This is a genomic window from Lysobacter stagni, assembly GCF_030053425.1.
GTDB classification, from domain to species: Bacteria; Pseudomonadota; Gammaproteobacteria; order Xanthomonadales; family Xanthomonadaceae; genus Lysobacter_J; species Lysobacter_J stagni.
The window spans coordinates 511160-625252 of sequence record NZ_JASGBI010000001.1; the positions used below are offsets into that span (position 1 = coordinate 511160).

Annotated in this window: 95 protein-coding genes (1 of these 95 running past the window's edge); 45 read left to right on the forward strand and 50 right to left on the reverse strand. The window is 68.0% G+C overall.

What is annotated here, in order from left to right; genetic code table 11:
- Together QLQ15_RS02305 and QLQ15_RS02310 are read right to left on the reverse strand one after the other, a co-directional pair.
- Positions 1-405, reverse strand: the 5' portion of a protein-coding gene (locus QLQ15_RS02305; RefSeq protein WP_283211246.1) for an ABC transporter ATP-binding protein. Its footprint begins 561 nt before the window's first position; 405 of the gene's 966 nt are visible here — the first part of the coding sequence; it begins with the start codon at positions 403-405; its stop codon lies off the left edge, out of view.
- A 79-nt stretch (positions 406-484) separates the two neighbouring features.
- Complete coding sequence (locus QLQ15_RS02310) at positions 485-742, reverse strand: DUF2798 domain-containing protein (protein WP_283211247.1); 258 nt, start codon at positions 740-742, stop codon at positions 485-487.
- Between the two features lie 204 nt (positions 743-946).
- Between QLQ15_RS02310 and QLQ15_RS02315 the strand changes: the two genes are divergently transcribed.
- The 4 genes from QLQ15_RS02315 (at position 947) to QLQ15_RS02330 (ending at position 2991) form a co-directional block, all read left to right on the forward strand.
- Positions 947-1321 carry a YciI family protein gene (locus QLQ15_RS02315; protein ID WP_283211248.1) on the forward strand — a complete coding sequence of 125 codons (375 nt, stop codon included), beginning with the start codon at positions 947-949 and terminating at the stop codon, positions 1319-1321.
- A 314-nt stretch (positions 1322-1635) separates the two neighbouring features.
- On the forward strand, positions 1636-1962 hold the full coding sequence (locus QLQ15_RS02320; protein WP_283211249.1) for an RcnB family protein: 327 nt from the start codon (positions 1636-1638) through the stop codon (positions 1960-1962).
- A 164-nt stretch (positions 1963-2126) separates the two neighbouring features.
- Positions 2127-2294 (forward strand): hypothetical protein, encoded by a 168-nt coding sequence (locus QLQ15_RS02325; protein ID WP_283211250.1) that lies wholly within the window; start codon positions 2127-2129, stop codon positions 2292-2294.
- Positions 2295-2406: 112 nt separating this feature from the next.
- Positions 2407-2991 (forward strand): hypothetical protein, encoded by a 585-nt coding sequence (locus tag QLQ15_RS02330; RefSeq protein ID WP_283211251.1) that lies wholly within the window; start codon positions 2407-2409, stop codon positions 2989-2991.
- 48 nt (positions 2992-3039) lie between these two features.
- Here the strand turns inward: QLQ15_RS02330 and QLQ15_RS02335 are convergent, their stop codons facing one another.
- Both QLQ15_RS02335 and QLQ15_RS02340 read right to left on the reverse strand, forming a co-directional pair.
- Entirely contained in the window at positions 3040-4026 is a 987-nt protein-coding gene (locus tag QLQ15_RS02335; RefSeq protein ID WP_283211252.1) for an NAD-dependent epimerase/dehydratase family protein, read from the reverse strand.
- Positions 4027-4087: 61 nt separating this feature from the next.
- Positions 4088-4798, reverse strand: coding sequence for an SDR family oxidoreductase (locus tag QLQ15_RS02340; protein WP_283211253.1), 711 nt, complete (start codon positions 4796-4798; stop codon positions 4088-4090).
- Between the two features lie 174 nt (positions 4799-4972).
- On the opposite strand from QLQ15_RS02340, the gene QLQ15_RS02345 reads away from it, so the two are divergent.
- A complete protein-coding gene (locus QLQ15_RS02345; protein WP_283211254.1) occupies positions 4973-5620 on the forward strand; it encodes a DUF2306 domain-containing protein in 648 nt (215 codons plus the stop codon).
- On the opposite strand, the gene QLQ15_RS02350 is transcribed toward QLQ15_RS02345, so the two are convergent.
- Both QLQ15_RS02350 and QLQ15_RS02355 read right to left on the reverse strand, forming a co-directional pair.
- Entirely contained in the window at positions 5597-6727 is a 1131-nt protein-coding gene (locus QLQ15_RS02350; protein WP_283211255.1) for a helix-turn-helix domain-containing protein, read from the reverse strand. The two genes, QLQ15_RS02345 and QLQ15_RS02350, sit on opposite strands and share 24 nt — an antisense overlap.
- 16 nt (positions 6728-6743) lie before the next feature.
- The gene (locus QLQ15_RS02355) at positions 6744-7142 is read right to left on the reverse strand and encodes a YybH family protein (RefSeq protein ID WP_283211256.1); all 399 of its coding nucleotides are present in this window, start codon (positions 7140-7142) and stop codon (positions 6744-6746) included.
- A gap of 143 nt (positions 7143-7285) precedes the next feature.
- Between QLQ15_RS02355 and QLQ15_RS02360 the strand changes: the two genes are divergently transcribed.
- Entirely contained in the window at positions 7286-7747 is a 462-nt protein-coding gene (locus tag QLQ15_RS02360) for a hypothetical protein (RefSeq protein ID WP_283211257.1), read from the forward strand.
- 4 nt (positions 7748-7751) lie between these two features.
- Here QLQ15_RS02360 and QLQ15_RS02365 read toward each other — a convergent pair whose 3' ends face one another.
- Positions 7752-8156 (reverse strand): SRPBCC family protein, encoded by a 405-nt coding sequence (locus tag QLQ15_RS02365; protein ID WP_283211258.1) that lies wholly within the window; start codon positions 8154-8156, stop codon positions 7752-7754.
- A gap of 464 nt (positions 8157-8620) precedes the next feature.
- On the opposite strand from QLQ15_RS02365, the gene QLQ15_RS02370 reads away from it, so the two are divergent.
- Positions 8621-9391 carry a response regulator transcription factor gene (locus QLQ15_RS02370; RefSeq protein ID WP_283211259.1) on the forward strand — a complete coding sequence of 257 codons (771 nt, stop codon included), beginning with the start codon at positions 8621-8623 and terminating at the stop codon, positions 9389-9391.
- A gap of 197 nt (positions 9392-9588) precedes the next feature.
- On the forward strand, positions 9589-10122 hold the full coding sequence (locus QLQ15_RS02375; RefSeq protein ID WP_283211260.1) for a DUF6630 family protein: 534 nt from the start codon (positions 9589-9591) through the stop codon (positions 10120-10122).
- Between the two features lie 6 nt (positions 10123-10128).
- On the opposite strand, the gene QLQ15_RS02380 is transcribed toward QLQ15_RS02375, so the two are convergent.
- The gene (locus tag QLQ15_RS02380) at positions 10129-11274 is read right to left on the reverse strand and encodes a PAS domain-containing sensor histidine kinase (RefSeq protein ID WP_283211261.1); all 1146 of its coding nucleotides are present in this window, start codon (positions 11272-11274) and stop codon (positions 10129-10131) included.
- A gap of 157 nt (positions 11275-11431) precedes the next feature.
- On the opposite strand from QLQ15_RS02380, the gene QLQ15_RS02385 reads away from it, so the two are divergent.
- On the forward strand, positions 11432-12655 hold the full coding sequence (locus tag QLQ15_RS02385) for a serine hydrolase domain-containing protein (RefSeq protein ID WP_283211262.1): 1224 nt from the start codon (positions 11432-11434) through the stop codon (positions 12653-12655).
- A gap of 3 nt (positions 12656-12658) precedes the next feature.
- Here the strand turns inward: QLQ15_RS02385 and QLQ15_RS02390 are convergent, their stop codons facing one another.
- Positions 12659-13876 (reverse strand): MFS transporter, encoded by a 1218-nt coding sequence (locus QLQ15_RS02390; protein WP_283211263.1) that lies wholly within the window; start codon positions 13874-13876, stop codon positions 12659-12661.
- Positions 13877-13966: 90 nt separating this feature from the next.
- Here QLQ15_RS02390 and QLQ15_RS02395 point away from each other — a divergent pair, with 90 nt between their 5' ends.
- On the forward strand, positions 13967-14371 hold the full coding sequence (locus QLQ15_RS02395) for a DUF2784 domain-containing protein (RefSeq protein ID WP_283211264.1): 405 nt from the start codon (positions 13967-13969) through the stop codon (positions 14369-14371).
- 25 nt (positions 14372-14396) lie between these two features.
- On the opposite strand, the gene QLQ15_RS02400 is transcribed toward QLQ15_RS02395, so the two are convergent.
- Complete coding sequence (locus tag QLQ15_RS02400; protein WP_283211265.1) at positions 14397-15917, reverse strand: DUF1254 domain-containing protein; 1521 nt, start codon at positions 15915-15917, stop codon at positions 14397-14399.
- 728 nt (positions 15918-16645) lie between these two features.
- Here QLQ15_RS02400 and QLQ15_RS02405 point away from each other — a divergent pair.
- The 3 genes from QLQ15_RS02405 (at position 16646) to QLQ15_RS02415 (ending at position 20034) form a co-directional block, all read left to right on the forward strand.
- Positions 16646-17566, forward strand: coding sequence for a CPBP family intramembrane glutamic endopeptidase (locus tag QLQ15_RS02405; protein ID WP_283211266.1), 921 nt, complete (start codon positions 16646-16648; stop codon positions 17564-17566).
- A 649-nt stretch (positions 17567-18215) separates the two neighbouring features.
- Positions 18216-19484: an amidohydrolase family protein gene (locus QLQ15_RS02410; RefSeq protein ID WP_283211267.1), complete on the forward strand. Its 1269-nt coding sequence runs from the start codon at positions 18216-18218 to the stop codon at positions 19482-19484.
- Between the two features lie 37 nt (positions 19485-19521).
- Complete coding sequence (locus QLQ15_RS02415; protein WP_283211268.1) at positions 19522-20034, forward strand: HIT family protein; 513 nt, start codon at positions 19522-19524, stop codon at positions 20032-20034.
- 81 nt (positions 20035-20115) lie between these two features.
- Here QLQ15_RS02415 and QLQ15_RS02420 read toward each other — a convergent pair whose 3' ends face one another.
- On the reverse strand, positions 20116-21762 hold the full coding sequence (locus QLQ15_RS02420) for a bifunctional AfsR/SARP family transcriptional regulator/alpha/beta hydrolase (RefSeq protein ID WP_283211269.1): 1647 nt from the start codon (positions 21760-21762) through the stop codon (positions 20116-20118).
- Positions 21759-22667 carry an alpha/beta fold hydrolase gene (locus QLQ15_RS02425; protein WP_283211270.1) on the reverse strand — a complete coding sequence of 303 codons (909 nt, stop codon included), beginning with the start codon at positions 22665-22667 and terminating at the stop codon, positions 21759-21761. Before QLQ15_RS02425 ends, QLQ15_RS02420 begins: the two co-directional genes overlap by 4 nt.
- Before the next feature lie 295 nt (positions 22668-22962).
- On the opposite strand from QLQ15_RS02425, the gene QLQ15_RS02430 reads away from it, so the two are divergent.
- Entirely contained in the window at positions 22963-23421 is a 459-nt protein-coding gene (locus QLQ15_RS02430) for a hypothetical protein (protein ID WP_283211271.1), read from the forward strand.
- A 65-nt stretch (positions 23422-23486) separates the two neighbouring features.
- Here QLQ15_RS02430 and QLQ15_RS02435 read toward each other — a convergent pair whose 3' ends face one another.
- Positions 23487-24398 carry a transporter gene (locus QLQ15_RS02435; RefSeq protein WP_283211272.1) on the reverse strand — a complete coding sequence of 304 codons (912 nt, stop codon included), beginning with the start codon at positions 24396-24398 and terminating at the stop codon, positions 23487-23489.
- Positions 24399-24566: 168 nt separating this feature from the next.
- Positions 24567-25934: a M28 family metallopeptidase gene (locus QLQ15_RS02440; protein WP_283211273.1), complete on the reverse strand. Its 1368-nt coding sequence runs from the start codon at positions 25932-25934 to the stop codon at positions 24567-24569.
- Between the two features lie 212 nt (positions 25935-26146).
- Here QLQ15_RS02440 and QLQ15_RS02445 point away from each other — a divergent pair, with 212 nt between their 5' ends.
- Positions 26147-26530 (forward strand): hypothetical protein, encoded by a 384-nt coding sequence (locus tag QLQ15_RS02445; RefSeq protein ID WP_283211274.1) that lies wholly within the window; start codon positions 26147-26149, stop codon positions 26528-26530.
- A 26-nt stretch (positions 26531-26556) separates the two neighbouring features.
- Here the strand turns inward: QLQ15_RS02445 and QLQ15_RS02450 are convergent, their stop codons facing one another.
- From QLQ15_RS02450 to QLQ15_RS02490, 9 genes are all read right to left on the reverse strand, one after another.
- A complete protein-coding gene (locus QLQ15_RS02450) occupies positions 26557-27054 on the reverse strand; it encodes a DnrO protein (protein ID WP_283211275.1) in 498 nt (165 codons plus the stop codon).
- A 166-nt stretch (positions 27055-27220) separates the two neighbouring features.
- Positions 27221-27874: a glutathione S-transferase family protein gene (locus QLQ15_RS02455; protein ID WP_283211276.1), complete on the reverse strand. Its 654-nt coding sequence runs from the start codon at positions 27872-27874 to the stop codon at positions 27221-27223.
- Between the two features lie 287 nt (positions 27875-28161).
- Entirely contained in the window at positions 28162-28875 is a 714-nt protein-coding gene (locus QLQ15_RS02460) for a hypothetical protein (RefSeq protein WP_283211277.1), read from the reverse strand.
- Positions 28876-28887: 12 nt separating this feature from the next.
- Positions 28888-30294, reverse strand: coding sequence for a metal-dependent hydrolase family protein (locus QLQ15_RS02465; protein WP_283211278.1), 1407 nt, complete (start codon positions 30292-30294; stop codon positions 28888-28890).
- A gap of 65 nt (positions 30295-30359) precedes the next feature.
- The gene (locus tag QLQ15_RS02470) at positions 30360-30809 is read right to left on the reverse strand and encodes an outer membrane lipoprotein (RefSeq protein WP_283211279.1); all 450 of its coding nucleotides are present in this window, start codon (positions 30807-30809) and stop codon (positions 30360-30362) included.
- Positions 30810-31058: 249 nt separating this feature from the next.
- Complete coding sequence (locus tag QLQ15_RS02475) at positions 31059-31613, reverse strand: DUF2058 domain-containing protein (RefSeq protein WP_283211280.1); 555 nt, start codon at positions 31611-31613, stop codon at positions 31059-31061.
- A 93-nt stretch (positions 31614-31706) separates the two neighbouring features.
- Positions 31707-33098, reverse strand: coding sequence for a vanadium-dependent haloperoxidase (locus QLQ15_RS02480; protein WP_283211281.1), 1392 nt, complete (start codon positions 33096-33098; stop codon positions 31707-31709).
- A gap of 1036 nt (positions 33099-34134) precedes the next feature.
- Positions 34135-34773: a hypothetical protein gene (locus QLQ15_RS02485; RefSeq protein WP_283211282.1), complete on the reverse strand. Its 639-nt coding sequence runs from the start codon at positions 34771-34773 to the stop codon at positions 34135-34137.
- A gap of 129 nt (positions 34774-34902) precedes the next feature.
- A complete protein-coding gene (locus QLQ15_RS02490; RefSeq protein ID WP_283211283.1) occupies positions 34903-35898 on the reverse strand; it encodes an alpha/beta fold hydrolase in 996 nt (331 codons plus the stop codon).
- A 280-nt stretch (positions 35899-36178) separates the two neighbouring features.
- Here QLQ15_RS02490 and QLQ15_RS02495 point away from each other — a divergent pair, with 280 nt between their 5' ends.
- Positions 36179-37057, forward strand: a complete 879-nt coding sequence (locus tag QLQ15_RS02495; RefSeq protein WP_283211284.1) for a hypothetical protein — start codon at positions 36179-36181, stop codon at positions 37055-37057.
- A 221-nt stretch (positions 37058-37278) separates the two neighbouring features.
- Positions 37279-37599, forward strand: coding sequence for an excalibur calcium-binding domain-containing protein (locus QLQ15_RS02500; RefSeq protein WP_283211285.1), 321 nt, complete (start codon positions 37279-37281; stop codon positions 37597-37599).
- 52 nt (positions 37600-37651) lie between these two features.
- Here the strand turns inward: QLQ15_RS02500 and QLQ15_RS02505 are convergent, their stop codons facing one another.
- On the reverse strand, positions 37652-37894 hold the full coding sequence (locus QLQ15_RS02505; protein ID WP_283211286.1) for an XAC0095 family protein: 243 nt from the start codon (positions 37892-37894) through the stop codon (positions 37652-37654).
- A gap of 337 nt (positions 37895-38231) precedes the next feature.
- Here QLQ15_RS02505 and QLQ15_RS02510 point away from each other — a divergent pair, with 337 nt between their 5' ends.
- Positions 38232-39116, forward strand: coding sequence for an HNH endonuclease (locus QLQ15_RS02510; RefSeq protein WP_283211287.1), 885 nt, complete (start codon positions 38232-38234; stop codon positions 39114-39116).
- A gap of 316 nt (positions 39117-39432) precedes the next feature.
- On the opposite strand, the gene QLQ15_RS02515 is transcribed toward QLQ15_RS02510, so the two are convergent.
- The 3 genes from QLQ15_RS02515 to QLQ15_RS02525 all read right to left on the reverse strand — a co-directional run bounded on the left by QLQ15_RS02515 (position 39433) and on the right by QLQ15_RS02525 (position 45015).
- Complete coding sequence (locus QLQ15_RS02515; RefSeq protein WP_283211288.1) at positions 39433-41379, reverse strand: P-loop NTPase fold protein; 1947 nt, start codon at positions 41377-41379, stop codon at positions 39433-39435.
- A gap of 73 nt (positions 41380-41452) precedes the next feature.
- Positions 41453-44152 (reverse strand): pyruvate dehydrogenase (acetyl-transferring), homodimeric type, encoded by a 2700-nt coding sequence (gene aceE / locus QLQ15_RS02520; protein ID WP_283211289.1) that lies wholly within the window; start codon positions 44150-44152, stop codon positions 41453-41455.
- Positions 44153-44685: 533 nt separating this feature from the next.
- Positions 44686-45015: an EF-hand domain-containing protein gene (locus QLQ15_RS02525; RefSeq protein WP_283211290.1), complete on the reverse strand. Its 330-nt coding sequence runs from the start codon at positions 45013-45015 to the stop codon at positions 44686-44688.
- A gap of 70 nt (positions 45016-45085) precedes the next feature.
- Here QLQ15_RS02525 and QLQ15_RS02530 point away from each other — a divergent pair, with 70 nt between their 5' ends.
- Positions 45086-47167, forward strand: coding sequence for a TonB-dependent receptor family protein (locus tag QLQ15_RS02530; RefSeq protein WP_283211291.1), 2082 nt, complete (start codon positions 45086-45088; stop codon positions 47165-47167).
- Positions 47168-47242: 75 nt separating this feature from the next.
- Here QLQ15_RS02530 and QLQ15_RS02535 read toward each other — a convergent pair whose 3' ends face one another.
- From QLQ15_RS02535 to rsgA, 3 genes are all read right to left on the reverse strand, one after another.
- The gene (locus tag QLQ15_RS02535) at positions 47243-49540 is read right to left on the reverse strand and encodes an NADP-dependent malic enzyme (protein ID WP_283211292.1); all 2298 of its coding nucleotides are present in this window, start codon (positions 49538-49540) and stop codon (positions 47243-47245) included.
- Positions 49541-49851: 311 nt separating this feature from the next.
- Positions 49852-51117 carry a flavohemoglobin expression-modulating QEGLA motif protein gene (locus QLQ15_RS02540; RefSeq protein WP_283211293.1) on the reverse strand — a complete coding sequence of 422 codons (1266 nt, stop codon included), beginning with the start codon at positions 51115-51117 and terminating at the stop codon, positions 49852-49854.
- A 165-nt stretch (positions 51118-51282) separates the two neighbouring features.
- Positions 51283-52425, reverse strand: a complete 1143-nt coding sequence (gene rsgA / locus QLQ15_RS02545; RefSeq protein ID WP_283211294.1) for a ribosome small subunit-dependent GTPase A — start codon at positions 52423-52425, stop codon at positions 51283-51285.
- 191 nt (positions 52426-52616) lie between these two features.
- Here rsgA and QLQ15_RS02550 point away from each other — a divergent pair, with 191 nt between their 5' ends.
- From QLQ15_RS02550 to QLQ15_RS02560, 3 genes are read left to right on the forward strand one after another with little or no spacing between them, the layout of a single operon-like run.
- Positions 52617-53867, forward strand: a complete 1251-nt coding sequence (locus QLQ15_RS02550; protein ID WP_283211295.1) for an aminotransferase class I/II-fold pyridoxal phosphate-dependent enzyme — start codon at positions 52617-52619, stop codon at positions 53865-53867.
- 3 nt (positions 53868-53870) lie between these two features.
- Positions 53871-54500 carry an SGNH/GDSL hydrolase family protein gene (locus tag QLQ15_RS02555; RefSeq protein ID WP_283211296.1) on the forward strand — a complete coding sequence of 210 codons (630 nt, stop codon included), beginning with the start codon at positions 53871-53873 and terminating at the stop codon, positions 54498-54500.
- 31 nt (positions 54501-54531) lie between these two features.
- A complete protein-coding gene (locus tag QLQ15_RS02560) occupies positions 54532-55203 on the forward strand; it encodes a methyltransferase domain-containing protein (RefSeq protein ID WP_283213908.1) in 672 nt (223 codons plus the stop codon).
- Here QLQ15_RS02560 and QLQ15_RS02565 read toward each other — a convergent pair.
- The gene (locus tag QLQ15_RS02565) at positions 55200-56018 is read right to left on the reverse strand and encodes a polysaccharide deacetylase family protein (RefSeq protein ID WP_283211297.1); all 819 of its coding nucleotides are present in this window, start codon (positions 56016-56018) and stop codon (positions 55200-55202) included. The two genes, QLQ15_RS02560 and QLQ15_RS02565, sit on opposite strands and share 4 nt — an antisense overlap.
- Before the next feature lie 93 nt (positions 56019-56111).
- Between QLQ15_RS02565 and grxD the strand changes: the two genes are divergently transcribed.
- Positions 56112-57038, forward strand: coding sequence for a Grx4 family monothiol glutaredoxin (gene grxD / locus QLQ15_RS02570; protein ID WP_283211298.1), 927 nt, complete (start codon positions 56112-56114; stop codon positions 57036-57038).
- 274 nt (positions 57039-57312) lie between these two features.
- On the opposite strand, the gene QLQ15_RS02575 is transcribed toward grxD, so the two are convergent.
- Positions 57313-57861, reverse strand: coding sequence for a DUF924 family protein (locus QLQ15_RS02575; protein ID WP_283211299.1), 549 nt, complete (start codon positions 57859-57861; stop codon positions 57313-57315).
- A gap of 36 nt (positions 57862-57897) precedes the next feature.
- On the reverse strand, positions 57898-58464 hold the full coding sequence (locus QLQ15_RS02580; protein WP_283211300.1) for a lysozyme inhibitor LprI family protein: 567 nt from the start codon (positions 58462-58464) through the stop codon (positions 57898-57900).
- A 238-nt stretch (positions 58465-58702) separates the two neighbouring features.
- Between QLQ15_RS02580 and QLQ15_RS02585 the strand changes: the two genes are divergently transcribed.
- Entirely contained in the window at positions 58703-59008 is a 306-nt protein-coding gene (locus QLQ15_RS02585; RefSeq protein ID WP_283211301.1) for a hypothetical protein, read from the forward strand.
- A 64-nt stretch (positions 59009-59072) separates the two neighbouring features.
- On the opposite strand, the gene QLQ15_RS02590 is transcribed toward QLQ15_RS02585, so the two are convergent.
- Positions 59073-59849 carry an AMP nucleosidase gene (locus tag QLQ15_RS02590; RefSeq protein WP_283211302.1) on the reverse strand — a complete coding sequence of 259 codons (777 nt, stop codon included), beginning with the start codon at positions 59847-59849 and terminating at the stop codon, positions 59073-59075.
- A 178-nt stretch (positions 59850-60027) separates the two neighbouring features.
- Between QLQ15_RS02590 and QLQ15_RS02595 the strand changes: the two genes are divergently transcribed.
- The 6 genes from QLQ15_RS02595 (at position 60028) to QLQ15_RS02620 (ending at position 65536) form a co-directional block, all read left to right on the forward strand.
- Positions 60028-61467 (forward strand): amidohydrolase, encoded by a 1440-nt coding sequence (locus tag QLQ15_RS02595; protein WP_432277767.1) that lies wholly within the window; start codon positions 60028-60030, stop codon positions 61465-61467.
- A gap of 116 nt (positions 61468-61583) precedes the next feature.
- Positions 61584-62864 (forward strand): amidohydrolase family protein, encoded by a 1281-nt coding sequence (locus QLQ15_RS02600; RefSeq protein ID WP_283213909.1) that lies wholly within the window; start codon positions 61584-61586, stop codon positions 62862-62864.
- Positions 62865-62982: 118 nt separating this feature from the next.
- Positions 62983-63390: a DUF1761 domain-containing protein gene (locus QLQ15_RS02605; RefSeq protein ID WP_283211304.1), complete on the forward strand. Its 408-nt coding sequence runs from the start codon at positions 62983-62985 to the stop codon at positions 63388-63390.
- 9 nt (positions 63391-63399) lie between these two features.
- A complete protein-coding gene (locus QLQ15_RS02610; RefSeq protein ID WP_283211305.1) occupies positions 63400-64047 on the forward strand; it encodes a 2-hydroxychromene-2-carboxylate isomerase in 648 nt (215 codons plus the stop codon).
- Between the two features lie 91 nt (positions 64048-64138).
- Positions 64139-65086, forward strand: a complete 948-nt coding sequence (locus QLQ15_RS02615) for a DegV family protein (protein ID WP_283211306.1) — start codon at positions 64139-64141, stop codon at positions 65084-65086.
- 105 nt (positions 65087-65191) lie between these two features.
- Positions 65192-65536 (forward strand): hypothetical protein, encoded by a 345-nt coding sequence (locus QLQ15_RS02620; RefSeq protein ID WP_283211307.1) that lies wholly within the window; start codon positions 65192-65194, stop codon positions 65534-65536.
- Between the two features lie 150 nt (positions 65537-65686).
- Here QLQ15_RS02620 and fghA read toward each other — a convergent pair whose 3' ends face one another.
- From fghA to ppc, 3 genes are all read right to left on the reverse strand, one after another.
- Positions 65687-66517, reverse strand: a complete 831-nt coding sequence (gene fghA / locus QLQ15_RS02625; protein ID WP_283211308.1) for an S-formylglutathione hydrolase — start codon at positions 66515-66517, stop codon at positions 65687-65689.
- An 8-nt stretch (positions 66518-66525) separates the two neighbouring features.
- Positions 66526-67635, reverse strand: coding sequence for an S-(hydroxymethyl)glutathione dehydrogenase/class III alcohol dehydrogenase (locus QLQ15_RS02630; RefSeq protein WP_283211309.1), 1110 nt, complete (start codon positions 67633-67635; stop codon positions 66526-66528).
- Between the two features lie 649 nt (positions 67636-68284).
- The gene (ppc, locus tag QLQ15_RS02635; RefSeq protein WP_283211310.1) at positions 68285-71038 is read right to left on the reverse strand and encodes a phosphoenolpyruvate carboxylase; all 2754 of its coding nucleotides are present in this window, start codon (positions 71036-71038) and stop codon (positions 68285-68287) included.
- Positions 71039-71168: 130 nt separating this feature from the next.
- Here ppc and QLQ15_RS02640 point away from each other — a divergent pair, with 130 nt between their 5' ends.
- Complete coding sequence (locus QLQ15_RS02640) at positions 71169-72824, forward strand: tetratricopeptide repeat protein (protein ID WP_283211311.1); 1656 nt, start codon at positions 71169-71171, stop codon at positions 72822-72824.
- A gap of 57 nt (positions 72825-72881) precedes the next feature.
- Here QLQ15_RS02640 and QLQ15_RS02645 read toward each other — a convergent pair whose 3' ends face one another.
- From QLQ15_RS02645 to QLQ15_RS02665, 5 genes are all read right to left on the reverse strand, one after another.
- Positions 72882-73562, reverse strand: coding sequence for a hypothetical protein (locus QLQ15_RS02645; protein ID WP_283211312.1), 681 nt, complete (start codon positions 73560-73562; stop codon positions 72882-72884).
- A 74-nt stretch (positions 73563-73636) separates the two neighbouring features.
- Complete coding sequence (locus QLQ15_RS02650) at positions 73637-74971, reverse strand: amidohydrolase family protein (RefSeq protein ID WP_283211313.1); 1335 nt, start codon at positions 74969-74971, stop codon at positions 73637-73639.
- Positions 74972-75032: 61 nt separating this feature from the next.
- Positions 75033-75380 carry a hypothetical protein gene (locus tag QLQ15_RS02655; RefSeq protein ID WP_283211314.1) on the reverse strand — a complete coding sequence of 116 codons (348 nt, stop codon included), beginning with the start codon at positions 75378-75380 and terminating at the stop codon, positions 75033-75035.
- A gap of 294 nt (positions 75381-75674) precedes the next feature.
- Positions 75675-76661, reverse strand: coding sequence for a sulfotransferase family protein (locus QLQ15_RS02660; RefSeq protein WP_283211315.1), 987 nt, complete (start codon positions 76659-76661; stop codon positions 75675-75677).
- Positions 76661-77692, reverse strand: coding sequence for a glycosyltransferase (locus QLQ15_RS02665; protein ID WP_283211316.1), 1032 nt, complete (start codon positions 77690-77692; stop codon positions 76661-76663). Before QLQ15_RS02665 ends, QLQ15_RS02660 begins: the two co-directional genes overlap by 1 nt.
- A 246-nt stretch (positions 77693-77938) precedes the next feature.
- On the opposite strand from QLQ15_RS02665, the gene QLQ15_RS02670 reads away from it, so the two are divergent.
- The 4 genes from QLQ15_RS02670 to QLQ15_RS02685 all read left to right on the forward strand — a co-directional run bounded on the left by QLQ15_RS02670 (position 77939) and on the right by QLQ15_RS02685 (position 84223).
- The gene (locus QLQ15_RS02670; protein WP_283211317.1) at positions 77939-80548 is read left to right on the forward strand and encodes a TonB-dependent receptor; all 2610 of its coding nucleotides are present in this window, start codon (positions 77939-77941) and stop codon (positions 80546-80548) included.
- 263 nt (positions 80549-80811) lie between these two features.
- A complete protein-coding gene (locus QLQ15_RS02675; protein ID WP_283211318.1) occupies positions 80812-81519 on the forward strand; it encodes a response regulator in 708 nt (235 codons plus the stop codon).
- Positions 81516-83411, forward strand: coding sequence for a sensor histidine kinase (locus QLQ15_RS02680; protein ID WP_283211319.1), 1896 nt, complete (start codon positions 81516-81518; stop codon positions 83409-83411). Before QLQ15_RS02675 ends, QLQ15_RS02680 begins: the two co-directional genes overlap by 4 nt.
- Positions 83412-83482: 71 nt before the next feature.
- On the forward strand, positions 83483-84223 hold the full coding sequence (locus tag QLQ15_RS02685) for a tetratricopeptide repeat protein (RefSeq protein ID WP_283211320.1): 741 nt from the start codon (positions 83483-83485) through the stop codon (positions 84221-84223).
- A gap of 167 nt (positions 84224-84390) precedes the next feature.
- Here the strand turns inward: QLQ15_RS02685 and QLQ15_RS02690 are convergent, their stop codons facing one another.
- Positions 84391-85755: a glutamate--cysteine ligase gene (locus tag QLQ15_RS02690; protein WP_283211321.1), complete on the reverse strand. Its 1365-nt coding sequence runs from the start codon at positions 85753-85755 to the stop codon at positions 84391-84393.
- A 261-nt stretch (positions 85756-86016) separates the two neighbouring features.
- Here QLQ15_RS02690 and QLQ15_RS02695 point away from each other — a divergent pair, with 261 nt between their 5' ends.
- The 3 genes from QLQ15_RS02695 (at position 86017) to QLQ15_RS02705 (ending at position 90017) form a co-directional block, all read left to right on the forward strand.
- On the forward strand, positions 86017-86757 hold the full coding sequence (locus QLQ15_RS02695) for a VIT1/CCC1 transporter family protein (protein WP_432277768.1): 741 nt from the start codon (positions 86017-86019) through the stop codon (positions 86755-86757).
- Between the two features lie 169 nt (positions 86758-86926).
- Positions 86927-87979 carry a LacI family DNA-binding transcriptional regulator gene (locus tag QLQ15_RS02700; protein ID WP_283211322.1) on the forward strand — a complete coding sequence of 351 codons (1053 nt, stop codon included), beginning with the start codon at positions 86927-86929 and terminating at the stop codon, positions 87977-87979.
- A gap of 91 nt (positions 87980-88070) precedes the next feature.
- Positions 88071-90017: an alpha/beta hydrolase family protein gene (locus QLQ15_RS02705; protein WP_283211323.1), complete on the forward strand. Its 1947-nt coding sequence runs from the start codon at positions 88071-88073 to the stop codon at positions 90015-90017.
- Positions 90018-90052: 35 nt separating this feature from the next.
- On the opposite strand, the gene QLQ15_RS02710 is transcribed toward QLQ15_RS02705, so the two are convergent.
- The 4 genes from QLQ15_RS02710 to QLQ15_RS02725 all read right to left on the reverse strand — a co-directional run bounded on the left by QLQ15_RS02710 (position 90053) and on the right by QLQ15_RS02725 (position 97343).
- Entirely contained in the window at positions 90053-91585 is a 1533-nt protein-coding gene (locus QLQ15_RS02710; protein ID WP_283211324.1) for a M20/M25/M40 family metallo-hydrolase, read from the reverse strand.
- Between the two features lie 292 nt (positions 91586-91877).
- A complete protein-coding gene (locus tag QLQ15_RS02715; RefSeq protein WP_432277769.1) occupies positions 91878-93539 on the reverse strand; it encodes an alpha-amylase family glycosyl hydrolase in 1662 nt (553 codons plus the stop codon).
- 22 nt (positions 93540-93561) lie between these two features.
- Positions 93562-95052, reverse strand: coding sequence for an MFS transporter (locus QLQ15_RS02720; RefSeq protein WP_283211325.1), 1491 nt, complete (start codon positions 95050-95052; stop codon positions 93562-93564).
- On the reverse strand, positions 95049-97343 hold the full coding sequence (locus QLQ15_RS02725; RefSeq protein ID WP_283211326.1) for a glucosidase family protein: 2295 nt from the start codon (positions 97341-97343) through the stop codon (positions 95049-95051). Before QLQ15_RS02725 ends, QLQ15_RS02720 begins: the two co-directional genes overlap by 4 nt.
- Before the next feature lie 212 nt (positions 97344-97555).
- On the opposite strand from QLQ15_RS02725, the gene QLQ15_RS02730 reads away from it, so the two are divergent.
- Both QLQ15_RS02730 and QLQ15_RS02735 read left to right on the forward strand, forming a co-directional pair.
- Complete coding sequence (locus tag QLQ15_RS02730) at positions 97556-99181, forward strand: alpha-glucosidase family protein (protein ID WP_283211327.1); 1626 nt, start codon at positions 97556-97558, stop codon at positions 99179-99181.
- A 231-nt stretch (positions 99182-99412) separates the two neighbouring features.
- Complete coding sequence (locus QLQ15_RS02735; RefSeq protein ID WP_283211328.1) at positions 99413-101032, forward strand: alpha/beta hydrolase-fold protein; 1620 nt, start codon at positions 99413-99415, stop codon at positions 101030-101032.
- Between the two features lie 13 nt (positions 101033-101045).
- Here the strand turns inward: QLQ15_RS02735 and QLQ15_RS02740 are convergent, their stop codons facing one another.
- Positions 101046-103667, reverse strand: a complete 2622-nt coding sequence (locus QLQ15_RS02740; RefSeq protein WP_283211329.1) for an alpha-amylase family glycosyl hydrolase — start codon at positions 103665-103667, stop codon at positions 101046-101048.
- A 270-nt stretch (positions 103668-103937) separates the two neighbouring features.
- Between QLQ15_RS02740 and QLQ15_RS02745 the strand changes: the two genes are divergently transcribed.
- Positions 103938-106682, forward strand: a complete 2745-nt coding sequence (locus QLQ15_RS02745; RefSeq protein WP_283211330.1) for a TonB-dependent receptor — start codon at positions 103938-103940, stop codon at positions 106680-106682.
- Positions 106683-106763: 81 nt separating this feature from the next.
- Here the strand turns inward: QLQ15_RS02745 and yihA are convergent, their stop codons facing one another.
- The gene (gene yihA, locus QLQ15_RS02750; protein ID WP_283211331.1) at positions 106764-107399 is read right to left on the reverse strand and encodes a ribosome biogenesis GTP-binding protein YihA/YsxC; all 636 of its coding nucleotides are present in this window, start codon (positions 107397-107399) and stop codon (positions 106764-106766) included.
- A gap of 195 nt (positions 107400-107594) precedes the next feature.
- On the opposite strand from yihA, the gene QLQ15_RS02755 reads away from it, so the two are divergent.
- From QLQ15_RS02755 to QLQ15_RS02770, 4 genes are all read left to right on the forward strand, one after another.
- Positions 107595-108473, forward strand: a complete 879-nt coding sequence (locus QLQ15_RS02755) for a c-type cytochrome (RefSeq protein WP_283211332.1) — start codon at positions 107595-107597, stop codon at positions 108471-108473.
- A 136-nt stretch (positions 108474-108609) separates the two neighbouring features.
- Positions 108610-109272 carry a thiol:disulfide interchange protein DsbA/DsbL gene (locus tag QLQ15_RS02760; protein WP_283211333.1) on the forward strand — a complete coding sequence of 221 codons (663 nt, stop codon included), beginning with the start codon at positions 108610-108612 and terminating at the stop codon, positions 109270-109272.
- Positions 109273-109375: 103 nt separating this feature from the next.
- Positions 109376-110194, forward strand: a complete 819-nt coding sequence (locus QLQ15_RS02765; RefSeq protein WP_283211334.1) for a thiol:disulfide interchange protein DsbA/DsbL — start codon at positions 109376-109378, stop codon at positions 110192-110194.
- 25 nt (positions 110195-110219) lie between these two features.
- Positions 110220-110978: an endonuclease/exonuclease/phosphatase family protein gene (locus QLQ15_RS02770; RefSeq protein ID WP_283211335.1), complete on the forward strand. Its 759-nt coding sequence runs from the start codon at positions 110220-110222 to the stop codon at positions 110976-110978.
- 73 nt (positions 110979-111051) lie between these two features.
- Here QLQ15_RS02770 and QLQ15_RS02775 read toward each other — a convergent pair whose 3' ends face one another.
- Entirely contained in the window at positions 111052-113925 is a 2874-nt protein-coding gene (locus QLQ15_RS02775; RefSeq protein WP_283211336.1) for a TonB-dependent receptor, read from the reverse strand.
- Positions 113926-114093: the final 168 nt, after the last annotated feature.

Below are 114093 nucleotides of genomic sequence, written 5' to 3' on the forward strand. Positions count from 1 at the left end.
GTCCCACAGCGACAGGTCGCGCAGCACCTTCTCCAGGTACGCGTCGTCGCGCGGCTTGCCGAACAGGCCACGCGAGAAACGCATGGTCGCCCACACGCTCTCGAACGCGTCCGTCGACAGCTCCTGCGGCACCAGTCCGATCTTCATCCGCGCGGCACGGTAGTCGCGCACGATGTCGTGCCCGTCGGCGCTGACGCTGCCGGCGCTGGCGTTGACGATGCCGCAGATGATGCTGATCAGCGTGGTCTTGCCCGCGCCGTTGGGGCCGAGCAGCGCGAAGATCTCGCCGCGCCGGATCTGCAGGTCGATGGTCTTGAGCGCCTGGAACCCCGACGCGTAGGTCTTGGTCAGTCCACGCACGTCGATGATGGGGTCGTGCACGGAAGTGTCCGCCTTCGGCGTCATGCCGGAATTCCTGTTCGTGTGTCGAATCCGCGGCATCGTACCGGAAGGGCCGCGTGCAGCCCGTTTGCCATGGGCGCGATCAACCCAGCCTACCCAGGCTGCGCGATGCCGGCACCGTGCAGGTCGCGCGGGCGAGCAGCGCGCGCACGCCGGGCAGCACCAGCCACGCGGTGGGCAACGCCACGGCGAAGGCGACCGGCCAGCCGTGCAGCCACGCCTCCATCAAGCCGGGCCCGAAGCCGCGGTGCAGCGCGGTCATGGCGAAACTCATCACGCCCGACATCAGCGTGACCACCAGTGGGACGAAAGCGAACTGGGCCTGGCGCGGCGAAAGCATGGGGGCGCTCCTTGCGGGGACTCTGGAAGGGAACATCGGGGGAGGTGTCAGGGTAGGCATCGACGACGCCCGCGATAAGCCGGTGCGATGGGGAAGGATCATCCCGTGAACGGGCGAATCGTCGAATGCCGCTGCGCGCGCAAGGCAGACGCGCGCACATGCGCCACAATGCCGGTTCCCCATCCGTCCCCTGCCGAGAACGCGATGAAATTCCTGTTGATGATCTACACCGATCCTGAATTGATGAGCGCACTGCCCGAGGGCGAGTTCGACCGCCTGATGCGCGGTTGCCTGCAGAAGGCCGACGAATTGCGCGCCGCCGGCGTGCTGCTGGATTCGCAACAACTCGAGGAACCGGTGGCGGCACGCTCCGTGCGCACGCGCAACGGCTCGACGGCGGTGATCGACGGCCCCTTCGCCGAGGCCAAGGAAGTCTTCGCCGGCTTCAACCTGATCGAGGCGGCGAACATGGACGAAGCACTGCGCATCGCGCATTCGTTCCCGTGGTCGCGGACCGGCTCGATCGAAGTGCGCCCCGTGCGCGACATGGCGCTGGTGCGCGAGCGCGTCGGCGCCTGAGTGCGACGGCGCGTCTCGCCTGGTGCGACGCGCGCCCGCAACACTGGCCACCTCCTCGTCAGGGAGATCCCGGGCGGCGCGCGGACTGGGCCCCGCGCGTCGCCCTGGTTTTATCAGGTCCGATGCGGCGACCGCCGCGGCCTTCGGCATCGGCGCAAGGCGTGGAAGCGCTTACCTGAGGCCGACATGAAGCCAACCGCGCCGGAACGGCGACGTGCGTCAAGGTTTGGTGAAGTCCCGGCTTGCCATATCGTGGCATCACGGCAGGATCGATCCCACGCGGCACCCGTTCAGCCGCACCAACAGGGGATCCCATGAAGCACCTGCTGTCCGCACTCGTGATCGGCTTCCTGGCGCTGTCGCCGGTGGTGGCCTCGGCCCACGACAAGCACCACGACCACGACCGTCATCATCACGACGACGATCACGATCACGACCACGGTCGCAAGCGTGGCCATGACAAGCACGACTACCGCCGCGGCGTGGTGTACGTCGAGCGTCGCGTCTATGTGGACGACTACCCGCGCTACGAGCTGCACGCCCCGCCGCCGGGCCATCGCTGGGTGCGCAGCGACGACGGTCGCTACGTGCTGATCGCGGTCGCGACCGGCATCATCGCGGACGTCCTGCTGCACCACTGATCCTGGCCGCATCGGACCACCAGAACCCCCGCCCTGAGCGGGGGTTTTTCGTTTCCACGGGCCGCGCTGCGGGTGCGCGGTAACGCATGCCTCACGCGCCGGTGCGGCACCTCTAACGTCCGCGCCCCTAAGGTGACGCGTACTCCACACACGAAGAGCCATCGATGCGAGCGGACAAACAGAAAGCCGGCGCGCGTCGCAAGCCGGCGACGAAGACCGAGCGTGCACCGGCCAAGCCGGCGCACGCGGCCGAAGTGAAACCCAAACCCGCGTCGGACGAACGGACCACGGAACGGGTGATGCGCCATCGCGACGGCCATACGCTGCACTGAAGCCCCGCACGCCGGCCACACTTCTTCTTCACGGTTTCTTGCCCAGAGTGAACGGCACTCAACGCCGCGGCCCCAGCCGCGGCGGTCGTCCACCCAAGGAGAGACCCCTGTGATGACGCATCGGCTGCCCCTGGTTCCGCTTGTCCTCGCCCTCGCACTGGGCGTCGGCTGCTCCACGACGACACCGGCCGACGCCGGCCCGCAGGAAGTCGCCGCCGTGCAGCTGACGGTGGAAGGCGAGGTCACGAAGATCGACACGCCCTCACGCCTGATCACCGTGCGCGGGCCTGAGGGCAACGAGGTCGAAGTGCACGCGGACGACACGGTGCGCAACTTCAGCCAGGTGCGCGTGGGCGACCGCGTCACGCTGGACTACCTGCGTTCGGTGACGGTGGACATCCAGCCGGCCGGCAGCGCCGAACCCGGCGCCTACATCAAGCAGAAGCAGGACATCGCCAAGACCGGCGAGCGTCCGCGCGTGGGCGCGGCGGAAATCGTCACTGTGCTGGCGCCGATCCGCGCGATCGACCTGGCGAACAACACGGTCACCGTCGAAGGGCCGCGCGGCAACGTGGTGACGCTGGACGTGGTGAAGCCCGAACACCGCGCGCGCCTGCCCCAGCTGAAGGTCGGCGACATGCTGCGCATCGCCTTCACCGAAGCGGCCGCCGTACGGGTCACGCCGAAGGGAGGCTGACGCGTCACGGACGTGGGCAGGACGGCATCGCGCCGCCCTGCCCCGCCGTCACGAAGCCACGGGGTACGGGCCTTCCTCGAACACCTGGCCGTGATATCCCTTGCTGCCCACGGCTTCGGCCAGCGGGCTGCGGAAATCCGCATCGCGCCGCAACGCATCCAATGCCGACGCGAAGTCGTAGCGCGGCTGCCAGCCCAGCGCGTGGCGGGCGCGGGCGTTGTCGTACACGCGATCGACGTGGGGAAACTGACGCCAGCCACGCGCCGCGTACAGCGCGGCGGCCTCGGGGAAGCGCCGTGCCACCACCGCGGGCGCATCGCGGCGCAGTTCCGGAAGGTCTTCGCGCGTGAAGGGCGTGGTCGAGGAAATGATGTAGCGGCCGAAACCGATGGCGCGCGCACGCTCCACCGCCAGCAGGTGCGCGCTGACCGCATCCTCGATGTCCACGCGGCGGTACAGCAGTTCATTCACCTGCGCGTTCGCGGTGGAATAGCCGTTGCGCACGTCGATGCTGTCGTCGGGCTCGGGGAAGAAGCGCGAAGTGCGCAGGACCACCACCGGCAGGCGACGCTTGCGATGGAACAGCTCGCACAGCAGCTCCGCCGAGAGCTTGGTCACGCCGTAGATGTTCTTCGGGATCGGCACGACGTCTTCATCGATCCATGCCGCCGGCGCGCCCGGCGCGGGCGTGAGCGCGGCGCCGAAGGTGCTGGTGGTGCTGGTGAAGACGAACGATTCCACGCCAGCCGCGACCGACTCCTCCAGCAGCGTGAGCGTTCCGCTCACGTTGGTGTCGATGAATTCCTGGTGCGGATGCGTGGCCACGTGCGGCTTGTGCAGCGTGGCGACGTGGATCACCGAACGCACGCCGCGCAGGTGGCGTCGCACGAAGTCGCGATCGACGATGGAGCCGACGTGGTCGGTGAAGGCGGATGGCTTGATGTCGATGCCGACCGCGGCGCGCCCGGCGGCGCGCAACTGCCGCATCAGCGCTTCGCCCAGATGGCCGGCGCTGCCGGTCACGAGAAGGGTCATGGCGGAAATCCCGATGACGTGGGGAGTTTCATTATGCCCATCGTGGCCTCGCGTGCCTGGCTCACTCCCGCGATGCGGCCATCAGGTACGCCGGCCGTTCCCCGGACAGGCTGGCCTTCACCTGTCGCGACGTCTCGTCCGCCAGCACTTCGGGCAGATCGTTCCGCACCGCATGGACGATCTGCGCGGCCACGTCGTGGGGCGACACCTTGGGAACGTCCACGCCGGCGGTCATGTCGGTATCCATCAGGCCGATGTGCACGCCGACCACCTTCGTGCCCTGCGCGGCCAGTTCGTTGCGCAGGCCGTTGGTCAGCGACCACGCGGCCGCCTTGGAGATGCAGTACGTCGACGTGCCCGGCAGGCTGATCCAGCTCAGCACGGACAGGACATTCACGACCGTGCCGCCGCCATTGGCGGCCAGTCGCGGGGCGAACGCGGCGGTCATGCGCCATGGACCGAACAGGTTGGTCGCCAGCTCATCGCGCGCCCTCTGCTCGCCCTCGTCCGACAACAGCACACCGGAGCGGCTGATGCCGGCGTTGTTGACCAGCACGTTGACGTCGGCGCAGTCGCGCGCGGCCGCGGCGATGCTGTCGGGCGAGGTGACGTCCAGCGCGATGGGCACCACCCCTTCGGCGGCGATCGAGGCCGGATCGCGCGCGGCCGCGTAGATCTTCTTCGCACCGGCCTGCCGGAAGGCATCGACCAGCGCGCGCCCCAGGCCCCGGTTGGCACCGGTCACCAGCACCACGGCATTGCGGATGTCCATCTGTGCCACCTCGCTCGGTTGGATGCGCCCTGCACCATCGATACCACGCGCCTGCCCTGTTCACGTCGAACCGGTCGGGGTGCGGCCTCGCCCGGACGTCCGGTTCCGCCGATCCGGACGACGTCCGCCTTCGTCGCACCGCACCGTGACGCCTTTCCAGCCTGTGGAGCGGTCATGGCGATCGGTGTGCGCGAGACGATGGTGCGGTCGGCAGGGGCGCTGTTCGCCCTGGCCTGCACGGCAGTGGCGGCCTACGCCTTCACCTTCCTGTTCCGCGGGTTCACGGCGGCCGGGCCACTGGCCCGACAGTTCGCCATCTCCGGACTGGACGTGCCGGCGCACTTCTTCGGCGGCGGACTGGCCCTGCTGCTGGCGCCCTGGCAGATGAGCCAGCGCCTGCGCCGACGCTGGCCGACCCTGCATCGCATCGGCGGCGGGCTGTATACGGGCGGCGTGCTGATCGGCGGGCTGGCCGGCCTGTCCCTGGCGCGCCACGCGCAGGGTGGGTGGGCGAGCGGCTCGGGATTCGCGCTGCTGGCGCTGGCCTGGTTGGGCGTGACCGCCACCGGCATCGCCCATGCCGTGCGCGGCCACCACGAAGCGCATCGCCGCTGGATGTGGCGCAGCGTGGCGCTGACGGCATCGGCGGTCACGCTGCGCATCACCCTGGGGCTGGGGCTGGGCATGCTGCACCTGCCCTTCCTCACCGTCTATGTGTTCGCCGCATGGAGTTGCTGGACGATCAACCTGGCGATCTGCGAAACGCTGCTGCGCACGCGCTTCGATCCGGCGCTGGCTTCAGCGGTCCGCGTCGCGCAGTGACGGCATGGCGGCGTGGCGTTGGCGGTAGGCGCTGGGCGTATCGCCCACCTCGCGCTTGAAGGCCGCGTTGAACGTGGACTTGGAAGTGAAACCGCAGTCGTACGCGATATCGAGGACGGTGCGCGTGTCGTGCGGGTCGGCCAGGCAGGCGCGGGCGGCCTCGATGCGATGGCGGTTGATCCACGACCAGAAATTGCCCTCGAAGCGGCGGTTGATCACCGCCGAGACCAGGTATTCGGGATAGCCGCTGCGACGCGCGAGTTGGCCGATGGTCAGTGCCGGCTCGCGGTACAGACGATCGGCTTCCATCAGTTGCGCCAGGCGCGCCTCGACGGTCGGGAAGCGCACGTCGTCGACCATCTCCTGCGCTCCCGCCGTCGGCGCGGCCACATCGACGGCCGGCGTTTCCACCACGACCATCGGCTGCGCCAGGCTGAGATACCCGACCGCGAACACCCACGCCGCGACCGCGCCGTAGATCAGCGGGTAGTCGACTCCGGGGATGCGCAGCTGCCATTGGATGAGCGCGATGCACCAGATCACGATCTGCCAGCCGGCCATCACGTCGATCCAGCGCAACGACATGCGGTCTGCGTCCGAACGCCGCGCCAGAAGGCCGATGCGATAGCGACGCACATGCACCAGCGCGGCCACCACGTAGCCCACACCCGCCGCGAACAGCGCGATGTCCAGCCGCGGCGACTGCGGCCACGGCGCGCCGGCCGCGAGGCGGTCCAGCAGCGCCTGGATCTGCGCGCGGTCCATCAGGAAGATGTCCAGGTTCGCCAGTACCGCCAGCGCGAACGGGATCAGGTGCACCGTATCGCGCCGCTCGAAACCGCGTCCCTGCGTGAGCGTCTGCACGTACACGTAGAACAGGCTGCCGTAGAAGAACGGAAACAGCTGCATCAGGCGATACAGCTTGAACAGCCCGGCATCGGCCCCTTGGAAGTGCAGCGCCTTGACCGCCAGGTCCACGCCGATGAGGCCGATCCACGCCGACAGCACGCGATTGCTGCCCGCGTTTACCGGTCGCCGCCACAGCGCGAGCGTCAGCAGGATCGCCTGCGCGGCGCCGATCGCGAAGACGATGCTCCAGGCAGTCATGCGCACACGCGACACGTCACGGGCTTTCCTCCGGCTGCGCCACCAGCAGGTTGGCATCGCGCGCGATGCGCCAGCGGCCGTCGTCTCGCGTCAGCACGGTGAGCGTGTGTCCGGAACGCACGATGTCGCTTTCCCCCGGCCGCAAGGCCCGCACCGTCAGATGCGAGCGCATGAAGGCCCAATCGCCGGCGATGAGGATTTCCTCGATCTCGCTGTGGCCCTCGAAGGCCATCGACGACTGCGCCTGCTGCTTCATGGCCTGCGCGAATTCGGCCTTGCCGAACGGCGGCCGGCCCGCCACCAGGAACACCACGTCGTCGGTCATCAGCTCCAGCACGGTGGCGCCGTCGCCCTCACGCGTGGCGCGCATCCAGGTCGCGACCAGGTCGCGGATCTGCTGTTCGTCGCGGTCCATGTCCGTCTCCTTCGGGCGTGCCGCCGCAGGGTAGCGCACGACGTCGCGGCCGCAATGGCTCCGTCGATGGGGTCTGTATTGGATCTCGAATGGAGCCGCCTGCCGACCTACGGTCGTCACACCCCCAATCCGAGGACAGGACGATGCCCCGCTCCCTCTTGCTCACTGGCGCACTGCTGATCCTGGCCGCTCCCACCGCCTTCGCCGGCGACCGGGGCGACGATCATCACGCCCGCGGCTGCGCGCGCCAGTTCGAGCTGGCCCAGCGCATGGACATGGAGTCCTTCCGCGACTACGACGCCGAAACCTTCCGCGCCGTGCACGACGAACGCGCGGTCACGGTGTTCGGCAGCGGCGCCAAGTTCATCGGCATCGACGCGATCATGACCGCGCTGGGCAGCCACTTCGCCAACCGCGAAGCGCAATGGAGCTGGACCGAGGTCTACCGCGTGGTCGACGGCTGCAACTCGGCCTTCATCCTGTACGAGACCGTGTACGAGATCCCGCGCATCGGCTTCCGCCAGCACGCCTACACCGGTGTGACCTACAGCCACGACGGCCGCCGCTGGCTGGCCATCGCCGACCAGGGCACGGCGCTGCCCTGAGCGTTCAGGCGCGCGCGTCGCGCTCGAGCGTGCGCTTCATCGTTTCCAGTCCCTGCACGATCATCGCGTCGACCTGCGCCCGCGCGTCATCGGGTAGCAGGTCGGCGATCCACACCAGGCGCGTGCGCGCCGGTGCGGACTCCAGCGCCTGTACCGAGGCGTTGTAATGCGTGAACGGTTCACCGATCGCCGCCCAGGCGACACGGTGCCGCTGCGGGTCCACGTCCAGGATCGGCTCACGCACGGTGTGGCCGTTGCCGAACGTCACCACGCGCACGTTGCCCTCCATCCGGCAATCGGCGACGAAGCCGGGGACCAGCCGTTCGTGGATGCGGCCGACGTCGCTCAGTGCGTCCCAGACGCGTGCGATCGGCGCGTCCACCTCGATGTCACGCTGGATCGATGCCATGCGACCTCCGCGGCGTGTATGCGTTCGCCAGCGTGGTCGCGCGAGGCCCCGCACGACAGTGCACACGGCGACCGGCCGACGGACGGACCACGCCACCGATGCCACCGCTTTCGGACGCGTCCGATGGGATGGCATCGACGGCGCACCGAATCTGGCGACGGCCGAATGCGAGTCCGGCCAGGCGTCGAAAGGGGGCGCCTCTTGTCATCATTTCCGGGCTGCCGCGCATGTCCTCGCGGCAGCCCTTTTTTTGCGATCGAACATCGCCTCGGGAGGCGCGCCACGCGCCGGTCGAGGCGAACGACTTTGCCGATTATGTCCAATGAGGACCGATCTCCACGCCTCCGTCGCATCCATGAACGGCCCGCTGAACGCATGGCGCGACACAGTGCGCAGTTCAGCCAATGTGCTCACCTCGCTTTCACAAGGCTGTTCGCAGCCTTCACGCACTTATGGAGGCGAGCATGAAGAACAACGGCGGTCTGATTCTCATCGTTGAAGATCACCTGGCCATCGCGGAGATGGTCGGCGAGTACCTGGAGTCCCAAGGATACGAAGTGGACTTCGCCCGCGACGGAACGGACGCCCTGCGACTCACGCACGAAACCACCTACGACGCCATCGTCCTTGACCGCTCGCTGCCGCGCCTGGACGGACTGGACGTGTGTCGTCGCCTGCGCAAGGACCAGCGCAGTGCCACGCCGATCCTCATGCTCACCGCGCGCGACACGCTGGACGACAAGGTCACCGGGCTGGAGGCTGGCGCCGACGATTACCTCACCAAGCCCTTCGCCATCCAGGAACTGGAAGCCCGAGTGCGCGCGCTGATCCGCCGCGACCGCAAGGCCATGGGCAGCGGCGTGCTGCGCGTGGCCGACCTGGTGCTGGATCCGGAAGCGATGACGGTGTTCCGCGCCGGCCAGGAGTTGCGCCTTTCGCCCACCGGCTTCCAGCTGCTGCACATCCTGATGCGCGAATCGCCGCGCGTGGTGTCGCGGCAGGAGATCGAGCGCGAGATCTGGCGCGGCGAGGCGCCGGATTCGGACACGCTGCGCAGCCACCTGTACAACCTGCGCAAGACCATCGACCGCCCGTTCGGAATCCCGCTGCTGCACACCATGCAGACCGCGGGCTACAAGGTGGCCGACCTGGGCCCGGCGCAGACGTCGTCCGCACGCGAATCCGAACGTCCCGCCACGCGCACGCCTCTCCCGCACGCGTCCGCACACGCCTGATCACGCCGCGTCGTCGCCCCGGGGCGGCGGCGCGTTCCGGCAGAACAGCCAGCTTTCGCCTTCCCGAACGCCAGTGGATACGCGGCGGTCGCGCAGCTTAACCGCCGGAAACCACCCGACGGCGCAGCCGATGGTCGTCATCCGCGGGCAACGCCATCGCGCCGTATCCTGTCGCACCGCACAGCGCGCGCACGACCATGCACACCGAGTACGACCCCGACGACAACTTCGCCCGCGCGTTCCATCCGGATGCGGACCTGGACGAAGATGCGGCTCTGGAAGCCGTGGCCTGGCAGTTCCTGCTGCTGGTGAATCCGGGAGACGAGGACGCGGCGCTGCTGCAGTTCGGCGCCGCCCGTGACGCGCTCGCCGAAGGAGGCGATCCGGTCGCCGTGCTGCGCGATGCGATCGACTGGAAGGCCGGCTTCCACATCCAGGACGACGATGCCACCGGCCTGATCGAGGTGATGGACGAACTGGCCGCGCGCTTCAACCTGCGCATCGACTGGGGCGTGGAGGATGCCTTCGACGACGAGTTCCTCGCCGAGGCCGAGGTCCCCGCGCTCATCAACATCGCCTTCGACCGCCTGCGCGAACACCACTACACCCTGTGGACGTGGGAGACGGGAGAAGACACGCACGCCGGATGGATTGCGTTGCAGCGCGACGACGAAGCCGTGCCGGCAGTGGCCGGCGCGCTCGGCTTCCACGTGCGTCCGGGCGCGGGCTGAGGACGCTCAGCAGGCGCCGTTGCCGCGCGCGGGGAAACGGACGACGAACTGGCTGCCCTTGTCCAGGCCCTCGCTGCGCGCCTGCACGCTGCCGCCGTGCAGTTCGACGATCTGCTTCACCAGCGCCAGCCCCAGGCCGAGGCCGAGCTTCGACCCCTTCAACCGCGGCAAGGTGAACATCTCGAACAGCGTTTCCAGGTGGTCCGGGCTGATACCGACACCTTCGTCGGACACACGCACGATCGCATCGGAACCCTCCAGCGTTCCGCTCACCCAGATGCGGCCGGGCTCGGGTGTATAGCGCAGCGCGTTGGTGACGAGGTTCACGATGACCTGCTGCATGCGCATGCGGTCCACCTGCACTTCGATGTCGGACGCCGGAACGAGGATGCGCACCGGTCGTTCGTCCTGGTCCATCTGGTGACGCGCGATGTCCACCGATATCTCCAGCAGCTCGCCCAGTCCCATCTTGGTGTATTCCAGGCTGACGTTTCCGAAGCTGATGCGGCTGTGCTGGACCAGGTCCTCGATCAGGCGCACGGCCAGCGAGACGTTGCGCGTGATGATGCGCACCGGCTCTTCGAACTTCGGATCGTCCTCGCTTCGCTGCATCATCAGTGCCGCCGCCAGGCTGATGCCCGACAACGGATTGCGCAGTTCGTGCGCCATCAGCGCGATCGCCGCGCTCTTTGCCTCGCTGGATTCCGTCGCCGCGATCGCGCGCTCGCGATTGGCTTCCAGCTGCATCTTCACTTCGGTGAGGTCGCGGAACAACTTGAGGTAGCTGCAGCACGGCATCTCCTCGCCCAGATACACCATCACCCCCGAAGCCCAGAAGCGCGAACGGTCCAGGCGACGCAGCCAGCGGTCGTAGGACGCCGTGCCGCGATGCCGCGCCTCCAGCCGTTCGTGGTCGGGAATGCCAGCCATCGCGTCGCGACGGGTGAAGAAGCGCGCGATCGGGGAACCGATCAACCCCCCGGGCACCGCGCCCAGGATGATCTCGGCGCCTGCATTGGTCCAGGTCACTTCGCCGTCGCTGTCCAGCAACATGACTGCGTGTTCCGGCGAACGGACGGCGAACGCCCAGAGCATGTCCTTGATGACCTGCCCGTCGATCGCCGGTGACTGCACTTCGCTGGGTATCGCCATGACCTCATGACTCCCGCGCAAGCTACGGCGCAGTGTGCGCCCGCCCCTACGCCGTGGCGTGAAGGACATCGCCGGGAAATCCAGCACTGCCGCGCGGCATGTTTCAATGCTGCAACGCGCCGCGAGCCCCGCCGGCGTCGTCGCCGGGGACCCGCCGATGCTTCGATACGCCTTCGCCGTCTTCGCCGCACTGGGATGCCTGGCGTCGCCGCCGCTGCATGCGGCCGGACCGACGGCGTGGGTGCGCGTCGCCTTCGATCGGGACGGCGTCGTGTCGGCACGCGCCGACGGGTTCGCCGACGTCGCGGCGCAGCGCCGCATCACCGTGGACGACCCGGTGCGCATCGCCTCCCTTTCGAAGTTCGTGGTGGCCCTCGGTGCGATGCGGCTGGTCGAACAGGGGAAGCTCGATCTCGACGCAGACCTGTCTCCACTGCTGGGCTGGCGCCTTCGTCATCCCGCATTCCCGGATGTGCCGATCACCCTGCGCCTGCTGCTTTCCCACCGGGCCGGTCTCACCGACGACGCGGGTTACTACGCGGTGCCGCTGGACGGCGCCCTGAAGGACGTCACCGACGACCCGCGCGCCTGGGACACCGCACACGCTCCCGGCACGTTCTTCCGCTACGCCAACCTCGATTTTCCGCTGGTCGCGTCGGCCATGGAGAAGGCGACAGGCGAGCGCTTCGACCGTCTCATCGACCGCCTGGTGCTGCGCCCGCTGAAGCTGGATGCCTGCTTCAACTGGACGACATGCAACGCGGCCACCGTCGCGCGTGCGGTCGTGCTGTACGACGTCAATCGCATGCCGATCCGCGACGACCTGCACGGACAGTCACCGGAGTGCCCGGTGAATCGCGCGACGCACGGTGGATGCGATCTGTCGCAGTGGCAGGCCGGGCGCAATGGCGCGCTGTTCTCGCCGCAGGGTGGGCTGCGCATCTCCGCCTCGGGCCTGGCGACGCTGGGCCGACTGCTGCTCGGCGACGGCGAGGTGGACGGCGTTCGCCTGCTCTCGCGTGCGTCGATGCGAACGCTGATCGGACCGGAATGGACGTACAGCGACGGCAACGGCGTCACCGCGGAGGAGGACGACAGCAGTCAGGCGCAGCGCGGCTTCTTCTGTCGCTACGGACTGGCCGTGCAGACGTTGGCGACGTCGCGCGAAGGCTGCCGCGACGATCCCTTCGGCGATGGCGTGGCGCGCGTCGGCCACGCCGGATCGGCCTATGGCCTGCTCTCGGGCCTGTGGGTGGACCGCACGCGCGGAACGGGCGTTGCCTACTTCGTGACCGGATTGCCGGACGCGGCGCGCGGTACGCAGTCCGCATTCACCGCCGCGGAGGAAGCGCTCGCGCGTGGCGAAGCGCCGACGCGCTGAAGGCTAGTCGCATTCGCCCAGTACGAGCGCCGGGCGCTGCTGCTCGCGGCGTGCCAGCGCATACACCAGCAATCCGCCGACCGCAGTCATGGCACCGACCACACCGGTGGAGGTCCAGCCGTAGCCGGCGGTGATCGCCATGCCGCCCAGCCATGGGCCGAGCGCGTTGGCGGCGTTGAACGCGGAATGGTTGGAGGCGGCCGCCAGCGTCTGTGCTTCGCGCGCCACGTCCATCAGGTGCGCCTGCAGGATGGTCGCCAGCGCGCCCATCGTGCCCACCGCCAGCACGGCGGGCAGCACCGTCCACACCGAACGCGCGGCCAGCGGCCACAGCAACAGGATCGCGATCGACCACAGCAGCACCGCCGGTACCGCGCGGAACTGCAGGCGATCGAACAACCAGCCGCCACCCAGCGTGCCGAGGATGCCGCCGATGCCGAAGGCCATCAGTCCGAACGGTACGAACGACTCGCGCACGCCAGTCACGTGCACCAGCGTCGGCGACAGATAGCTGAAGACGCAGAACATGCCGGCAAAACCGATCGCGCCGATGCCCAGCGCCAGCCATACCGGCCTGCGGTTGAAGTCGCGCAACTCGCGCAGCGCATCCGGGCGCGGCGCATGCATGCCCGGCGGCAGCACTCGCATGGTCATGGCCACCGTGGCCAGCGCGATCACCGACACCACCGCGAACGCCCAACGCCAACCGACCGACTGCCCCAGCCACGTCGCAAGCGGGTTGCCCACCAGCAACGAGATCGACAGGCCCAGCATCACCCGACCCACCGCGGCACCGCGCTGCTCCGGTGGGCTGATGCGTGCGGCCACCAGCGCGGCGATGCCGAAGTACGCGCCGTGCGGCAGGCCGGCGACGAAGCGCGCCAGCATCAGTGAGTGGTACCCCGGCGCAAGTGCGCTGGCGAGATTGCCCAGGGCATAGAAGCCCATCAGCGCCAGCAGCAGACTGCGGCGGGACAGCTTCGCCCCAAGGATCGCCAGCACCGGCGCCCCGACCACCACACCCAGCGCATAGGCGCTGATGACATGGCCCACCTGCGGCTCGGTGACGCCCAGGCCGCGGGCGATCTCGGTGATCAGGCCCATCACCACGAACTCGCTGGTGCCGATGGCGAAACCACCCATCGCCAGGGCGAAGAGGATCAGGGTGACTTGGCGCGGCGACAGGACCGGCGGCGCGGAGGCGTGGGAGGACGAGGACATGGCGCCATTATTGTGCATTGCAGCATGTGAAGCGACCGCAACCGCGCCGGCACAGCGTTGCGCCCATGGAACCGCGGCTAGAGTGCCCGCATGACCGGCCTGCCGCCCGCCGCTGCCGCGATCGCCGCCGACGCCCTCCTCGTGCTGCACGTGGGCATCGTCGCCTTCGTCGTGCTGGGTGCGGTCGCCATCCCCATCGGCGCGTGGCGCGGCTGGCGCTGGATACGCCGGTTCCGGTGGCGCCTGGCCCACGTCCTGCTGATGGGCTTCATCGCCGCACAGGCGTGGCTGGGTGCGCTGTGCCCGCTGACGATCTGGGAGCAGGCCCTGCGGCGGCGCGCCGGGCAGCCGGTGTACGCCGAATCGTTCATCGAGCACTGGCTGTCCCGGCTGATCTTCTTCCAGGCCCCGTGGTGGGCATTCGTCGCCGCCTACACGGTGTTCGCCGGGCTGGTCGTGCTGGCCTGGGTGAAGGTGCCGCCGAAGCGCCGGTGAGACCTGACCTCCGCGGCGCAGCCCTTCATTGCATCGGTTCGACCTTCGGCGGTGACCACGTGCCATCGAGGATGGCGGCGTCGGGCCAGTAGGTGCGCACGTACAGCGAGAACGGCTTGCCCTTCGGGGATGGCAGCCAGTTGGCGCGCTGCGACGGATCGGTCGGCGCGTCCGCCTGCACGTAGATGGTGGTGGTGCCATCCGCATTCGCCACCAGGTCCTTGTTCTTGGTGCCGACCGAGTAGCGGTCGATCTCGTTCGGCGCGAAGAAGTGCTGCGCGTCGTACAGCGTCAGCGACCAGAAGCCCTTCACGGGCGGCCCGCCCTTGGCGAAGGTCACCGTGTAGCGTTTTCCGCCGTCCAGGCGCGCGCCATTCGAATCCAGGTCCTGATAGAAGTAGGTGGCTTCGTTGGGCTTGTTGACGAAGATGTTGGACTTGGCCACCGCCGTGCGCGTGAAGTAGTCGGTGCCGAACTTCGCGCCGTTGCGCACGGTGCTCCAGTTCCCGGCCAGCGGAATGCCGAAGTTGCGGAACTCCAGCAATGGCGCGATGAGTTCCTTCTCGGTGCGAACGGCTTCGTCGGTGATGGCGGCCCGGATCGCAGGGTCGCGTTTCGCGGCCTCGACCAGCGAAAGCGCCTTGGCGTATTGCGCCTGCTCGCCCGGCAACGGCGTCGTGTCCGCGAGCACCGCGGGCAATTCATCCCAGAATGTCTTCGGGTCGACCTTGGGTGCCTCGCTTCCGTCGGGTTGCGGCGGCGGGGCCGGGAAGTCCGGTGTCCCGGTCCAATCGCGCGTTTTCATCTTCCCGTCGAACTTCGACAGCGGATACATGTCGATCTGGTTGATCAACGGCTGTACCGCCTTGCGATCCTCCGCCGTGGCATCGAGGAAGACACGCGGGATCACGTAGCCGCTGTTGGTGCCGCTACGGAATACACGCGCGATGCCCTTGGGGGTTTCGCCTTTCCATCCGGGGCCGACCAGCAGGTAGAAGCCCGGCTTCGTGTCGTACATCTTGCCCAGGTCGACAAAACTGTCGGTGCGCGTATCGACGATCTGATAGACCCAGAAGCGGTCGCCGAAATCAGGCACCTGGATGACGACCGGTTCGACGTCCAGCGCCAGCGGCCCACCGCCATACACGACATCCTGATTGGGGCATGCCACTTCGCGCTGGCTTGGCGCGACGTAGTCGGTCAGCATGCTCAGGCTGTTCGGCGGGGCCGCGGGCAACACGCCGCCGAGTCTTCCGGGCCCAGGCAAACTCTGGAAATTGACGCGGCGGTTGTAGGTATTGGCCAGCGTCCAGGCCCAGAAATACACGTCCCGCGCGGCCGCGCGCGCATAGGCTTCCGTGAGCCGGGTGCCGGCGGCAGGACCCGCCGGCTGCGGCGCTGCCTCTGCCGGCGCTGACGCGGACGGAGTGACGGCCGACGCCGGTGCATCCGGCTGCGACGGCGTCTGCGATGGTGTCGTACGTGTGCATGCACCCACCAGAAGCAGGGCGATCATGCCCGCCAGAAGGTTGCGAACGGACGGCATCGGCACGGGATTCCTCCGCGAACTGTCACGGGAGTGGCGAGCATGCGCTGCGATGGAGTGAAAATCCGGTAAACGATTGGCCCGGACTTTCCGGACCCGCGTTCTAGACGGAGCGTTCGGTGCGTAGATCGAACTCGAATCGCGAGTGTCCACTACTCGCCAAGAAGCGGATGGCGGGCATTGAAGGCGCGGCATCGAGGCGATGCTAATGTTCGCTTTCGACCCAACGCGGACGTCGTAACGGCGCGGGGGCTTCGGACAGATACTGCATCAAATTATCAAGGGGCCCAGATGAAGAGCAGACCATTTCGCATCCTGTTCGGTGCTGCAGGATTCGGCATGATTGGTCTGATTTGCTGCGTTCTTCTGCTGTTGGCCCTGGCGGGACCCGACACCGCCATCCGCTGGTGGTATGCCGGCTATTGGCTCTCTTTTGCGATCGGCTTGCCCATCTGCATGAGGTACATGAAATAGGCGTCGAACGTCCGATTCTGGCCGGGAGCGGACGTTCAACTGGCCAGGGACGGGATCAGCGCCAGCGACTCGTACTGGGCATTCGGAGTCAGCAAGGAGCCTGGCGCGAGGATGTCGTCAGGGGCCTTCCTCGGACAGGAAGATCAGTGGGCTGGCAAAGGTGGCTTACCGGCCCGCCAGGCACTTCCTCCAGCGCCGCCCCGCTACGAAGATGGACGGCTACGGCGAAGGGGAGCCCAGGGACAATGGAACAGGTGAGCGGACAACACTCCGGACACGGCAGGTGGCAGCGCCTGCGCGCCGCCGCCCGGATGCTGGGGTCGCTGCTGCTCGGCGCGACGGCGATCTTCGGTGCCGTGCTCATCTTCCGGCAGGGCCTGTTGCCACTCATCGACGCCGCGTTCCATCCGACGGCGCAGGTGCTCAGTGCGATCAGGCGCGTCGGCATCCTGCTGGCGGCGGTGTTGGCGTACTGGGCATACGTGCGCTGGCATGAGAAGCGCGAGGCGACCGAGCTGCAGCTGCAGCCATTGCGGCTGGTGCTCGCTGGCATGGGCGGTGCTGCCATGGTGGGACTGCCGATCGCCGCGCTGTTCGCGCTGGGCGCATACGAAGCAGTCGCGCTGCGCGGTTTCTCGTCCGCGTTGCTGGGCGTGGCGGGCGTGATTTTCGTCGCGGCAACGCTCGAAGAACTCGTGTATCGCTGCCTTCTGTTCCGCGTGATGGAACGCAGCTTCGGAACGGCGTGGGCGCTGGCGATACAGGCCGGCGTGTTCGCCCTGGAGCACCTGGGCAACGTCGAGCAGGGCGGCGCGGGCGATGTGACGACGATGCTGGTGTCGGTGACCTTGCTGGGATTGCTCTGGGGCGGCTTGTTCGTGCTGACACGCAACCTGTGGGTGGTGGCCGCGCATCACGCCGCATGGAACTTCACCATCCTGCTGAGCGGCGTGCCGCTCTCCGGCATCGAGGACTGGCGAACGCTGGCACCTGTTGAAAGCCGCCTCGTCGGCCCCCAGTGGCTGACCGGCGGCATGTTCGGCCCGGAAAGCTCGCTGCTTGTGATCGCGCTGATCACCGTCGCAGTCGTGCTGTTGTTGCGCTTGGGGCGGCGACGCGGGGCGTTCGTCCGCGCGCGGTTCGGCACCATTGACGTCGGTGGAGCGCGTCCGTAACGCCGGCTAGATGGTGCTAATGTCCGCTTTCGACCCGAAGCGGACATCCTCTGTCGATGAAGATGCACCCGTGGCTGCTATGCATTTGCATGGTTCTCACAGCCAGTCCGACATTCGCAAAGCCCTCTGTATGCGGTCTACCGGAGGTCACTGGCTCACGTGAGCTGCACCAGCTCCTGAGCCTTCGCGCCATTGAAGTCGTCAAGCGCGCAGGAAATCCGGATGACGGGCTTACGGCGCTGGTCACCCCATCCGCAACTTTCAACCTCGGCGCAGGCGATGTGGGCCGACCCTTGGGGACGGGAGTCGACGGCGCTCGCGAGCTTGCGCGAACGATGAGGGCAGACACGTTCCGCTTTCTGGGTTGGGACCATATGGACATGCCGGCAGATGTCTGCTCAAGGCAACAGGTCGAGGTCGAGTTCATCGACAGCCAAGGCAAGAACGTATCCCGTGTGGCGTTCCTATTCGAAGCGGGCCGCGTCGTGAGCGCCGTCGGCTGGCAAAGATCGTACGAAACTGGCCGGTTATAGCCCTTGGCTTGCGTCGGTCACGATGTCCGCTTTCGACCCACAACGGCCCCTGACTTTCGACGCTTCTCCACGCGAATTCACTTCCGCACGATGACGCCATCAAACAGGGGAACTCCATGCAGGCCATCCGTCCGACGTTGCGCGCCCTTGCCGGCATCGCGCTGATCTGCCTTACCGCGCCGGCGGCCGCGCAGGATCTCGCCATCGTCGGCGCTCGCGTGTATCCCTCGCCGGAGGAGGCGCCCATCGACGATGCGACGGTGCTGATCCACGACGGGCGCATCGCGGCGGTCGGTCCGCGCAGGACGGTCAAGGTGCCGCGCGGGGTGCGCATCGTCGATGGCAAGGGCGCCAGCGTGACGACGGGGTTCTGGAACAGCCATGTCCATCTGATCGAGCCGCCGTTCCATCAACCCGACACGGTGCCCGCCGCCGCGCTGACCGATGCGCTGCGCGAGCGCTTCACGCGCTGGGGGTTCACCACGCTGTTCGACATCGCATCCCTGCCCGGCGACGTGCGCGCGTTGCGTGCGCGCGTCGCGCATGGCGAGGTCACCGGTCCGCAACTTCTGACGGTGGACATGCCGTTCTATCCCGAGCACGGAACACCGATCTACGTACGCGAACTGTGGGCGCAGACGAAAGCGCCCAGTGCCGAGGTCGCCACCGTCGAGGCAGCGCGTTCGCGCGCGACAACGCAGATCGAAGCCGGCGCCGATGGCGTGAAGTTGTTCACCGGCGCCATCGTCGGCAAACCGCAGGGCGTGCTGCCGATGCGGGAGGATATCGCGCGTGCGGTCGTGGACGCTGCGCACGCGCACGGCAAGCCCGCCTTCGCGCATCCGACCGATCAGGCGGGGCTTGAGGTGGCGATCGACAGCGGCGTCGACGTGCTGGCGCATACAGCGCCGGAAGCGGGCGAATGGTCGCCGGCGTTCGTCGCGCGACTGAAGGCGGAGGACATCGCACTGGTCCCGACGCTGACGCTCTTCGACGTCGAACTGCGCCGCGAGAACGTTCCCGAAACAGTCGTGCAGCGCTTCGTCGGCAGCGCGCAGCAGCAGGTGAAGGCGATGGCGGCCGGCGGCGGGCAGATCCTGTTCGGCACCGACGCCGGCTACATCCACGTGTACGACACGCACCAGGAATACCGGCTGATGGCCGCGGCCGGGATGGACTGGAGCCAGATCCTGGCGAGCCTGACCACGGCGCCGGCGCAGCGTTTCAAGCAGGCCACGCAACGCGGGCGACTTGCGAAAGGGTTGGCGGGCGACCTCGTCGTGCTCGACACCGACCCGCAACACGCGCCGGACGCCTTCGCCGACGTGCGCATGACCGTGCGCGACGGCGTGGTGCTCTACGACGCAGGCACGCCGGCCGATTGAATCACCGCGCCGGTCGCAGGGCTATCGGAGAGGGCAAATGATCGAACTTCCTGTAAGAGATCCGTGCGACCTTTGCGAAACGGCGAGTCGCGAAGACAGATGGGCGATCATCGACGAAAGCGAACATACGTTGACCGTGATCAACCCATGGCAGTTCGAAGTGGGTCAATGCTGTGTCATCACACGCCGGCACGTCGCGACGCTCCTCGATCTTTCCGACCAGGAATGCGAAGCGGTAATGCTCTCGGCCAGGAGAGTCGCGGAGGCGCTCGTCAGGACCTACCGCCCGCTCGGAATACTCACGTTCCAGAACAACGGGGTCTACAGCGGACAGGAAACACCGCACTTCCATTTCCACGTCGTGCCTCGGCAGAAGGGCAGCGACTGGGGGATAGGTCCGCCCCAACTCGCGACATTCGATGGCGCCGGACGCCAGAGAGGAACCTCACACGATCCAAGCGGGGATGCGCAACGTCGTGAGCGGGTCCAGGCGTCTGCCAGACAACTGGCTGAAACCGCGAACCTGATTCGTTCGAATCTGCCGAGGTAGTCAGGTTGGTGTCCCGGCTTGGCGCCGGGCGGTGGCAGGCTCGATGAGCCAGCGGCGGTCCAACGGTTCGTTCAAGGCTCGCTAGCCATCGTCGTCGTTCGCCAAGCGCTGCGCGAAGCCCTTGATGGCTTCGAGGATCGGTGCTGTCTCTCCCAGCCACCACCAATGCGCAGTCCCGGGCAATTCGAGCCACTGGGCGCCGGGGATGGTCGTCGCGACATGGCGACCGGCACCGACGCGCACGGCGCGGTCGCCTGTTCGATGCATGACAAGTGTCGGCACGCGCACTTGCGGCAGCAAAGCACGTACATCGCTCAGCGCGAGCGTGCGCAGGACGGCGTGCATGCAGCGCGGGCTGGATCCCAGGCGCAGCATGCGCGCCCACCAGCGCTGCATCAGCGGGTCACTCGCCTGCTCGGGCGCGAAGGTGTCGATCGCGGCCGGCCGCCCCCATTGCGCGACGAGCGCATCGAGCCAACGCTCATAGCGCTCGGCAGTCAGCGCCCACGGGTAGTCCTGCGTGGCGGTACCCCGCGCAAGTGTTGCCCAAAGCGCCAGCCCCGCAACGCGCTCTGGATGCTCGACGGCGAGGCGGATCGCGATGGGCCCGCCCTCGGACACCGCGAACACGAGCGCGCGTCGGCTGCCCGCCGCGTCGAGCACTGCAAGCGCGTCGGCGCTGCTCACCGACGTATCGGCCGGATCGACGGTCCGATCGGAGAGCCCGACACCGCGCCGGTCGTAAAGGATGAGCCGGAAGTCGAGCGCGAGTTCCCGGAGGAAGGCCGCGGGCCCGCCGGGCTCCCACGCCTGCTCCAGATGCGAGATGAAGCCGCTGATGAGGAGCACATCGAGCGGGCCGGTGCCCAGCACCTGATAAGCGAGATGAACGTCGCCGCTGCGCGTGAACCGCACCGCCACTGGCGCGGACGTCGCGTCCGCAGGTGTCGTCGCGATGGCGGCGCGCGCGCGTACTTCATCGACGATCTTGAGCGTTGCGGCTTCCGGCTCGACACCGAGCTCGTCGTGCAGGGCCTGCCGGCATCGCTCGAACTGCTGCAACGCCATGCGAGGTTGTCCGACAGCGGCATACAGCCGGATGAGCCAGCGCTGCGCAGCTTCGTTCAGAGGATCGACGGCGACCAGCTCCTGCGCATGCTGGAGCGCGCGCTCGGGCTGCTGTGCGCCTTCCAGCCGCGCGACGAGCTGCGCCAGCGCCTGCGCCCGCGCCTGGTGCAGTGACTCACGCTGCCGTTCGAGCCACGCCGACAGTTCATCGCATTCGTCAAGCACCAGGCCTTCAGCGAACTCGGCAGCGGCTAGACGCACCGCGTGCTCCAGTGCGGCAAGGCTCTCCTCGTTCGCGTCCACGGTCGAGCGATACAGCCCCTGCGCGAGGAGGCGGCGCAGCGAAGCGAGGTCGGTGGCGGCGCACGCATCGTCAGCGAGTGCGACGGTCTGACGATCGGCGACGAGCGTGTCGTGCCCAACGTGGTTCGACATCTCGTGCAACAGGCGACGCATGCGCCCGCGCGCGTCAACGTCGTCGGCATCGGGCCAGAGCATTGCAGCCAGGCGGGCGCGACTCATCGGACGCGCCTCGGTGGCGAGCAAAGCAAGGAGCGCCTGCTCGCGTCGCGCGCCCGGTTCGAACGTTACCGATCCCTGCTCGATCCGCACTGGTCCGAGCACGCGAAGCGCAGGATGTGCCGACGGCTCGATGCTCATGCTACGGCCCGCTCGCGACGTTCGACGTTGGCCTGGCACAATTGCGGACGCACCCAGGCGATGATCTCAGCGACTGCCTCGTCCGGACTCCGCGCCCAGGAGAAGTGACGCCGCCATGGCGCGTCGGTCGTGACGCCGTCGATCTGCCGGCGCTCGATCGTGCAGGATGCGAGCTTCGCAAGCAGCTCGCTCGCCGCGCCCGTCGGTGCAACGGGATCGGCTCGGATCTCGACCGACAGGACGGGCAGCACCACGTCATTGAGCGCCTCCTCGTAATCGATTCTACTGCCCGCACAGCGATATCGGCCGGTGCTGGCGTTGTAGCTCCAATCGGTCATGAACCGTCGCGGCTGGTTGCCGCCGAAGCCAAGCAGACGACCTGGGTATCGGGGCAGCAAGGCCGTCACCATGCGGACGGCCTGCACCGCGATGCATGCACGCCGCCGCAGCGCTTGTGGCCATACGTGATAGTGCGCGGTCCCGCTCGCCACCAGGATCAAACCCGCCAGTCCGGGCGCCGCGTGCACTGCCGCCAGGCTGCCGAGCTGGCCGCCCAGACTGTGCCCGACGAGATACATGGGCCGACCAGGAAACTGCGCGGCGATCGCGGCGATCAACGACGGGATGTCCTGCTCGACGATTTCCTGATAACCAAATCGCTCGCCGCGTCGCGCCAGCGCCTCGCTTTCGCCCTGTCCGCGTAGATCGGACAACACCGCCGCGCCTCCGGCGGCTCGCGCAAGCGCTTCCGCGAACGGCGTATAGAAGCTGGCGGCGACGCCCATTGCCGGCAGGCAGACGAACACCGGCGCGCGCGCGTACGGGCGGGAATGATTGAAGATCACGATAGGCGTGGCCGGCTCGTCTTCGGCGAACAAAGTCCGGCTGGGATCGAAGATCGTCATGAGCGGCTCCTGGTTCGATGAGGGGCCGTGAGCGTAACGAGCGAGCGTCCGCTGAACGTCCGCCGGCGTTTCGACGCGGACTTCGCGAGCCACTGCCTTGCCTGCAACGCGGGTATCGGCGAGTTGGCAGCGTCATCTGCGGCTCACACACGCAAACGCGAAGCTGGCCCCGCCAATGCCTGGCAACCCATTCAATCCGCAGTCGGCTCACGCCATCCGGTCACTCCAGCGCATCAATGTCCGCCCCTGGTCGATCGCGGTGACGGACGCAGGCGAGACGCTTCGAGCGATGTTAATGTCCGCTTTCGACCCGAAGCGGTCATGGATCATGGGGTTGCGAATGAAGCAGTTGGCGATCGCCGTCGTTCTTCTCGTCGCGCTCTGCTCCTGTGTGCTTACTGCGGGGGCGAGTTTTGTGCCTGTCGAGCAGGCTGCCATCCGAGGCGACAACAAGATCCTGCGCGACTCGATCGATCGCCTGGAGCCTCTGATGGCCGCGCACGGCTACCGGATGAAAGGGACGCCGTTCGAAAGTTCCGACGGCGCCTTCACGGGATTCTGGTATGACGGCCCGACGGATTCGGTGGCAACTTTTACGGTGCAGGATGGCTGTATCAGCTTCGTTGCTTCCGTTAAAGAAGGAACTCAAGATTTCAGAGCTCCCAAATCGGTCTTCGAGGGTGTGATCGAGCAGTTGAGGCGAGACGGAGCTTGGAAGATCCAACGCGACGAGATCTGCGTGAAAAAGGCATGAGGTAAGCAACGTCCGCTGCTGGCCGATAGCAGACATTGCCGTTTGTGCGGCGATGCAGGCGCGCCCTAAAGTCCACCACCCCAGCGGTGTTGCCAGCTCAGCGCCACCGCGTCGAACTCGTTGCCGGTGCGCGCGTACACACCGCTGCTGACGGCAATCTTGACCGAGTTCGCGCGGTCCACGGGTAGCGACAGCGAGGCGCCCACGCGCCAGTTCTGCTGAAGGTCGCGGTTGTAGCGACCATCCACCTGCGAGCGACCGCCGGCGAAGTACGTGGCATCGAACGACCACCACGCGCCAGAGGTCATGCCGCGGATGAGGTTCACCTGCAGCGCGTAGACCGGTTCCTGCGAGCGCGTGGTGTTGCCGTAGAACTCGTCGTTGTCGGTGAAGAAGGTCGCGCCCAGCTTCAGTTCGGTGATCCACGGTCCGGCGGCCTTGGACATGCCGATCTCCGGCTTGAACGTCCAGCGGTTACTGGCGATGTTGACGATGCGGTTCTCGTCGTACTGCCCCAGCGGTGGCGCCACCTGCACGCTCGCACCGACGATGAGGTCCTGCTTCCAGTCGCGGAACTGCGCCATTCCCATCGCGGGTGCGCCGAAGAAGTTCATCGACAGGCGGATTGCCGGCCGGGCGAAGCCATCGACCTTGCGCTCGATCGGCGCGCCCATCAGATCGGCGGTGCCGTGCAGCCACGTGTACGGCACGATCGCGTCGACCTTGGCCGACCGGCCCCACAGCGACAACGACCGTGCGTACGCCATCACCAGGCTCGTGGTGCGCAGGTCCTCGTTGGTGACCGGCACGGAGGCATCGAAGCTGAGCCCGCCACGCGTATGGGCGACGCCGACGATCGCGAAGTTCACGCCGACCGGCGCGTTGGAGTACGCACGCGGTTCGATCTCCTGCGCGGCGACATGACCGGCGGCGGCGATCATCGGCAGCACCGCGATGCGCCTCAGGTAGGCGGTCATCCCTGCGCGTGATGAGCGACCCATGGCCTCCGCTCTGTCTGTGAACCCGCGACGCGCCACTATCCCACCGCGCCCGGCAGCGGCCAATGCGTCCAAGGGCGTATCGCGCGTGCCGGCTGCGCTGGCGACCCTGTCCGCTCCGGGAAGCGGACAGGGATCGCGATGGCCTTAGTACCCGCCGAAGCTGCCCGGCGCGCCCGGGAATACCACCGGGCTCTCGGTGCCGTCCTTCGCCACCGCGGCCACGCCGAAGAAGTAGTTGTCGATCACCGTGTTCTTCAGCGTGAACTCGGTGACGTCGCCCACCCAGCGGCTGCGCGTCCATTGCGAGTCGGTGGTGAGGCGCCAGTACACCCGGTAGCCGGCGAGGTTCGGCGCCTGTGCGGCCGTCGGACGCGCCCACTTGAGCGTGGTGTCGGCGGTCACCGCGCCCTCGATGCCCACCTTTGCCGGCGGCGGCGGCGCGGACGCCATTCCGGCCAGGCTCACGGCGTTGAGTGCGGTGAGCTTGGCGACGTAGGCGAAGTCCACGCCTTCGATGGTGTCGCCATACACGCGCCCGTTCTCGGTGCGCAGGTCCTGGTGCTGGCGGTCGTAGTTCTCGTTGGTTTCCATCACCCGCACGGCCGGGAAGCCGGCATCGTTGAACGGGCGGTGGTGGCCGCCGCGACCGAAGCGGTCGAGGCGGTAGACCATCATCACATCGAGGTTGGGCACGTAGTCGGCCATGCGGTCGATGTAACGCGCGAGGTTGCGCGAGGGCGAGTCGACCTCGCCGCCGGTGAAGCGGCGCTGGCGCGCTTCCTCCGCCGTCTCGTTCGCGCGAATGCCGTCGGCGAACACGCGCGCGGTGGTGTTGTCGGTCACCCCGTTGATGCCGGCAACGTTGCCGATCATGTCGTTGTTGAGCACGGCCTGGATGCGCCAGCCGTCCTTCTTCGCCTGCTCGGCCAGGAACTTGCCGCCGAACAGTCCCTGCTCCTCGCCTGAAAGCGCGGCGTAGACGATCGAGCCGGGGAACCGGTACTTGCTGAGCACGCGCGCGGCTTCAAGCGTGCCGGCGATGCCCGAGGCGTTGTCGTTCGCGCCCGGCGCGTCGGCGGTGGCGTTCATCACGTCGCTCACTCGCGAATCGATGTCGCCGCTCATGATGGCGTAGCGGTTCGGATCGGCCGTGCCGCGCTGGATCGCGATGACGCTGACCACCTCCACCGGACCGGGGATGCGCGGTTCGCCCTGCACGGTGCCTTTCACGTAGCGCACGTCCAGGCAACCGCCGCAGTCGCGCGAGATGCGTTCGAATTCGGCATGGATCCAGCGCGTCGCCGCACCGATGCCGCGGACCGGGTCGGTCTGGCTCGACAGGGTATGGCGCGTGCCGAACGAGACGAGCTTGCGGATGTCGGCTTCGATGCGCACGGCCGAAGGTGCCGTGCCGATCTCATGAAGCTCCGGCTTCTCCGCGGGAGGCGGGCCGTCGTGGGCGAATGCCGGCGCGACGGCCAGGCAGGCGAAAACAGGAAGGGTATGGCGCACGGGAGTCTCCGGTCTGTACGTCCGAAGGGTATCGCGCAGGCGCGGCCGCATTGACGGCTTGCCTCCCATGCGAGCGCGTCCGGGCAGGAACGGCACAGGGCATCGGGGCCGCAATCGCCTCGGACCGATGGCGGACAGGCAGGCAAGCGCGATGCTAGTGTCCGCTTCGACCACCGCCGCCGTCCCACCACCTGCCTGCCTGGAGCCTGACCATGTCGCGGAACAACACGTGGGTCTTTGCGGCGGGAATGCTGGTTCCGCTCCTTGGCATCGGCCTGCACCTGCATATCGCCTCGAAAGCGGAAGGGGGATGGAGCGCCTTCACCTTCGGGCTGCTGGCATGGTCCACGCTTCCCTATGTGCTGTGCCTGGTGCTCGCATCCGTCGGTCGCCGACCGCTGCATGCCGTCGTGGCGGCCCTGTGCTGCCTGGGGCTGGACATCGTCACGTATCGATCCGTTTTCGTCTCGCCGTCCAGCTCGACCGCCGCACTGGGCCTTCTTTTCTCACCGCTGGCGAACCTGCTCGTCATGGCCCCGCTGGGCTTTCTCGCGACCGCCCTGATCGTCCGCCTTCGTCGCGCAAAGACGCAATAGCCCAGCGGCGCGAGCCGCTTGCCGGATCAGTGAGCGGAGGCTGCGTTCCACGTCGGGTCGTCGAACAACACGGGGTACTGCGCAAGCGCGGCCTGCATGGGCTTGAGCGTGTCCGGAGTAACCGGCCCGGTGCGCACCGCCTCGGCTCCGGCGATGAACTTCACCAGCAGACCGTGCAACGCGGCATCGGCGTCCGGCGCCAGCTTGCAGCTGGCAATCATGTCGTTGACCGCGGACTGGATCTGGCCGGCAAGCGTGGGTGCCAGTGCGGGCGGAGCGTGGCCATGCTGCAGGTGATCGAGGGCGCCCACCGCCTGGCGGATGCGAGCCATGCCGTCACGCAGCGGCGCGTCGGTGGCCCAGCGCTGCCCGGTCGTGGGTCCCGTGGTCGGCCGCGCGGCGGGCGAATGCGCCGAATGTCCGGCGTGCGAACCGGATTGCGCCATGGCGGGCACTGCCATCAACAAGGCAACGATGGTCGCGCCGAGCAACGTCAGGCGGGCGTTGGTGCGGGGACGGTACATGTGCATGCCTCCGGGCATTCCGAATGGGCGCGCTGCCTGCGACTGCAGACACCTTGCCCCGTCCCGGCGCGGCCCTCCCTGACGCAGGTCATGGCGACGGCGCATGGCGCGGCAGCCGCGCACCCATGGGTTCTGGAATGGCGCTCTGCCCCCCTGGCGCCGGACATCAGCCGGCTTCGGGCTTTGCCGCGTTGATGGCCCATTGGGCGGCGAACGCACGCTGGTATGCCGGTCGCGCTTCGCCCCGGGCGACGTACGCGAACAGGCCCGGAAATTCGTCCAGGATGCCCGACGGCCTCAGCCTCAGAAGCACCGACACCATCATCAGATCGCCGGCGCTGAAGGCTCCATCGAGCCAGGCGGCATCACCCAGACGCGCCGACAGCTGGACCAGCCGGTGACGAATGCGATCTTCGACCAGAGGCAGGCGCTCATTGGCCCAGGGCTTGTCGCCTTCCTGGAACTTCGCGATGGTCAGGTCGAGGATTGGCGGCTCCACGGTATTGAGCGCCGCGAACATCCAGCTGATGGCGCGTGCCCGCGCGTTGGCGTCGCTTGGCAACAGGCCTGCGTGTCGCTGGGCGAGATGAAGCACGATCGCCCCCGTTTCGAACAGCGTGAGATCGCCTTCCTCATAGGTGGGAATCTGCCCGAAAGGATGCAGGCGCAAGTGCGCGGGTTGTTTCATCGCAGAAAACGAAACCAGGCGGACCTCGTAGGTTTGGCCTGCTTCTTCCAGCGCCCAGCGCACGCGCGTATCGCGTGCCAGACCCTTGCCGCCATCGGGCGATCGTTCGAATGCGGTAATGACGACGGTCATGGCGACGCGCTCCTGGTGAATGCCGGGTTGGACAGATCCGCACAGGCGCCGATTGGCCGCCTTGATCCGTACGACGAACGACCAGACCGGAGTTCGACACCTGTCGTGACGCAGGCGCATGCGGACACACGCGCGGCCCTCGAGGACCGCGTGTCCGGCAGCTGTCGCCAAGGTGGGAGCACGTAGGCACGGAGCGGACCGCATCCGTTGCCACAACGGTGCATGCGAGCCGGAAGGCGTCGATACGTCGGCTCCGCGGAGACGCGGCGGCCCGCCTGTGTGATGCCCTACTTCACCCGTTCCGAAACGTTGATCGAATTCCACTCCCAGGTCTTCCCGTCGTCGGTGGAGAAGGCCTGGCTCCAGATCGGTTGCTGCGGATTCCGGATATCCCATCGGAACACCACGATGATGTTCCTGCCCTTGTAGGTATCCCTGGCGAAGAAGTGGCCGACCTTGTTCTCGAACGAACCGACCACCGGTGGATCCAGGTGCCCGGAGTTGCCATCGGCCCAGTAGATGCTCCACAGCCGTGTCGCGGGGTCGAACAGCCGCAACGCAACGCCTTCGTACGGCTTGGCCGACTGCTCGGTGTACTTGTCGATGTTTCCCAGGCCGTCGAGGATCTGGTGCATCTCCACACGGGATTCGAAGTCGAGCCATTCCGTCGACCCGGTCAGCCGGGATTTGAGCTTGCGGTTCGTCAGCTTCCAGTTCCCGACGAGGTAGTCGAAGTCGTGCCGCGAAGACGTCGCCGAGGGCGAGATCAGGAGCGCGCCGTTGCTGTCGAAATGCAGTGGCGGGATCGCCAGGGCGGTGTCAGGTACAAGACGGGGATCAACGGACGCGGCGGCGTTGCAGACGTTGGGAAGCATCGCCAGTGCCAACACAAGCCCGGCGCAGGCCCGCACGACCGACCAGCGGTGAGCATCCACGCGGTGTGGACCGAGGTTCGCGCACCGTTCCTGCGCGGCGTTCATTGCCAGCATGGGGTTCCTCATGGCGCGCGAATCCTAGCGGGTGGTGTTCTTGAAGATTCGCCCGTTCTTCACGATCACCACGAAGTTCTTGGCGGGGTCGGTGATGAGCTGGATGTCCGACAGTGGGTCGCCGTCCACCAGGAGCAGATCGGCCATCGCGCCTTCTTCCACCACGCCGAGCTTGCCGGGGTAAGGATTGCGCTTTCCCGACAGCGCCAGCAGCTGCGCGTTGGTGCTGGTGGCCATGATGAGCGCTTCGGCTGGGGTGTACCACTTGGTCAGGCTGGCCAGCAGCTGACCCTGCCGGCGCGCCAGCGCCGCGGAGAACAGCACGTCGGTTCCGAACGCCGTCTTGAGCTTGTACTTCTTCGCCAGCTGATAGGCATGGTCGGTGCCCGTCAGCACCTCCCTGCCCTTTGCATATTCTTCGGAGTCCGGTGGGAATGCGCGGAGCAGTTCTTCCGGAAGCGGCTGGATGCTCAGCCAGGTGCCCTTGGTCGCAAGCAGTTGCGCGGTGGCATCGTCCATCAGGTTGCCGTGCTCGATGCAGAGCACGCCGGCATTCACCGCCTGCCTCATCGCGTCGGGGGTGTAGGCGTGCGCGGTCACGTAGGTGCCCCAGTTGCCCGCGGCCACCACGGCCGCCCGCAGCTCTTCCGGACTGAACGTCACCACGTCCAGCGGACTGTGCGGCGAAGAAACGCCGCCGCCGGCGGTGAGCTTGATCTGCGACGCGCCGTGCATGAGCTGCTCGCGCACGCGGATGCGCACTTCGTCGGGCGTGTCGGCGATGGCCGTGTCGCCCAGGACTTCCGTGCGGGATTCGGACACGCCCAGCGTTCGCGGCAACTCGATCGGGCTGCGGAAGTCGCCGTGCCCGCCCGTCACGCTGATGATGGCGCCGGACGGATAGATGCGCGGACCGGCCTGCCAACCCTCGTCGATGGCGCGTTTCAACCCGAACGAATTGCCGCCCACGTCGCGAATCGTGGTGAAGCCACGCTGCAGGGTATCGGACGCTTCCGCGCCCGCCATCAGGTTCAGGTAGCCCGCCGTGGCGGTCATGGCGACGGCGATGGTCGGCCGCACCGCCATGGAGTGCCAGTGCATGTCGATCAGCCCTGGCATCAGCGTGCGCCCGCCGCCGTCGATGACGGTCATTCCGGCTTCCGTCGGCACATCGCCGGTGCCGATGCTGACGATGCGATTGCCGCGCACCAGCACGTTGGTGGCGCTTTGCAGCACCGGATCGACGCCATTGAAGACGCGGACGTTCTTGAACAGCACGCTGGTCTGCGCAGGCGGAGGTGCCGGCGCGGACGCGGTGTCGTTGCTGGCGGCCGGTGCGGTCTCGACCTGCGCGCGCGTGTCGGGCTGCGGATTGCCGCCGCAACCCGATGCAAGCAGTGCGCTCGCCAGAAGCAGTGCCTTGTAGCGCATGTGCGGTTCCCTCCCCGGACAGACGGCGCCCCGACGAGCGAGGCGAGCCGTGTGAGGTCAGATCGTCAACGGCTTACCCGCGTGTTGGCTCCATCCGACGAAACCTGCACGCGATCGCCCACGCGGAACTCGTTCACCGAGCCTTCCTGTGTGACCGCGATGGTCCGCCCGGACTCCAGCTCGACGGTAACTTCGATGCCCTGTCGCCCGCCGCGCGCCATCCGGTTCCCCACCGCGCCGCCCGCGACGGCACCGGCCACGGCACCGGCCGTGTTCGCGCGTCGCCCGCCGCCGATGGTGCTGCCCGCGATGCCGCCCAGCGCCGCACCGGTTGCCGTTCCGACGCCGCGGTTATCGTTCTGGATGTTCACTGCCAGTACGCGCCGCACCTTGCCCCACTCCACGGAACGGGCGGTGCCGACCTCCGAGCGGCCGACGGTCTGGGCCATGACGCCGGGTGCTGCGGGAAGAACCAGTACGAGACAAAGTGCAAATGCATGCAGCCTGACGTTCATACCGCCTCCGCTCGCCGTTGTGGGATCGGCGAGGCGAGAGTGTCGCGCCGGGCAGTGAAGCGGCAGTGAATTCGCGGCGGCGGCTGGCCCGTGCGCCGCGCAGTCGGATCATGGCGCGATGGGATCAGGTCGCGCGCTCCCACCCGGCGGTGTTCTCAGCAATGCGAGAGAGCAGACGAACATCCCGCCCGCTCGCCGACGATGCTCTTCGACAATCAGGCGCGCTGCCCGACACAGCGCGCCTAAAGATCACCAGATCAGGTCGTCCGGCACCTTGAACTGCGCGTAGTACGCATCGTCTTCGGCATTGCCGGCCGCGGGCTCGGCGTCCGCCGCCTGGCCGTGATCCACCACGATCATGCTGGCGTCGCGCTCGCGCACCTTATCGGCGGCGGCGCGCGGCAACAGCTCGAAGCGCTCGTCCAGTCGGGCGATCACGAGGACGCCGGAGGACACCTTCTTGCGAAGGTCCGCGTCGAGCAGCAGCGTCTGGATGACGCCGTCCACGGTGAAGCGGTATTCGGTCTCGCCGGTGCGCGGCACCTTCCGGTCCTGGATGATCTGCCGCGCCTGCGCGCGAAGTTCGGTGATGCGCTTGTGCACCTTGCGCTCGGCTTCGAGTGCGCGGTCCCGCTCGGCCTTGAGGGCCCGTTCGCGCTCAGCTTCGAGACGGGCTTCGTTGGTCTGGGCCGGTCCCTTGGCGTGCCGGGCCTTGTTCTGCTCGCGCGCGACCTCGGCAACCTTGGACTTCTTGACGAGCCCCGCCTTGAGCAACTGTTCCTGTAGCGGATTCGCTTTTGCCATGACTGCAGGCTCTTTCCCGTGACTTCGCCTCATCATACCGCGGCCCTGAAGGGCCCCAGGGCCGCGGTAGCGAGTGCATCCGAAGTCACGCATTCACGGGCGCAGGTACCGCGCGTACACCCAGTCCGCCACTTCGTTGCCCAGGTGCAGGCCGGCGAAGCAGCCTTCCGGGTAGTGGATACCGGCGTAGACGCGGCCCATCGCCTGTTCGGTCTCGGCCTGCGACAGCGTCTTGTACGTGCGCGTGATCGCCTTGATGGGCAGCTCCGCCATCGGCGGCGGCAGCGGTGCGGCCGGCGCGTTGATGGTGCGGGTGAAGCCGATGGCGTTGGTCTGGAAATAGCGGCGCAGCATCTGCGCGGCCGCGCCCGTGGCGGACGTGGAGGCGCACGGGTAGTCCGGGTACGGCGGCGTCTGCAGGAACGGCCGCCAGAACGGATCGCTGCGCGTGTTCGGGTTGCCGTCGTCCGGCCAGCGGATGGCGGTGACGGGACGCCAGAAGTTGTAGAGGTACTTGCTCTCCATGTTGGTGATGAACGCGTCCGCGATGGCCATGTCGACCAGCGCGAACAGGCGTGCGTTCTGCCAACGGTCCAGGCCGCGGTTGGCCGTGGCCAGGCGCACGTTGGCGTTCCACTCCAGTGCGCCGCCCGCCCAGAAGCGCGGGATGTCGCTCATCTCCGAATCCGGCGCGGCGCCGCGCACGCGTGCGTCGCCCACGCTCTTCACCAGGTTGTACTCGCTGGCGTATTGCGCGCTGCGCAGGTTGAGGATGGTTCCCTTCGGCGCACGGAACTGCGTGGCGCTGGTCACCGCGAACGGCGTGACGTACGGCCAGCCGGTGAACTGCGGCGTGGTGCTCGCGGGGAACTCCGGCGCCGGCGTCGGCTGGTGCACGCCCGGTCCGGGCGGCAGCGCATACGGCGGCGAGTTGGGTGTGCCGGATCCATCGGTCGGCATCAGGCCGCCCATGCCGTTGTCGGCATAACGCAGCGCGAGCATCGCCGTCGCGGCGGCTTCGCCGGCGGCGATGCCCGCCGCTTCGCTCGCGCTGGGCGCACCGGGCCCGATGGCGGTGGCGTAGGCGGCGTTGATCGCGTTGATGGCGTTGGTGCGCGCCGTGGCCTCGGCTGGCGACGGCGGTGGCGGCAATGCATTGAGCATCGCCAGCAACGTGGTGTGCGCGGCCGCGGCCACCGCGGCATCCGGCGACGCGCCCGGGGCTGCGTGCGGAATGGTGTTGTACGACTCGTAGCGCGCATCGATGCTGTTAAGCGCGTCGTGCACGGCGATCTGCACGATCGCCATCACGCGGCTCTGCTGCTGCGGCCCACCGAAACGCGGCCCCACGGTGGGCCCACTGGCCAGTGCATTCCAGTCGGTCACCGAATCGGCCTGCACTGGCAGGGCGATGGCGAGTGTGAGCGCGGCAGCAAGCCGCCAACGGCGCACGGGACGCCGGACAGCGTGGATCGACGGATTCATGACAATGTCCTTTGGGGGGAAGGAGGCGCGCCGCGTCGGGGCGCATATGCCGATAACGCGGAACGGCGCACTACATGACCCCGTCATGCGTCGCGACCGACAGAAGGGCGCGACGTGGCATGGATGTTGGTGGCAAGCGACGTGCGTACGCATGCCGTCGCGTGTTTCATTCCTGATAGCCTTTCAAGGCGAAGCGTCAGGCGTTGGCGCCTGCACCCCGCCCCATCCACCGCCGGACGATGGTCACCAGCGTGAACGCGCCTCCGAAGACCCGCGTCACGGCAACCCGAGCATCGCGAGCCCGATGCCGGCCTTCAGCCCATTCATCACGCGGGTCTACAGCTTTGCTGTACGCGCGAAGGCGCGTATTGGCTTACGGCCTTTCAACTGAGAACCGTCTGATATCTACGTCGGAGCAGAATCTCGAAACTCGATCAATTCACTGAAACTGGATGTAGCAATGGTCGCGAGACTCTTGACGGCGCTATTGCTCGGAGTGATCGCTCCGGGCGCAATGGCTGCGGACTGCGATGCGGTTCACAACGGAGCGGTCGTCTCTGGGCAGGCACTGCTAGGCAGCGAGGCAGGCAAGGTGACCGTAGGAGAGGGACGTGTGCCCTTCTACAGTGCGCCGAACGATGAATGCCCAACGAAGGGAGTCTTTGTTTTGTCCGGCGAGCTGCTGATTGCAACCTGGGCTTCCGGTGACTTCACGTATGTTCACTACCAGAACACAAGGACCGGAAGGGAAACCGAGGGTTGGGTGCATAGCTCGCGATTGAAGTGGACGGGGTATGGCGTCACCGATGACGTCATGGAGCGCTATGCACCCGTGGGAAGGTTTGAGTAACCCCTCACACCGCGCTGCCCACATGACTTCGCCAACCGGGCAGGCGAAATACATCAGCACCTCCAAGACTCCCGGGGTACTACTGGCGTAATCAATGCCTTCGCCGGGTAGCCACGTAGCCCGGGTGAGCGCAGCGCACCCGTGGCCACGGTCGGCCAACCGCAAGCCCGCGTGCGAAGGCGAATGTCAGTGCTTGGGCGGCGTCTCGACGCTGCGCGGTGCAGGCGCCGGTGTGCCCTGCTTGGCCGCCGCGGCACGCATCATCTGGCCCATGCCTTCCAGGTTGCCGGTGAGCAACATGCCCCAGCCGTCGCCGTTGGGACGCACGCTCACGACCTCCATGCTGGTCAGGGTGACCTCGTTGACGGTGGCCGAGGAGCGCGTGACCACGTGCACCGTGTCGCCCTCCTTCACCGAGCCCAGCACCTGCGTTTCGCCCACTTTGAGGGTCATGCCGGGCTTCATCATGGTGCCTTCCAGCAGCGCGCGCATGAAGTCGGCGGGCGCGAGCTTGGCGATGGAGTCGGCCGTGGCTTGCGGCCCGAACATCGCGCGTGCCATGAGGTCCGCCTGGGGCCCCTCGGGCATGGCCAGGATCGGCGCCATCATCGACTTGAAGCGGGCCAGTTCGTCAGGATGCATGAAGTCCGCGACGACGCCCGGCCCCTTCTCCTGCACCGCCTTGCCGGACCGCGCGACGAACGCTTCCGCCGTCTCGGCATCCTTGGCTGTCGCCGGCAGCATGCCGGCCAACAGAAGCAGCGCGATCGCGGCGATGGTACGCAGCGGCTTGAAATTCGATGTCTTCGTGCGCGCGTGTTGCATGGCATTCCCCCAGTCCGTTGTGCCGGCTGCATTGTGCCGGTTGGCCCGGTCCCGCGCGAGCGGGCTGGATGGATGGAAGCAACACGCGCGCCGATGGCCGCCCTCGACGCCACCCGGGCGGCCGTGCCACTACCGTGGTGAAAGCACCTCGATCACCGCCTTTGCCACCGCCTCCGGTGCGTCGATCTGGATCTCGTGCGAGGCCTCCGGCACGGCAACGCGTCGCCCCTTCTTCGAGGTGGCCGCCAATCGCGCCTGCGTCTGCTCGCGTGCCGTTTGCAGTGCCTTGCGCACATCGTCCGGCACGCCGGGCACGTCGTTGGATGCGGTGAGGACGATGACAGGCTTCGCACCATGCGACTCGTCCGCGGCAACGGGCGCGGCGAAGATCGCGGTGTTGGCATCGAGCTCGGAGCGCAGTGTTCGCCAGTAGGCAGGCTTGAGCTTGTAGGCACGCGACGCGGCCGCCACGGGCGCGCTCTGCCACGGCGGCGGCGCACGCAGGCACGACGACAGCGGGCCTTCGGCCTTGTCCAGCGTGCCGGCTTCGGCAGCCTTCAGGCAGGCATCGAGGAAGGCGTTGCGCTGGACGAGGCCGGCCTCGCCTTGTTGTTTCCACGCAGCGGGAAGCAGCGCGTCGGCGCCCTGCTCCGGCGGATCGACCAGCACCAGCGCGCTCACGTTCTTCGGATGCAGCTGTGCATAGCGACGCACGATGTTGCTGCCGAGCGAGTGACCCACCAGCACGATTGGCGTCTTGAACCTGGCTGCCTGGATGAGCGCGGCGAGATCGGCGACGTCGGCGTTGAGGTCGCGCGGCATTGGCCCTTCATCGCTGAACCCGTAACCGGCGCGGTCGTACGCGCACACGCGCGCCTGCGGCGACAGCAGCGCCTGCACGCGGAACCAGGTGGTGGAATCGGCATTTCCACCGGCTTCCAGAAGCACCGTGCGCGGCCCGTCGCCGATACAACGCAGGTTCAATGCACGACCGGGCGCGATGGTGATGCGCTGGCCGGCGAGGGCGTAGGTGTCCGGGGTTTGCTGTAGTGCACCCGGCGCAGCGTGCGCGGGCGCGAACATCGAGACGGAAGCGAGAAACGCAAAGCGTGCGATCGACTTCATCCTGCTCTCCATGCATGGGGGAATCGCATGCGCCGATTCGCTTCGGCGGCATGGCGGGGGCAAGGGTAGCCGACGACGAAACGCGAAACACCGGCGGGCGGCTACGTTTCGTCCTGCGTCTGGCGATTCGTTCAAGCGCCGGTTGGGATCCGGCGCCGCCTGGCACGGGCAAGGCAGTCCGTGCAGCAGGGCGGCCAGGTAGTTGCGCGCCTGAATGCGCGCAGACATCCGCCTTCGGGCTCCGGCGCTATCCTCGGCCTGCATCGCCCGGAACCCATGCGTGATCCGCTCCCGGCTCCTGCTGGCTGCTGTCGTGCTCGGCCTTGCGCCGACGGCGACGGCGCACGCGCGCGACTGGCTCATCGACCTGCATTACCTGCAGTTGCAGGAAGCCGCGCTGGGCGACGCCGAGATGTCCGGGCGCGAATCCGGCCTGCAGGTGCAGACGCCGTGGTTCGCACTCGGCGGCGGGCAGTTTGGTGTTGGCGCCGACTACCTCTACACGCACTACGACTACACCGGGCTCGACACCCGCGACCGCGACCTGCATCGCCTCGCGGTGCCACTGGACTGGCGCTACGGCGACACCTGGACGCTGCGCATCACCGCGCAGCCGACCGTCGCCACGTCGTCCAACATCATGAAGGACCTGTTCTCCCGCAGCACCGGCGACGACTTCAATCTCTACGGCCGCATCGCCGTAGAGCGCGTGCCCGACTCGGGCTGGGGCTGGCGACTGGGCGCCGGCTACGACGACCGCTTCGGCGACCCGCAAGCGTGGCCGCTGGTCGCCGCGGTCTATCGCCAGTCGAACCTGTCCGTCGAAGTCGGATGGCCGCAGGCGAGCGCGAACTGGTGGCCGAACGAACGTTGGCGCCTGGGCGTGGAGATCGCACCGGCCGGCGCACGCTGGCATGTCGTCAGCGACGAACGCGACGGCGCCGAATTCGATTACACCGCCGAAGCCTGGCGCGCCGCACTCGCCGCCGACTGGTCCTTCGCCGGCGGCTGGCAGCTCGCGTTGCAGCTGGGCAGCGAGTTCGACCGCCACCACGACTTCGAGGACGACACCGGCGCACGCATCGACACCGATGCCGCCTCTGCCGCGTTCGCGTCGCTGGCGGTGCGGTATCGCTTCGGCGATGACACGGCGCCGTGAGCGCGGACGACGCGTCGTCGAAAGCCGCACGCGATGGCCGTGTTCTCCACCGCAACCGGCAACAGCGCGCCGCGGTGGTAGGCATGTCGTCGGCACGGGATGCGCCCGTTAGCACCGGTGCGGCCGCTCGCGTGCGCCGGTCGTCGCTTGGACAGGTGGTGCGTGCCGCCCGCGGCCGTTTCCTGCGTTACCCTCCCTGCCAGCCGAACGGGGGGACGGCCATGGGGAAATGGATCATCGCGGCGCTGGCGCTCGCCTGTGCCGACGTCACCTGGGCACACGGCGGCGGCCTCGACCGCAACGGCTGCCACCACGACCGCAAGAACGGTGGCTACCACTGCCACCGCGGCGCGTCCGCGGCACCGTCGAACGACGCGCGCCCCGCCTCATTCACCCACACGCTGCAGCCCGCCGACGCGCGCAGTGTCGGCTTCCGCAACTGCAGTGAGGCCCGCGCCGCAGGTGCCGCCCCCGTGCGACGCGGCGACCCCGGATACGGCCGCCACCTGGACCGCGACGGCGACGGTGTGGGCTGCGAGTAACGGCGGACCGGGCATTCGCGACGTCTCTGAAAGTCGACGTTGACGTCGGGCGTTACGGCGGCGCCTCGCGCACCGCGCCGAGCACCTCGTCCAGGTAGAGCGCGATGCGCTCGAAGGTCTCGGCCAGCGCGTCGGGCGGAATACGCAACTCGTGCGAGGCCGACTCACCCCGCCGCTCGGCGAGTTGTGCCAGCAGCAACAACTGATCGCGCGCCTGCACCAGCCGGTGGTGCGCAAAGTCGGGCAACAGCACGCCGGCGAACGCGGCGGGGGATTGGCAAACGTCCTTTTGCATCGTGGGTCTCCAGCAAACCAGCCGGCTTGCGCCGCGGGATGCGGACGCAAGGTGTCGGGAGGTTCGAAAACCGTGGCAGTCGGCCGGGCTTATTTCCTCTCGCGAGGTCTTGTATTCGCCGCCCTCCCGACGCGGAGCTTCTTGCGTCGGACGCCCAGACGTCGGGCGTAAAAAACCCACCGGAATAACGGAGGTGGGTTCCGCTACCAATCGGAGTTTCGACGCTCCTTGAGTGCTAAGTCTCCGGACGGCACCGGCACAGATCAACGCTTCAAGCTCCTCTTCTCGAGAGAGTTTGTCGCGCGTGGCCTGGTACCCTGGTCGGGAGGAGAACGCCATGGCCAATGCCGTCTTCACCACATCGGAAAGCTCCGCGTACGACGATCAGATCGAGCGTTGGTACCACTTTCCCAAGACGTATCTCGCCCACGCCCAGCAGGCGGTGGGCGACCTGATCGTCTATTACGAGCCCCGCCGCACGACGGGTCCGAACAGCGCCACCGGACGACAGGCGTACTTCGCCATGGCGCGCCTGGACCGGATTGAAGCCGACACTACGCGCCCGGACCACTTCTACGCTTATCTGAGCCAGTTCCTTGAGTTCGATCGCGCCGTCCCGTTCCGCGAGCAGGGCGGCCTCTACTACGAGTCGGGACTTAAGAAGGACGATGGCTCGACCAACAAGGGCGCATTCGGTCGCTCGGTGCGACTGATCCCGCGTGACGAGTTCGAGCGCATCTTGCAGGTTGGCATGACCGCGCCCCTCACGGCATGGGAGCAAGCCGACCGCATCGCAGAGCCGGTGCCCGAGTACGTCACGCGCCCCATCATCGAACAGGTGGTGTCTCGCAAGTTCCGCGACGCCGCTTTCCGTCGTCACGTGCGTAACGCTTACAACAACACCTGCGCCGTCACGGGCCTTCGCCTCATCAACGGCGGCGGCCGCCCCGAAGTACAGGCCGCTCATATTCGCCCGGTGGAACAAGACGGCCCCGACACCGTCCGCAACGGCATCGCCCTCACCGGCACCGCGCACTGGCTGTTCGACCGCGGCCTGATCTCGTTCGACGACGACTACCGCATCCTGCTATCGCCGCATGGCCCGGATGACTTGGATAAGTTGATCCGTGCGGAGCGGAGGTTGCTGCTGCCGGAGCATCCGGAATGGAGGCCGCATGCCACCTACTTGCGATGGCATCGGGAACACAGGCTTAAGGCTTGATGCGGGACGTTAACCCGGGTGCGCTGCGCTTGCCCGGGCCACGCTGGCTGGGCACCTGATACGCGACGCAGAAGACCTCCGACGCTGCATGGACTACACGTAGTTCAACCCGGTGAAGCATGGGCACACCATGCGTGAGGATTCGCTGTACTCCACCTTTCCTCACGAAGTGCGCGAGGCCGGTTGCCGGCGGACTGGGCAGTGTCTGCTGGGAGTGATGGGGCCTGCGGCGAGAGGAGGTGATGGGTTCGCGGGCGAAACCCATCCTGCGGGCTAGAGGAAGGGCCACCTCCTATGGAACGCAAATGAACCCGACTCATTTCCTGCCATTCGTTTCAGCGCGGGCCGCATCGGCGCCGGCGTCCGTTCTGCCTCCAACTTCCTCCATAGACTCAAGAGCTGTCTTCGCATCGGCCATCAGCTTAGCGAGGTCGACAAGATTGTTGGCCACCATTGTTCCTCGCAGGTTGGCTGCTCGCGCCTTAAGGAGCTCTGATACTTGACCAAGCCAGATCGCCTCCGACACAAGCATTCGATTAGACGATTCAAACTCGTATCGCCTTCTGAATGTCATGCCCACCCGCTGCTTGTCCGACGGGGCGATAGCCAAATACTGGTCAACGAAACTGCTAGGCGCGATGAACTTCAGCAATGGCGTATCGTAGAAGCGGCTATCTCCATCATTTGTAACTACAAGCGCCCTGTAGAAGGCACCGGAATCAGTATTCATCAAAGTGAGAAGCTCCTCTGATCGCCTCGGAAACTGGTCGATCCGTTCCGCCTCAGCGCTATTACTCCAATGCGCGACCAGTTCTCGATACTCCAGGGAGCCTCTATCGTGAAAGCCGAGCCCGCCGTAGCCCGCTCCCATACTGATGTTCCGCAGCACGTCCTGGTCCAACGAAAGCCGACCTACCGCGCGCAAACGATCTAGCTGCAGCTTGGCTGTGTCCAGGATCTCGCGCCTTGATTCCTTATGAATTTCAAGGTCGGACAGCCAGAACAACACGCATGAGGCGTGCATGACTTCGCCAGCCCTTGTGTATAGGCCGTTCTTCAGTTCATGCGCGACCTGCGGCAGCAATTCGGAGATCTCTTCGTCGGTAAGGCTGGACGCGTGCCACAGTCGAACCCAACTGGGCTGCTGCTCACTTGAGAAGTAGCGACTGTTCCTAATTGACTGCTCGATCGCATTGACGTCAACAACCCCTTTATCAAAGATCGCGACCCAGAGCTCGTTGGACACTGGCTCGTCGACGAAGTCGATCCCAGAGTACTTCTTTGACACCCTTGCGTAATGGCCCCTTGCCCCCTCGTCATTCGCAAGGGAGCGCAAGTACCCATCTCGCGAAAGGTCTCTGATGTCACCCGGCACCATAGAACCGCTCTTTATCTCGAACGAGAGCGCCAAGTATCGAGAAATCAACTCCGCAACAACTGCACTGCTATCCCGAATATCTGGCGCGAGATGATTGAGCAGATCCTCTAGGTCAAACAGCGCGAGCCGGAGGTGTCTAAGATTCTGGTACTTAGATTCGGCAAACACCTCGCGAATCCTATCGTCGTTCTGCTTGAAGAACTTCTTTGCCGGTCCGTCAGCGAACTCGCCGACAAACGCACGTGCTGCCGCATCGATCTCGGGTTCGATCTCAAAGGTCTTACCGATGAGCTTCTCTTTGATCCTTAGGTAGGCGCGATGCTCGCGCCGGTCCGTTGCACTCTCAATCTCCTCCTGGCGAATGATCTCATCCTCATTGGCAACAAGGATCACTTTGAGATCTGAGTGCTCGACGAAATGATTGATGTACCCGAGAAGCTCCGCGATGGGAATCGAGCAGCGTTCGATATCGTCGAAGACCAACACAAAGCCTTCTGTGTTTGTCAGATAGTCTGGAATCTTGATCTCCGGGAGTTGTGGCGCAACTGATGCGTCGTCGCGCCCATTGCCATCCAGGTCGACTTTAATCGTCGCCCGAAGAAGACCCTTCAGCACCTTCCCCGCAAGCGCCATCCCTTTGGATGCGAGAACGGGGTGCAGAAGCCGGAATATCTCGCCTTCAATGGCATCCACAGACGTGATCCCATTCAAGCTGACATGCAAGACCTTGCCGCCGTCCCGTTCCAACTGGGCCAGCGACCTCTTCATGAACCACGTCTTCCCGGCCCCCCACCTACCTTTGACGAGCACCGCATAGCCCGGCGGGATCGGACGCTTGTAGTAGTGGTCCAAGAACAGTTCAATGTGGTCGTTTGGCGAACTCACCGAGTGCATCTCCTGATAATGACCCAAACGAAAAGAGGCGGCACTGGCCGCCTCTTTCGTAACTTCCTAGCGATCAAACCCCAATCGGATTCGGCTTTTCCCCGTCGATCTTGTACTGCTTGATCGCGCGGGCGACGTCCTTGCCGGTCATCTTGCCTTCCGCTGCCAGCGCCGCGATGGCGGCGTGGGCGATGTAGTAGCGGTCCACTTCGAAGTGGCGGCGCAGGTTGGCGCGGGTGTCGCTGCGGCCGAAGCCGTCGGTGCCCAGCACGGTGTACTTCATCGGCACGAATTCACGGATCTGGTTGGCGAAGGTGCGCACGTAGTCCGTGGCGGCAATCGCCGGGCCCTGGCGGCCTTCCAGCAGCGTGGTGACGTACGGCTTGCGCTGCGTGCCTTCCGGGTTCATGCGGTTGGTGCGGATGGCGTCTTCGCCGTCGCGGGCCAGTTCGGTGAAGCTGGGGCAGGACCAGATGTCGGCGGTGACGCCGAAGTCCTTGTCCAGCAGTTCCGCCGCTGCGATGGCTTCGCGCAGGATGGTGCCGCTGCCCATCAGTTGCACGCGCAGCTCGCCCTTCTTGGGCTTGCCGGCGTCCTTGAGCAGGTACATGCCCTTGATGATGCCCTCGCTTGCGCCTTCCGGCATGTCCGGGTGGGCGTAGTTCTCGTTCATCAGGGTGAGGTAGTAATACTCGTCCTGCTGCTCGGTGAGCATGCGCTGCATGCCGTGCTGCAGGATCACCGCGACTTCGAAGCCAAACGTCGGGTCGTAGCTGCGGCAGTTCGGGATGGCGCTGGCCAGCAGGTGGCTGTGGCCGTCTTCGTGCTGCAGGCCTTCACCGTTGAGCGTGGTGCGGCCGGCGGTGGCGCCCAGCAGGAAGCCACGCGCACGCATGTCCGCTGCCTGCCAGGCGCTGTCGCCGATGCGCTGGAAGCCGAACATCGAGTAGTAGATATAGAACGGCAGCATCTGCAGGTTGTTGGTGCTGTAGCTGGTGGCCGCGGCCATCCAGCTGGTGAATGCACCGGCCTCGGTGATGCCTTCTTCCAGCACCTGGCCTGCCGCGTCTTCGCGGTAGTACATGAGCTGGTCGCGATCCACCGGCTTGTACTTCTGGCCGTGCGGCGCGTAGATGCCGATCTGGCGGAACAGGCCTTCCATGCCGAAGGTGCGCGCTTCGTCGGCGACGATGGGCACGCAACGCGGGCCCACCTGCTTGTCGCGCAGCACGATGTTGAGCGCCTGCACGAACGACATGGTGGTGCTGATCTCGCGGTCGCCGGTGCTCTTGAGCAGGCGGTCGAAGGCGTCCAGCTTCGGCACCTCCAGCGATTCACTGCTCTTGCGGCGGCGCTGCGGCAGGTAGCCGCCCAGCGCCTTGCGGCGCTCGTGCATGTATTCCACTTCCGGCGACTTCTCGCCCGGGTGGAAGAACGGCACTTTGCCGTCGGCCAGTTGTGCGTCGGTCACCGGGATGTTGAAGCGGTCGCGGAACAGGCGCACGGCTTCGTCGTCGAGCTTCTTGGTCTGGTGCGTCGGGTTGAGCGACTCACCGGCCGGGCCCATGCCGTAACCCTTGACCGTCTTGGCCAGGATGACGGTGGGCATGCCCTTGGTGTTCACCGCTTCGTGGTACGCGGCGTAGACCTTGTGCGGGTCGTGGCCGCCGCGGTTGAGGCGCCAGATGTCGTCGTCGGACAGGTTGGCGACCAGCTGCGCGGTTTCCGGATACTTGTTGAAGAAGTGCTCGCGCGTGTACTTGCCGCCGAAGGCCTTGCAGTTCTGGTATTCGCCGTCGACGGTTTCCATCATCAGCTGGCGCAGCTTGCCGGCGGTGTCGCGCGCCAGGAGCGGATCCCAGTAGGAACCCCACACGGTCTTGATGACATTCCAGCCGGCGCCGCGGAACTGGCCTTCCAGCTCCTGGATGATCTTGCCGTTGCCGCGCACCGGGCCGTCCAGTCGCTGCAGGTTGCAGTTGATGACGAAGACCAGGTTGTCCAGGCCTTCACGGCCGGCCACGGAAATGGCGCCGAGCGATTCGGGTTCGTCCGTCTCGCCGTCGCCGAGGAACGCCCACACCTTGCGGTCGGTCTTGGGCAACAGGCCGCGGCCTTCCAGGTACTTCCAGTTGCGCGCCTGGTAGATGGCGGCCAGCGGGCCCAGGCCCATCGACACGGTCGGCACCTGCCAGTAGTCCGGCATCAGCCACGGGTGCGGATACGACGAGATGCCGCGGCCGTCGACTTCCATGCGGAAGTTGTCCAGCTGCGATTCGCTTATGCGGCCTTCCAGGAACGAGCGGGCATAGATGCCCGGCGAGCTGTGGCCCTGCACGCCGATGATGTCGCCCGGGTGGTCGCCTTCCGGGCCGCGCCAGAAGTGGTTGAAGCCCACGTCATAGAGCGTGGCCGCCGAGGCGAACGAAGCGATGTGGCCGCCCAGGTCGCCCGGCTTGCGGTTGGCGCGCACGACCATGGCCAGCGCGTTCCAGCGGATGATCGAACGGATGCGCCATTCCATCGCGTGGTCGCCGGGGCTCTTGGCCTCCAGGTGCGCGGGAATGGTGTTGATGTATTCGGTGGTCGGCGAGAACGGCAGGTGCGCGCCGGCGCGACGGGTGACTTCGACCATGCCTTCGAGCAGCTGGTGGGCGCGCTCGGCGCCATCGCGCTCGATGACGGCCTGGACGGACTCGATCCACTCGCGGGTCTCGGTCGGATCCGGGTCGTTCTGGAGCAGGTCGTTGATGACAGCGTGAAGAGACGTCATGCGTATCGCGGCCCCTATTGGCCGCGCCTCGTGTGGGGACGGGTTAGAGCTTCGATTCTAACAGGGCGATACGGGTCGCCGGACCGGGTGGAACGGGCCGCAGCGTTGCGACGAAAGGCGGATTGCGCGGGCGCAATCCCTACGCTGGCGGATGTTGTGCTCTGCCTCGTTAGAAGGCAGACCGCGGTGCGACGCGCTGCCGCGGCCATCCATGGCGAGGCGCATTCCGCTCCTGATCGCCCGACCCGGCCATCCATGGCCGGGCGTTCGGCAGGCCGCGCGGTAGTGCCGCGCGAGCGGCCTGTGCCTCACCCTCTCCCCTTGCGGGAGAGGGACAGGCCGCGCAGTGGCCAGGGAGAGGGGTGGCGCGCCAGCACTGAGGAGAACGGCGGCTTCGCCGCCGGCCCCTCTTCCGCCCTTCGGGCACCTTCTCCCGCAAGGGGAGAAGGAAAAGCGGAGCATCGAGAGGCCTGTACGTTCGCCCTCTCCCCTTGTGGGAGAGGGACAGGCCGCGCGGCGGCCAGGGAGACGGATTACGGCCGCGGCGGCGCCAGTGCGGCGCCCAGTATCTGGCGCTGGAACGTGATCATCTCTTCGCGGGTGACGCGCTCGTCGTGGTTGAGGTCCATGTGCTCGAACAGGGCGCGCGCGCCGGCGGCGTGTTCGGCGGCGGTGACCACGCCATCGCCGTCCAGGTCCATCGGCAAGGGATCCTCGCGCGGCGTGGGGGGCGGCATCACCGGGGTCGCGGGCACGGGTTGCGTCGCCGCGGCGGGCGGTGCGGTGGGCGTGGTCTGCGCCCAGATCACCACGGGCACGGCGACAATGGCCAGCATGAGCACTGCGCGGATTGCGGCTTTCATGACCCCACCTCTGCATGACGACCTCGACCGACACGGTATCGGGCGGGGTGTGTGCATACCTTCACGGCGCGTGGAGCGCCGACCGGCCGCGAGCGCGCTGGCCCTCGCTTTGGCGCTGGCCTTGGCGCCCGCACATGCGCAGGACCGCGCGACCACGCTGGACACCGTGCAGGTGGTGGGCGCACGCCAGCCGCTGACGCGCTTCCCGGGTTCGGTCAGCGTGATCGACGGCGACATCCTTCGCGACGGCCAGCGCCAGGTGTCGTTGTCCGAGGCGCTGGTGCGCGCGCCCGGCGTGACCGTGCTGGACCGCCAGAACTACGCGCAGGACCTGCAGGTGCAGAGCCGCGGTTTCGGTGCGCGCTCCACGTTCGGCATCCGCGGCATCAAGCTGATCGTCGACGGCATTCCGTCGTCTGCGCTGGATGGCCAAGGGCAGGCGGCCAGCTTTCCGCTGAGCGCGCTCGATCGAATCCAGGTGCTGCGTGGTCCGCTGGCGCTGCAGTACGGCAACGCGGCCGGTGGCGCGATCGTGGGCGAGACCGCGTTCGATGGCCCCGGCGCGCAGGCCGAAGGCTGGCTGGGTTCGCATGACAGCGCGCGCGTCTCGGCGGGCTTCGAGGGCGCGAACGATGACGAAGCGTGGCGATGGCGCGCGCTCGGCTCGTGGTTCACCACCGATGGCGAGCGTCCGCACAGTTCGGCGCAGCGCGCGCAGGTGGATGGTGTGGCGCAGTGGGCGCCCGACGCCGATTCGCGTCTGCGCATCGTCGGCGGTGGTTTGAGCCAGCCCTACACCGACGACCCGCTGGGCCTCACGCGCGCACAGTGGCAGCGCGACCCGAACGGCACCGACCCCGTGGCCGAACAGTTCGACACGCGCAAGAAGATCGACAACGCGCAACTCGGCGCACGCTGGGAAGACACCTATGCGCCGGGCCGCGAATACTGGATCGGCGGCTACGGCGTAACGCGTGATGTGGTGCAGTTCCTCGCGATTCCCGTCGCGGCGCAGCGCGCGCCCAGCAGTGCCGGTGGCGTGATCGACCTGGGCCGTCGATCGAGCGGCGTGGATGCAGGCCACCGATGGAGCGGCGATACCGGCGCGATCACGCTCGGGCTCGAAGCAGGCTGGCTGGACGAGCAGCGACGCGGCTACGAGAACTTCGTCGGCGAGCAACTGGGCCTGCGTGGCCGGCTTCGTCGCGACGAGGACAACCGCGTCCGCAGCGTCGAGCCCTTCGCGCTGGGCGAGTGGCGTTTCGCGACGGACTGGACCGCGATGGGCGCGGTGCGGCATGCGCGACTGGATGTCTCGTCGGACGATCACTACATCGCGCCCGGCAATGGCGACGACAGCGGCGAACTGGATTACCGCGAAACCGCGGGAGCATTCGGTGTCACGCGCAGCTTCGCGCAGGGCGAGGCGTACGCCAGTGTCGGACGCGGCTTCGAGACGCCTACCATCACCGAACTGGCCTACCGCCCGGACGGCAGCGCCGGCCTCAACACATCGCTGCAACCGGCGCATTTCGACAGCGCGGAGATCGGCCTGCGCTGGCGCTTCGCGCGTGCGAACGCGAGTGTCTCGACGTATCGCATCGACGGCGAGGACGAGATCGTTCCGGCCGACAACCGCGGCGGCCGCGCGAGTTTCGCCAATGCCGGGCGCACGCGCCGCGAAGGCATCGAAGCCGGACTGGACGGACGGCTGGCGACGCAGTGGACGTACGCCATCACCGTGAACTGGCTGCGCGCGCGTTTCACCGAACCGTTCTCGTATCGCGTGGCCAGCGGCGCGGAGCGGGTCGTCGACGCCGGCAATCGCATCCCCGGCATCCCGCGTGCCGACGGCTACGCCGAACTGGCCTGGCACACGCCCGATGCGCGCACCGTCGCCGCACTGGAAATGCGCGCCAGCGACGGCATGCCGACCGACGACCGCAACACCGACGCTTCACCGGGCTACGCGACCTTCGCGCTGCGCCTGCAATGGCGCGCCGCGAACACCGGCTGGCACGCGTTCGCGCGCGCGGACAATCTGTTCGACCGCGACTACGTGGGCTCGGTGATCGTCAACGAAGGCAACGCGCGCTACTTCGAACCGGGACCGGGACGCGGTTTCACGGTGGGATTGGGCTGGGACGGGTAGCGCGGTTGCTGTTGCCGCGATACCGAGGCGCGCGTCCCCTCTCCACGCGGGAGAGGGGTTCGAACGGGCGTCGGATCAGCCCTGCGCGGTCAACGATGCGCGGATCTGCGCATCCACCGCGGCGATGGCGGTCATGTTGACGACGCGACGCGGCGTGGAGGCCGGCGTCAGGATGTGCGCCGGCTTGTCCAGACCCATCAGGATCGGGCCGATGGCCACGCCCTCGGTCATCACGCGAATCATGTTGTAGGTGATGTTGGCCGCGTCCAGGTTGGGCATCACGAACAGGTTTGCGCGGCCCTTGAGCAGCGTGTTGGGGAAGATGCGGTGGCGCAGCTCCTCGTCCCACGCGGTGTCGGCCTGCATCTCGCCGTCGACTTCCAGCTTCGGGTAGCGCTGCTTGATCAGCTGGAACACCTTGCGCATCTTCGCCGCCGACGGATTGTCGTGGCTGCCGTAGTTGCTGTGCGACAGCAGCGCAACCTTGGGCTCGATGCCGAACAGCTTCAGGCGGAACGAAGCCTGCAGCGTCGCCTCGGCAATCTGCTCGGCGGTCGGCTCGCACTGCACGTGCGTGTCGAGGAAGAACCACACGCCCTGGTCGTTGATCACGCCGGTCATGGCCGCCGTGCCAGTCACGCCGCGGTCGAAGTCGAACACGCTGCGCAGGTAGCCCAGCTTTTTGTGGAAACGGCCGACCAGGCCGCAGATCATCGCGTCGGCTTCGCCGCGCTCGACCATCAGCGCCGCGATCAGCGTCGGGCGCGAGCGCAGCAGGTTCTTCGCCGCCGCCGGCGACACGCCACGACGCTCGGTCAGCGCGTGGTACTGCTGCCAGTAGTCGTTGAAGCGCGGGTCGTCGTTGATGTTGGTGAGTTCGAAATCGACGCCCGCGCGCATGCGCAGGCCCAGGCGCTTGATGCGCGTATCGATGACGTCCGGGCGGCCGATCAGGATCGGATGCGCCAGCTTCTCGTCGATCACGGTCTGCACGGCGCGCAGCACGGTTTCCTCTTCGCCTTCGGCATAGACCACGCGCTTGCGGTCGCTGCGCGCGCGGTCGTACACCGGCTTCATCACCAGGCCGGTGCGATAGATGAACGTGCCGAGCTTTTCCTCGTACGCGACCATGTCCTCGATGGGACGCGAGGCCACGCCGGATTCCATCGCCGCGCGCGCCACGGCCGGCGCCAGCTTCACCAGCAGGCGCGGGTCGAACGGACGCGGGATCAGGTAGTCGGCGCCGAACTCCGGCGCTTCACCGCCGTAGGCCGCGCCCAGGTCGGCCGATTCCTCGCGCGCCAGCTGCGCGATGGCGCGCACGCAGGCGAGCTTCATCGCCTCGTTGATGCCGGTGGCACCGACGTCGAGCGCGCCGCGGAAGATGTACGGGAAGCACAGCGCGTTGTTGACCTGGTTCGGGTAGTCCGAACGGCCGGTCGCGATGATGCAGTCCGGACGCACGGCCTTGGCGTCCTCGGGCAGGATTTCCGGGTACGGGTTGGCCAGCGCGAGGATGACCGGGCGCGGCGCCATCGTGGCGACCATTTCCGGCTTGAGGATGCCGCCGGCCGACAGGCCCAGGAAGATGTCCGCGCCGGCCACGATCTCGGCCAGCGAGCGCGCGGAGGTGTCGCGCGCGTAGCGGGCCTTGTCCGGGTCCAGGTGGTCGCGGCCGGCGTAGATCACGCCGTCGCGGTCGAAGGCGGTGATGTGCTCCTTCTTCACGCCCAGCGCCACCAGCATGTCCAGGCAGGCGATGCCCGCCGCGCCGGCGCCGGTGGTGGCGATGCGTACCTCGCCGATGTCCTTGCCCACCACTTCCAGCGCGTTGAGCACCGCGGCGCCGACGATGATCGCCGTGCCGTGCTGGTCGTCGTGGAAGACCGGGATCTTCATCCGCTCGCGCAGCTTGCGCTCGACGATGAAGCACTCCGGCGCCTTGATGTCCTCGAGGTTGATACCGCCGAACGTCGGTTCAAGACTGGCGATGATGTCGACCAGTTTGTCCGGATCGCGCTCGTCGATCTCGATGTCGAACACGTCGATGCCGGCGAACTTCTGGAACAGCACGCCCTTGCCTTCCATCACCGGCTTGCCGGCCAGCGGGCCGATGTCGCCCAGGCCGAGCACGGCCGTGCCGTTGCTGATGACCGCCACCAGGTTGCCGCGCGCGGTGAGCTCGCTGGCCGCAGTGGGGTCGGCGACGATCGCCTCGCACGCGAAGGCCACGCCGGGCGAGTACGCCAGGGCGAGGTCGCGCTGGGTCACCATCGGCTTGGTCGCGGTGACCTTGATCTTGCCGGGCGGGCTGAGGCGGTGGTAGTCGAGCGCGGCTTGCTTGAGCTCGTCGGACGGCGATTGTTCGGACATCAGGGCGGAAACCACGGTCGGGCCGCCGATTCTAGCCGCTTCCCATGAACGGCGAGGACGCTGGGGTATGGCGAAGCTGCGGCGCAGTGCCCGGTTTGGCACGCCCGTACGAGGTAGCCCGCGCGTGTGGACGGGGAACGGCAGTGTCTTTTCCTTCTCCCCTCGTGGGAGAAGGTGCCCGAAGGGCGGAAGAGGGGCGGCGGCGAAGCCGACGTGCTGCGCCCCTCTCCCTGGCCGCTACGCGGCCTGTCCCTCTCCCGCAAGGGGAGAGGGGGAGACAGCTCCCCGGGGCGCAACTTGGATACGCACGCTCACAGGTCCGGCACGTGGCCGTCGGCGACGATCTTGTCCAGGCGGATGCGGTTGGCGAACAGCGAGAACGCCAGCATCCCGGCCAGGCCATTGGCGCGCGCCACCCACTGCGGCAGCCAGCGGGCCGGCTTGAGCACGCCATCGGCGAACAGCGGCTCGAAGCGTTGGACGTCGGCCAGGGTCATCTTGCCGGCGAACAGCCAGCGGCACAGCTGCAGTTTCTGCTCGCGCAGCGCCCAGCGGAAGAAGGTGTGTACGCCGACCAGCCCGCGCAGGTACACCGTGTCCTTGGTGAAGGCGTAGCCGCCGGTGGTGGGCACGCCCCGGAACACGCGCTGGGCCGAGGCGAAGCTGTCCTCCGGGTTCTGGCCGGCACCGAGGAAATAGCGGAACACTTCGATGAAGTCCGCGCCGCCCAGCGCCATCGCCACCGCTTCGATGCGCAGGCTGATGCGCTTCATGCGGCCGATGTCGATGCTGCCGGTGATCTGCTCGGCGAACGTCGCCAGCCCTTCCTGCGTGGCGGTGATGCGCGGCGAAGACAACGCCATGCTGGCCAGCACCGGCTGCTCGCGGCCGTTGAGGGCGGTGAGCGAGTGCACGAAGGCTTCGTGCTGCAGCAGCTGGTGGCGGTCGTAATCGCTGAAGGCCGCGCCGTGGCGCAGGCGGATGCGCGTGGCGCCGGCGGCCGCCTTGGCGATCAGGTCGGGATCGAGCACGACCTCGATCACGCGCGCGTCGAAGTAGTCGTCCAGTTCGCGCTGCAACTGCAGCTGCAATGCGGTGGCCGAGATGGTGACGTGCTCGGCCGGCGCCATCAGTTCGTGGTCGAGTTCGTCGGCGATGGAGATGAAGTGGCGCGCGGCCTCGCGCGTGGTCGGGCCGTCGCCCGGAAGGCATTCGTCGGGACGGCCGAACAGCTGGATCGACAGGTCGCTGACCGCCTGCGTGCCCAGGTTCTCGCACAGCTGCGCGGCGAGAGCCCAGCTGCGCGCGGATTCGATCAGGTACTGGCCCAGCGGATGTTGCGGGTCCGCGGCGGCGGCGATCGCGTCAAATTCGGCACGCGTGGCGCTGTAGTCCACGCGCGGGTATTCCGGCTGCGGCAGCTTGACCACGCCACGTGCGTAATCGGCGAGGAAATGCTCCTCGTGCCCCGCTGGCCAGCTGACGCGCGCCAGCAGGCGGATGTCGCGCGCGGCTTCGACCATGCGCGCGTCGAGCGCGGCGTGATGGACGATGTCGGGGTTGGCGACGGCGTTCATGCCCGCTACTCCTTCTCCCCTCGTGGGAGAAGGTGGCGCGAAGCGCCGGATGAGGGGGCGGCGCGCAGCGCCGTACTGCCCACACCCCGTCCCTCTCCCTGGCCGCCTGCGGCGGCCTGTCCCTCCCCCGCGAGGGGGGAGGGGGAAACACGCGACGCGTTGACGTCAGTGCCGCCCATACTTTTCGTCCAGGCGCTTGTTGAGCGCCTTGCCGACCACCTTTTCTTCCGCCTTCTGCGCGCGGCGGTGCGCAAGGCGGTTGGCCGCGCCGGCCACTTCGTCGCTCAGCTTGAGGTAGTTGGCGAAGCGCTGCGGATCCAGCTTGCCCCCTTCGATGGCCTCGCGCACGGCGCAGCCGGGTTCCTTCTGGTGCTTGCAGTCGCGGAAGCGGCACTGCTCGGCCAGGGCCTCGACGTCGCTGAAATTCTCGGCGACGTCTTCCTCGCCGGTGGGTTTCAGTTCGCGCATGCCGGGCGTGTCGATCAGGCACGCGCCCGAGGGCAGCGGAATCAGCGCGCGGTGCGTGGTGGTGTGGCGGCCGCGCGAATCGTGCTCGCGCACGGCGCTGGTCTTCATCTTCTCGATGCCGAGCATCGTGTTGGTGAGCGTGGACTTGCCCGCGCCGGAACTGCCGATCAGCACGGCGGTGCAGCCCGGGCCCAGCCATTCGTCCAGCGCGCGCACGCTGTCGGGATCCTTGGCGTTGACGGCGCGCACCGCCACGCCCTGCGCGGCCAGCTCGACCAGCGCCGCCACGGCACCGGGCACGGCGTCCGCATCGGCGGCCGCGGCCTGGTCGGCCTTGGTCAGCACCACCACCGGCTCGACGCCGCCGCCGCGCACCAGCAGCAAGTAGCGCTCGATGCGCCGCGGGTTGAAGTCGTCGTCCAGCCCGCACACCACGAACACGGTGTCGACGTTGGCCGCGATCAGCTGCTGCTGGTAGTGCTCGCCCGCCGCGCCGCGCTTGATCGTGCTGCGTCGTGGCAGCAGGGCCACGGCCTTGCGGCCTTCGATGAGCAGCCAGTCGCCGACGCCTGGGCGCTGGTCGATGGTCACCGTCCCCTTGCGATACCCGGGCGGACGCTGCCACTCCGGCAGCGATTCGACCCGGAAACTGTGCTCCGGACCGTCGGCCACCACGTAGCCGCTGCGGTGCTGTTCGATCACCCGGGCCGGGCGGGCATCGGGATGGGCGGCCATCACCGTGCGCCACTGCGCCTGCGTGGCCGTTTCGTCGGCCTGTCCCGTGCCGTCCGCGGGCAGCGGCCAGCCGATCGCCTGCAAGGCGTCGAATGCGGGAATCAAGGGCGGAGGGTGGTCGCGGTCACGTCCGGATTCTAGTGCGCGCCGCCGGTGAGGTGCATCGACCCGGCCGCGTCCGTTGCACGACGAGGGCCACGTTTCGAAGAAGATCGCGGACGCAGCGGCGATTTTCGCTGTCCACGGCCGCGGTTTCGGCTAGTCTGGGGACCCATCCCCCTTCCGTCCCTGCTGCGATGTCCCTGCCTCCCGTGAAGACCCGCGAACGCCTGTCCGAAGTCCGTTATGAGATCCGCGGAGAGCTGGCCCGGCGAGCTCGCGAGCTGGAAGCCCAGGGGCGCAGGCTGATCAAGCTCAACATCGGCAACCCGGGCGCATTCGGTTTCCGCGCGCCGGAACACCTGCAGCGAGCGATCGCCGACCGCATCAGCGACACCGACCCCTACACCCACCAGCAGGGCCTGCCGCAGGCGCGCGAGGCCATCGCCGCGTTCCACAAGCAGCGCGGCACGCCGAATGCGAGCCCGGAGCGCGTGTTCGTCGGCAACGGCGTGAGCGAGCTGATCGACCTGTCGCTGCGCGCGTTGCTGAACCCGGGCGACGAAGTGCTGCTGCCCTCGCCCGACTACCCGCTGTGGTCGGCCGCGACCATCCTCAACGACGGCCGTCCGGTCTACTACCGCTGCCTGCCGGAGAACGGCTTCCTGCCCGATCCGGACGAGATCGCCTCGCTGGTGTCCAGCCGCACGCGCGCGATCGTGCTGATCAACCCCAACAACCCCACCGGCGCCGCGTATCCGCGCGAGCTGCTGGAGAAGATCGTCGCCATCGCGCAGCGCCACAAGCTGCTGCTGATGTGCGACGAGATCTACGACTCCATCCTGTACGACGACGCACAGTTCACCCCGATCGCGCCGATCGCTGGCGACCTGCCCTGCCTGTCCTTCGGTGGCCTGAGCAAGGTGCATCGCGCCTGCGGCTGGCGCGTGGGCTGGGCGGTGCTGTCGGGCGATCCGGTCGCCAGCGGCAACCTGCACCACGCGATGGACCTGCTAGGTGCGCTGCGCCTGTGCGCCAACGTGCCGGGGCAGTTCGCCATCGAGGCCGCACTGCACGGCGAAGACACCATCGCGCCGCTGTGCGCGCCGGGCGGCCGCCTGTACGAGGCACGTCGCGCGGTGACCGAATCGGTCGCGGCCAGCCGTCACCTTCAGCTGGTGTCGCCGGCGGGCGCGCTGTATGCGTTCCCGGCGGTGACGGGCGCGGCCGCGCAGGGCTTCGACGACCACCGCTTCGCGCTGGAACTGCTGGAAACGCAGGACGTGCTGGTGGTGCCGGGCTCCAGCTTCAACGTGCCCTATCGCAACCACTTCCGCGTGACGCTGCTGCCGCAGCCGGACGACCTGCGCGAAGTATTCCGCCGCATCGAGTCGCTGCTGGACCAGTACGCGCAGCGCGAAAGCGACGCCCAGGTCGCGGTGGCCTGAGCCATGGCCGGTGCGCCCGCGCCCGCGTTGTCCTACCTCGCTCTGGGCGACAGCTACACCATCGGCGAAGGTGTGCCCGCCGAGGGCCGCTGGCCCACGCAACTGGCGCGCGCGCTGCGCGCCGAAGACATCGCGCTGGCCGACCCGCGCATCATCGCCACGACCGGCTGGACCACCGACGAGCTGACCTGGGGCATCGACGGCGCCCAGCCGCTGGGCGAATGGGACTTCGTCACGCTGCTGATCGGCGTGAACAACCAGTACCGCGGACGCAGTGCGGTGGACTACCGCGGCGAGTTCGACACGCTGCTGAAGCAGGCGATCGGCTTCGCCCGCGGGCGTGCCGACCGCGTCATGGTGCTGTCGATCCCGGACTGGGGCGTCACGCCGTTCGTGAAGACCACGAAGGCGGAGCCGGCGCAGATCGCGACCGAACTGGACGCCTTCAACGCAGCCGCGCAGGTCGTGTGCGAAGCGCGCGGCGTGGCGTTCGTCGACATCACCCCGGACTCGCGCGAGCGCGGCGCCGAGGTGGAGATGCTTGCGCAGGACGGGCTGCACCCGTCGGCCGCGATGTACACGCTGTGGACCGAGCGTGCGCTGCCGGTCGCACGCGACCTGCTGCGGCGCTGACCCGATGACGATGCAGCACGCCCTGCGGCCACTGCCCCGCGACCGCGCGATGGGCATCGCCCGCGCGTACCTGGTGCCGGATCGCTGGTTCGTCCGCCACGACTATTACTACGCCCGCGCCAAGCTGGCCACCGACCCGCTCTATCCCAGCGTGTGCGAAGCCCTGCGCGACACGCGCGCGCCGGTGCTCGACCTGGGATGCGGCCTGGGACTGCTCGCGCATGCGCTGCGCGCCGACGGGCAGTCCATGCCGTACCGCGGCTACGACAACGATGCCGCCAAGATCGGGCGCGCCCGCCTTGCGGCGACGCGCCGTGAGCTGCACGACGTGGCGTTCGGCATCGCCGACCTGGGCGCGGTGCTGCCGGAACACCGCGGCAGCGTGGCCTTGCTCGACGTGATGCAGTTCATCCCCGCCGACGCACAGGTGCGCGCCATCGACGCGCTGCTGGGCATGCTCGAACCCGGCACGCGGCTGGTGATCCGCACCGGCATCGCCGATGGAAGCCGGCGTTCGCACATCACGCAGTGGGTCGACGTGTTCGCCAAGAAGGTGGGCTGGATGAATGCCCTGCCCGTCCACTACCCGGAACTGGACATGTTGCGCGCACGCTTCGACGCAGCCGGTGTCGAGGGCGAGTTCATGCCGCTGCACGGCAACACACCGTTCAACAACTGGCGCATCGTCGCGACCCGACGCTAGAGCGGTTGCGAGGCCGGCACCGGTGCGGTTGCGGTGTCCAGCGCTTCGGGCAACACGCTACGGTATTCCATGGCGTCCATCCGGGCGAGCACGCCCGCCAGCGTTTCCACGCTGCGGCCATGCGCTGCGCCCTCGTGCAGCAGGACGATGGCGCCGGGCGCCAGCCCGCGTTCGATGCGCGCCAGATTCCGCTGCGGGTCGGACATCACCGCATCGAAACCGCGCGCCGACCACGCCACGCGTGCCAGGTCGTGGCGTTTGAGCGATGCCGCGACGAAGGGATTGGCCATGCCGACCACGGCGCGGAACCAGCGCGGCCGCATGCCCGTCAACGCGGCCAGCGTTGCCTGTGCCTCGTCGATCTGCGCGCGCATCGCGCGCGGCGGCAAGGCCCAGAACCAGGCCTGCGGGTGCGTGTGACTGTGCTGGCCGATGCCGTGGCCGCGACGCACGATCTCGCGTACGGCCTCCGGCCGCGACCGTGCGCGTTCGCCGACCAGGAAGAACGTCGCGCGTGCGTCGTGCTTGTCCAGCAGGTCCAGCATCGGCAGGGTGTCGTCGGACGGGCCGTCGTCGATGGTCAGCCAGACCACGCGTTCACGCGTCGGCAGACGGCTGAGCACCGGGCTGAGCAGGCGCGACTGCGGTCGCAGGGTCGCCCAGATCACCACCAGGTGCGTTGCCACCAGCGCCGGCAGGCCGATCCGCCAGCCCATCTGCCACCACAGCGCGGCCACCCCCAGCTGCGAGGCGATGAACACCCAGGCCCAGGCATGCGGGTGGCGCGGCGGGCGGTGGAGGGTCGCGGGGGACATGACGGGGATGGTAAAGGACACCCCCGTGCGTCCGCGCTTGCACAATCGCCACCGCGCCCCCATGTGCACCCCATTCCCACCCGGTAGCCCGCCATGTCCCTCGACCCCGCGCTGCGTTCGCGCATCGAAACCCTGCTGCAATCCAACCGCGTCGTCCTGTTCATGAAGGGCGCGCCCGATGCGCCGCAGTGCGGTTTCTCGGCCAAGGCCGTGGGCGTGCTGAACGCGCTGCTGCCGGAGGGCTACGCGCACGTGAACGTGCTGGCCGACGCGGAAATCCGCGAGGGCATCAAGCAGTACGGCAACTGGCCGACGATCCCGCAGCTGTACATCGACGGCGAACTGGTCGGCGGCAGCGACATCGTCGAGCAGATGGCCGGCAGCGGCGAACTGCACAGCGTGCTCGGCCTGCCCGCGCCCGACCGCAGCCCGCCGAAGCTGACCATCACGCCGGCCGCCGCGGAAATGCTGCGCAGTGCCATCGCCAATGCCGGCGGCGGTTATGCCGTGCAGCTGGAGATCGACGCGCGCCACAACGCGCGCCTGCAGCTGGCGCCGGTGGACGCCAATGCCGTGGCGGTCGAAGTGGATGGCGTGCGCGTGCAGACCGACGCACTGCAGGCCCGGCGCGCCGACGGCATCAGCATCGACTGGGTCGACGACGAACGCGGCCGCGGCCTGGTCGTGCACAACCCGCACGCGCCGCCGGCCGTGAAGACGATTGCGCCGGCTGATACCGCCGCGCGCGTGCAGGCTGGCACGCTGCGCCTAGTCGACGTGCGCCCGGCCGACGAACGTGGGCTGGCGTCCGCACCGGTGGCCTTCGACACCCTCGACCACGGCGTGGAATCGCTGGAAGCGCTGCCGAAGGACACGCCGCTGGCGTTCCTGTGCCACCACGGCGGCCGCAGCCAGCAGGCCGCGGAGCACTTCCGCAACCTGGGCTTCCGCGAGGTCTACAACATCGTCGGCGGCATCGACGCCTGGGCCGACATCGACGCGGGCGTTCCGAAGTACTGATTGCAGCGCACGTCGCGACGAGGCGGCACGCTTCGTCGCGACCGCGCCACGCTTCGTCGCGGTGCGCGCATTTTCGTCATGCACCACCGCTAGTGTCGGGTCACTGGCCCTCCGGTCGCCCGACACCATCGCCATGACCCGCTGCAGCGTGGCGCCACGCGCCCGCATCCCGTTTCCCCCGCGTCCGTAGCCTGGATCGACGCGATCCGGCACGGCACAACCGGACGCGCGACCTCCCCACGATCCAGGCTGCGGCCGGTCTTTTCCCTGTCGATCAGAAGCCGCCGCCGGCCGCCAGCCAGGTCTGCTCGTCGGGCGTACTGGTGCGCCCCAGCGCGCGATTGCGATGCGGGAACCGGCCGAAACGCACGATCACCTCGCGGTGGCGCCGCGCGTACTCCAGGTAATTGCCGCCCGCTTCTCCGTCCAGCGCGGAGGCCAGCTGCACGGAACGCTCCTGGTCGGCCAGGTCCTCGGAATGTTCGAACGGCATGTAGAAGAACACGCGCAACGCCGGATCGACGGCGCGATCGTCGCCGCCTTCGATCGCGCGGGCCGCGTAATGGCGCGCGAGCGGATCGGTCGCATAGGCATGTGCGGTGTCGCGGAAAACATTGCGCGGAATCTGGTCCAGCACGATCGCCAGCGCGAGCGCACCATCGGGCGTGTCCGCCCACGTTTCCAGCTCGCCGCGCGCGGCGGCGAAATGCGCATCGAGCAGGTCCGCGCGGCAGCGCGCGTCGAAGGCATCGTCGCGGACGAACCAGCGGTCGTAGCCGGCATCGCGCCAGAACGCGATGACATCGGCGGGCGTGATGTGCATGGTGGAGCGATCCGGCGGAGAAACGCCGAGGTTACCTCACACCGACTCGTCGCCCAGCTGCGTTTCCAGTTCGGTGATCCACAGTTCCGTGACGCTTTCCAGGGTGACGGCGTGGATGAGCGGACGGATGGAACCGCCCGAGTACGACTGCGAGATGAAACGCGCATAGCGATCGCGGAACTGCAGCCAGTTGCGGTGCGCGTCGTCGAAGATGGACAGCGTCTCGTCGTCGAGCTGGCGGCGCAGATGCTCGACCACGGTCGTCAATCGCGCGTCGGCGCGCTGGAAGCCGGCCTGTGCCTGCGCGTTCATGTCGCGCTGCGAGATCGCCGCGTCGTCGCTCTGTCGTGCCACTTCCTCGGCCTGGCTGAAATAACTGTCGGCCATGCGCGCCGCGGTCTCCGCCTTGCCGATCAGACGCTGCTCGAAGCGGCGCAGGTCGTCAAGGTTGGTATTGGCGTGGTCCAGGCCCTGCTTGAGGTCCAGCAGCTTCTGGTTGCGCTCGATGGTTTCCACGGCGCTGCGCTTCTCGATCCGGCGCTGGATGAAATAGAACGTCCACGTGAGCGCGGCGCCCAGCAGCAGGTAGATGAACTTCTCCATGACGGCCTCCCCTTGTCCTGCATCCAGTGTGCCCGTCAGACGTCGCAGGCACTGCGATCCCCAGCGCGGCGCGGGGCCGCGGAAACGTTGCCATTGAAACCGTAGACGCGGCCTTGACGCCACGTGCACAACACTGAACCGGCGAGGCCATGGAAGGTCGCAGGGGCCTTCGATAACCTCGGTACCCGGGTCACATCCCGGGCCGTACTTCTGCATACGATCGAGAGAGGGATACACCATGAAGCAGTTTGTCGTCACGGTCCTGCTGGCCGGCCTGCTGGCCCCCGCCGCAGGCATGGCGCAGGAAGGTTACCGATGCGTGGTGGTCTGCAACCCGTCGCGCGTGTACTGCGTGCCGAACGGTTCGCAGCTGCCGCCGATCATCAGCATCTGCAAGCCGTACCAGGTCGGCGCTTCCACCGAGACCTCGTTGCTGACCACACCGTCCGAAGCCGCCGCCACCGCCCCCCAGTCGGCGTGCTCGGCCCAGTCCGTCTTCAACGAGGAAACCCAGACCAACGAGTGGCAGATGGTGTGCGACTGAGCAGACCACCGCTCGCGTGACACGGACAAGGCCGGCGCAACGCCGGCCTTGTCGCATGCGCGCCTCATTCGTCGAAACGCAGGTGCCGGACCGACTTGCCGTTGCGGCGGATCAGCTTCAGCGCTTCGATGCCGACGTTGATGTGGTTGTCGACGTAGTCCGCGCTGACGCGCGCGTCGGACGCTTCGGTCTTCACGCCTTCGGGAATCATCGGCTGGTCCGACACCAGCAGCAGCGCGCCGCACGGAATGCGGTTGGCGAAACCGGCGGCGAAGATGGTGGCGGTCTCCATGTCGATGGCCATGCAGCGCATGCCGCGCAGGCGCTCCTTGAAGGCCTCGTCGTGTTCCCACACGCGCCGGTTGGTGGTGTACACCGTGCCGGTCCAGTAGTCGTGGCCGAGGTCGCGGATCATCGTCGACACCGCGCGCTGCAGCGCGAACGCCGGCAACGCCGGCACCTGCGGCGGAAGGTAGTCGTCGCTGGTGCCCTCGCCGCGGATCGCCGCGATGGGCAGGACGAGATCGCCCAGCTGGTTCTTCTTCTTCAGGCCGCCGCACTTGCCCAGGAACAGCACCGCCTTGGGCGCGATCGCGCTGAGCAGGTCCATCATCGTCGCCGCGTTCGGGCTGCCCATGCCGAAGTTGATCATCGTGATGCCATCGGCCGTGGCGCTGGGCATCGGGCGGTCCATGCCAACCACCTGCGCGCCGGTCATGCGCGCGAAGGTGTGCAGGTAGCCGCCGAAGTTGGTCAGCAGGATGTGTTCGCCGAACTGGTCCAGCGGCACGCCGGTATAGCGCGGCAGCCAGTTGTCGACGATCTGTTCCTTGTCTTTCATCGGGAGTTTCTCCTCTTGTTGTAGTTGTCCTTTTCCGCAGGCGCGTGCGTAGGGGCGCCTGACCGGGCATTGTGTCACGCCCGCCATGACCATCGTCGGGTTGGCAAGCGGCCGTCGAGACGGCTACGTTGCCAAGGTTGATTGCCGTATTACTCCGGGGAAAACCATGCTTCGACCCATGACCGCCGCGCTCGTCGCGGTGCTGTCCGTCGGTGCCGCCAACGCGGCGCAACCGGGCACCACGCCTTCCCGCTCCCGATTCGTCGAGGACCCCTACCCCAGCACCTACCAGCCGATCGCCGCCGCGCCGGTGCTGATCGAGCACGCCACCGTGCTGACCGGCACCGGCCAACGCCTGGACGATGCCTCGGTGCTGCTGCAGGACGGCAAGGTCGTCGCGGTCGGCAGCGGATTGCAGGCGCCCGCCGGCGCCACGCGCGTGGACGGCACGGGCAAGTGGGTGACGCCGGGAATCATCGACGTGCATTCGCACCTGGGCGTTTACCCCAGCCCGGGCGTCAGCGCGCACGCCGACGGCAACGAAATGACCGGTCCGGTCACGCCCAACGTCTGGGCCGAGCATTCGATCTGGCCGCAGGACCCCGGCTTCGCCGCCGCTCTGGCCGGCGGCATCACCTCGCTGCAGGTGCTGCCGGGTTCGGCCAACCTGGTCGGCGGCCGCGGCGTCACGCTGAAGAACGTCGCCGCCACCACCTACCAGGGGATGAAGTTCCCCGGCGCGCCGTGGGGCCTGAAGATGGCCTGCGGCGAGAACCCCAAGCGCGTCTACGGCCAGAAGAGCGGTCCGGCCACGCGCATGGGCAACGTGGCCGGCTACCGCGCGGCCTTCATCGACGCCAGCGAATACCTGCGCAAGAACAGCGGCAAGAAGGCGCAGCAGGAATCGAAGAAGAAGCACTGGTGGTCGTCGAACAACGGCAACGGCGCCGACAGCGAGAAGGACACCGGCGGCAAGCGCGATCTCAAGCTCGACACGCTGGCCGGCGCGATCAACGGCGACATCCTGGTGCACATCCACTGCTACCGCGCCGACGAGATGGCGACGATGCTGGACCTGGCCAAGGAGTTCGGCTTCAAGGTCGCCGCGTTCCATCACGGCGTGGAGGCCTACAAGCTGGCCGACCGCCTGGCGGCCGAGAACGTGTGTGGCGCGCTGTGGGCCGACTGGTGGGGCTTCAAGATGGAAGCCTTCGACGGCATCCAGGACAACCTCGCGCTGGTCGATCGTCCCGCCAACAGCTGCGCGATCGTGCACTCGGATTCGGAGGAAGGCATCCAGCGCCTCAACCAGGAAGCGGCCAAGGCGATGGCGCACGCGCAGCTGGCCGGCATCGACATCCCGCCCGAGCGCGCGATCCGCTGGCTGACGCAGAACCCGGCCAAGGCGCTGGGCATCCTGGACCGTACCGGCACGCTGGAGCCGGGAAAGATGGCCGACGTGGTGGTGTGGAACGGCACGCCCTTCAGCGTCTACGCGCAGGCCGAACAGGTCTACATCGACGGCGCGCGCGTGTACGACCGCAAGGACCGTTCGCGTCAGCCGGTATCGGATTTCATGCTCGGCCAGGGTGCCGCGGCGCAGGGAGGTGGACTGTGAGGCGCTTCATAGAGTTCCGCCGCTCGCGGCACAATCCCAACACCGATGCGTTCGAACTGCAGTGCTGCTCGCGCGATGAGCGCTGGTCGTACGCACGCGCCGGCGGTCGAAGCTTCCTGTTGCTGGGGCTGCTCTTCGCCGCCGCCACCGCATCGGCGCAGGAGCTGCTGATCCGCAACGCCACCGTGCACACCGCCTCCGCGCAGGGCACGCTGAAGGGCGCCGACGTACTGGTCAGCGGCGGCACCATCCGCGCCGTCGGCATGGGGCTGTCCGCGCCGGCCGGTGCGCAGGTCGTGGACGCGCAGGGCCGTTCGGTGACCCCGACGCTGTTCGGCGGCATCACCGAGATCGGCCTGGAGGAAGTCTCCGGCGAGAAGACCACGGTCGACGACACGCTTGCGCTGGGCGCGGACACCAAGCAGATGACGGTGCGCCCGGAGTTCGACGTGACGCTGGCCTACAACCCGGATTCGGTGCTGGTGCCGGTGACGCGCATCGAAGGCATCGGCTGGACGCTGCTGGGCGCGGGCACCGCCACGGGCGGGTCGATCGTCGGCGGTCAGGGCGGCGTGGTGCGACTGGACGGCAGCATCGATCCCATCGGGCCGCGCGAGCTGTTCCTGCGCATCGGCGGCGACGCTGCCGGACTGACCGGCAACTCGCGCGCGGCGCAGTGGATGATCCTGGACCAGCTGATCGACGAGGTGCGCGGACGCATCTCGCCGGACGCCAACGCCGCGCTGCTCACGCCGGCCGGCCGCGCCACGCTGGCGAAATACCTGGGCGGCGGCGGCCGCGTGGTCGTGTCGGTGGATCGCGCCGCCGACATCCGCCAGCTGCTTCGCTGGGCGCAACGCCACAATGTGCGCGTGGCCATCGCCGGTGGCGCGGAGGCGTGGCGCGTGGCACCGCTGCTGGCATCGGCGAAGGTGCCGGTGTTCGTCAATCCGCTGGGCAACCTGCCGGCGGATTTCGACCAGATCGGCGCGACCATGGAAAACGCCGCGCGCCTGCGCGCCGCGGGCGTGGACGTCGGCTTCACCCAGGCCGGCGACGCCTCGCACAACGCACGCAAGATCCGGCAGCTGGCCGGCAATGCGGTCGCCAACGGGCTGGCATGGGAAGACGGCCTGGCCGGCCTGACGCGCGTGCCCGCCGAGGCCTTCGGCGTTGGCGACCGGCTGGGCACGATCGCGCCGGGCAAGCGCGCCGACCTGGTGCTGTGGAGCGGCGACCCGCTCGAGGTCAACGCCGTCGCCCTGCAGGTGTGGATGGACGGCCGCGCGATCCCGATGCGCAGCCGCCAGACCGAACTGCGCGACCGCTACCTGCGCAGTGCCGCACCGGCGCAGCAGGGCGGGCTGCCGCGCGCGTATCCCGCGCATGGTCGCTGAGGCCAACGGCCCCTCTCCCTGTGGGAGAGGGGCTCGCAGCGCCACGTCCCGGGGCTGGAAGGGCTTATCCTGAATGCCTCCGGCGCGGCATCCGCGCCGTACCGCACACGGGACCGCCATGCCTTCGCTTCCACACATCGACCTCAACTGGCTCGCGGTGATCGCGGCCGCAGCGTCCGCCTTCGTCCTCGGCGGCATCTGGTACGGGCCGCTGTTCAAGCGCGCATGGTGCCGCGAAGCCGGCATCGATCCGGACGCAGCCCCCGCACATCCGGCGCGCATCTTCGCCATCGCGTTCGCATGCAGCCTGCTGGCCTCGCTGATCTTCGCGGTGTTCCTCGGCAACGAGGCCTCGGCTGCCGACGGTTTCGGCGCCGGCTTCGTGGTCGGCGTGTTCTTCGTGGCGATGAGCTTCGGCATCAACTACGCCTTCGCCCAGCGCAGCCTGAAGATGTGGATGATCGACTCGGGCTACCACATCGCGCAGTTCTGCCTGTACGGCCTGATCCTGGGCGCCTGGCACTGAGGAGCTCGCATGACCCCGGTTCCGCTGACGTGGTACTTCGATTTCATCTCGCCGTTCTCCTACCTGCAGTGGCAGCGCCTGAAGCCGCTGCTGCGCGAGCGCGAGAAGGCCGGCGAGCCCGTGCGGCTGGTGCCGATCGTGTTCGCCGCGGTGCTCGATGCCTGCGGGCAGAAGGGGCCGGCGGAGATCCCGGGCAAGCGTGAATTCACCTACCGGCACGTGCTGTGGCTGGCCCGCCAGGCGGGCGTGACTCTGCACTTCCCGCCCACGCACCCCTTCAACCCCCTGGCGGCGCTGCGCCTGAGCATCGCCGCCGGCGACACGCCCGAGGCGGTGGATTCCATCTTCGACTGGCTGTGGACGCAGGGCCGCGCCGGCGACAGCGTGGAAGCGCTGGTGCCGCTGATGGCCGCGCTGGACGTCCCCGCCGAGGCGCTGGACGCCGATGCCACCAAGACCGCACTGCGGGCCAACACCGACGCGGCGATCGCCGCCGGCGTATACGGGGTGCCCACGCTGGCCGTGAACGGCGAGCTGTTCTGGGGCAACGACGCCTTCGACTTCGCTCTTGCCGCACTGCACGATCCGGCCGTCCTGTCCGACCCGGAAATGCAGCGGGTCAGCGCGCTGCCGGTCGGATTGCAGCGCCGCCGCTGACCCTGACGAACGTAATACGCGACCCGGGACGCGAAACGGGTATGCTGGCCGTCACACTTCGAAAGCCAGCGCTCATTCCGGGAGGGGAACCATGCGCATCGGACTCGTTGTCGATTCCGCCTGCGACCTGCCTTTGCAATACCTGGAGCAACACGAGGTCACCGTGTTGCCCATCACCGTCCGTATCGGCGAGGCCGTCCTCGCCGACCATCGGGACGAGGAAGCCACACTCGAATTCCTGCACGCGCACGTCGCCGAGCGCGGTCATGAGGCCGAGACCATGCCGTACTCGGTTCAGCAGATCCAGGACCTGTTCCTGAAGCGTCTGGTGATCGACTACGACTACGTCTTCTGCATGACCATCACGAAGACGCGCAGTCCGATCTTCGACAACGCGCAGCAGGCGAGCTTCGCCATCCTCAACGACTACAAGGCGGTCCGCGCCGCCGCGGGCAATGCCACGCCGTTCGCGTTGCGGGTGATCGATACGCAGAACCTGTTCGCCGCCCAGGGCGTGACCGCCGTGGAAGCCGTGCGCCTGCGCGCGGCGGGTGAAGGTGCGCCGAAGATCCGCGCGCGCCTGGAACACCTGGCCCTGCACACGCAGGGATACATGGTGCCGCCGGACCTGTACTACCTGCGCAACCGCGCGCGCGCCAAGGGCGACCGCAGCGTCGGTTTGCTCAGCGCCGCGCTGGGCAGCGCGCTGGACATCAAGCCGATCCTGCACGCCAACCGCGGCGAGACCGGCCCGGTGGCGAAGATCAAGGGCTTCGAACCGGCGGTGGCCAAGCTGTTCGAACACGTCGCCGAGCGCGTGGAACGCAACGAGCTGCTCACGCCCACGATGTGCCTGAGCTTCGGCGGCGAGCTGGAGAAGCTGCGCGCCCTGCCCGGCTACGACCGTCTGATCGGTGCCTGTCGCGCGAACAACGTGGAAGTGTTCGAAAGCGTCATGAGCCTGACCGGCATGGTCAACGTCGGCAAGGGCGCCGTCGTGGTGGCCTTCGCGGCGGAAGGCCAGAAGTTCACGGCGTGATTGCGGTCGTGGCGCGCGACTGCGCGCGCCACCATCGTCCGGAGATTCACGGCGCACGCATGTCCTGCGCCTAGACTGGTGGCCATCCCGATGCGGAGACCGTCGATGGCCACCCGTTACTACATCCGTCTTCCCGACGCCACGCGCGCTCGCGGCAGCGATGCGTCGCTGTCGTTTTCCGCGGTCAGCGCGGAAGGTTTCGCCGAGCAACTGCAGGATGCGCTGCGCCACGCGACGCTGTTCGAGCGCTGGAAGGCGAAGCAGGACGATCCGGACGCGGTCGATCCCGCCCTCGGTGCGACCGATCCGGACGCCGTCGTGCACGGCGAACAGGCGGACCTGCATATCGACCTGGTCGCCACCACGCGCATTTCCGGTGAAGTGCTGCGCCAGCGTCTGCGCTGGCTGGCCGGCAGCGCGTGGGAACTACGCGACGTGACGTCGGCCTGACTCGGATACCACCGCTCTCCCTCTCCCCTTGCGGGAGAGGGACAGGCCGCGCAGCGGCCAGGGAGAGGGGCGGCGCGCCGGCAACGCGCTCCGCGTGCCCCTCATCCGCGCTTCGGGCACCTTCTCCCACGAGGGGAGAAGGGATCTGCATCAGTCGTTCAATGCCTTCGCGTGATGCGCGATGTGCTCACCGATGAAGCTGGCGATGAAGTAGTAGCTGTGGTCGTAACCCGCACGCAGGCGCAGATCGAGCGGATGGCCCGATGCCGCGCAGGCATCGCGCAGCTTCTCCGGTTGCAGTTGCGAGGAGAGGAACTCGTCCGCTTCACCCTGGTCGATCAGCAACGGCAAACGCTCCTGCGCGGTCGCCACCAGCGCGGTCGCGTCCCATGCCGCCCATGCATCGCGATCCTCGCCCAGATAGGCAGTGAATGCCTTCTCGCCCCACGGCACCTGCGTCGGCGCGACGATCGGCGAGAACGCCGACACGCTGCGATAGCGCCCCGGGTTCTTCAATGCGAGCACCAGCGCGCCGTGCCCGCCCATCGAATGCCCACTGATCGCGCGCGCCTTCGTCGCCGGGAACTGCGCCTCGACCAGATCCGGAAGTTCCTGCGAAACGTAGTCGAACATGCGGTAGTGCGACGCCCACGGCGCCTGCGTGGCGTTGACGTAGAAGCCCGCGCCCTGGCCGATGTCGTAGCCGTCGGCATCGGCCACGCCGGGGCCGCGCGGACTGGTGTCCGGCGCGACCACGATCACGCCGTGCTCGGCCGCATAACGTTGCGCACCGACCTTGGTGATGAAGTTCTGCTCGGTGCAGGTCAGCCCGCTCAGCCAGTACAGCACCGGGCACGAGCGGTGCTCCGCCTGCGGCGGCAGGTACACGGCGAAGTTCATCTCGCACTGCAGGACCCTGGACGCGTGCCGGTACACGTGCTGCCAGCCGCCGAAGCACGCGCGATGTTCGATGCGTTGCATGGCGTGGCTCAGAAGTGGATGACGGTGCGGATGGACTTGCCTTCGTGCATCAGGTCGAAGGCTTCGTTGATGTCGGACAGCGTGCGCGTATGGGTGACGAACGGTGCCAGTTCGATGTCGCCACGCATCGCGTCCTCGACCATGCCGGGCAGCTGGGTGCGACCCTTCACGCCTCCGAACGCGGTGCCCATCCATTTGCGGCCGGTGACCAGCTGGAACGGCCGCGTGCTGATCTCCTGCCCTGCGCCGGCGACGCCGATGATCACCGACTGGCCCCAGCCCCGGTGCGCACACTCCAGCGCCGCGCGCATCACGTTGACGTTGCCGATGCATTCGAAGGAGTGATCCACGCCCCAGCCGGTCATCTCCACGATCACCTGCTGCACGGGCTTGTCGAAATCCTTCGGATTCACGCAGTCGGTCGCGCCCATCGAACGCGCCAGCTCGAACTTGGCGGGGTTGGTATCGATGGCGATGATGCGACCGGCCTTCGCCTGGCGCGCGCCCTGGATCACCGCAAGCCCGATGCCGCCCAGGCCGAACACCGCCACGGTGTCGCCTTCCTGCACCTTCGCCGTGTTGTGCACCGCGCCGATGCCCGTGGTGACGCCGCAACCGAGCAGGCAGACCTGTTCGTGGTTGGCCTCCGGGTTGATCTTCGCCAGCGAGACTTCCGCCACGACGGTGTACTCGCTGAAGGTCGAGCAGCCCATGTAGTGGTACACGGGTTGACCGTTGTAGGAGAAGCGCGTGGTGCCGTCGGGCATCATGCCCTTGCCCTGCGTCGCGCGCACGGAAACGCACAGATTGGTCTTGCCCGACTTGCAGAACAAGCATTCTCCGCATTCGGCCGTGTACAGCGGAATGACGTGATCGCCCGGCTTGACGCTGGTGACGCCCTCACCCACTTCCACCACCACGCCCGCGCCTTCATGACCCAGTACGCACGGGAACAGGCCTTCGGGATCGTCGCCGCTCAGCGTGAAGGCGTCGGTGTGGCACACACCGGTGTGCGTGATCTTCACCAGCACCTCGCCGGCTTTCGGCGGCGCGACGTCGATCTCGACGATCTGCAGGGGCTGGCCAGCGGCAAAGGCGACGGCGGCACGGGATTTCATGGGGGATGCTCCAGCAGACGACGTGAGGACGCAATTCTAGAGCTTGCGCGTGTAGCGTGCGTTTCCGTGTGTGGCGACAGGGGCCGACCCCAACGATTGCGGCTGCGTCAGGCGAGGACGGTCGCAGCTCCGCCGTGTATTGCCCGTGACCTGCTGTTGCCGTTGCCGTTGCCGTTGCCGTTGCCGTTGCCGTGGATCTTGCGACTTCGGAGCGAGCCGAGCACCGCAGCCGTACGAGGGCCGAAGAGCCGCCCATGTTTGAGTGCCGCGAAGCGGCGCGAGTTTGGGCGGCGTGCCCTCGTGCGGCGAGGAGCGCAGGGCACCGCCGCGCAGCGGCGGATCGCGTAGGGAGCTGGCGGTTTTGGTTACTTTTGCCAAGACAAAAGTAACCCGCCCGTTTTCGGGCGGAAGCTTTTGCCGTTGCGGCGATTGCGGTTATCAACGCCTGCAGCGTGGAAAGTCCATGGGCTCCCGTCTTCGCGGGAATGACGACGAAAGCAACAGCGCGCGGCTTCGCCGCGAATGCGGCTGCGATGACTGCAAAGCTGCCATCCATGGCGGCACGCTTCCGGCCCCGGATCGCCCGGCCCGGCCATCCATGGCCGGGCGTTCGCCGCGCTGCGGACCAGTGGTCCGCGAGCAGCGCGGCTCACCCCGTATTCTGTATCCCCGCCGAGATCCCGTTCACCGTCGCCACCAGCGCCTGGTACAGCGCATCGTCCGGTCGCCCCGCCTCGCGCCACCGCGCCAGCAGGTCCACCTGCAACAGGCTGATCGGGTCGACATACGGATTGCGCAGACGGATCGACTGACGCAGGCGGTAGTCGCCGGCAAGCAGCTCGTCGCTGCCCTTGATCGCCAGCACCGCCTCGCGCGTGCGTTCGAACTCGGCGGCGATGCCCGGATGGAAACGTTCGTGCAGTTCGCCGGCGAGCAGTGAATAGCGCTCGAAGATGTCCGGATCCGATTTGGCCAGCATCATTTCGAGGTCATCGATCAGCGTGCCGAAGAACGGCCAGTCGCGCGCCATCTCGGCCAGCGTGTCGCGGCCGTGCGCGTCCAGTGCGTTGTGCAGAGCGGTGCCCACGCCGTACCACGCGGTCAGTCCGGCACGGTTCTGCGACCACGCGAACACCCACGGGATCGCACGCAGCGAACCCACATCGCCCGTGCCGGCCCGCTTGCTCGGGCGCGAGCCGATGCGCAGCCGCTCGATCACGTCGATGGGCGTGGCGGCGCGGAAGTAGGCGGGGAAGTCAGGGTCCTCGTGCACCAGCGCGCGGTAGTGGCGGCGCGCGTCGGCCGACAATTCACCCGCGATGGCGCGCCAGGTTTCTTCGCGCGCCTCGGGCGGGCGCGGACGCAGCGTGGCACGCAGCACCGCACCGGTGGCCTGTTCCAGGTTGCGCAATGCGATCGCGCGGATGCCGTACTTGCGGTGGATCACCTCGCCCTGTTCGGTCAGACGCAGGTAGCCGTCGACGGAGCCGCGCGGTGCGGCGATCACCGCGCGCTCGGTCTTGCCGCCGCCACGGCTGATCGATCCGCCGCGACCGTGGAAGAACGCGATGCGCACGCCGCTTTCCTGCGCCAGTGCGGTCAGCGCGATCTGTGTGCGTTGCAACGCCCAGCGCGAAGCGAGCATGCCGCCGTCCTTCGCGCTGTCGGAATAGCCCAGCATCACCACCTGCCGATTGCCACGTGCGGCCAGGTGCTGGCGGTACACGGGATCGGCGAACAGCGCTCGCAGCGTGTCGGCGGCGGCATCGAGGTCGTCGACCGTTTCGAACAGCGGCGCCACGTCCAGCGGGACCCGGCCGTCGCCATCGATGCAGCCGGCGATGCGTGCCAGTGCGAGCACGGCGAGCGCGTCGGCCGCGCTGCGGCTCATGCTGACGATGTACGGGCCGAACGCGCGTGCGCCGTAACGCGGACGCAGGCGCGCCACCGCGCGGAACACGTCCAGCGTCGGGCGCGCCGTGCCGTTGCCGGTGCCGGGCGCGGGCTCGGTGCCATCGAGCAGCGCATGCAGGCGTTGCGCGCGCGCTTCGCGCGTGTGCGATTCCCACTGCGGGTCGCCCAGCACTTCGGCCAGTGCGACGTCATGCGTGGCCGAATCCTGGCGCAGGTCCAGGCTGGCGAGGTGGAAGCCGAAACACTCCACGCGACGACGCAGGCGACGCACCGCGAAGCCGCCGGCGTGCTCGCCCTGGTGCGCGCGCAGGCTGTCCTCGATCATCGCGATATCGGCCAGGAACGCGGAGGCGTCCGGATACCCGTGCACGTGGTCTTCGGCGGTTGCGCGCAGGCGCGCGGCGACCAGTGCGAGCAGGTTGCGGTACGGCATGTCCGCATGGCGCGGCTTCAGCGCGGCGGCGGCCTTGGGCAGCAGGTAGCGGTATTCCTCGATGCGGGCCAGCACCGCGTCGGACACGCCCACGCGGCTGAGCGACTGGCTGAGCAGTTCGCCCAGCGCCGCCACTTCCTGCCGGTATTGCGCGAGCACGAGCGAGCGCTGTCCCGCCAGCGAGGCGGCGATGGTGTCGGCACCCACGTTCGGATTGCCGTCCATGTCGCCGCCGACCCAGGTGCCGAAGCCGAGCACCGTGGGCGCCGACACGGACTCGCCGTAGGCTTCCTTGAGCGCGTCCTCGAAGATCTCGTAGAACACGGGCAGCACGCGGTACAGCACATCGGAGAGATAGAAGCCGACGTGCTCGAATTCGTCCGCCACGCTCGGCTTCGCCGGCGGCGTCTCGGCGGTCTGCCAGCTGGCGGTCAGCGCCAGGCGCATGCGCTCCAGGTCGGCGCGATGCTCGTAGGGCGTGCGGCTGCGGTCGATATCGTCGATCAGGCAGGTGACGATCTGGCGTTCCTTCTCCAGCAGCGCGCGACGCACGGCTTCGGTCGGGTGCGCGGTGAACACCGGCTCGATGCGCAGGCGCTGCAGCAGCGCCGCGACTTCTTCCAGACTCACGCCCTGCGCGGCCAGCGTGACCAGCACTTCGCGCAGTCCGCCGGGTTGCAGATGCGCGCCCTGGCGTTCGTAGTCGCGGCGGCGGCGGATGCGGTGCACGCGCTCGGCGACGTTGACGGCCTGGAAGTAGGTCGCGAAGGCGCGCACCAGATCGCCCGCATGTTCCAGTTCGACGCCGGCCAGCGCCTGCGCCAGTTCGGCCACGGGCGCATTCGATTCGCGGCGGCGGATTGCCGCACGGCGCAGGTTCTCCACGTCGGCAAGGAAGCCGGCGCCGCGCTGCTCGGCAAGGATCTCGCCCACCAGCGCGCCCACGGTTTTCACGTCTTCCCGCAGCAGTGCATCGTGCGGCGCGAACTCGACGACGCGCAGCGGTTCTTCGGCGGCGGCCGCGGACGGGGCGGAGGCGTGGGGTTGGGCGGTCATCCGCCGAGCCTACCGCACTGCAACATTGGTGGCGCAACGGTTGCAGCCGCAACGGTCTGGCCGGCGCCTGACCGCTGCGGGTTGAACGGTACGTTCTGCCTTTAGATGCCCACCTCGTGAGCCCGTTGCCATGCCTTCAGCCCACCGCCTCCTGGCCGCAGTCATCGTCCTGGCTTCGCTCGTGGGCTGCCGCCCGACGCCGCGCGAGGACTCGGCCGAGGCCAACGCGCCGCCGCTGTTCGACACCTTCGGCGACCTGCATCGCGACATCGGCACGAAGGTGCCGCAGGCGCAGCGCTATTTCGATCAGGGCCTGCGTCTGACCTACGGCTTCAACCACGAGGCCGCCGGCCGCGCCTTCGCCGAAGCCGAACGGCTCGATCCCAACTGCGCGATGTGCGCCTGGGGCCAGGCGCTGGTGCTGGGCCCGAACATCAACATGCCGATGCCGCCGGAACTGGCCGCCGATGCCACGATGTACGCCGCGCGCGCCAAGTCGCTGTCGGCGCATGCGACACCGGCCGACCGAGCGTTGATCGATGCGCTGGTGCAGCGCTACGCCACGCCCTCGCCCGACGACCGCAAGCCCCTCGACGAGGCCTACGCGAAGGCGATGGGCGAAGCGCACCGGCAGTTCCCCGACGACGACGACATCGCCGCGCTCTACGCCGAGTCGCTGATGGACCTCACGCCGTGGGCGTACTGGAACGCGCAGGGCAAGCCGACGCAGTACACCGACAGCATCGTTGGCACGCTGGAGGGCGTGCTCAAGCGCAACCCGCGCCACATCGGCGCGGCGCACTACTACATCCACGCGGTGGAGGCCTCCAACCAGCCCGAGCGCGCCGAGCCCTATGCCGATGCACTGGCGGCACTCGCGCCGGGCTCGGGCCACCTCGTGCACATGCCCGCGCATGTTTACATCCGCGTGGGCCGTTACCACGACGCGACGCTCAGCAACCTGGCGGCGAGCAGCGCCGACAAGGATTTCCTTGCGGTCTGTCGCGGCAGCAACGGTGCGTATCCGCTCGGCTACGTCCCGCACAACTGGCATTTCGCCGCCATGACCGCCGCGCTGCACGGATCGCGCACGCTGGCGCTGGAAGCCGCGGACCAGACCGCGAAGCGCGTGGATCCGGCGCAGATGGAAGCGATGAGCTTCATGCAGCAGTTCGTGGTGACGCCGCTGTTCGCCAAGGTGCGCTTCGGCGAATGGGACGCCATCCTCGCCACGCAGGCACCGCCGGCCGACCTGCCCTATCCGCGCGCCATCTGGCATTTCGCGCGCGGCATGGCGTACGTGCGCCAGCGCAAGGCCGGCGAGGGGCAGAAGGAATTCCTGAAGCTGCAGGCCATCGCGCGGGATCCGGCGATGGCGAAGGTGGTGCTGTTCGACATCAATCGCGCCGATCACGTACTGGCCGTCGCCGAACACATGCTGCGCGGCGAGATCGCGCTGGCGCGTGGCGACCGCAAGGCCGGCATCGCCGCCTTGCGCAAGGCGGTGGAGGCCGAGGACCGCCTCAACTACAACGAACCGCCGGAATGGCCCCTGCCGGTGCGCCCGTACCTGGGCGCGGCGCTGCTGGAGGCCGGCCGCGCGAAGGAAGCGGTCGTCGTCTACCAGGAAGACCTGCGACGTTTCCCCAAGAACGGGTGGTCGCTGTTCGGCCTGGCGCAGGCGCAGCGCAAGCTCAAGCAGAAGGACGCGGCCGCCGAAACCGAGGCGCTGCACGCCAGCGCGTGGCAGTGGGCGGACGTGAAGCTGACGGCATCGCGGTTCTGATCCGCATCGCGGGATCGCGACCACGCGACGCCGTCAGCGACGGTTCGCGCCGCGCGGCTAAGGTTGCGCCGAAGCGGGGTTCTTGAAGCTCACGACGAAGTTGGTGCCGCCGGCGGGTGCCGGCCCGTGGGTGACGGTGGCCGGCTGTTCCTTGCCGCACCCCTTGAAGAGCCACCGCTCCTCGATGCGCCGCTCCGCGCCCGTTCCGGTGTCGCTGACCACGCTGGCCTCAAGCGCATCGAAGTCGCGGCATCCGCTCAGCGCGGACGCTCCGACGAAGGCCTGCTTGAACACGTCGTGGCGCAGGTTGCGGTCGGTGAGCGTGGTCCCGCTGAACTCCATCGGTACGGAGAAGCGGATGCTCTGCAGCGCGCGCCAGCAGCTGCGGTCCGGATCGGCCGCGATCTCCGCGTCGAAACTCTTGGCATTGCTGGCGTGGATCGTCGCGCGACGATCGGCGTCGGTCTTGCCCATGTCGGGAAAGAGCCGGCCCATCGCCGCGCCGCCTCGCTCGATGGCGGCGCCCTGCTCCGTCCGCCATGCCGCCAGCGCCGGTTCCATCTCGACCGCCCGTGCGGGAGCCGCCTTGCGGCAGGCATCCACGAAGTAGTCGTACATCCCGTCCAGTCCGTAAACGCGCATGTCCAGATAGTGCGCGCGGACCTCGGCCTGGTCGGCCGCCTGGGCCGCGCCCACAGACAGCACGCATCCCAGCAATATCGCCACGAAACTGCGCATGTCCCCGCCCCCCTTCCCTGGCGGCATTCCCTTCCGCGGCGGCGGCCGCCCGACGTCGCCGCGGGGCCTGCGCGTTACTTCACGCGCCGGCCGTGCTTGATGACCATGTCCACGTTCTGCAGCAGCGCCACCTGCTTCAGCACGTCGCCCTTCACCGCGATGATATCCGCGTACTTGCCTTCGACCACGCTGCCGTAGTCCTTGTCGGCTTTCATCGCCACGGCCGGCCAGTAGGTGGCCGCGCGGATCGCGTCCACCGCCGGCACGCCGAGCTGGTTCACCCACACGTCCAGCTCGTTCCAGGTGCTGCCGCTGTGGAATTTCATCGGGATGCCCGAATCGGTGCCCACCAGCATCAGCACGCCGGCCTCGCGCAGCTGCTGGAACTTGCGCTTGAGCGTGGGCCACCGTTGCGGCGTCTGCTGGAAATAGGAGATGCGCTCGGGATGTTCGAGCGAATGCTGGATGTCGGCGACGATGTCAGGCGGCAGGCCTTCGTGCCACGCGTCGCTGTCGATGAACTCGTGGTTCTTCACCGTGTAGGGGAAGTTGTAGAGGCCTTCGATCGTCGGCGTCCAGAACAGCGGGCCGGCCGCCATGTTGGCCGTGCGCTCGCGCAGCGTCGCGATGATGTCGTCCGGGTACTCGGGCGATGCAGCCAGGCCGGTGTGCTCGAAGCAGTCCACGCCGGCTCTCAGGCCACGCCGGATCTCCTCCGGTCGATGCGAGTGCGCCACCACGGGCAAGCCGTGCCTGTGCGCCTCGTCGACGACGGCCTGCACTTCGGCTTCGCTCATCTGGTCCTGGTCGATGAGCTTGATGACGTCCACGCCCGCATCCGCCAGCCGGCGCACCTTCGCACGCGCATCACCGGGCGAGTCCACGCCCCAGCGGAACAGCTCGGTGCCGGGGTAGGGCTTCTTCTGGATGAAGGGGCCGGAGACGAACAGCGTGGGTCCGTCGATCTTCCCGGCGTTGATCGCATCGCGAACCGCGATGCTGTCTTCCAGCGGGCCACCCAGGTCGCGTGCACCGGTCACGCCCGCATGCAGCAGCTGCAGGGCGGAGGCCGGCATGATCGTGTCGCGCAGGCGTGGCGGATAGGTCCTGTCCCAATGATCGTAGTCGGCGTGGCCGTTGATCATCAGGTGCACGTGCATGTCCCACAGGCCGGGCAGCACGGTCATGCCCTCGGTGGACACGACCGTCGCGCCAGCCGGCACCGGCAGCGTATCCACGGTGCCGACGGCGGTGATGCGCTCGCCGTCGATGAGGATCACGCTGTCGCGGATGGGCTCGCGCAGCGTGCCATCCACCAGCGTGCCACCGACCAGCGCGGTGATCGCGAAGGCATCGGCGGACGCAACCAGTGCAACGACCAGACACAGACCACGGATGCTGCGACGCATGGGCGGACTCCCGGCACGGATGCGCCGATCCTACCCGCGACGGCGCCGCGATGCCGGGCGGTCAGTCATCCTCGCCTTCCGGCGGCGGCGGCGGTTCGCCGCGACCGCGCATGTGCGGCGGCTCGAAGCCCTTGCCGCGCAGGCAGGCATCCATCTTGTCCCGGTCGGGACGCTTGGGCGGCGCTTCGCCCTTGGCCGGCTTGCGCGGCTTGCCCTCGGCGTCCGGCGGCGGCAGGCCCTGCTCCGCCGCGCAGGCGGCCAGTGCGGCCCGGAAGGCCGTGTCTTCGCGTGGCGGCGCGGGCTCGTCGTCCCACTGATACGCGGATGCGACGCCGCTGATGGACAGCAGCGCGATCGCAACGACACGCAGCTGCACGTCGCGACGGAAGGAGAAATTGCGTCGGCTCATGTCGGCTCCTTGGCCAGGGTCGTAAAAGAGGGGCAGAAAGACGAAGCGAAGTAACGAAGTGGAGAGAGAGAGAACCTCGGGCATCCGGCTTCGCCTTCCTGCCCCCACCACCGGCTGTTCCCGTCGATTCCCGGCACGCTCATCACGGGTTCCGCGTGTCCGGGTGAACGCATCGCCAAAGGGGGAGAGCGATGCGTCCTCATCGGGAACGTGGCCAGAGTGCGCGTGCGACGTTGCGTGCGATTGCCGGCCTGTGTCGTGCGCGCCACATGCATGGCAAGGTTCATCGCGCATTCAACGCACCGGCAACGCCATGGGCAGCGCGCGCTGGGCGGCATCGGACAGACGCTCGCGGATGCGGCGCTGCTGCGCGGGATCGAAGGTCGCCTCGAAGCGGCGCCGCATCGCGATGGGCTCCAGGTTCCCCAGCTTCCATGGTTCGTCCGGCAGGATCAGTTCCGACGCCGCACTGGCGTGTCGCTCCCACAGCCGTGCATCGTCCGCGCAGCCCAGGAAGTCCAGCACCTTGTGCAACGCCAGCTTGGGCGAGGCCGCCACGTCCTCGTAGCGCACCAGTCGATGACGAGGATCGTCGATCCAGCGCAGGCTTTCCGCCACGGCGCGACTCCATCGGCTCACGCAACGCTCCACGTCCAGGTACGGACGCCACGGCGCGAATGACTGCGCCGCGCGGTGCAGCGAGGCCACCACCTCCTCGCCGTCGCGCACCACGTGCAGGAAGCGCGCGTCGGGAAGATGGCGCTGGATCGCCTCGATGTAATACAGATGGTCCGGCGTCTTCTCCAGCCAGACCGTCTTTCGGTGGCGCAGGCAATGCGCGTCCATGGCATCGGTGAAGGCCCGCAGGTGCGCGGGCAGGCGCAACGCGTGGACGCCCGACGGCGGATTCGCGTGTAGCCCCGCCGCGATCACGCCATCCCAGGCGCGGCGCGCTCGGCGCGGTGCGACCAGGCCCGCGCCGGCAAGCCAGCGACGCCGTCGTTCGCGCCATCGGCGGCGTTCCAGCCCCTGTTCGTAGTCGGGCCGTTCGCACTGACGTGACTCGTCGCTGGCCAGCAGGTGCTGGAAGAAGTGCGTTTCCGGCAGCGACAGGATCTCGCGGTGCGCGTGCAGCAGCGACTGCAGCAGCGTCGTGCCCGAGCGCGGACATCCGACGAGGAACACACGGCGCCTGACCACGCCGGTCTCGTCGCGCTCGCGTGCCATCGACGCCAGCGTCGAGGCGAATCGACGGGCATGCGCGGGACGACGGCCCACCATCAGCGCCACTCCGCCAGTTGCTCCGCCGGAGCGGCGACGGTGTCGGGCGACAGTTCGTCCATGGCGTCGCGCAGGCGCAGGTGGAATGCGCGGCGATGCGACTCGAAGAAGATTCGCGCGGCGGCTCCCAGTTCATGCCAGCGGCTTTCGGACATCATCAACGCGGATTCGACCGCGCGCTCGATCGACGCGGCGTCCACGACATGGCAGCGGGCCAGGCCCATCATCTCCGCAGGACGCGACGCGATCGGTACGCCACGCGTTCCGTCGACGAGTTCGTTCATGGGTTCGGCATCGGTGGCCAGCACCACGGCCCCCACGCTCATCGCTTCCATCAGCGAGTGTCCGAAGCCCTCGGTTTGCGACGGACACAGGTGGAAGCGGTGCGTGTTCTGCAGGTGACGCAGTTGGGCGTCGTCGAGGCGTCCGATGCGGTGACCGACGTTGGCGGCCTGCACGCGTGCGGACGCGACAGCTGGATGCTGCACGACGGTCAGGCGCGGCCAGTGCGGATTCCGCGCCCACGCCTCCAGGACGGCCTGCGTTCCCTTCATGCGGCTGGCGCCGGCGACATGGAGGAAGGCGTTCTCGCGCGGGATGTCAGCGCGCAGCCGATCCTCGCTGGTGAAACCGATGTAGCGCGTGCGGCAGCCCAGCGCGGCGAAGGTGGTCTGCGCATGCCGCGTCTTGCACCACACGCGATCGAATCGCGGCAGCAGTGCGCGCCATTCCGCGCGCGTCCATTCCGGATTGGGCAGCAGCACGTTGCGACGCGCCAGCGCCAGCAGTCGCGGGTGGATGCGTTCGATCGACACCTGCACGTCCACGGGACCGTGCAACAAGCGCCGGCGCCAGAGACCTGCCTCGAAGGCCAGCGAGCGCCGGCGCGTGTCGGAGAAACCGATGGATTCAGTGGCCACGCCCTGTGACGAAAGCGCGTCGTCGAGCAGGCGCAGGTCGCGGCTGAGTCCCGCGCCGTTGTCGCGGGTGAGCAGTCGCGCGGTGGGGAGTCGCGCGTTCGGAATCGGCATGCGTAAGCAATCTCGCGGGGGACCGTGCGCGATGGTCGGCGGCGCGTGTGGCACGCCGTTGCCGTCGTGTGGCGGCGCTGACAACCGGCGAAAAACCGGCGCGAAGCGCGCTCGTTAGCGTCCCGCTAAGCCTTCGTTGCAATCGCGTTACGCCGCGCCGCTTCCATCGCGTGCGCGGTCCTGACGAAGGCGAGACCTCCGACGGCGCGTCGCCGTCGCGGCCCCTCTTCCGCAGCAAGGAAACACATGAAAGCAGCCACGCCTGTCCCGACTTTCCGCCGCACGCGCCTGGCCCTGGCCATGGGCGCATGCATCTACGGCAGCCTTTCGCTCCCGGCCCTGGCCCAGGATTCGAAGGGCGATGCCACCACGCTCGACCGCATCGAAGTCACCGGTTCGCGCATCCAGCGCGCAGACATCGAAGGCGCACTGCCGGTGACGGTGATCTCGCGCGAGGACATCGAGCTGAGCGGCCGCACCACCGTCGCCGACGTCCTGCAGAACTCCACCTTCAACTCGTTCGGCTCGTTCACGCCCAGCTCCGGCAGCTCCGCGCAGTCGTACTCGGGCCTGAGCCTGCGCGGCCTGGGCGACGGTCGCACGCTGATCCTGATCGATGGCCGCCGCGCGCCGGTGTCGCCGCTGACGGGCGAAGGCCAGGACCTCAACTCGCTGCCGCTGGCGGCGGTTGAACGCATCGAGATCCTCAGCGACGGCGCCTCGGCCATCTACGGTGCCGACGCCATCGGCGGCGTGGTAAACATCATCACGCGCAAGGACTTCGAAGGCGTGCAGGTCACCGCCGGCATCGGCGAGAGCGAACGCGGTGGCGGTACCGAGGAAGGCTCGGCCATCTTCGGCGTGAACGGCGAGCGCGGCCGACTGACTGCGGGCATCTCGTGGTCCAGCCGCGACATCACCTACGTGAGCGACTACCCGTGGGTGCAGAAGGGCGCATCCACCTACTCCAACAACTACGTGCGCGTGGCCACCAATCCGGTGACCGGCGAGACCACGCCGGGCGCGTACCTCAACGTGCCGGGCACCAGCAGCTCGGTGGTGCCGGGCGGTTGCGACGGCGCGAACTTCTACACCAACGCCGCCGGCACGCGCTGCTACTACGACTTCACCACGGCGATGGCCGACACCGCCAGCACCGACATCAAGGGCCTGTTCGCGCGCGGCGAGTACCAGCTGAGCGACAACTGGACCGCCTTCATCGACAGCTACTACACGAAGAAGGACTCGATGGGCGTGTACGCCGCCGTGCCGGAGTTCATCTTCGTCTCGGCTGACAGCCCGAACAACGTGACCGGCCAGGATGCGTACATCAAGCATCGCTTCGCCGCACTGGGCGACCGCATCACCTACCAGTTCCAGGACGACTACGACCTCTCCACCGGCCTGCGCGGCCAGCTCAACGAGACCACCAGCCTCGACCTGACCGTGCGCAACAGCCAGGCACGCGCGGTGGAGACGGGCTACAACTACGTCAACATCCCGGTCGCCGAGCAGTACTTCGAGGACGGCCGCTACAACGCGTTCGACCCGTACTCCAACTCGGAGGACGTGCTGGACGCGATGCGCACCACCACCGGCCGCAACACGTTCTACAAGCAGCAGGAGTACACCGCGCTGCTCAACACCGATCTGTTCGGCATGGCCGGCGGCATTTCCGCGCTGGCGGTGGGCGCCGAGTACCGGCAGGAGGACTACCAGGACCTGTACGACCAGCAGTCCGAGGCTGGCAACGTCGGTGGCTCGGCGGGCAATTCCGCCTGGGGCAGCCGTGACGTGTCTTCGCTGTACGCCGAATGGAACATGCCGTTCCTCAGCAATTTCGAGGCCGACCTGGCGGTGCGCTACGACCACTACTCGGACTTCGGCGATGCCACCTCGCCCAAGCTGTCGCTGCGCTACCAGCCGATCGACAGCGTGACGCTGCGCGCCTCGTACGGTGAAGGATTCCGCGCACCGACGCTGCAGGCGCTGAACCAGCAGACCGCGTTCTCGGCCGACAGCGTGACCGACCCGGCCACGGCCGTGGCCTACGGCCTGGCGCCGAGCACCTCGCTGCAGATCAACGCCTACCACGTGGCCAATCCCGAACTGAAGGCCGAGACCTCCAAGCAGTGGAGCGCGGGCGTGGCGTGGGACGCGACGAGCTGGCTGAACCTGACGCTGGACTACTACAACATCCAGATCGACGACCAGATCAAGTTCTTCACCTCGCAGACGGTCATCGACCGTACCGAAGCGGGCCAGTACCTGCCGTCGAACCTGGGCGTGGTGCGCAACGACGACGGCTCCATCAACACCGTCTATGCCGGCTACGGCAACGAAGGCCGCGTCAGCACCGACGGCCTGGACCTCAACGTGCGCGCGAAGTTCGAGATGGGCCAGTACGGCCATCTGACCAGCTCGCTGCAGGCCAGCTGGGTGAACAGCTACGAGATCTCCAGCCCCTACGGCAAGGACGAGTACATCGGCACCGACGGCTATCCGGAATGGCGCGCCATCGTCAGCAACCGCTGGGACATCGGCGATTTCAGCGTTGCCTGGAACATCAACATGATCGGCTACGAGCCGGCGTACTACGTCGACTACTACGCCGGCGAAACGCCGTGCAAGGACCTGGTCGCCGACGGCTACGCCGACCGTTGTAGCGGGCCGTACATCACCCATGACGTGCAGGTCTCGTACCGCGCGCCGTGGAACGGCACCTTCGCCCTCGGCGCGGTCAACGTGACCAACGAGGACCCGGTCTACGACGCCGCCTACACCGAGGGCTTCAACGACTACCTCTACAACGGCTACGGCCGCCAGGTGTACGTGCGCTACACGCAGAACTTCTAACGGAGCACCAGGGGAGGAGCGCCGCCGGTCCCGGTCGGGGAAACCGGGGCCGGCGGCCGCTTCTTCGTGAATATGTCAGCGCCGACACACGGCGGCATGGCCGGACAACATGGCGCCTGCAGGATGCCAATCGGGGTGTTGGCCCTCCGTGCGCCGACCCGGCGGTGCCCGTCCCCCGGGGATCAGGCGCCCGCCAACGCTCTTTTGACACTTGCCCACCGCGTGCTCCCTACACTCCGCACTCCGCGCATCCCCACCCCGGCATGGACCTGCAATCGCTGCTGCTGGTCGTCGACGACGACCCCGATCTCCGCAAGCTGATCTCCAGCTTCCTTTCCGAACACGGCTACCGCGTGGAAACCGCGGAGGACGCCGTCCAGATGCGTCGCGCGATGGACGCCATGCGCCCGGATCTGATCATCCTGGACGTGATGATGCCCGGCGAGGACGGCCTGAGCGCCGCGCGCCGGCTGGCATCCGAACGCGGTCCTGCGCTGATCATGCTCAGCGCGCTGGGCAGCGATACCGACCGCATCATCGGTCTGGAAGTCGGCGCCGACGATTACCTGGCCAAGCCCTGCAATCCGCGCGAGCTGCTCGCCCGCGTGCGCGCCGTGCTGCGACGCAGGCAACAGGCGGCCGGTGCGGCCAGTGGCCATCTGTATGAATTTGCCGGCTGGCACCTGGACGCCGTGCGCCGCGACCTGCGCGACCCCAACGGCACCTACATCAGCCTGTCCGACGGCGAGTTCTCGCTGCTGCGCACGTTCGTCGAACATCCGCAGCGCGTGCTCAGCCGTGACCAGCTGCTCGACCACGCTCGCGGCCGCGACGCCGAGGTGTTCGACCGCGCCATCGACAGCCAGATCAGCCGCCTGCGACGCAAGATCAACGAACGCACGCGCAGCGAACTGATCCGCACCGTGCGCAACGAAGGCTACATGCTGCTGCCGGCGGTCACGCGCCTGTGAGTTCGGCGGGCATCCGCGGCTGGCCGATCTTCGCGCGGACCTTCCTGCTGTTGCTGGGCGCGCTGGCGGTGGCCTACGCGGTCGGCATCGTCCCGCTGGTGCTGCGCAAGCCGACACCGGCAGTACGGCTGTCGGAAGTCGTCGCGCTGCTGTCCACGCGCATGCCCTCCAACAATCCGTTGCTGCGCGTGAGCGAGATCGCCCAGCCGCCGCCGCCCGATGCGGGTTACAGCAGCCCACCGCCGCTGCGCGAACTGCTGGCGCAGTGGATGGACGTGCCCGAGGACCGCGTGCGTTTCTACGTTGCCGGTCCCGGCATGCTGCCGCCGCTGCGTCGCATGGAAGGGTCGCTGGCGCCGGGCCCGCTGGCGATGGACACACTGGATTTCTTCATTCCCTCCGCGATGGCGCAGGCCGGTCCGCCGGGCGGCGCGATGGGAGGACAGGGGCCGGTGTTCACGCAGCGGCGCGAAGGCCCAGGTGGCATGCAGCGCACGCCCATGCCGCGCTACCGCGAGCCACTGCGCAACGGCACCAGCTGGGCGTCGCAGCGCGCGAACGAGCGCCGCGAAGCCAAGCGCGCGAAGGACGCGTCGGACAGGACCGCCGCACCGGCGGAGGCGCCCGTGACGGCTGCTGTCGAGGAGCCCTGGCCCACGCGTCCGCCGCCCGATCCCTCCACCGCCTACCTTCGCCAGTACCTGCCACCTTACGCGCGCATCGCACCGACCGGCACCGGCGCACCCACGACCGCGGTCGCGGCTGCAGCGCCCCAGCCGGTCGCGGCGACGCCCACTCCGCCGCGCCGCGTCGCGACGGTGGTCGCGCCCGATCGCGGAGACGATGCCGCGGTGCACGTCGGCACGCCGGAGTCGCTGGGCGCCACGCCGCAGGAGCCGCGCTGGCGCGCCGATTCGACGCTGCCGTTCGCGTTCGTCGCCGCCGTGCGGCAGGCGGACGGCCGCTGGCGCGTGGTCGAACGCGTGCGCACCGGCGCGGGCATCGGCGAAATGGCCTTGATGGTCGTACTGGGCCTGGCCGCGCTGCTGCCGCTGGCGTGGTGGTTCTCGCGCGCACTGGCCGGGCCGATCCGCCGATTCGCGGTCGCCGCCGACCACATGGGCCAGGACGCCGACGCGCCACCGGTGCCGCTGGAAGGTCCGGCCGAAATCGTGCGCGCCGCGGCATCGTTCAATGCGATGCAGGCGCGCATCAACCGCCTCGTGCGCGAACGCACGCAGATGGTGGCCGCCATCGCCCACGACCTGCGCACGCCGCTGGCGCGGCTGTCGTTCCGCCTGGACCAGCTGCCGCCGGATGCGCGCGAGAAAGCGTCGGCCGACATCGCCGAAATGTCGCAGATGATCGAGGCCGCGCTCGATTTCATCCGCGAGCAGCACCGCAGCGGTCTGCGCGAGCGGTTGGACCTGCGCCTGCTGGTGGAGAGCGTGAGCGACGAACTGGCCGACGTCGGCCACGACGTGATCTGCGTTGCCGGTTCGCCTGCGCCGCTGCAGGGCGATCCATTGGCACTGCGGCGCATGGTCGGCAACCTGGTCGACAACGCGTTGAAGTACGGACAGCGCGCGCGCCTGCAACTGCGCGAGGACGGCGACGACTACGTGGTGCAGATCGACGACGACGGCCCGGGCGTGGATCCGGCCCGCAGCGAACAGTTGTTCATGCCCTTCGTGCGCGGCGAGACCTCGCGCAACCGCGAGACCGGCGGCATCGGCCTCGGGCTGGCGACGGCGCGCAGCATCGCCCTCGCCCACGGCGGCGACATCCGCCTGGACAACCGGCCCGGCGGCGGCCTGCGCGTGAGCGTGGCGCTGCCACGGGCGATCCCGTCGCAGCGGCCGTCGCCACGGGTGCGCCTGGCCGGAATGTGAGACTCGGTCGGCTGGCGTCCGGCGCGCGACTCGTGGAAACTCCCGCAACCTGGACTGGGGAGACCAGTGAAATGCCCATCGGATTGGGATTGCACGTCGTCATCGCGCTGTTCTTCGCCGTGCACGCGGTACGCAGCGGGCAGGACCGCTATTGGCTGTGGGTCCTTTTCGTGTTCCCGCTGCTGGGCAGCGTGGTGTACGGGCTGGCGATCTGGCTTCCGGAATGGCGCTACAGCCACCTGGGCCGGCAGGTCGTGCGTGGCGTGCAGCGCAAGCTCGATCCCACACGCGAACTGCGCGCGGCGCAAGATGCGTTCGATATGACCGCGACCACCGAAAACCGCACGCGCCTGGCCGATGCGATGGTCGAAGCCGGCCGTCCCGCTGACGCGGTGCCCCACTATCAGGCCGCGCTGCGCGGCATCCACGCCGACGACCCGGAACTGCACGTGCGCCTGGCGCGCGCGCGGCTGGAAGCCGGCGAAGCCACGCAGGCGCGCGAGGTGCTGGACGAACTCATCCGCAAGCGCCCGGACTTCCGCTCGCCGGCCGGACACCTGGTCTATGCGCGCGCCGTCGCGGCCGAAGGCCAGCGCGAGAAGGCGCGGCACGAGTTCGACACCCTGGTTGGTTATTTCAGCGGCTTCGAGGCGCACGCGCATTACGCCGAAGTGCTGGACCGCTGGGGCGAACGCGACGCCGCCGTGCGCCTGCGCGATGAATCGCTGCAGCGCGCCCGCCGTCTGCCGGCCTATGCGCGGCGCATGAATAGCGAATGGTTGCGCCGGCTGGAGCGCATCGGCGCGCGCTGAGCGCGAGACCATGCCGCGGCGTTGCGGCTCCACCTCTCCCCTTGCGGGAGAGGTCGATGCGCGCAGCACATTGGGAGAGGGGAGCGCGCGTCAGCGCGATCGGCTCCCCCTCATCCGCCCTTCGGGTGCCTTCTCCCACGAGGGGAGAAGGGAAAACGGGCTCGGCGTCAGTACGCGAACTCGCGGAACACGCGGTCGATATCGCCCTGCCAGGGGCCGTTGAACAATTCCAGCTTGCGCTCGGCCGGCGTGATGCCGGCCTCGGCGAATTCCATCATCGGCTCGAGGAACACCGTCTCGTCGGCGCCGCGTGCGTTGAGGCGGGAGCGACGCTTGAGACCGTGCGCGGAGATCTCCAGCGCGCGCCGCGCCAGATCGAGCACGGTACCGTCGCGGAACGGCAACTTCAGCGCGTGCTTGGGCACCCCATCGCGCAGCGCGTGGCGCTCTTCCAGCGAGAAATCCTTCACCAGGTCCCACGCCGCATCCAGGACGGTGTCGTCGTAGAGCAGGCCGACCCAGAACGCGGGCAGCGCGCAGATGCGGTTCCACGGGCCGGAATCGGCGCCGCGCATTTCCAGGTACTTCTTCAGTCGCACTTCGGGGAACGCGGTGGTGCTGTGGTCGGCCCAGTCGCGCAGCACCGGGCGGTGACCTGGATAGGCCGGCAGTTTGCCGTCGAGGAAGTCGCGGAACGACTGGCCCGAGGCATCGATGTACTGACCGTCGCGGTAAACGAAGTACATCGGCACGTCGAGCAGGTAGTCGACGTAGCGCTCGTAACCGAAGCCTTCATCGAAGACGAAATCGAGCAGGCCGGTGCGGTGCGGATCGGTATCGGTCCAGATGTGCGAACGGTAGCTGAGGTACCCGTTGGGCTTGCCTTCGGTAAACGGCGAGTCGGCGAACAGCGCGGTGGCGATGGGCTGCAGCGCCAGCGAGACGCGGAACTTCTTCACCATGTCGGCCTCGGAGCCGACGTCCAGGTTGACCTGCACGGTGGACGTGCGGGTCATCATGTCCAGGCCGAGCGAGCCGACCTTGGGCATGTACTCGCGCATGATCTTGTAGCGGCCCTTGGGCATCCACGGCATGTCCTCGCGGCGCCATTTGGGCTGGAAGCCCACGCCCAGGAAACCCAGCCCCATCGGCTCGGCCACCGTGCGCACTTCGCGCAGGTGGCTGTTGGTCTCCGAACAGGTCTGGTGCAGGTTCTCCAGCGGCGCGCCCGACAGTTCCAGCTGGCCGGCCGGCTCCAGCGACACCGAGGCCTGGTCGCGTGTGAGCGCGATGACGCGTCCGTGTTCGGTCACCGGTTCCCAGCCGAACTGGGTCAGGCCCTTGAGCAGCGCCTCGATGCCGCGGTCGCCGTCGAACGTCGGCGGGCGCAGGTCGTCGGTGCGGAAGCCGAACTTCTCGTGCTCGGTGCCGATGCGCCAGTCGTCACGCGCACGCACGCCCGAGCTGAGGAAGTCGACGAGCTGCGCTCGTCCCTCGATGGGAACATCCTTGACCTGGCTCGGACCGGACACATGCACCTCGCGGCGAAACTCCCTCTGCAAGGCCCGATGCCTTGCTCGCGCGATGTGGGCATCTCGCGGAATGACCGTTGTCCCGTTCGGGAATGGCCTGGCTTGCAGATGGGGATGCCCCCGGGTTTCGCAAGCCACCGGCAGTGTAGCGAGGGGGCGTGAACGCACATACGGCGCTGCGTGCAACGCAGTAATCCGGGATCGCCACTGGTGCGCGCCCGCGCCGCGTGCCTCCGGAGCGGCATGCAGTACCCTTCGGGCATGGCCGACCGTACCCCCGCACCCGGAACCGCCCGCTCCCTGCAGGTGCCCACGCGCCACAGCGAATCGCACCGCTCCGGCCGCGTGGGCTGGCTGCGCGCGGCGGTGCTGGGCGCCAACGACGGCATCGTGTCGGTATCGGGCCTGGTGGTGGGCGTGGCCGCCAGCGGCGCGCCGCATTCGGCCGTGCTGATGAGCGGCATCGCCGGCATCGTTGCCGGGGCCATGTCGATGGCGGCCGGCGAATACGTCTCGGTGCAGTCGCAGGCCGACACCGAGAACGCCGACCTGGCCATCGAACGCCGCGAACTGGACACGCAGCCCCAGTACGAACTCAACGAGCTCACGCATATCTATGTGCGCCGCGGGCTCGAACCGGAACTGGCCCGCCGGGTCGCCGAACAGCTCACCGCGCACGATGCGCTCGCCGCGCACGCACGCGACGAGCTGGGCATCACCGACACGCTGCGCGCCCGTCCGGTGCAGGCCGCACTGACCTCGGCCGCCGCGTTCACCAGTGGCGCGCTGCTGCCGTTGGCCGCGGTGCTGCTGTCGCCGCCCGAGTCGGTCCAGTCCGTGACCATCGTCGTGACGTTGGCCGCGCTGTTCGTTTCCGGCGCACTGGCCGCGCGCGCCGGCGGTGCACCGCTGTTGCGCGGCGCCGTGCGCGTGGCGTTCTGGGGCGCGCTGGCCATGGCGGCCTCGTCGCTGGTGGGCAGACTGTTCGACGTGGCGGTGTGAGCCGAACTCCGTTCGTCCTGGCGGCGTAGCCGCGAAGTCGATCGGCCACCTCCTCCGCACGGCCCTTCGACTTCGCTGCGCTACGCTCAGGGCGAACGGACGGGCGTCCCGCGCGTTCATTGCCGCACTGCGGCAAGCCTTCGCGGACAAGGGCTTACATACTGCGACCATGTCGCAAGTGCATTACCTCGCCCGCAGCAAGAAGACCAAGATCACCTCGCTCGACATCGCCCATCGCGCCGGTGTCTCGCAGGCGACGGTGTCGCGCGTGCTGCGCGGCAGCCCACTGGTCAATGCCGAAACGCGCCGCAAGGTCGAAGAGGCCGTGCGCGAGCTGGGCTACAAGGTGGACCGCCACGCCTCCAGCCTGCGCACGCAGCGCTCGGGCACACTGGCGCTGCTGCTGTTCGAGGACCCCACCCCGGACGACTCGCACATCAACCCGTTCTTCCTGTCGATGGTCGGTTCCATCACCCGTGCCTGTGCGCGCGAGGGACAGGATCTGCTGATCTCGTTCCAGCAGCTCTCCGACGACTGGCACGCCGACTACGAGGACAGCATGAAGGCCGACGGCCTGATCCTGCTCGGCTACGGCGATTACCTGGCCTATCAGGGCAAGCTGGAGAAGCTGGTCGCGCAGGGCACGCGTTTCGTGCGCTGGGGCGCGGTGCTGCCGGACCAGCCGGGGCTGTCGATCGGTTGCGACAACTTCCAGGGCGGACGCCTGGCCGGCGAGCACCTGGTCGGACTGGGTCGTCGGCGCATCGCCTTTCTCGGCGGCGCGTCCAGTCATTGCCCGGAATTCTTCGACCGCTTCCGCGGCTGCGATGCTGCGCTGCGCGAGGTGGGTGGCGCCATGGAAGCCATCCTGCAGGTCGATGCGGAAAGCTCGGAAGAGGACGGCTATACCGCCGCACGCGAACTGCTCGCCCGTGGCGGCGCGTTCGATGCCGTCTTCGGCGCGAGCGACCTGATCGCCATCGGCGCGATGCGTGCGCTTACCGAGGCGGGGCTGCGCGTGCCGGAGGACATCGCGGTGGTCGGCTTCGACGACATCCCCATGGCACGCTTCACCAGCCCGCCGCTGACCACGGTGTTCCAGGACACCAAGCACGCTGGCGAGCTGCTCGTGGACACGCTGATGCGACAGATCGCCGGCGAGGCCACCTACAGCATCACGTTGCCCGCCTCGCTGGTGGTGCGCCGCTCAAGCGGCGCCTGAGCACACCCACCCTCCTCCCTGTTCCGGACGGACTGCGGCTATCCTCGCCGCGGGGGCCCGCATCGCGCGGGCAAGTAAAAGGGAAGCACGCATGGGTGCCTGGAAAGGCCTGGCCGGCCTGGTGCTGGCCGCTGTCGCATGTCCTGCCGTCGCGCAGGTGGACCTGACGCCGTTCCTCAAGCGGGACGTTTACGGCGACATCAAGATCTCACCGACGGGCGAGTACTACGCGGCGACCGTGCCGCTGGAAGACCGCACGATCCTGGTGGTGATCCGACGTTCGGACAAGGCGTTCACCGCCCGGGTCAGCGGACCGGAAGACTCGGACATCGCCGCGTTCCACTGGGTCAACGACGAGCGAATCGTGGTCAGCATGGCCGAACGCTTCAGCTCGCTGGAAGCGCCCGTCGCCACCGGTGAATTGCACGCGATCAATGCCGACGGCACCGGCGGCCGCACGCTCATGGGGCACTACGACAACGACCCCAGCACGGTGACCCTCAAGTACGGCGACTTCTTCGCCGGATTCCTGGAGGACGACCTTCCGGCCGACGACGAGAACGTGCTGATCTCGGTGCAGGCATTCAGCGCCGACCCGTCCACGCGCATCGACCGGATGAACGTGCGCAACGGTCGCCGCGTCACCGTGGCCACCGCGCCGGTGCGGCGCGCGCGCTTCACCACCGACAACAAGGGCGAGGTGCGCTTCGCACGCGGGTCGGACAACGACAACGCGAGCAAGCTGTACTACCGCGACGTGCGCGGCTCGGACTGGCGGCTGATCAACGACGAAACGGTCAGCCTTCGCATCGAGCGGGCGCTGGGTTTCGCCGCCGACAACCGCACGGCCTACCTCGAGGTCGAGCAGCCCAAGGGGCCGGACGTCATCGTCGCCCTGGACACCCAGACCGGCGAGCGCACGGAACTGCTGCGCGACGCGGACGTGAGTCCGTACTCGATCCTCTACGACAGCACCGGCAGCGTGCCGATCGGTGCGACGTACATGAAGGATCAGCTGGTCAGCCGCTACTTCGACGAGAACTCGCCGCAGGCCCGCACCCAGCGGATGCTGGAGAAGGCGATGCCGGGCGCTGCGGTGCGCGTGGTGTCGGGGACCCGCGACGGCAAGCAGCTCCTGCTGCTGGCGTCCAGCGACCGTAATCCCGGCGACTTCTTCCTGTTCGACACCACCACGCGCCAGGCCGCGCGCATCTTCGGTCGCGCCGACTGGCTCGACCCGCAACGCATGGCGCCGATGCGCGAAGTGCGCCTGCCCGCGCGCGACGGCCTGGACCTGCACGGCTACCTGACCGTGCCGGCGGGTTCGGATGGCAAGCACCTGCCGATGGTGGTGCTGCCGCACGGCGGCCCGTTCGGCGTGTTCGACACGTGGACCTTCGACCGCGAGGTACAGATCCTGGCCCAGGCCGGCTACGCCGTGCTGCAGGTGAACTTCCGCGGCTCCGGCAATTACGGGCGCGCCTTCGAACAATCCGGCGCGCGCGAATGGGGCGGCACGATGCAGAACGACCTGACCGACGCCACGAAGTGGGCGATCGCACAGGGCATCGCCGCACCGGAGCGCATCTGCATCTACGGCGCCAGCTATGGCGGCTACGCGGCGCTGATGGGCGCGGCGAGGGAGCCGGACCTGTACCGCTGCGCCGTCGGCTATGTCGGCGTCTACGACCTGCCGATGCGACGCGACGATCTGCGCAGCAGCGCGCGGTACCTGGGCTCCTTCGCCAACGACTGGATGGGCGACGATCCCGACCTGCTGGCGCGCATTTCGCCCAACCGCCTGCCCGGGCGCGTCAAGGTGCCGGTGTTCCTGGCCGCCGGCGGCAAGGACGAGATCGCGCCGATCAAGCACAGCCGCATGATGGAGAAGACGCTGCTCGCCGGCGGCACACCGGTGGAGACGCTGTACTTCCCCACCGAAGGCCACGGCTTCTACACGGAGGAACACCAGCGCGAGTTCTACACGCGGCTGCTGGATTTCCTCAGTCGCCACATCGGCGGGGCGAAGGCGCAGTAACGCGCCTTCCCCCATGACCGCGCGCGGGCGATGCCTCAGCGCGCGGCGCTCGAAGCGTCCTGGCGGCCGAGTTCATAGAGGTAGTCGACGTAGGACATCACCGCGCCGTCGAAGCCCTGAACCTTCGGGTTGGTGGACTCGATCAGATAGAACTCGTCCGGTGCGTGCGCGCCGCCGCCGTGGCCCAGGCCGAAATGCGCGGATGGCAACGACAGCGGTGACTGCGTGAACACGAAGCCGGGATACGAACCGGCCAGGCGCGGCCACAACAGCGGCTCCACGCCGGCGCGTCGCAGCACGTCGAGCTGCGCCTGGACCAGGCGTGAGTTCGCGTCGGTGCTGGTAGGGTCGTAACCGCCGGACACGTTGACGGCGATGTCGCCGTACCCGCGCTTGGCCAGGTGCGCCTTCAGCGCGGCAACCACACCGTCGCGCGTCATCGGCGGCACCAGTCGCATGTCGATCTTCGCCACCGCGCGGTGCGGCAGGATGGTCTTGCCGCCTGCACCCGTGTACCCGCCGACCAGACCTTCGATGTTGATCGTCGGCTGCGAAACCAGTCGCTCGTTCGCCTTGTCCCAGGGAAGGTCGTCGATCCAGTGCGACACGCCCAGCGTCTTCTTCGCTGTGGCTTCGTCGCGCGCGGCCGACGACCTGGCGATCATCGCGCGCTGTTCGGCGGTGAGCGGTGCAGGCTTGGGAAATCCATCGATGGCCACCGTGTTGCCGTCGTCCGACACCAGCGTGTCCAGCGCCTTGACCAGTCGCCAGGCCGGGCTGTCGACCATGGCCTTCAACGACGAATGCACGTCGCTGGCCGGGCCGCGGCCCCAGGCCTTGCCGTCGGCCACCAGTTCCAGCTCCACCACGCCCTTCGCGCCCAGGTTCACCGTGACCGAGCCATCGGGCGCCTGCAGGCCCATCGGCATGAACACGCCGATGCTCTTCTTCAACGCGGCCTGGATGTCCGGGCGCAGCACCAGCCTGGCGATGTTGGGCGAACCGATTTCCTCCTCACCCTCGGCCACCAGCACCAGGTTCACCGGCATCGGCTGCTTCGCATCGCGGATGGCCTGCAGCGCGGTCAGGAACGCGGTCTCCGGCCCCTTCTGGTTGGTGGCGCCACGTCCGACGATGGCCTTGCCCAGTCCGGGCTTGTCGACCAGCCTGCCTTCCAGCGGCGGCGACGACCATTCCGCCGGATCGAACTGCTTGACGTCGTACATGAAGTACACGCCCAGTGTGACCGGAGCGCCCGCGTCGAGCGTGGCGAACACGCCGGGCTTGCCGCCCGTGTCGACGACCTCGACATGCTGGAATCCCGCATCGCGTGCGAGCCTGGCCATGTAGTCGGCGCCCTGCTTCGCGTTGCGGTCCTCGGCCGCGATCGACGGCAGCGCGATCCAGTCCTGCAGCGCCTTCACCGCCGAGTCGTGGCGCTGCGCCACCTGTGCCTGGATCGCCGCGCGATCCGGCGGGGCGGCCTGCGCCGCACCCGCTGTCGCGATCGCCAGTGCCGCTGCGAGCGCGCACCGGCGCGCTCCCTTCCCGAAAGCCGATGCCCGCATACGTCACTCCCGCCGTGTGTGGTGGGGCGAGTCTACCGGCGCGGAGAAGAAACCGGTGAAGGGTCCGGAGAGGGCCCACTGCGTGCGCTTCGCTCGTCCGGACTACCGGGCGACACGCGTTGAGGACGGGGCAACCACGGGGCTGTTCACCTCTCCCCTTGTGGGAGAGGTCGACGCGCGTCAGCGCGTCGGGAGAGGGGAACGCGCGCCAGCGCGATCGGCGCCCCCTCTTCCGCCCTTCGGGCACCTTCTCCCACGAGGGGAGAAGGGAAGTGACCTCGATCGGCCAGCGTCAATGCGGCCGCTGCACCTTCATCAGCGTGTCGAGTTCAGCCACCAGCTGCGGCTGCGTCACGGGCGCATCGAGCAGGAACACCTCCACGCCGTGCTCAGGCACGGTCGCACGCAGCGCTCCGCCGGCACGCACCTTCTTCTCGCCGCCCGCGACGGCCGCGCGCCACGTGCCGGGCTGCAGCCACTGCTTCACTTCGAACGACGCCGGAGTCGCACCCTTGTTGAGCAGCACCAGCGCGGTCTGCGCCACGCCGTCGTGCTGGATCACGCGGTAGAACGCGGCCCGGTCGCCCTTGAGTTCCACGTTGAGCTGCAGCCCGCGCTGCAACGCCGGCGATGCCGCACGCACGTGCGCGATGCGCGTCAGGTGCTGCGCGATGGGATGCTGCGGTGCGCCGGCGATGCGCTCCGCACCGAAGTAGTTGCGATTGCCATCGTGTTCCGGACGGCCGCGCATGAAGCCGACCTCCGACCCGTAGTACACGACCGGAATGCCGCGCGCGGTGAACAGCCAGTTGTGCGCGTCGATGAAACCGTCGTCGGTCGCGTCCAGGCGCGCCATGTCGTGGTTGTCGTAGAACGTCGCGAGGTCGTACGGATTGGCGTACGGCCCTTCGCGCAGGAACAGGCGCCCGGCCAGTTCCTCGAAGCCCGCCTGCTCGTGGCCGAACACTTTCTCCAGCCCCTGCTTGAGCGGGAAATCCAGCACGCTCACGCCGGCGTTCTTCGCCAGCGTGTGCTCGGCGATCTTGGTGGCGTCGTACTCGAAGGCCTCGCCGAACATGAACATGCCGGGCTTCTGCTTGCGCATGCGCGCGACGAACTCGTGCCAGAACGGGTGCGGCAGCCAGCCGATGGTGTCGATGCGCAGCGCATCGGCGCCCTGCGCGATCCACTGCGCATACGCGCCGGACAGGTAGTCCATCACCGCCGGGTTGTTCTCGTTGAGATCCGACAGCTCCGCCAGCCCCGGCGTGGTGTTGTAGAAGCGGTGCAGCGGGTTGTTGGCCGGGTCGAGCTGCTCCGGTCGCAGGTTCTGGTGATCGGCGACGAGCTTTCCTTCGCGGTCGAACACCTGCCCGAACTTCGGTTGCGCCTTCGGCATCGTGTACGACGGCGAGCCGTGGTTGCCGACGATGTCGAGCACCAGCTTCATGTCCTTGCCGTGCACCGCGCTGGCGAGGCCGGCGAAATCCAGGCCCGGGCTCGGCAGGTGCTCATCGAGCCGGTAGAAGTTCACGCCCCAGTACCCGTGATAGCCGGTCTTGCCGCCGTCGGTGAGGAAGCCGCCCTTCTGCGCCGGCTTGCCCCCGGTGAAGGCCTCGTCCGGGTTGTCGACGATGGGCGTGACCCACAGCGCGGTGAAGCCCATGCCGCGGATGTAGTCGAGGTGATCGACGATGCCTTTGAAATCGCCGCCCAGGTAACCGATGTTGTCGCCCTGATCGCTGCCCGGCGTGAGCCGGTCGAAGGTGCGCGTCGCCGGATCCGGCCCGCCCTGGTCGCGATGGTCGTTGGACGGATCGCCGTTGACGAAGCGGTCGGTGACGACGAAGTACACCGCCTCCTTCGCGAACGGTTCCAGCGTGCCGTAGTAGTCGGCGGCCGACGCGCTGGCGCAGGCCAGCATCAGGGTCAGCGGAAGCAGTCTGCGCATCATGGGGTCCGTTGCGTCGGTTGGTTCAGTTGGCGGCGACCGTCGCCGCGCCGACCTGCGGCTCGCGCACGCGAAGCACGCACAGGCCCGCCACGATCAGGCTGATCCCGCCGATGGTCAGCGCCTGGACCGGTTGCCCGCCGAAGAAATGCTTCAGCAGGAAGCCGAGCAGGCTGGCCGCGACCAGCTGCGGGATGACGATGAAGAAATTGAAGATGCCCATGAACACGCCCATCTTCTCCGCCGGCACGCTGTCGGACAGCAACGCGTACGGCAGGGACAGGATCGAGGCCCAGGCGAAACCCACGCCGACCATCGACAGCAGCAGCCAGTGCGGATCACGGATCAGCAGGAACGACAGCAGTCCCAGCCCGCCCAGCGTGACGTTGACCAGATGGCTCAGGCGCAGGCCGATGCGGCGCACCATCCACGGGATCGCAATGGCGGCCAGCGCGGCGAAACCGTTGTAGGCCGCGAACAGCACGCCCACCCAGTTGGCGCCGTCGTTGTACAGCGCGGACGACGTGTCCGTGCTGCCGAAGTGCACCTGCGTGACCGCTGCCGTGGTGTAGATCCACATCGCGAACAGCGCGAACCACGAGAAGAACTGCACGACGGCCAGCTTGCGCATCTCGGCGGGCATGTCGTGCAGGTCGCCGACGATCTGCGCCAGCGCGCGTTCGAGTCGCATGCGACTGGCCGCGACCAGCGCGATGCCGTAGGCCGCCAGCAGGGCCGCCAGAATGTACAACTGCTTGTCCAGCGCGAACTGCCACACCACGCCCGCGACGACGACGCCCGCGACCAGCCATGCACCGCCGCTGCGAAGCGCGCGTGCGGCGTCGAGCGGCCGGCGCGCCAGGCGTGGCGTGGTGTCGTGCGCCCGCAGCACGTCGGGCGGATATTCGCGCGTGCGCAGCACCGTCCAGCCGACCGCCAGCATCAGCACCGCACCGCCCACGTAGAACGCGTAGCGCACGGTATCCGGCACTTCGCCGGGGCCGGCTGTATTGCCGATACCGGCCTGTGCCAGCAACCACGGCAGCAGGCTTGCGATCACCGAGCCCACGCCGATGAAGAAGCTCTGCATCGCGTAACCGCTGGCACGCTGCTGCGTCGGCAACTGGTCGCCGACGAACGCGCGGAATGGTTCCATCGAGATGTTGATCGACGCATCCAGCACCCACAGCAGTCCGGCCGCGATCCACAGCGTCGGCGAGTTGGGCATGAAGAACAGCGCCAGCGTCGCCAGGACCGCGCCCACCAGGAAGTACGGACGACGACGGCCCAGGCGCGTCCACGTGCGGTCGGACAGATAGCCGACGATCGGCTGCACGATCAGCCCCGTCAGGGGCGCGGCGATCCACAACACCGGGATGTCGTCCATGCTCGCACCCAGCGTCTGGAAGATGCGGCTGACGTTGGCGTTCTGCAGGGCGAAACCGAACTGGATACCGAGGAAGCCGAAACACATGTTCCAGATCTGCCAGAACGACAACTGCGGCTTGGTGCTCATCGGGCGACGTTCTCCGTCAGCGGCATGACGTGCAGGGCCCCGATGTCGGCCGCATTGAGCGGCCCATCGATGCCGCCCGCACCGCCGGTGTAATGGGCGTTGTGGCTGAGATACGACATATTGAATCCGTCGAGCAGACCGATGCGGCACGCGCCGCCGGCCTTCGCCTCGATCACGACCGGGCTGGAGCGTTGCATGGCAGTCCCGTGCGGCATCACCAGCGGGCCGGTCTGCGCCGGCTGGCCTTCGCACTCCACGATCAGTCGCTTCACGGCCGCCGTGATTCCGGTGTTGATCGGGCCATGCGTGTTCACGAAGTCGACGCTGAGTGCGTAACGCCCCGTCGTCGGCGCACGCCACTGGCGCGGCCACGCACCTTCGACCGTGGTTTCATCGCCGACGCAGCGCGTGGGTCCGTGCAGCGATTCCACGCCACCGGCCACGCGCGTCAGGCTCAGGCATTGCTGCGCGGGTCGGCGCGGCAGCGTCGCGTGCCGTGGCTGAGCGATAGCTTCGGCGCGCAGCGCACCGTCCACGTACAGGCGGGTTCCAGCCGGCACGTCGATGCGCCATTGCGCCCCGTCCTCGCGCAGCGTCGGCGCATCGGGCGATGCCGGTGCGAACGCAGCGGCGTCCAGGCGCACGTCGGCGATCGCGCGCGGCGCCTGCTTGCCGATCAGCTGCACGTGCCGTGTATCGCCCTCGCGACGCGTCGTGCCCGCGACCAGGAGGTCACCATCCACATGGGCTGGCCGGTGCAGGACGATCGTGCCATCCCGCAGCTGCAGCGACACCGTGTCGCGCTCGCCGAACAGCATCGGCACCAGCGCGACAGGAATCTTCGGCAGGACGCTGCCGTCGGCCTGCAGGCCGAACACGCCTTCCATCACCATCTGCAGATAGCCCGCGACCGACCAGAGCTGCCGCGGCGAGTTCACCACCGGGCCGCTCAGTGCGCCGTCGTCGACGTGCACGGCCTGCGTGGTGAGTTCGAAGTTCTCCATGTTCGAGGCAGCCAGCGCGGCGCCGCGCATGAGCGAGCGGATCTCGTGTTCGATGCGCGGCGCGTCGTCCAGCCGGCGTGCGGCGCGCAGCGCGTAGGCGCTGACGAAGGGCCAGATCGCGCGGTTGTGGTAGATGGCGATGCCCGGTTGCTGCGGCCAGATCACCGGGCTTCCCGATTCCAGCGTCGGATAGTTGGACAACGCGCGACGCGCCCGATCCTCCGGCGCGATGCCGCTGTCGATCAGCAGCGCCAGGCCGAGCAGGTCGTAGGCCTCGAACGGCACCGGATGCGCGGCAGTGCCGATATAGCTCATGTACAGGCCGCGGTCGTCCCGCCAGAAGCGTCGGTCGATGGCGCGCGCCAGCGCATCGGCCTGCGCGTCGTACTGCGCCGCGCGTGCGTCACCGCGTTCGTGCGCCAGTCGCGCCGCCAGGCGCAGCGCGCGGTAATGCAGCACGTTGGTCGACAGCGCGAAGGATTGCCCGATGAAGCCGACATCGTCCGCCGTCCAGCGCGGATAGGACTGCTCGCGCCAGTCGAGGAACGAGGTCTCGCCCCGGTACAGCCCCATGTCCTCGTCGAACACGTACTGCCGGTCCTGCGCGAGCGTGGCGGTCAGCGCGCTCCAGGTCTGGTCGGCGAAACGTTGCGCGTCGGTGTCGTCCGATGGCGGCAAGGCAGCCGCGCCGAGGAACCACACCACGCGGTCGCTGCTGATCGGCCAGCTGCCGCCGGAGCCGGTGTCCTGCAACACATAGGTGCCCGGCGAGCCGCCCGCGCGTGCGTCGGAGAGCTTGAACCGCAGCGAATCGCGGGTGCGTTGCGGCGCCAGCCGCGCCAGCGCGAGGTCGGCCGCGAAGGAGAGATCGCGCGTCCACACATAGCGCCACTTCTCGCCGGTCTCGAAGCAGGGGCACGGAATCGGCCGGCCGCTGTCGTAGGCGTTATCGGTGATGGAGGCCACCTGCGCCCGCTGCAGCTCGTCCTGGGCAAGCGCGAACAGGCCGTCGAACAGCACGCTGGCGGTGTCGCTGCGCATGGGCTGTATCGCGATGTCGCGCTCGATCGCCGTGCCGGCCGCGTCCGTGCGCAGGCGCCAGCCGTCCGGCGACGCCGTCATCCGCGCGTGGTGGCCACGCCAGTCCAGGCCGTCCTGCCAGGGGTGGCCATCGGCCTGCGCATACGCGCCGGTACTGACGGCCAGGCCACACGCCAGCGCCAGCCGCGCGACCGCAAGGGTCGTACGCCACGTGGTACGCGCATCGGGCGTGATGGCTCGATTCATGAACCTCCCCAGCTCAGTGCCGCCATGGTAGACGGCACCGGCCGCGCTGGTTCCGGCTGTATACGTATTCATCGCCCAGCGAGCGAGTACGGCAATCCGCAGAGGAACGCATCGTGGAATAGTGCGCTCCATCGCGCGCCACGGGCGCGCCTGGCGGGCATGGATGCGGCATGGCAGACGCAGGGATGACTGGGTCGGGGACGGAACAGCGAATGACGGAACAGATGCAGTGGTGGCGTGGCGCGGTGATCTACCAGATCTACCCGCGCAGCTTCCTGGACACCAATGGCGATGGCGTCGGCGACCTGCCGGGCATCGTCGAGAAACTGGACTACGTGGCCAGCCTCGGCGTCGACGCGATCTGGATTTCGCCGTTCTTCAGGTCGCCCATGGCCGACTTCGGTTACGACATCGCCGACTACCGCGATGTCGATCCGCTGTTCGGCACGCTGGACGACTTCGACCGCTTGCTGGCCAAGGCGCATTCGCTGGGCATCCGCGTGATGATCGACCAGGTGCTCAGCCACACGTCGATCGAGCACGCCTGGTTCCGCGAAAGCCGCGAGAGCCGCGACAACCCGAAGTCCGACTGGTACGTCTGGGCCGACGCGAAGCCCGACGGCACGCCGCCCAACAACTGGCTGTCGCTGTTCGGCGGCGTGGCGTGGCAGTGGGAACCGCGACGCGGCCAGTATTTCCTGCACAACTTCCTGGCCTCGCAGCCGGACCTGAATTTCCACAACCCGGCGGTGCGCGAGGCCACGCTGGACAACGTGAAGTTCTGGCTCGACCGCGGCGTCGACGGCCTGCGCCTGGATGCGATCAACTTCTGCTTCCACGACACGCAGCTGCGCGACAACCCGGCCAAGCCGGCGGAGCTGCGCACCGGGCGGGGTTTCAGCCCCGACAACCCGTATGCGTTCCAGTACCACTGGTACAACAACACGCAGCCGGAGAACGTCGCGTTCATCGAGGACCTGCGCGCGCTGCTGGACCGCTATCCGGGCGCGACGACGCTGGGCGAGATCTCCTCGGAGGACTCGCTGGCGACCATGGCCGAGTACGTCGACGAGCGTCGCCTGCACATGGGCTACAGCTTCGAGCTGCTCACCGACGATTCCAGCGCCGCCTACATCCGCGGCACTGTCGAGGACCTCGAAGCGAAGATGCAGAACGGGTGGCCGTGCTGGGCCATCTCGAACCACGACGTGCAACGCGCGGTGACGCGCTGGGGCGGCGGTGGCGCGCTCGATGCAGAGCTGGCGAAGCAGCTGGTCGCGCTGGTGTGTTCGCTGCGCGGCTCGGTCTGCCTGTACCAGGGCGAGGAGCTGGGGCTGCCGGAGGCGGACGTGCCGTTCGAAGCCCTGCAGGACCCGTACGGCATCGCGTTCTGGCCGACCTTCAAGGGCCGCGATGGATGTCGCACGCCGATGCCCTGGAACGGCGATGCACAGGCCGGCTTCAGCGTGCGCGCGCCGTGGCTGCCGGTGCCGGCGGCGCACACCGGACTGAGTGTCGCGATGCAGGATGCACAGCCCGCGTCGGTGCTCAACGGCGTTCGCCACCTGCTGCGCTGGCGCAAGTCGCATCCGGCGCTGGTGGGCGGCGACATCGCCTTCCTCGATGCGCCGGAACCGGTGCTGGCGTTCACGCGCCGCAGCGGCGACGAAATGCTGCTGGTCGTGTTCAACCTGTCGGCGATCCCGCAGCGCTGGGACGTGCCGGGCAGCCTGGGTTCCGTCGTACCGCTCGCCGATCACGGCCTGCTCGCGGGTGATGTGTCCCAGGGTGTGCTGCACCTGCCGCCGCGCGGCGTGTTCTACGCACGACTGGGTTGAGCGCGGCGCACGGGCACGCCCGTGTCGCCTCGATGACGAACGCACATCATCCGGAGACGCGGCATGGGATGCACACGGATTCGACGTTCGCTCCGTATCGCCGTGGCGTCGTGGCTGCTTGCCTTCGCGCACGGTGCGCTCGCTGTTGAACCGCTGTCGCCCGGCCCTGTCCCGGGCCCGCTGACTGTCGAGCCGCTCCGTTTCGACGCGACCACATTCGCCCCCGAAGGCATGCGGGCCACCGTCTACCTTCCCCCGGACTACGCCTCCGGTACGCGCCGGTATCCGGTGCTCTACGTCAACGACGGCCAGGATCGGGAGGCCGTCCGCTTGCAGGCGACGCTGCAGGACCTGATCGCGAAGGGAACCATCCGCGCGCCGATCGTCGTCGCCATCGACATGCCACGCGACCGCATGGGGGCCTATGGCCTGTCCGACCGCGAGCGCGGCAACAGCGTCGTCGCGCAGACGAAGTACGGGCCGGTGGGCACGAACGCGCATGCGTATTCCGAATGGGTCGCGCACACGCTGGTTCCTGCCATCGATGCGCGCTACCGCACGCGCACCACGCCGGACGCGCGCGCCATCCTGGGCTGGTCGCTGGGCGGGTTGAATGCGTTCAATCTGGGCTGGCAGTACCCGGAGGTGTTCGCGCGCGTGGGTGCGTTCTCGCCGTCGTTCTGGCTGGCGCAGGACGGTGCCAGCAATGAGACGGTGCAACGCACGCGCTTCGTGCAGCGGATCATCGATGGCAGTCAGCCACGTGTCGGTGCGCGATGGTTCTTCGCCGTGGGCACGACCGAGGAAGACAGCGACCGCGACGCTGACGGCGTCAACGATGCGGTGGACGACACGCGCGACGTGATCGATGGCTGGCAACCGGACCACAGCGGCCAGAAAGGCCTGCGTCAGCTGGGTTATCGCATCAACGACGACCACGCCGCGGGCGCGACCCGCGCCGAGGTCGCGCTCTACCTGCTGCCCGACGGCCGCCACGAGCAGGCCGCGTGGGCGCGCATGCTGCCGGTGTTCCTGCAGTGGGCCTATGCCGTGCACGCCCCGGCCCTGCAGGCGACCGGTCACGTCGACAGCTACCAGGACGTGCCGGCCGGATCCGTGCGCCTGCCCTCGCGCAATGTCGACGTGTGGCTGCCGCCGGGCTATGAGGATCACCCGCGACGCCGCTATCCGGTGCTGTACCTGCACGATGGCCAGAACGTGTTCGACCCCGCGCTGGCCTACACCGGCGTCGACTGGGACGTGGACGGCGCGATGACGCGACTGGTCGCCTCGAACGACGTGCGCGCGGCCATCGTCGTGGCGATTTCCAACACACCCTTGCGCGGTCCCGAGTACATGCCCGCCGGGGCGGTGGCCCCGGGACCGCGCGCCGGCGTGCTGTCGGACGACTACCTGCGTTTCATCGTCGACGAACTGAAGCCGGCGATCGACGCGACCTACCGCACGAAACCCGACCGCGCGGACACGTTCGTGATGGGGTCCAGCATGGGCGGGCTGATCTCCGCCTACGCGATGAGCGAGTACCCGGATGTCTTCGCGGGTGCGGCGGGGTTGTCCACGCACTGGCCTGCCGACGATGGCGCGGTCATCGACTACCTGTCGACGCATCTGCCGCCGCGACGCACGCACCGCTTCTACTTCGACCACGGCACGGCGACGCTCGATGCGTCGTATGGGTCGTATCAACAGCGCATGGATCGCGTGCTGGAAGACGCAGGCTGGCGGCGTGGACGCGATTTCATGAGTCGCGAGTTTCCTGGCGCCGAACACAACGAACGCGCCTGGCGCGATCGCGTCGACGTCCCCCTGCAGTACCTGCTCCGGCCTTGACCGCGCACGCGGATCAGCGCAGTTCGATCACGCCGCTGTCGTCCATCACGCGCGGATCGCGCGCGCCATCGCCTCCGCCGAAGCCCGATGCGGTGGCCCCCGGGGCAAGCGGGCGATAGCCGCCGTCGTAGTCCCAGGTGCTGACATAGACCTTGCCGCCGCGGAACGAACGGGGCCGACCAAGCGAAGACGCCGGCAACACGAACGTGACCGTTGCCGCCTCGCGATCCACCTGCAGCGTCGCGGCAGGAACGAGCGGCGTGCCCTCCTGCGTCGCGGTGGCACCGGTCGCGGAGAACAGTGCGTTGGACCAGCCGTGCGCGCGCAGACGCACGCTCCAGTGCATACCGTCGGGCAGCACGCCGTTCTGCTGCGGCATGACGGTTGCGCCGGCGCCCGCATCCGGCAGCTGCACGAAGACGTTGAACGCAACGTGGTCGAATCCGTTGGGGGCGTTCCACGCCTGGCTCAACGAAGGCACCTGCACTTCAACTTTGAGCGCGCCACCGGCGCCGTATACGCGGACGCGCCGCAGGTCCGCGGGTCTCGCATCGCGCCAGCCGGCATCGAGGGGATAGGTGTAACGGCCCAGCGGGCCGTTGTCGTCGCCAGCCGCATCGTCGTGCTGTGCGAGCAGCGTCCAGTCGCGCTGCACGCGGAACTCGACCGCCTTCGATGCCACGCCGGCCTGTGGCGCCCACGCCACCACACGATGGACGATCGCCGCATCCGTCATGTCGCCCGTGTCGATGCGCGCGCGCCAGCGCCCATCACGATCGACTGGCACTCGCCGCGCGGTCGACACGTCGCCATCGACGACGATGTCCACATGCTCCGTACCGGATGCTCGGCCGGCGATGTCGAGCGCACTGGTCGTTTCGGCGACGCGGTGCATGTCGATGTCGAGCGATGCGGAAGGCGCCTGCGGAACAACGGAGTCTTCGACGGCCTGCATCACCCAGCCCGCACGCGCCGGGAGGACCAGCGTGATTCGCCCCTCCGGATCGACCACGGCATCGTGCGTGCCGCCGTCGATGGTGAAGCGGCTGCGCACGCGTGTGCCCGGCGCCAGCCCTGTATCGACGCGGTCCATCAGGGTGGGGTGTTCGGCCGTGTTCAACAGCACCAGCGCGCTCGCACCCTCGTGGTCCATGCGCCACGCCAGCGCACCGGGGCCAGCGGCATCGGAGCGCAGCACGGTGGGCACGCCACGCGAGAAGACGCGATCGCCGCGGCGCAACGCGATGGCCTCGCGCAGGTAGCGGTATAGCGGCGTCTGGGGATCAAAGCGGTCATGCCCGCCAGAGCCGTAACCCGTCGCGAACATCGAGGCGCGCTGCTCGGTGAAGCCCTGTTCGGTGCCGTAGTAGACCACCGGAATGCCCGGCAACGTCATGATCGCCAGCAGCGCCTGGCGCAGGGCTGCCTCGCTGCCACTGGCGAGAAAGCGGTCCACGTCGTGGTTGTCGACGAAGGTCGGCATGCGGTGCGGATCCGCATACAGCTGCATCGTGCGCTGGATACGCCACGCCAGCTCTGCCGTGGGACGACCGCGCGCGAACACGTCCACGCTGGTGCCGTAAAGCGGGAACTGGATCATCGACGGCAGCAGTGCGCGTCCCTCCGCATCGCGCAGGTAGGTATCGATGCGGCGCATCTGCGCGTCCTCGTACGGACGATCGACGCCGAAACCCTCGCCAAACAGCAGGAAATCCTTGCGTCCGGTTTGCGCCGCGACCTGCGCGATGCCCGGCGCGGCGCGATCGCGCGCGTGCAGGAAGTCGTCGAAGTAGTCCGGCGGCACGTAGAAGGCGGTGTCGACTCGGAACGCGTCGACACCGGCCTCGCGTATCCAACGTGCGTACGAACGGCGAAGCGCGCGCCTCACCTGCGGGTTCTCCGTGTTCAGGTCGTCCAGGTCGGCCAGCTGGAAGTTGAGCAGCTGCTCGCGGTCGGCGTAGTCGCGGATGGCGGGCGTCCAGTGGTAGATGCCCTCCGCGCGCTGGCGCGCGTCGTGCGCGTCGTTGCGGTCGAACGGCGGCTGCGCGGGCGCGTTGCCGGCATTGCGCTGGAAATGCGCGGCCGGATCGCGCGGGTCCCAGCCGCCGTCGTAGGTGAAGTAGTTGCCGGTGTGGTTCACCACCACGTCCTGCACCAGGTACATGCCGGCGCCGTGCAGTCGGCGCGACAGGCGGCGGTAGTCCTCCAGCGTGCCGTAGTGGGCATCGACCGCGGCGAAATCGCTGGCCCAATAGCCGTGGTAGCCGCCGTAATGGCTGCGCTCGCTCCACCACTGGTTGGCCACGGGCGGCGTGATCCACACCGCGGTCGCACCCAGGTCGCGGATGTAGCCGATGCGCCGTTCGACGCCGCGCAGGTCGCCACCGCTCCAGCGTGCGTTGTCGCGTGGATCGTACTCACCCGCGCCCTGGTCGTTGTTGCGCGGCTCGCCGTCGTCAAACCGGTCGGTCATCACGAAATAGACGACCTGGTCGCGCCAGTCCGGGGACGGCACGTGCAGTGGACCCAGCGGTGCGGCGTCCGGCGGCGCGGCGACCGACGGGACGGTCGCAAGCAACCACATGAACGCGAGCGCACGCGTGCGCGCGAACCTGGCCGGACCGCGTGTGCTCATGCCGCTCCCGTGGCGCATCCCGGCCGTCGGCCGGCGGGAGACCACTATTCCATGGCGAAAACGATTGCACCGCCGTCCCGGCACGTCGCGGCGCGATGAATACGTATGCAAAGGAATTTGTGCGGCAGTGGCTGGCCCTACCATCCCGCTACGCCTTGGACTGCCCTGTTTTCAGGCCATCCGCGGCGAACGGGCCCCGGCGATCGACGGCAACAAGCCGCGACGGACGCGGGCCGACACATAAAAAAACCGAATGCAGTGGGAGGGGAGATGCAATTCAAGCGCAATATGCTGAGCGTGGCGCTGGCGTCGGCAACGATGCTTATCGCCACCGGCGCCCAGGCGCAGGAGGCCGCACCGGCCGCCGCGCAGAATGAGGAAGCCAAGACGCTCGACTCGGTGGTCGTCACCGGTATCCGAGCGGGCATCGAGAGTGCCATCTCGACGAAGCGTGACTCCACGTCGATCGTCGAAGCGATCTCGGCCGAGGACATCGGCAAGCTGCCCGACATCAGCATCGCCGAATCCATCGCCCGCCTGCCCGGCATCTCCGCGCAGCGCGTCGCCGGCCGCGCCCAGGTGATCAGCGTGCGCGGTCTTTCGCCCGACTTCGCCACCACGCTGCTCAACGGCCGCGAAGTGGTGAGCACCGGCGACAACCGCAGCGTCGAATTCGACCAGTACCCGTCCGAACTGTTCAACAGCGTCGTCATCTACAAGACGCCCGACGCCAGCCTGGTTGGCCAGGGCCTGTCGGGCACCATCGACATGCAGACCGTGCGCCCGCTGAGCTACACCGAGCCGGTCGCGGTCGTGAGCGGCCGCTACCAGCGCAACTCGCTGGGCAAGGCCGCCAATGCCGACGACGACGGCAACCGCTTCAACGCCAGCTACATCGGCCAGTTCATGGACCGCACGCTGGGCTTCTCGATCGGCTACTCGCACACCGAATCGCCGATCCAGGAAAACCAGGTCGGCCTGTACGAGCCGTGGAAGCAGATCGCCGACAACGAGCGCGCCGGCGTGCCGGGCGGCACGTACTGGTCCGATGGCATCAAGGCGCTGCGCCGCACCGGCGAAGTCACGCGCGACGGTGCGATGGCCACGGTCCAGTACCGTCCCTCGAACGAATGGACCAGCACGCTGGACCTGTTCTACTCCGAGGCCGAGCAGGTCGACACCGCCAACCAGTTCGAGGTCAACCTCGGAAACTACAACGGCGGCTTCACGCCGGGCCTGTTCGTCAACAACGTCGACATCAACGGCAACGGCACGTTCACCGGCGGCACCGCCAGTGGCGTGTACCCGCTGGTGCGCGGCATGTACAACAAGCGCGAGGACAAGATCCAGGCATTCGGCTGGAACAACGACTTTGCCGTGGGTGATGTCCGCCTCAGCGCCGACCTGAGCTACTCCAAGGCCAACCGCGACGAGCTGAGCCTGGAGAACAACACGCAGCTGCTGCCCAAGCCGCAGCTGGACACGATCGACCTGTCCTACAGCAGCAGCGACTTCTCGCAGCTGGCGCCGGGCCTGGATTACTCCGACCCGACCCGCCTGTTCCTGACCAACACCATCTACGGCTCGGGCTACGGCAAGGTGCCGCAGATCGAGGACGAGCTGAAGGGCGCCCGCTTCTCCGCTGCATTCGCTGCGCCGGAGTCGTTGAGCTGGATCTCCAACATCGACGTCGGCCTGAACTATGCCGACCGCAAGAAGCAGAAGACCCAGCCGGAAGGCAACATCAACCTGGGCGCGCAGGGCGATACCGCGATCGCGTCCGACCTGCAGTACGGCCTGGTGAACCTGGGCTTCGCCGGCGTGGGTTACATCCCGTCGTGGAACGTGCCCGAAGCGGTCGCGCGCTACATGACGTTCGCTCCGTCGTCCGACGCCAGCTACCTGGTGTCCAAGGCGTGGACCGTGAATGAGGAAATCACCACGGGTTACATCCAGGCCGACATCGACACGCAGTGGGGTTCGGTCGGCGTGCGCGGCAACCTGGGCCTGCAGATCCAGCACACGGACCAGTCGTCCAACGCGAACTACTGGGACGGCACGCAGCCGGCCGGCAGCGAGGTTCGTCCGTTCGAGAACGGCGCGACCTACACCGACTACCTGCCCAGCATGAACCTGGCGTTCTCGTTCGAGCACGACCAGACGCTGCGCGTCGCCCTGGCCCGCCAGGTCGCGCGTCCGCGCGTGGACGAACTGCGCGCCTCGCTTGAGTTCGGCGTCGATTCGTCCACCGGCATCCCCGGTGCGTCGGGCGGCAACCCGCAGCTGAAGCCGTGGCGCGCCAACGCGTTCGACATCTCCTACGAGAAGTACTTCGGCACCAAGGCCTATGTGGCCGCGGCGTACTTCTACAAGGACCTGCGCAACTACATCTACACCACCAAGGTCGACAACTACGACTTCTCCAGCTTCGTTGCGGATTACGTGCCGCAGCCGGGTCAGCCGGACGCGCAGACCACCGGCTTCTTCACCGCGCCGTTCAACAACAGCGGCGGCATGCTGCAGGGCCTGGAGCTGAGCGCGTCGCTGCCGCTGGACATGGTGTGGGCGCCGCTGGAAGGCTTCGGCGTGATCGCCAGTGCCAGCTTCAACGACAGCGACATCGAGATCCTCGCCCCCGACAGCGCCTCCAGCGTGGGCAGCGATCCGATCAGCCTGCCGGGCCTGTCGGACCGCGTGTACAGCCTGACGGCGTACTTCGAGCGTGACGGTTTCGAAGCGCGCATCAGCCAGCGCAAGCGGTCGGACTTCATCGGTGAGATCGGCAACTTCTCCGGCAACCGCACGCTGCGCTACGTGGTGGGCGAAGACGTGGTCGATGCGCAGATCGGCTACAGCTTCGGCGAAGGCTCCGCCCTGGCCGGCCTGAGCCTGCTGCTGCAGGCGCAGAACCTGACCAACTCGTCGTACCGCACCTACGCGCAGACCAAGGACCGTCCGCTCGAGCACATCGAGTGGGGCCGCACCTACCTGCTGGGCGCGACGTACAAGTTCTGATCGCAACCGCTGACGCAACACGAAAAACCCCGCCGGCGACGGCGGGGTTTTTTCTTCTGTGTTCCGTGCCGGACGTGGGGGTTACGCGGGAAGATCCAGCCAGCCGGCCACGACCGCGCGCAGTTCGTCCACGCCCTGCTTCGACTCGCCCGAGAACGTCTGCGCGCTGACGGTGTCGCCGAAAGCGCTGAACAGGTCCCGCTTCACGCCCATCAGCGCCTGCGATTGCTGGCCGCGCCCGAACTTGTCGGCCTTGGTCAGCAGCGCGTGCGCCGGGAGGCCGCGTTCGACGGCGTAGCCCAGCATCTGGCGGTCGTAGTCCCGGAGGGGATGGCGGATGTCCATCACCACGACCAGGCCCTTGAGGGCCTCGCGGGTGCGGAAGTACTGGTCGATGAACGCCTGCCAGTGGGCCTGCAGGTCCTGCGGCACCTTGGCGTAGCCATAGCCCGGCAGGTCGACGAGGAAGCGGGTCGGCAGCGGCTCGGCCTCGGGCGGAACCGGCGGGGTCACGTCGAAGAAGACCAGCTGCTGGGTCCGACCCGGCGTCTTGGAGACGCGGGCCAGGGCGTTCTGCTGGCACAGCGCGTTCAGCGCGCTGGACTTGCCGGCGTTGGAGCGCCCGGCGAACGCGACCTCGAATCCGCCGTCGGGCGGAAGCTGTCGGTGGGTGTGCGCCGAGAGCAGGTAGCGGGCGCGTACGAAGGGATTGGCCATGCCAATAGGATCGCACGGCGGCGTGATCGGCCGCCCGGAATGGTGGAAGAACCGGCGGAAAACCGGGCGGAAAGCCGGCTGTGGCCGCGTTCGGCATGTCGCGCGCGTTGACCGGCCCCGGAGCGGCGACGATAATTCCGCGGTTCAAGCGTCCGCTGTGCGGTCGCCACTTCAAGTGTTTCGGAGCCCAGCTACATGAGCCAAGCCCGCGTCCTCGGCATCGTCGGCCTTCTCGCCCTTACGGCGGCCGCCGTCGCCTACGCCCAGACCACCGTCAATCCGGTTCCGGAGAACACGCCGGTGCAGGCCGCACCGCTGAACACCGCACCGGAAAAGGTCGTGTGGGGTGATGCGAAGGCCGGCGCCACCAAGGCCGGCACCTGCGCGGCCTGCCACGGCCTGGACGGCAACCCGACGACCCCGGCGTACCCGCGCCTGGCCGGCCAGAACGAGCGTTTCATCGCGCGCCAGCTCGCCCTGTTCAAGAGCGGTGAGCGCAACACCGGCATGGCCGCGGTGATGAAGCCCTTCGCCGATGCCCTGACCGCCCAGGACGCGCGCGACATCGGCGCGTACTTCGCGACCCAGCGCGCCGGTGCGGGCGTCGCCGACGACACCCTGATCACCCGCGGCCCCAACGCCGGCAAGAAGTTCTTCCAGGTCGGCGAGCAGCTGTTCCGCAACGGCGACAAGGCCCGCAGCATCCCGGCGTGCATGGCGTGCCACGGCCCTGCCGGCAGCGGCAACCCCGGCCCGGCCTACCCGCACCTGGCCGGCCAGCAGGCCGCCTACACGCAGCGTCGCCTCGAGGAATACCGCGCCGGCACCACGGCCGAACGCGACCCGCACCTGTTCTTCGTGATGGCCGCCGTGACCCGGCAGCTGACGGACGAGGAAATCGGCTCGCTGGCCAGCTTCCTGCAGGGCCTGCATCCGAGCCGCGAGGACATCGCCGCCGCCAACGCGCCGGCCCCGGTCGCCGCTCCGGCACCGGCCGCTCCGGCGCCTGCGCCCGCCGCGGCTCCGGCTCCGGCTGAGCAGCCCCCGGCCGCCACGCCGGCCAGCGGTACCTGAGTCGGGCGAACTTTCCGCCTCTGATTCGGTCAGTTCCGCCAAGCTACTGTTGTCCTGACGCCGGTCGTGGCCTCCACGGCCGGCGTTCTGGTTTTCGGGCCCCACATTTCGACGGCATTCCCCAGAGACCCCACCCATGAGCCGACGCGTTTTCCTCGCCACCGCCCTGATCGTCCTGGCCTCCGCCTTCGTCCCCGCGTTCGCGGCCGATGGTCCGGTGGCCACGCCCATCACCGAAGGCACCGACTACATCGTCATTTCCGACGGCAAGCCGTTCGCCACGCCGGTGAAGGGCAAGGTCGAAGTGGTGGAGGTGTTCGGCTACACCTGCCCGCATTGCGCGCATTTCCAGCCCGAGCTCTCCGCATGGCTGCGCACGCGCGCCAAGCAGGTCAATTTCGTGCCGCTGGCCGCGCCCTTCGGCGGCTATTGGCAGCCCTATGCCAAGGCCTTCTACGCCGCGCAAACACTGGGCGTGGCCGAGAAGAGCCACGATGCGATGTTCCTCGCCCTGCACACCGACGGCAGCCTGCCGCTGCACGACCCCTCGGTGGGCGAGCTGGGCACGTTCTATGCGCGCTACGGCGTGGATCCGGCGAAGTTCGCCGCCACCTACGAAGGCGACGACGCCACCGCGCGCATGCGCAAGGCGGCCGAGTTCATACAGCGCAGCGACGTCGACGGCACGCCGACGCTGGTCGTGGCCGGCAAGTACAAGGTGCTCGGACGCGGCTTCAAGGACATGCTGCGCATCGCCGATGCGTTGATCGTGCGTGAACGCGCCGGAAAAACGCGCTGAACCGAGTGTCGCCGGCCGGGCACGGCCGGTATTCTTGCTTCGTCCCGCGCCGGGCGCTCCGCGGCCCCGGCCCCCTGCTACCAGCCCTTACGGAGATCGCTCCATGACCTCGCGTCTGCCTCATCTCGCCGTGCTCCTGACCGGTCTGCTGGTCGTGTCCGCCTGTTCGAAGCAGGCGCCGGCGCCCGCCGAGACCGCTGCTCCGGCCGCGCCTGCCACCACCACCGAGACCGCTCCGGCTCCGGCCGCCACTACCCCGGCCGAAACCGCCGCCGCTCCGGCCGCACCCGCACCGGCCGCCACCGCGACGCCGCCGGAAGGTCCGGCCCCGGTTGCCGGCACCGACTACATCGAGATCGCCGGCGGCCAGCCGTACGAGCCCACGGGCGGCAAGATCGAGGTGGTGGAAGTGTTCGGCTACACCTGCCCGCACTGCGCGCACTTCGAGCCGCTGGTGGATGCATGGAAGGCCAAGCAGCCGGCCGACGTGAAGTTCGTCGCGATGGCCGCGCCCTTCGGTGGCTACTGGATTCCCTACGCCAAGGCGTTCTACACCGCGCAGGCGCTGGGCGTGCTGGACAAGTCGCACCAGGCCGTCTTCAGCGCCATCCACGTCGACCACACGCTGCCGGTGCAGCCGCTGCCGACCAATGAGCAGATCGCCGCGTTCTACGCGCAGTACGGCGCCGACCCGAAGCAGTTCGCCAGCACCATGTCGAGCTTCGCCATCGACGCCAAGCTCAAGCGCGCCACGCAGTTCATCAGCCGTAGCGGCGTGGACGGCACGCCGTCGATCGTGGTGAACGGCAAGTACAAGGTGATCGGCAAGGGCTTCGAGGACATGCTGCGCATCACCGACCATCTGGTCGCGCAGGAGCGCGCGAAGGCGGCAGGCGCGGCACCGGCTCCGGCGGGCGGCTGATCGACGCGGTCGGCATCGCACACGAATGGAAAACCGCCGGCTCCGCCTGCTGAGCGCCAACATCCAGGCCGGTTCCAGCACGCGCGGCTACCACGACTATGTCGCGCGCAGCTGGTCGCACGTGCTGCCGGCCGGCAACAAGCGCACCAGCCTGGACGCGATCGCGCAACTGGCCGGCGAACACGACATCGTCGGCCTCAACGAAAGCGATCCGGGGAGCCTGCGTTCGGGCTTCACCAACCAGACGCACTACCTCGCACAGCGCGCCGGCTTCGATTACTGGAGCCACCAGCCGAACCGGCGCGTCGGCGGCGTCGCCTCCAGCGCCAACGGCCTGCTGAGCCGGCTGGAACCGCGCGAAGTGATCGATCACGCCCTGCCCGGCCGCATCGCCGGGCGCGGCGTGCTGCTCGCGCGCTACGGCGAGGGCGACGAAGCGCTGCTGATCGCGGTGGCGCACCTGTCGCTGGGGGCGAACTCGCGTGCCTCGCAGCTGGCCTTCATCGCCGAACTCCTGCACGACCATCCGCACGCCGTGCTGATGGGCGACTTCAACTGCTCCATCGACCGCCCGGAGATGCGCGCGTTGTTCCGCAACACGCGCCTGCAGCCGCCGGATGGCGAGGTGCCCACGTTCCCGAGCTGGCGCCCACAGCGCGCGATCGACCACATCCTGGTCGGCGACGGCCTGCGTGTGTCCAACGCACGCGCACGCCCGGCGGCCTCGTCGGATCACCTGGCGCTGTCGATCGACCTGGACGTACCCGACGCCGCACTGCGCTGACGCACGGACGGCGGCGAAAACGAAAACGGCCGGTGGAATCCACCGGCCGTTATTCGTTGCAGCGCGCGACGGGTCAGAACTTCAGGTCGGCACGCAGGTACCAGAAGCGACCACCGGGGATGTCGTAGTTCGACGCGTCGTACCCGTTGAGCGAGCACGAAGTGCACACCGGCGGATCCTCGTCGAACACGTTGTTCACACCAGCCGTGAGCTGCAGGCCCTTGAGCCAGTTGATCATGTAGCCCACCTGCAGGTCGTTGTAGGTGGTGTCGTCGAGCGTGTTGGAGGTGGGGCTGTCGCAGAACAGCGAGGGATCGGCCGCCAGGCAGGCCTCTTCCATCTCCGACAGGTGACGGATGGTCCACGCCGCGGTCCAGTTGAGGTACTTCCAGTCGATCGTGGCGTTGGACGTCCACTCCGGGATGCCCGTATCCGCGACCTCGATGCCCGGGCCCTGCGGCTGCAGCTGCCCTGCGGCACCGCGCGCCTCGTAGCGCGTCACCCAGGTGTTCTGCCAGCTCAGCTTGAAGCGGCCGATGCTGGTCTCGGGCATGGTCCAGAACACGTCCGCGTCCCAGCCATCGGTCTTGATCGAACCCAGGTTGATGAGGAAGTTCGCGAACTGGTCGATTTCGCCCGACGGCAGGCGCGTGATGCCCGTGCAGTACTGCGGCGACTGCGTGGACGCGCACAGGTCCAGCTGGGTCTGCGCATCGATGGCCTGGATCGCGCCCGACAGATCGTGGCGGTAGAACGTGACCTCGAAGTCCAGTCGATCCGACCAGTTGGTTTCGGCTGCCCACGACGGGCTGTAGACCATGCCAGCGCTGAAGCTGTTGGCGGTTTCCGGCTCCAGTGCCGGATTGCCACCGGTGAGCACCGAGATCTGCGGATCGTTCTGGCGCGCGCCCGCAGGGACGCCCGGACAGGCGAGCGGCGCGGTGGAACCGGCCGGCGCTCCGGGTGGCACGAGGCAGGGATCGACCAGCAGCGCGTCGAAGCGGCTCTGCGAACCGTACAGTTCACCGATCGACGGCGCGCGGAAGCCTTCCGCATACGAAGCACGCAGCAGCAGGTCCTTCGCCACCTGCCAGCGCAGTCCGTACTTCGGGGTGAATTCGCCGCCGAACGTGGAGTAGTCGGAATAACGACCGGCCAGGCTCAGCTCCAGCTTCTCCGTGCCGTCGGCCAGCGCGAACAGCGGCACGTTGAGCTCGGCGTAGACCTCGTTCACGTCGTACTTGCCGGAGGTCGGCAACGACGGCACGCCGTTGTACTCGCCGCGCACGGTCTGCGGATCGGGGTTGTAGCTGCCCTTGTACTCGCGGTACTCGTAGCCGGTGGCGAATTCGATGTCGCCCGCCCAGCCGGCGAACAGGTCGCCGCTCAGGTTGGCGGTGAACTGGGTGAGTTCCTGCTCGCTGCGGTCCTTGAACAGCGGACTGATCCAGCCCAGCATCGCCGGCGTGATGGTGTTGAAGCCGAAGATGTCCAGCGGCGTGCAGCCCGGCGTCGCCGCGCACACGGCCGGATCACCCAGCGCGATGGCGATGTTGCGCGAGTTGTAGCTGCCACGGTTGGTCTGGTCGGCTTCGTTCTTGCTGTAGGCGCCGTTGACGTCCCAGTAGAAGTCGCGGTCGGCCGCGGTGAAGAAGCCTTCGGCACCCGCGGCGAAGTACGTGGTGTCGACCTGCTGCTCGAAGATGCGCGGCCCGCCTTCGATGGGCCGGCGGCGGATCGTGCCGATGTTGCCATCGGTGCCGCCGATCAGGTCGAAGCCGAACGGATTGAACGGCTGGTTGGCGGGAATCACCACGTTCAGGCCGAAATCGGTGCCGGCGCCCGGGCCGAGGTCGATCGGTTCCGGCGCGGCGCGGTTGGTCGATTCGCGACGGTTGAACAGCGCTTTCGCGTACACGCTCAACTGGTCGTTGATGTGGAACCGGTACTGGCCGAACACACCCGTGCGCTCGGACGGCGTCACCAGCAGGTTGTACGGCGCGTAGTTGAATGCATCGCGGTCGAAATCGAAGCAGCGGAAACCGTCGGTGCGCGCGACGCCGGAGTCGCAGTCGGGCAATCCGGGCGTGTAGGTCGGGTTGTTGAGCGTGGGAACCGTGGTGAGGTCGTACGAGTTGCCGTCGGGATCGGTGAAGGCGAAGCGACCGCCCGGGATGCGCGAGCTGCCGCCCTGGATGGGCACCGAGGAGATCGGGCGATCGGACGAGCTGACCTCTTCCTGCTTCACGTAGCTCAGGCTCAGGAACAGGTTGCTGCGGTCGGTGTCCATGCCCCAGGCGAAGTCGACGCCGTAGGTGTCGCCGTCGCCCTCGCCGTACTCGCCGTAGTTGACCTGGACCTGGCCGCCATCGAAGTTGCGGCGCGTGATGATGTTGACCACGCCGGCAATGGCGTCGGAGCCGTACAGCGAGGACGCACCGTCCTCGAGCACTTCGATGCGTTCGACCAGCGCGAGCGGAATCGTGTTGAGGTCGACCGCCGCGGCCACGCCGGACGCGGACGACTCGTTCACCCAGCGCATGCCGTCCACCAGCACCAGCACGCGCTTGGCGCCCAGGTGGCGCAGGTCGACCTGCGAGGAACCCGCACCCACGCCGTCGCCGTTGGGCGAGAAACCGAAGTTGCCGGACGAATTGAACTTGGTGTTCAGTGCGGAACCCGATCCAGTCAGCTCCTGCACGATGTCGCCGATCGAATTCAGACCCGTGCGCTCGATGTCGTCGCGGGTAAGCGTCTGCACCGGCAGCCGCCCTTCGGCTTCGGAGCGTTTGATGCGGGTGCCGGTGACAGTCACGGTATCGAGCGTGGTGGCCTGGCCACTCGGCGTTGCCTGCGGCGCGTCCTGCGCGGCGACGATGCCGGGCATGGAAACCAGCAGCGAGAACTGGATGGCTCTTGTTAGGGCCTGACGGTGCAGCGCTTTCATCGACTTCTCTCCCTCAAAGTGATGGAACAGCGAAACGACCGCCGCAGCCCCTGATCTGCGGCGTCCTAACGTTGTAAACAATTCGTAAAGACGCCACAAGCGGCAAAGAGTCACGTCGACTTCTGGCACGGTTCGAAATCGCGATTTCGCCGACGTTCGGCGCCCCAG

Excerpts from the sequence above, each read along its gene's own strand:
- QLQ15_RS02310 (WP_283211247.1), bottom strand. The coding sequence starts at position 742 with ATGCTTTCGCCGCGCCAGGCCCAGTTCGCTTTCGTCCCACTGGTGGTC.
- QLQ15_RS02315 (WP_283211248.1), top strand. The coding sequence starts at position 947 with ATGAAATTCCTGTTGATGATCTACACCGATCCTGAATTGATGAGCGCA.
- QLQ15_RS02320 (WP_283211249.1), top strand. The coding sequence starts at position 1,636 with ATGAAGCACCTGCTGTCCGCACTCGTGATCGGCTTCCTGGCGCTGTCG.
- QLQ15_RS02325 (WP_283211250.1), top strand. The coding sequence starts at position 2,127 with ATGCGAGCGGACAAACAGAAAGCCGGCGCGCGTCGCAAGCCGGCGACG.
- QLQ15_RS02330 (WP_283211251.1), top strand. The coding sequence starts at position 2,407 with ATGACGCATCGGCTGCCCCTGGTTCCGCTTGTCCTCGCCCTCGCACTG.
- QLQ15_RS02335 (WP_283211252.1), bottom strand. The coding sequence starts at position 4,026 with ATGACCCTTCTCGTGACCGGCAGCGCCGGCCATCTGGGCGAAGCGCTG.
- QLQ15_RS02340 (WP_283211253.1), bottom strand. The coding sequence starts at position 4,798 with ATGGACATCCGCAATGCCGTGGTGCTGGTGACCGGTGCCAACCGGGGC.
- QLQ15_RS02345 (WP_283211254.1), top strand. The coding sequence starts at position 4,973 with ATGGCGATCGGTGTGCGCGAGACGATGGTGCGGTCGGCAGGGGCGCTG.
- QLQ15_RS02350 (WP_283211255.1), bottom strand. The coding sequence starts at position 6,727 with ATGACTGCCTGGAGCATCGTCTTCGCGATCGGCGCCGCGCAGGCGATC.
- QLQ15_RS02355 (WP_283211256.1), bottom strand. The coding sequence starts at position 7,142 with ATGGACCGCGACGAACAGCAGATCCGCGACCTGGTCGCGACCTGGATG.
- QLQ15_RS02360 (WP_283211257.1), top strand. The coding sequence starts at position 7,286 with ATGCCCCGCTCCCTCTTGCTCACTGGCGCACTGCTGATCCTGGCCGCT.
- QLQ15_RS02365 (WP_283211258.1), bottom strand. The coding sequence starts at position 8,156 with ATGGCATCGATCCAGCGTGACATCGAGGTGGACGCGCCGATCGCACGC.
- QLQ15_RS02370 (WP_283211259.1), top strand. The coding sequence starts at position 8,621 with ATGAAGAACAACGGCGGTCTGATTCTCATCGTTGAAGATCACCTGGCC.
- QLQ15_RS02375 (WP_283211260.1), top strand. The coding sequence starts at position 9,589 with ATGCACACCGAGTACGACCCCGACGACAACTTCGCCCGCGCGTTCCAT.
- QLQ15_RS02380 (WP_283211261.1), bottom strand. The coding sequence starts at position 11,274 with ATGGCGATACCCAGCGAAGTGCAGTCACCGGCGATCGACGGGCAGGTC.
- QLQ15_RS02385 (WP_283211262.1), top strand. The coding sequence starts at position 11,432 with ATGCTTCGATACGCCTTCGCCGTCTTCGCCGCACTGGGATGCCTGGCG.
- QLQ15_RS02390 (WP_283211263.1), bottom strand. The coding sequence starts at position 13,876 with ATGTCCTCGTCCTCCCACGCCTCCGCGCCGCCGGTCCTGTCGCCGCGC.
- QLQ15_RS02395 (WP_283211264.1), top strand. The coding sequence starts at position 13,967 with ATGACCGGCCTGCCGCCCGCCGCTGCCGCGATCGCCGCCGACGCCCTC.
- QLQ15_RS02400 (WP_283211265.1), bottom strand. The coding sequence starts at position 15,917 with ATGCCGTCCGTTCGCAACCTTCTGGCGGGCATGATCGCCCTGCTTCTG.
- QLQ15_RS02410 (WP_283211267.1), top strand. The coding sequence starts at position 18,216 with ATGCAGGCCATCCGTCCGACGTTGCGCGCCCTTGCCGGCATCGCGCTG.
- QLQ15_RS02415 (WP_283211268.1), top strand. The coding sequence starts at position 19,522 with ATGATCGAACTTCCTGTAAGAGATCCGTGCGACCTTTGCGAAACGGCG.
- QLQ15_RS02420 (WP_283211269.1), bottom strand. The coding sequence starts at position 21,762 with ATGAGCATCGAGCCGTCGGCACATCCTGCGCTTCGCGTGCTCGGACCA.
- QLQ15_RS02425 (WP_283211270.1), bottom strand. The coding sequence starts at position 22,667 with ATGACGATCTTCGATCCCAGCCGGACTTTGTTCGCCGAAGACGAGCCG.
- QLQ15_RS02430 (WP_283211271.1), top strand. The coding sequence starts at position 22,963 with ATGTCCGCTTTCGACCCGAAGCGGTCATGGATCATGGGGTTGCGAATG.
- QLQ15_RS02435 (WP_283211272.1), bottom strand. The coding sequence starts at position 24,398 with ATGACCGCCTACCTGAGGCGCATCGCGGTGCTGCCGATGATCGCCGCC.
- QLQ15_RS02445 (WP_283211274.1), top strand. The coding sequence starts at position 26,147 with ATGTCGCGGAACAACACGTGGGTCTTTGCGGCGGGAATGCTGGTTCCG.
- QLQ15_RS02450 (WP_283211275.1), bottom strand. The coding sequence starts at position 27,054 with ATGTACCGTCCCCGCACCAACGCCCGCCTGACGTTGCTCGGCGCGACC.
- QLQ15_RS02455 (WP_283211276.1), bottom strand. The coding sequence starts at position 27,874 with ATGACCGTCGTCATTACCGCATTCGAACGATCGCCCGATGGCGGCAAG.
- QLQ15_RS02460 (WP_283211277.1), bottom strand. The coding sequence starts at position 28,875 with ATGAGGAACCCCATGCTGGCAATGAACGCCGCGCAGGAACGGTGCGCG.
- QLQ15_RS02465 (WP_283211278.1), bottom strand. The coding sequence starts at position 30,294 with ATGCGCTACAAGGCACTGCTTCTGGCGAGCGCACTGCTTGCATCGGGT.
- QLQ15_RS02470 (WP_283211279.1), bottom strand. The coding sequence starts at position 30,809 with ATGAACGTCAGGCTGCATGCATTTGCACTTTGTCTCGTACTGGTTCTT.
- QLQ15_RS02475 (WP_283211280.1), bottom strand. The coding sequence starts at position 31,613 with ATGGCAAAAGCGAATCCGCTACAGGAACAGTTGCTCAAGGCGGGGCTC.
- QLQ15_RS02480 (WP_283211281.1), bottom strand. The coding sequence starts at position 33,098 with ATGAATCCGTCGATCCACGCTGTCCGGCGTCCCGTGCGCCGTTGGCGG.
- QLQ15_RS02485 (WP_283211282.1), bottom strand. The coding sequence starts at position 34,773 with ATGCAACACGCGCGCACGAAGACATCGAATTTCAAGCCGCTGCGTACC.
- QLQ15_RS02490 (WP_283211283.1), bottom strand. The coding sequence starts at position 35,898 with ATGAAGTCGATCGCACGCTTTGCGTTTCTCGCTTCCGTCTCGATGTTC.
- QLQ15_RS02500 (WP_283211285.1), top strand. The coding sequence starts at position 37,279 with ATGGGGAAATGGATCATCGCGGCGCTGGCGCTCGCCTGTGCCGACGTC.
- QLQ15_RS02505 (WP_283211286.1), bottom strand. The coding sequence starts at position 37,894 with ATGCAAAAGGACGTTTGCCAATCCCCCGCCGCGTTCGCCGGCGTGCTG.
- QLQ15_RS02510 (WP_283211287.1), top strand. The coding sequence starts at position 38,232 with ATGGCCAATGCCGTCTTCACCACATCGGAAAGCTCCGCGTACGACGAT.
- aceE (WP_283211289.1), bottom strand. The coding sequence starts at position 44,152 with ATGACGTCTCTTCACGCTGTCATCAACGACCTGCTCCAGAACGACCCG.
- QLQ15_RS02525 (WP_283211290.1), bottom strand. The coding sequence starts at position 45,015 with ATGAAAGCCGCAATCCGCGCAGTGCTCATGCTGGCCATTGTCGCCGTG.
- QLQ15_RS02535 (WP_283211292.1), bottom strand. The coding sequence starts at position 49,540 with ATGTCCGAACAATCGCCGTCCGACGAGCTCAAGCAAGCCGCGCTCGAC.
- QLQ15_RS02540 (WP_283211293.1), bottom strand. The coding sequence starts at position 51,117 with ATGAACGCCGTCGCCAACCCCGACATCGTCCATCACGCCGCGCTCGAC.
- QLQ15_RS02550 (WP_283211295.1), top strand. The coding sequence starts at position 52,617 with ATGTCCCTGCCTCCCGTGAAGACCCGCGAACGCCTGTCCGAAGTCCGT.
- QLQ15_RS02555 (WP_283211296.1), top strand. The coding sequence starts at position 53,871 with ATGGCCGGTGCGCCCGCGCCCGCGTTGTCCTACCTCGCTCTGGGCGAC.
- QLQ15_RS02565 (WP_283211297.1), bottom strand. The coding sequence starts at position 56,018 with ATGTCCCCCGCGACCCTCCACCGCCCGCCGCGCCACCCGCATGCCTGG.
- grxD (WP_283211298.1), top strand. The coding sequence starts at position 56,112 with ATGTCCCTCGACCCCGCGCTGCGTTCGCGCATCGAAACCCTGCTGCAA.
- QLQ15_RS02575 (WP_283211299.1), bottom strand. The coding sequence starts at position 57,861 with ATGCACATCACGCCCGCCGATGTCATCGCGTTCTGGCGCGATGCCGGC.
- QLQ15_RS02580 (WP_283211300.1), bottom strand. The coding sequence starts at position 58,464 with ATGGAGAAGTTCATCTACCTGCTGCTGGGCGCCGCGCTCACGTGGACG.
- QLQ15_RS02585 (WP_283211301.1), top strand. The coding sequence starts at position 58,703 with ATGAAGCAGTTTGTCGTCACGGTCCTGCTGGCCGGCCTGCTGGCCCCC.
- QLQ15_RS02590 (WP_283211302.1), bottom strand. The coding sequence starts at position 59,849 with ATGAAAGACAAGGAACAGATCGTCGACAACTGGCTGCCGCGCTATACC.
- QLQ15_RS02595 (WP_432277767.1), top strand. The coding sequence starts at position 60,028 with ATGACCGCCGCGCTCGTCGCGGTGCTGTCCGTCGGTGCCGCCAACGCG.
- QLQ15_RS02605 (WP_283211304.1), top strand. The coding sequence starts at position 62,983 with ATGCCTTCGCTTCCACACATCGACCTCAACTGGCTCGCGGTGATCGCG.
- QLQ15_RS02610 (WP_283211305.1), top strand. The coding sequence starts at position 63,400 with ATGACCCCGGTTCCGCTGACGTGGTACTTCGATTTCATCTCGCCGTTC.
- QLQ15_RS02615 (WP_283211306.1), top strand. The coding sequence starts at position 64,139 with ATGCGCATCGGACTCGTTGTCGATTCCGCCTGCGACCTGCCTTTGCAA.
- QLQ15_RS02620 (WP_283211307.1), top strand. The coding sequence starts at position 65,192 with ATGGCCACCCGTTACTACATCCGTCTTCCCGACGCCACGCGCGCTCGC.
- fghA (WP_283211308.1), bottom strand. The coding sequence starts at position 66,517 with ATGCAACGCATCGAACATCGCGCGTGCTTCGGCGGCTGGCAGCACGTG.
- QLQ15_RS02630 (WP_283211309.1), bottom strand. The coding sequence starts at position 67,635 with ATGAAATCCCGTGCCGCCGTCGCCTTTGCCGCTGGCCAGCCCCTGCAG.
- ppc (WP_283211310.1), bottom strand. The coding sequence starts at position 71,038 with ATGACCGCCCAACCCCACGCCTCCGCCCCGTCCGCGGCCGCCGCCGAA.
- QLQ15_RS02640 (WP_283211311.1), top strand. The coding sequence starts at position 71,169 with ATGCCTTCAGCCCACCGCCTCCTGGCCGCAGTCATCGTCCTGGCTTCG.
- QLQ15_RS02645 (WP_283211312.1), bottom strand. The coding sequence starts at position 73,562 with ATGCGCAGTTTCGTGGCGATATTGCTGGGATGCGTGCTGTCTGTGGGC.
- QLQ15_RS02650 (WP_283211313.1), bottom strand. The coding sequence starts at position 74,971 with ATGCGTCGCAGCATCCGTGGTCTGTGTCTGGTCGTTGCACTGGTTGCG.
- QLQ15_RS02655 (WP_283211314.1), bottom strand. The coding sequence starts at position 75,380 with ATGAGCCGACGCAATTTCTCCTTCCGTCGCGACGTGCAGCTGCGTGTC.
- QLQ15_RS02660 (WP_283211315.1), bottom strand. The coding sequence starts at position 76,661 with ATGGTGGGCCGTCGTCCCGCGCATGCCCGTCGATTCGCCTCGACGCTG.
- QLQ15_RS02665 (WP_283211316.1), bottom strand. The coding sequence starts at position 77,692 with ATGCCGATTCCGAACGCGCGACTCCCCACCGCGCGACTGCTCACCCGC.
- QLQ15_RS02670 (WP_283211317.1), top strand. The coding sequence starts at position 77,939 with ATGAAAGCAGCCACGCCTGTCCCGACTTTCCGCCGCACGCGCCTGGCC.
- QLQ15_RS02675 (WP_283211318.1), top strand. The coding sequence starts at position 80,812 with ATGGACCTGCAATCGCTGCTGCTGGTCGTCGACGACGACCCCGATCTC.
- QLQ15_RS02685 (WP_283211320.1), top strand. The coding sequence starts at position 83,483 with ATGCCCATCGGATTGGGATTGCACGTCGTCATCGCGCTGTTCTTCGCC.
- QLQ15_RS02695 (WP_432277768.1), top strand. The coding sequence starts at position 86,017 with ATGGCCGACCGTACCCCCGCACCCGGAACCGCCCGCTCCCTGCAGGTG.
- QLQ15_RS02700 (WP_283211322.1), top strand. The coding sequence starts at position 86,927 with ATGTCGCAAGTGCATTACCTCGCCCGCAGCAAGAAGACCAAGATCACC.
- QLQ15_RS02705 (WP_283211323.1), top strand. The coding sequence starts at position 88,071 with ATGGGTGCCTGGAAAGGCCTGGCCGGCCTGGTGCTGGCCGCTGTCGCA.
- QLQ15_RS02710 (WP_283211324.1), bottom strand. The coding sequence starts at position 91,585 with ATGCGGGCATCGGCTTTCGGGAAGGGAGCGCGCCGGTGCGCGCTCGCA.
- QLQ15_RS02715 (WP_432277769.1), bottom strand. The coding sequence starts at position 93,539 with ATGATGCGCAGACTGCTTCCGCTGACCCTGATGCTGGCCTGCGCCAGC.
- QLQ15_RS02720 (WP_283211325.1), bottom strand. The coding sequence starts at position 95,052 with ATGAGCACCAAGCCGCAGTTGTCGTTCTGGCAGATCTGGAACATGTGT.
- QLQ15_RS02725 (WP_283211326.1), bottom strand. The coding sequence starts at position 97,343 with ATGAATCGAGCCATCACGCCCGATGCGCGTACCACGTGGCGTACGACC.
- QLQ15_RS02730 (WP_283211327.1), top strand. The coding sequence starts at position 97,556 with ATGACGGAACAGATGCAGTGGTGGCGTGGCGCGGTGATCTACCAGATC.
- QLQ15_RS02735 (WP_283211328.1), top strand. The coding sequence starts at position 99,413 with ATGCGGGCCACCGTCTACCTTCCCCCGGACTACGCCTCCGGTACGCGC.
- QLQ15_RS02740 (WP_283211329.1), bottom strand. The coding sequence starts at position 103,667 with ATGAGCACACGCGGTCCGGCCAGGTTCGCGCGCACGCGTGCGCTCGCG.
- QLQ15_RS02745 (WP_283211330.1), top strand. The coding sequence starts at position 103,938 with ATGCAATTCAAGCGCAATATGCTGAGCGTGGCGCTGGCGTCGGCAACG.
- yihA (WP_283211331.1), bottom strand. The coding sequence starts at position 107,399 with ATGGCCAATCCCTTCGTACGCGCCCGCTACCTGCTCTCGGCGCACACC.
- QLQ15_RS02755 (WP_283211332.1), top strand. The coding sequence starts at position 107,595 with ATGAGCCAAGCCCGCGTCCTCGGCATCGTCGGCCTTCTCGCCCTTACG.
- QLQ15_RS02760 (WP_283211333.1), top strand. The coding sequence starts at position 108,610 with ATGAGCCGACGCGTTTTCCTCGCCACCGCCCTGATCGTCCTGGCCTCC.
- QLQ15_RS02765 (WP_283211334.1), top strand. The coding sequence starts at position 109,376 with ATGACCTCGCGTCTGCCTCATCTCGCCGTGCTCCTGACCGGTCTGCTG.
- QLQ15_RS02770 (WP_283211335.1), top strand. The coding sequence starts at position 110,220 with ATGGAAAACCGCCGGCTCCGCCTGCTGAGCGCCAACATCCAGGCCGGT.
- QLQ15_RS02775 (WP_283211336.1), bottom strand. The coding sequence starts at position 113,925 with ATGAAAGCGCTGCACCGTCAGGCCCTAACAAGAGCCATCCAGTTCTCG.